At 69.7% G+C, this 109,424-nt stretch carries 117 protein-coding genes, 1 tRNA gene and 5 pseudogenes (2 of these 123 cut by a window edge); 58 read left to right on the top strand and 65 right to left on the bottom strand.

Annotation, left to right across the window (positions count from 1 at the left end; all coding sequences use genetic code 11):
• Positions 1-406, top strand: partial view of a zinc-binding dehydrogenase gene (locus tag OG507_RS22760; RefSeq protein ID WP_327369035.1) — the 3' end only. It extends 596 nt beyond the left edge of the window; the window shows 406 of its 1,002 coding nt (coding positions 597-1,002); the start codon falls outside the window, past its left edge; its stop codon occupies positions 404-406.
• Between the two features lie 27 nt (positions 407-433).
• On the opposite strand, the gene OG507_RS22755 is transcribed toward OG507_RS22760, so the two are convergent.
• The gene (locus tag OG507_RS22755; RefSeq protein ID WP_327369034.1) at positions 434-910 is read right to left on the bottom strand and encodes a GNAT family N-acetyltransferase; all 477 of its coding nucleotides are present in this window, start codon (positions 908-910) and stop codon (positions 434-436) included.
• Between the two features lie 40 nt (positions 911-950).
• Positions 951-1,061: pseudogene (locus OG507_RS40430) on the bottom strand (aminoglycoside phosphotransferase family protein); the annotation flags it as partial.
• 9 nt (positions 1,062-1,070) lie between these two features.
• Here OG507_RS40430 and OG507_RS22750 point away from each other — a divergent pair.
• Both OG507_RS22750 and OG507_RS22745 read left to right on the top strand, forming a co-directional pair.
• On the top strand, positions 1,071-1,745 hold the full coding sequence (locus OG507_RS22750) for a rhomboid-like protein (protein WP_327369033.1): 675 nt from the start codon (positions 1,071-1,073) through the stop codon (positions 1,743-1,745).
• Positions 1,746-1,806: 61 nt separating this feature from the next.
• Positions 1,807-3,207: an NAD(P)/FAD-dependent oxidoreductase gene (locus tag OG507_RS22745; RefSeq protein WP_327369032.1), complete on the top strand. Its 1,401-nt coding sequence runs from the start codon at positions 1,807-1,809 to the stop codon at positions 3,205-3,207.
• An 84-nt stretch (positions 3,208-3,291) separates the two neighbouring features.
• Here the strand turns inward: OG507_RS22745 and OG507_RS22740 are convergent, their stop codons facing one another.
• Positions 3,292-5,244, bottom strand: a complete 1,953-nt coding sequence (locus OG507_RS22740) for a DUF7507 domain-containing protein (RefSeq protein WP_327369031.1) — start codon at positions 5,242-5,244, stop codon at positions 3,292-3,294.
• Between the two features lie 254 nt (positions 5,245-5,498).
• Between OG507_RS22740 and OG507_RS22735 the strand changes: the two genes are divergently transcribed.
• Positions 5,499-5,987, top strand: a complete 489-nt coding sequence (locus OG507_RS22735) for a hypothetical protein (RefSeq protein ID WP_327369030.1) — start codon at positions 5,499-5,501, stop codon at positions 5,985-5,987.
• Between the two features lie 13 nt (positions 5,988-6,000).
• Here OG507_RS22735 and OG507_RS22730 read toward each other — a convergent pair whose 3' ends face one another.
• A complete protein-coding gene (locus OG507_RS22730) occupies positions 6,001-6,441 on the bottom strand; it encodes an NUDIX hydrolase (protein ID WP_327369029.1) in 441 nt (146 codons plus the stop codon).
• A gap of 264 nt (positions 6,442-6,705) precedes the next feature.
• On the opposite strand from OG507_RS22730, the gene OG507_RS22725 reads away from it, so the two are divergent.
• Positions 6,706-7,173 (top strand): hypothetical protein, encoded by a 468-nt coding sequence (locus OG507_RS22725; protein WP_327369028.1) that lies wholly within the window; start codon positions 6,706-6,708, stop codon positions 7,171-7,173.
• Here OG507_RS22725 and OG507_RS22720 read toward each other — a convergent pair.
• The 3 genes from OG507_RS22720 to OG507_RS22710 form a co-directional block, all read right to left on the bottom strand.
• Entirely contained in the window at positions 7,074-9,458 is a 2,385-nt protein-coding gene (locus tag OG507_RS22720; RefSeq protein ID WP_327369027.1) for a SpoIIE family protein phosphatase, read from the bottom strand. The genes OG507_RS22725 and OG507_RS22720 overlap by 100 nt on opposite strands.
• Positions 9,455-9,589: a hypothetical protein gene (locus OG507_RS22715; RefSeq protein ID WP_327369026.1), complete on the bottom strand. Its 135-nt coding sequence runs from the start codon at positions 9,587-9,589 to the stop codon at positions 9,455-9,457. Before OG507_RS22715 ends, OG507_RS22720 begins: the two co-directional genes overlap by 4 nt.
• A 177-nt stretch (positions 9,590-9,766) precedes the next feature.
• Positions 9,767-9,840 (bottom strand) — tRNA-Thr (locus tag OG507_RS22710).
• Between the two features lie 179 nt (positions 9,841-10,019).
• Here OG507_RS22710 and OG507_RS22705 point away from each other — a divergent pair.
• The 3 genes from OG507_RS22705 to OG507_RS22695 all read left to right on the top strand — a co-directional run bounded on the left by OG507_RS22705 (position 10,020) and on the right by OG507_RS22695 (position 12,537).
• Positions 10,020-11,156 carry an ABC transporter ATP-binding protein gene (locus tag OG507_RS22705; RefSeq protein ID WP_327369025.1) on the top strand — a complete coding sequence of 379 codons (1,137 nt, stop codon included), beginning with the start codon at positions 10,020-10,022 and terminating at the stop codon, positions 11,154-11,156.
• Between the two features lie 222 nt (positions 11,157-11,378).
• Positions 11,379-11,792 carry a hypothetical protein gene (locus tag OG507_RS22700; protein WP_327369024.1) on the top strand — a complete coding sequence of 138 codons (414 nt, stop codon included), beginning with the start codon at positions 11,379-11,381 and terminating at the stop codon, positions 11,790-11,792.
• Between the two features lie 34 nt (positions 11,793-11,826).
• On the top strand, positions 11,827-12,537 hold the full coding sequence (locus OG507_RS22695) for a nucleotidyltransferase family protein (RefSeq protein WP_327369023.1): 711 nt from the start codon (positions 11,827-11,829) through the stop codon (positions 12,535-12,537).
• Positions 12,538-12,607: 70 nt separating this feature from the next.
• On the opposite strand, the gene OG507_RS22690 is transcribed toward OG507_RS22695, so the two are convergent.
• From OG507_RS22690 to OG507_RS22660, 7 genes are all read right to left on the bottom strand, one after another.
• Positions 12,608-14,251, bottom strand: coding sequence for a DoxX family membrane protein (locus OG507_RS22690; protein WP_327369022.1), 1,644 nt, complete (start codon positions 14,249-14,251; stop codon positions 12,608-12,610).
• A gap of 116 nt (positions 14,252-14,367) precedes the next feature.
• Positions 14,368-15,324 (bottom strand): 23S rRNA (guanosine(2251)-2'-O)-methyltransferase RlmB, encoded by a 957-nt coding sequence (gene rlmB / locus OG507_RS22685; protein ID WP_327369021.1) that lies wholly within the window; start codon positions 15,322-15,324, stop codon positions 14,368-14,370.
• An 85-nt stretch (positions 15,325-15,409) separates the two neighbouring features.
• Complete coding sequence (gene cysS / locus OG507_RS22680) at positions 15,410-16,813, bottom strand: cysteine--tRNA ligase (protein ID WP_327369020.1); 1,404 nt, start codon at positions 16,811-16,813, stop codon at positions 15,410-15,412.
• Positions 16,814-16,905: 92 nt separating this feature from the next.
• Positions 16,906-17,310 (bottom strand): PPOX class F420-dependent oxidoreductase, encoded by a 405-nt coding sequence (locus tag OG507_RS22675; RefSeq protein ID WP_327369019.1) that lies wholly within the window; start codon positions 17,308-17,310, stop codon positions 16,906-16,908.
• A gap of 101 nt (positions 17,311-17,411) precedes the next feature.
• A complete protein-coding gene (gene ispF, locus OG507_RS22670) occupies positions 17,412-17,924 on the bottom strand; it encodes a 2-C-methyl-D-erythritol 2,4-cyclodiphosphate synthase (protein WP_327369018.1) in 513 nt (170 codons plus the stop codon).
• Entirely contained in the window at positions 17,914-18,660 is a 747-nt protein-coding gene (gene ispD, locus OG507_RS22665; RefSeq protein ID WP_327369017.1) for a 2-C-methyl-D-erythritol 4-phosphate cytidylyltransferase, read from the bottom strand. The genes ispF and ispD overlap by 11 nt, the downstream gene beginning before the upstream one ends.
• Before the next feature lie 345 nt (positions 18,661-19,005).
• Complete coding sequence (locus OG507_RS22660; RefSeq protein ID WP_006380568.1) at positions 19,006-19,488, bottom strand: CarD family transcriptional regulator; 483 nt, start codon at positions 19,486-19,488, stop codon at positions 19,006-19,008.
• Between the two features lie 601 nt (positions 19,489-20,089).
• On the opposite strand from OG507_RS22660, the gene OG507_RS22655 reads away from it, so the two are divergent.
• Positions 20,090-20,761 (top strand): DUF461 domain-containing protein, encoded by a 672-nt coding sequence (locus OG507_RS22655; RefSeq protein ID WP_327369016.1) that lies wholly within the window; start codon positions 20,090-20,092, stop codon positions 20,759-20,761.
• Positions 20,762-20,844: 83 nt separating this feature from the next.
• On the opposite strand, the gene OG507_RS22650 is transcribed toward OG507_RS22655, so the two are convergent.
• Both OG507_RS22650 and OG507_RS22645 read right to left on the bottom strand, forming a co-directional pair.
• Entirely contained in the window at positions 20,845-21,525 is a 681-nt protein-coding gene (locus OG507_RS22650; RefSeq protein ID WP_072487966.1) for a response regulator transcription factor, read from the bottom strand.
• A complete protein-coding gene (locus OG507_RS22645; protein WP_327369015.1) occupies positions 21,522-22,796 on the bottom strand; it encodes a sensor histidine kinase in 1,275 nt (424 codons plus the stop codon). The genes OG507_RS22650 and OG507_RS22645 overlap by 4 nt, the downstream gene beginning before the upstream one ends.
• Before the next feature lie 196 nt (positions 22,797-22,992).
• Between OG507_RS22645 and phoU the strand changes: the two genes are divergently transcribed.
• Both phoU and OG507_RS22635 read left to right on the top strand, forming a co-directional pair.
• The gene (gene phoU / locus OG507_RS22640; RefSeq protein ID WP_327369014.1) at positions 22,993-23,670 is read left to right on the top strand and encodes a phosphate signaling complex protein PhoU; all 678 of its coding nucleotides are present in this window, start codon (positions 22,993-22,995) and stop codon (positions 23,668-23,670) included.
• Between the two features lie 202 nt (positions 23,671-23,872).
• The gene (locus OG507_RS22635) at positions 23,873-24,022 is read left to right on the top strand and encodes a hypothetical protein (protein ID WP_327369013.1); all 150 of its coding nucleotides are present in this window, start codon (positions 23,873-23,875) and stop codon (positions 24,020-24,022) included.
• A 106-nt stretch (positions 24,023-24,128) separates the two neighbouring features.
• On the opposite strand, the gene OG507_RS22630 is transcribed toward OG507_RS22635, so the two are convergent.
• A complete protein-coding gene (locus tag OG507_RS22630) occupies positions 24,129-25,487 on the bottom strand; it encodes an MDR family MFS transporter (protein ID WP_327369012.1) in 1,359 nt (452 codons plus the stop codon).
• Positions 25,488-25,732: 245 nt separating this feature from the next.
• On the opposite strand from OG507_RS22630, the gene OG507_RS22625 reads away from it, so the two are divergent.
• Positions 25,733-26,491 (top strand): phosphoglyceromutase, encoded by a 759-nt coding sequence (locus OG507_RS22625; protein ID WP_327369011.1) that lies wholly within the window; start codon positions 25,733-25,735, stop codon positions 26,489-26,491.
• Between the two features lie 81 nt (positions 26,492-26,572).
• Here OG507_RS22625 and OG507_RS22620 read toward each other — a convergent pair whose 3' ends face one another.
• The 12 genes from OG507_RS22620 to OG507_RS22565 all read right to left on the bottom strand — a co-directional run bounded on the left by OG507_RS22620 (position 26,573) and on the right by OG507_RS22565 (position 35,852).
• Entirely contained in the window at positions 26,573-27,808 is a 1,236-nt protein-coding gene (locus tag OG507_RS22620) for a tyrosine-type recombinase/integrase (RefSeq protein WP_327369010.1), read from the bottom strand.
• Between the two features lie 78 nt (positions 27,809-27,886).
• The gene (locus tag OG507_RS22615) at positions 27,887-28,108 is read right to left on the bottom strand and encodes a helix-turn-helix transcriptional regulator (RefSeq protein ID WP_327369009.1); all 222 of its coding nucleotides are present in this window, start codon (positions 28,106-28,108) and stop codon (positions 27,887-27,889) included.
• 178 nt (positions 28,109-28,286) lie between these two features.
• Positions 28,287-29,453, bottom strand: coding sequence for a DUF3631 domain-containing protein (locus tag OG507_RS22610; protein ID WP_327369008.1), 1,167 nt, complete (start codon positions 29,451-29,453; stop codon positions 28,287-28,289).
• Positions 29,450-29,644, bottom strand: coding sequence for a hypothetical protein (locus tag OG507_RS22605; RefSeq protein ID WP_327369007.1), 195 nt, complete (start codon positions 29,642-29,644; stop codon positions 29,450-29,452). Before OG507_RS22605 ends, OG507_RS22610 begins: the two co-directional genes overlap by 4 nt.
• A 157-nt stretch (positions 29,645-29,801) precedes the next feature.
• A complete protein-coding gene (locus OG507_RS22600; RefSeq protein ID WP_327369006.1) occupies positions 29,802-30,704 on the bottom strand; it encodes a bifunctional DNA primase/polymerase in 903 nt (300 codons plus the stop codon).
• Between the two features lie 84 nt (positions 30,705-30,788).
• On the bottom strand, positions 30,789-30,962 hold the full coding sequence (locus OG507_RS22595; RefSeq protein ID WP_327369005.1) for a hypothetical protein: 174 nt from the start codon (positions 30,960-30,962) through the stop codon (positions 30,789-30,791).
• A 5-nt stretch (positions 30,963-30,967) separates the two neighbouring features.
• Positions 30,968-31,426: a hypothetical protein gene (locus OG507_RS22590; protein ID WP_327369004.1), complete on the bottom strand. Its 459-nt coding sequence runs from the start codon at positions 31,424-31,426 to the stop codon at positions 30,968-30,970.
• A gap of 203 nt (positions 31,427-31,629) precedes the next feature.
• Entirely contained in the window at positions 31,630-33,750 is a 2,121-nt protein-coding gene (locus OG507_RS22585; protein WP_327369003.1) for an ATP-binding protein, read from the bottom strand.
• 67 nt (positions 33,751-33,817) lie between these two features.
• On the bottom strand, positions 33,818-34,357 hold the full coding sequence (locus tag OG507_RS22580; RefSeq protein WP_327369002.1) for a hypothetical protein: 540 nt from the start codon (positions 34,355-34,357) through the stop codon (positions 33,818-33,820).
• Between the two features lie 39 nt (positions 34,358-34,396).
• Entirely contained in the window at positions 34,397-34,735 is a 339-nt protein-coding gene (locus OG507_RS22575; protein WP_327369001.1) for an RRQRL motif-containing zinc-binding protein, read from the bottom strand.
• Positions 34,735-35,589 (bottom strand): DUF2637 domain-containing protein, encoded by an 855-nt coding sequence (locus OG507_RS22570; protein WP_327369000.1) that lies wholly within the window; start codon positions 35,587-35,589, stop codon positions 34,735-34,737. The genes OG507_RS22575 and OG507_RS22570 overlap by 1 nt, the downstream gene beginning before the upstream one ends.
• Positions 35,586-35,852, bottom strand: a complete 267-nt coding sequence (locus OG507_RS22565; RefSeq protein WP_327368999.1) for a DUF6284 family protein — start codon at positions 35,850-35,852, stop codon at positions 35,586-35,588. Before OG507_RS22565 ends, OG507_RS22570 begins: the two co-directional genes overlap by 4 nt.
• Positions 35,853-36,479: 627 nt before the next feature.
• Between OG507_RS22565 and OG507_RS22560 the strand changes: the two genes are divergently transcribed.
• From OG507_RS22560 to OG507_RS22545, 4 genes are all read left to right on the top strand, one after another.
• The gene (locus tag OG507_RS22560; RefSeq protein ID WP_327368998.1) at positions 36,480-37,253 is read left to right on the top strand and encodes a GntR family transcriptional regulator; all 774 of its coding nucleotides are present in this window, start codon (positions 36,480-36,482) and stop codon (positions 37,251-37,253) included.
• Positions 37,250-37,792, top strand: a complete 543-nt coding sequence (locus tag OG507_RS22555; RefSeq protein ID WP_327368997.1) for a GNAT family N-acetyltransferase — start codon at positions 37,250-37,252, stop codon at positions 37,790-37,792. The genes OG507_RS22560 and OG507_RS22555 overlap by 4 nt, the downstream gene beginning before the upstream one ends.
• A gap of 508 nt (positions 37,793-38,300) precedes the next feature.
• The gene (locus OG507_RS22550; protein ID WP_327368996.1) at positions 38,301-38,549 is read left to right on the top strand and encodes a hypothetical protein; all 249 of its coding nucleotides are present in this window, start codon (positions 38,301-38,303) and stop codon (positions 38,547-38,549) included.
• A complete protein-coding gene (locus tag OG507_RS22545) occupies positions 38,546-38,788 on the top strand; it encodes a hypothetical protein (protein ID WP_327368995.1) in 243 nt (80 codons plus the stop codon). The genes OG507_RS22550 and OG507_RS22545 overlap by 4 nt, the downstream gene beginning before the upstream one ends.
• Before the next feature lie 53 nt (positions 38,789-38,841).
• Here the strand turns inward: OG507_RS22545 and OG507_RS22540 are convergent, their stop codons facing one another.
• Positions 38,842-39,636, bottom strand: a complete 795-nt coding sequence (locus tag OG507_RS22540) for a hypothetical protein (RefSeq protein ID WP_327368994.1) — start codon at positions 39,634-39,636, stop codon at positions 38,842-38,844.
• A gap of 183 nt (positions 39,637-39,819) precedes the next feature.
• Here OG507_RS22540 and OG507_RS22535 point away from each other — a divergent pair, with 183 nt between their 5' ends.
• Positions 39,820-40,860, top strand: coding sequence for a phosphotransferase family protein (locus OG507_RS22535; protein WP_327368993.1), 1,041 nt, complete (start codon positions 39,820-39,822; stop codon positions 40,858-40,860).
• A gap of 18 nt (positions 40,861-40,878) precedes the next feature.
• Here OG507_RS22535 and OG507_RS22530 read toward each other — a convergent pair whose 3' ends face one another.
• The 3 genes from OG507_RS22530 to mshA form a co-directional block, all read right to left on the bottom strand.
• Complete coding sequence (locus tag OG507_RS22530) at positions 40,879-42,696, bottom strand: glycosyl hydrolase family 28-related protein (RefSeq protein ID WP_442811112.1); 1,818 nt, start codon at positions 42,694-42,696, stop codon at positions 40,879-40,881.
• A gap of 117 nt (positions 42,697-42,813) precedes the next feature.
• The gene (locus tag OG507_RS22525; RefSeq protein WP_327368992.1) at positions 42,814-43,329 is read right to left on the bottom strand and encodes a YbjN domain-containing protein; all 516 of its coding nucleotides are present in this window, start codon (positions 43,327-43,329) and stop codon (positions 42,814-42,816) included.
• Positions 43,322-44,674 carry a D-inositol-3-phosphate glycosyltransferase gene (gene mshA / locus OG507_RS22520; protein WP_327368991.1) on the bottom strand — a complete coding sequence of 451 codons (1,353 nt, stop codon included), beginning with the start codon at positions 44,672-44,674 and terminating at the stop codon, positions 43,322-43,324. Before mshA ends, OG507_RS22525 begins: the two co-directional genes overlap by 8 nt.
• Positions 44,675-44,862: 188 nt before the next feature.
• Between mshA and OG507_RS22515 the strand changes: the two genes are divergently transcribed.
• The 3 genes from OG507_RS22515 to OG507_RS22505 all read left to right on the top strand — a co-directional run bounded on the left by OG507_RS22515 (position 44,863) and on the right by OG507_RS22505 (position 48,674).
• On the top strand, positions 44,863-45,639 hold the full coding sequence (locus tag OG507_RS22515; RefSeq protein ID WP_327368990.1) for a class I SAM-dependent methyltransferase: 777 nt from the start codon (positions 44,863-44,865) through the stop codon (positions 45,637-45,639).
• A 317-nt stretch (positions 45,640-45,956) separates the two neighbouring features.
• Positions 45,957-47,027: a C40 family peptidase gene (locus OG507_RS22510; RefSeq protein ID WP_327368989.1), complete on the top strand. Its 1,071-nt coding sequence runs from the start codon at positions 45,957-45,959 to the stop codon at positions 47,025-47,027.
• 324 nt (positions 47,028-47,351) lie between these two features.
• Positions 47,352-48,674: a PP2C family protein-serine/threonine phosphatase gene (locus OG507_RS22505; RefSeq protein WP_327368988.1), complete on the top strand. Its 1,323-nt coding sequence runs from the start codon at positions 47,352-47,354 to the stop codon at positions 48,672-48,674.
• Positions 48,675-48,687: 13 nt separating this feature from the next.
• Here OG507_RS22505 and OG507_RS22500 read toward each other — a convergent pair whose 3' ends face one another.
• The 3 genes from OG507_RS22500 to OG507_RS22490 form a co-directional block, all read right to left on the bottom strand.
• Positions 48,688-49,023 carry a DUF2516 family protein gene (locus OG507_RS22500; protein WP_327368987.1) on the bottom strand — a complete coding sequence of 112 codons (336 nt, stop codon included), beginning with the start codon at positions 49,021-49,023 and terminating at the stop codon, positions 48,688-48,690.
• A 115-nt stretch (positions 49,024-49,138) separates the two neighbouring features.
• Positions 49,139-49,777, bottom strand: a complete 639-nt coding sequence (locus OG507_RS22495) for a hypothetical protein (RefSeq protein WP_327368986.1) — start codon at positions 49,775-49,777, stop codon at positions 49,139-49,141.
• Positions 49,778-49,804: 27 nt separating this feature from the next.
• Positions 49,805-50,299: a helix-turn-helix domain-containing protein gene (locus tag OG507_RS22490; protein ID WP_327368985.1), complete on the bottom strand. Its 495-nt coding sequence runs from the start codon at positions 50,297-50,299 to the stop codon at positions 49,805-49,807.
• 255 nt (positions 50,300-50,554) lie between these two features.
• Here OG507_RS22490 and OG507_RS22485 point away from each other — a divergent pair, with 255 nt between their 5' ends.
• From OG507_RS22485 to OG507_RS22475, 3 genes are read left to right on the top strand one after another with little or no spacing between them, the layout of a single operon-like run.
• Positions 50,555-51,337, top strand: coding sequence for a TnsA-like heteromeric transposase endonuclease subunit (locus OG507_RS22485; protein WP_442811003.1), 783 nt, complete (start codon positions 50,555-50,557; stop codon positions 51,335-51,337).
• Entirely contained in the window at positions 51,303-52,802 is a 1,500-nt protein-coding gene (locus OG507_RS22480; RefSeq protein ID WP_327368984.1) for an integrase, read from the top strand. The genes OG507_RS22485 and OG507_RS22480 overlap by 35 nt, the downstream gene beginning before the upstream one ends.
• Before the next feature lie 42 nt (positions 52,803-52,844).
• Positions 52,845-53,411, top strand: coding sequence for a hypothetical protein (locus OG507_RS22475; RefSeq protein WP_327368983.1), 567 nt, complete (start codon positions 52,845-52,847; stop codon positions 53,409-53,411).
• Here the strand turns inward: OG507_RS22475 and OG507_RS22470 are convergent.
• Entirely contained in the window at positions 53,329-54,159 is an 831-nt protein-coding gene (locus OG507_RS22470) for an IS5 family transposase (RefSeq protein WP_327368982.1), read from the bottom strand. The two genes, OG507_RS22475 and OG507_RS22470, sit on opposite strands and share 83 nt — an antisense overlap.
• A gap of 220 nt (positions 54,160-54,379) precedes the next feature.
• Between OG507_RS22470 and OG507_RS22465 the strand changes: the two genes are divergently transcribed.
• The 4 genes from OG507_RS22465 to OG507_RS22450 all read left to right on the top strand — a co-directional run bounded on the left by OG507_RS22465 (position 54,380) and on the right by OG507_RS22450 (position 57,564).
• Positions 54,380-55,090, top strand: a complete 711-nt coding sequence (locus OG507_RS22465) for a Mu transposase C-terminal domain-containing protein (protein ID WP_327368981.1) — start codon at positions 54,380-54,382, stop codon at positions 55,088-55,090.
• A complete protein-coding gene (locus OG507_RS22460) occupies positions 55,081-56,133 on the top strand; it encodes a TniB family NTP-binding protein (RefSeq protein WP_327368980.1) in 1,053 nt (350 codons plus the stop codon). The genes OG507_RS22465 and OG507_RS22460 overlap by 10 nt, the downstream gene beginning before the upstream one ends.
• Entirely contained in the window at positions 56,130-57,005 is an 876-nt protein-coding gene (locus tag OG507_RS22455) for a hypothetical protein (protein ID WP_327368979.1), read from the top strand. The genes OG507_RS22460 and OG507_RS22455 overlap by 4 nt, the downstream gene beginning before the upstream one ends.
• Before the next feature lie 73 nt (positions 57,006-57,078).
• The gene (locus OG507_RS22450; RefSeq protein ID WP_327368978.1) at positions 57,079-57,564 is read left to right on the top strand and encodes a hypothetical protein; all 486 of its coding nucleotides are present in this window, start codon (positions 57,079-57,081) and stop codon (positions 57,562-57,564) included.
• A 686-nt stretch (positions 57,565-58,250) separates the two neighbouring features.
• Here the strand turns inward: OG507_RS22450 and OG507_RS22445 are convergent.
• Entirely contained in the window at positions 58,251-58,709 is a 459-nt protein-coding gene (locus OG507_RS22445; RefSeq protein WP_327368977.1) for a MarR family winged helix-turn-helix transcriptional regulator, read from the bottom strand.
• A 63-nt stretch (positions 58,710-58,772) separates the two neighbouring features.
• Between OG507_RS22445 and OG507_RS22440 the strand changes: the two genes are divergently transcribed.
• From OG507_RS22440 to OG507_RS22415, 7 genes and pseudogenes are all read left to right on the top strand, one after another.
• Positions 58,773-59,141, top strand: coding sequence for a VOC family protein (locus tag OG507_RS22440; protein WP_327368976.1), 369 nt, complete (start codon positions 58,773-58,775; stop codon positions 59,139-59,141).
• Between the two features lie 89 nt (positions 59,142-59,230).
• A pseudogene (locus tag OG507_RS40425) lies at positions 59,231-59,518 on the top strand (transposase family protein); the annotation flags it as partial.
• Positions 59,497-59,789: pseudogene (locus tag OG507_RS40420) on the top strand (transposase); the annotation flags it as partial. The pseudogenes OG507_RS40425 and OG507_RS40420, both read left to right, overlap by 22 nt.
• A gap of 343 nt (positions 59,790-60,132) precedes the next feature.
• On the top strand, positions 60,133-60,786 hold the full coding sequence (locus OG507_RS22430) for a M15 family metallopeptidase (protein ID WP_327368975.1): 654 nt from the start codon (positions 60,133-60,135) through the stop codon (positions 60,784-60,786).
• 140 nt (positions 60,787-60,926) lie between these two features.
• Positions 60,927-61,316: pseudogene (locus tag OG507_RS22425) on the top strand (TnsA-like heteromeric transposase endonuclease subunit); the annotation flags it as partial.
• A gap of 4 nt (positions 61,317-61,320) precedes the next feature.
• Positions 61,321-61,698, top strand: coding sequence for an ATP-binding protein (locus OG507_RS22420; protein WP_442811002.1), 378 nt, complete (start codon positions 61,321-61,323; stop codon positions 61,696-61,698).
• Between the two features lie 244 nt (positions 61,699-61,942).
• Positions 61,943-62,512 carry a MepB family protein gene (locus OG507_RS22415; RefSeq protein WP_327368974.1) on the top strand — a complete coding sequence of 190 codons (570 nt, stop codon included), beginning with the start codon at positions 61,943-61,945 and terminating at the stop codon, positions 62,510-62,512.
• A 191-nt stretch (positions 62,513-62,703) separates the two neighbouring features.
• Here OG507_RS22415 and OG507_RS22410 read toward each other — a convergent pair whose 3' ends face one another.
• On the bottom strand, positions 62,704-64,035 hold the full coding sequence (locus OG507_RS22410; protein WP_327368556.1) for an IS110 family transposase: 1,332 nt from the start codon (positions 64,033-64,035) through the stop codon (positions 62,704-62,706).
• A gap of 520 nt (positions 64,036-64,555) precedes the next feature.
• Entirely contained in the window at positions 64,556-65,293 is a 738-nt protein-coding gene (locus OG507_RS22405) for a VOC family protein (RefSeq protein ID WP_327368973.1), read from the bottom strand.
• Between the two features lie 405 nt (positions 65,294-65,698).
• Here OG507_RS22405 and OG507_RS22400 point away from each other — a divergent pair, with 405 nt between their 5' ends.
• The 7 genes and pseudogenes from OG507_RS22400 to OG507_RS40415 all read left to right on the top strand — a co-directional run bounded on the left by OG507_RS22400 (position 65,699) and on the right by OG507_RS40415 (position 71,772).
• Positions 65,699-66,223: an ATP-binding protein gene (locus OG507_RS22400; RefSeq protein WP_327368972.1), complete on the top strand. Its 525-nt coding sequence runs from the start codon at positions 65,699-65,701 to the stop codon at positions 66,221-66,223.
• Between the two features lie 462 nt (positions 66,224-66,685).
• Positions 66,686-67,270 carry a uridine kinase gene (locus tag OG507_RS22395; protein WP_327368971.1) on the top strand — a complete coding sequence of 195 codons (585 nt, stop codon included), beginning with the start codon at positions 66,686-66,688 and terminating at the stop codon, positions 67,268-67,270.
• Between the two features lie 332 nt (positions 67,271-67,602).
• Complete coding sequence (locus OG507_RS22390; protein WP_327368970.1) at positions 67,603-68,217, top strand: hypothetical protein; 615 nt, start codon at positions 67,603-67,605, stop codon at positions 68,215-68,217.
• Between the two features lie 37 nt (positions 68,218-68,254).
• A complete protein-coding gene (locus OG507_RS22385; RefSeq protein WP_327368969.1) occupies positions 68,255-69,163 on the top strand; it encodes an oxidoreductase in 909 nt (302 codons plus the stop codon).
• An 87-nt stretch (positions 69,164-69,250) separates the two neighbouring features.
• Complete coding sequence (locus OG507_RS22380; protein WP_327368968.1) at positions 69,251-69,739, top strand: MarR family winged helix-turn-helix transcriptional regulator; 489 nt, start codon at positions 69,251-69,253, stop codon at positions 69,737-69,739.
• Between the two features lie 92 nt (positions 69,740-69,831).
• Positions 69,832-71,304, top strand: a pseudogene (locus tag OG507_RS22375) (MFS transporter); the annotation flags it as partial.
• Positions 71,305-71,394: 90 nt separating this feature from the next.
• Positions 71,395-71,772, top strand: a complete 378-nt coding sequence (locus OG507_RS40415; RefSeq protein ID WP_442811111.1) for a PPOX class F420-dependent oxidoreductase — start codon at positions 71,395-71,397, stop codon at positions 71,770-71,772.
• Between the two features lie 45 nt (positions 71,773-71,817).
• On the opposite strand, the gene OG507_RS22370 is transcribed toward OG507_RS40415, so the two are convergent.
• Positions 71,818-72,483, bottom strand: coding sequence for a TetR/AcrR family transcriptional regulator (locus OG507_RS22370; RefSeq protein ID WP_327368966.1), 666 nt, complete (start codon positions 72,481-72,483; stop codon positions 71,818-71,820).
• A gap of 47 nt (positions 72,484-72,530) precedes the next feature.
• Between OG507_RS22370 and OG507_RS22365 the strand changes: the two genes are divergently transcribed.
• Complete coding sequence (locus tag OG507_RS22365) at positions 72,531-73,571, top strand: zinc-binding dehydrogenase (protein ID WP_327368965.1); 1,041 nt, start codon at positions 72,531-72,533, stop codon at positions 73,569-73,571.
• A 75-nt stretch (positions 73,572-73,646) separates the two neighbouring features.
• Here the strand turns inward: OG507_RS22365 and OG507_RS22360 are convergent, their stop codons facing one another.
• From OG507_RS22360 to OG507_RS22350, 3 genes are all read right to left on the bottom strand, one after another.
• Complete coding sequence (locus OG507_RS22360) at positions 73,647-74,810, bottom strand: phosphotransferase (protein ID WP_327368964.1); 1,164 nt, start codon at positions 74,808-74,810, stop codon at positions 73,647-73,649.
• A 151-nt stretch (positions 74,811-74,961) separates the two neighbouring features.
• Positions 74,962-75,717 (bottom strand): HAD family hydrolase, encoded by a 756-nt coding sequence (locus tag OG507_RS22355; RefSeq protein ID WP_327368963.1) that lies wholly within the window; start codon positions 75,715-75,717, stop codon positions 74,962-74,964.
• Positions 75,718-75,782: 65 nt separating this feature from the next.
• Positions 75,783-76,730: a winged helix-turn-helix domain-containing protein gene (locus OG507_RS22350; RefSeq protein WP_327368962.1), complete on the bottom strand. Its 948-nt coding sequence runs from the start codon at positions 76,728-76,730 to the stop codon at positions 75,783-75,785.
• A 253-nt stretch (positions 76,731-76,983) separates the two neighbouring features.
• On the opposite strand from OG507_RS22350, the gene OG507_RS22345 reads away from it, so the two are divergent.
• Entirely contained in the window at positions 76,984-77,151 is a 168-nt protein-coding gene (locus tag OG507_RS22345; RefSeq protein ID WP_327368961.1) for a hypothetical protein, read from the top strand.
• Between the two features lie 21 nt (positions 77,152-77,172).
• Here the strand turns inward: OG507_RS22345 and OG507_RS22340 are convergent, their stop codons facing one another.
• From OG507_RS22340 to OG507_RS22325, 4 genes are all read right to left on the bottom strand, one after another.
• The gene (locus OG507_RS22340; protein WP_327368960.1) at positions 77,173-78,048 is read right to left on the bottom strand and encodes a GntR family transcriptional regulator; all 876 of its coding nucleotides are present in this window, start codon (positions 78,046-78,048) and stop codon (positions 77,173-77,175) included.
• A gap of 67 nt (positions 78,049-78,115) precedes the next feature.
• Positions 78,116-79,366 carry a GNAT family N-acetyltransferase gene (locus OG507_RS22335; protein WP_327368959.1) on the bottom strand — a complete coding sequence of 417 codons (1,251 nt, stop codon included), beginning with the start codon at positions 79,364-79,366 and terminating at the stop codon, positions 78,116-78,118.
• A gap of 66 nt (positions 79,367-79,432) precedes the next feature.
• On the bottom strand, positions 79,433-80,416 hold the full coding sequence (locus OG507_RS22330) for an asparaginase (protein WP_327368958.1): 984 nt from the start codon (positions 80,414-80,416) through the stop codon (positions 79,433-79,435).
• A gap of 47 nt (positions 80,417-80,463) precedes the next feature.
• A complete protein-coding gene (locus tag OG507_RS22325; protein WP_327368957.1) occupies positions 80,464-81,096 on the bottom strand; it encodes an RsiG family protein in 633 nt (210 codons plus the stop codon).
• 131 nt (positions 81,097-81,227) lie between these two features.
• Here OG507_RS22325 and dtd point away from each other — a divergent pair, with 131 nt between their 5' ends.
• Positions 81,228-81,677 carry a D-aminoacyl-tRNA deacylase gene (gene dtd, locus OG507_RS22320; protein WP_327368956.1) on the top strand — a complete coding sequence of 150 codons (450 nt, stop codon included), beginning with the start codon at positions 81,228-81,230 and terminating at the stop codon, positions 81,675-81,677.
• A 70-nt stretch (positions 81,678-81,747) separates the two neighbouring features.
• Here the strand turns inward: dtd and ygfZ are convergent, their stop codons facing one another.
• The 6 genes from ygfZ to OG507_RS22290 form a co-directional block, all read right to left on the bottom strand.
• Entirely contained in the window at positions 81,748-82,713 is a 966-nt protein-coding gene (ygfZ, locus tag OG507_RS22315; RefSeq protein WP_327368955.1) for a CAF17-like 4Fe-4S cluster assembly/insertion protein YgfZ, read from the bottom strand.
• 21 nt (positions 82,714-82,734) lie between these two features.
• The gene (locus tag OG507_RS22310) at positions 82,735-83,211 is read right to left on the bottom strand and encodes a Fur family transcriptional regulator (RefSeq protein WP_327368954.1); all 477 of its coding nucleotides are present in this window, start codon (positions 83,209-83,211) and stop codon (positions 82,735-82,737) included.
• A gap of 83 nt (positions 83,212-83,294) precedes the next feature.
• Positions 83,295-83,867 carry an FABP family protein gene (locus tag OG507_RS22305; protein ID WP_327368953.1) on the bottom strand — a complete coding sequence of 191 codons (573 nt, stop codon included), beginning with the start codon at positions 83,865-83,867 and terminating at the stop codon, positions 83,295-83,297.
• 264 nt (positions 83,868-84,131) lie between these two features.
• Positions 84,132-85,007, bottom strand: coding sequence for a hypothetical protein (locus OG507_RS22300; protein WP_327368952.1), 876 nt, complete (start codon positions 85,005-85,007; stop codon positions 84,132-84,134).
• Entirely contained in the window at positions 85,004-85,828 is an 825-nt protein-coding gene (locus OG507_RS22295; protein ID WP_327368951.1) for a hypothetical protein, read from the bottom strand. The genes OG507_RS22300 and OG507_RS22295 overlap by 4 nt, the downstream gene beginning before the upstream one ends.
• Positions 85,825-86,592 (bottom strand): hypothetical protein, encoded by a 768-nt coding sequence (locus OG507_RS22290; protein ID WP_327368950.1) that lies wholly within the window; start codon positions 86,590-86,592, stop codon positions 85,825-85,827. The genes OG507_RS22295 and OG507_RS22290 overlap by 4 nt, the downstream gene beginning before the upstream one ends.
• A gap of 243 nt (positions 86,593-86,835) precedes the next feature.
• On the opposite strand from OG507_RS22290, the gene OG507_RS22285 reads away from it, so the two are divergent.
• A complete protein-coding gene (locus tag OG507_RS22285; RefSeq protein ID WP_327368949.1) occupies positions 86,836-87,198 on the top strand; it encodes a DsrE family protein in 363 nt (120 codons plus the stop codon).
• 16 nt (positions 87,199-87,214) lie between these two features.
• Here OG507_RS22285 and OG507_RS22280 read toward each other — a convergent pair whose 3' ends face one another.
• From OG507_RS22280 to OG507_RS22250, 8 genes are all read right to left on the bottom strand, one after another.
• A complete protein-coding gene (locus OG507_RS22280) occupies positions 87,215-87,475 on the bottom strand; it encodes a DUF3099 domain-containing protein (RefSeq protein ID WP_327368948.1) in 261 nt (86 codons plus the stop codon).
• Between the two features lie 143 nt (positions 87,476-87,618).
• Complete coding sequence (locus OG507_RS22275) at positions 87,619-87,906, bottom strand: DUF1416 domain-containing protein (protein ID WP_030925040.1); 288 nt, start codon at positions 87,904-87,906, stop codon at positions 87,619-87,621.
• 50 nt (positions 87,907-87,956) lie between these two features.
• Complete coding sequence (locus OG507_RS22270) at positions 87,957-88,802, bottom strand: sulfurtransferase (RefSeq protein ID WP_327368947.1); 846 nt, start codon at positions 88,800-88,802, stop codon at positions 87,957-87,959.
• A 158-nt stretch (positions 88,803-88,960) separates the two neighbouring features.
• The gene (locus tag OG507_RS40410; protein ID WP_350983699.1) at positions 88,961-89,068 is read right to left on the bottom strand and encodes a putative leader peptide; all 108 of its coding nucleotides are present in this window, start codon (positions 89,066-89,068) and stop codon (positions 88,961-88,963) included.
• A 225-nt stretch (positions 89,069-89,293) separates the two neighbouring features.
• Positions 89,294-89,983 (bottom strand): LmeA family phospholipid-binding protein, encoded by a 690-nt coding sequence (locus tag OG507_RS22265; RefSeq protein WP_327368946.1) that lies wholly within the window; start codon positions 89,981-89,983, stop codon positions 89,294-89,296.
• A gap of 148 nt (positions 89,984-90,131) precedes the next feature.
• The gene (locus OG507_RS22260; RefSeq protein WP_327368945.1) at positions 90,132-91,466 is read right to left on the bottom strand and encodes a hypothetical protein; all 1,335 of its coding nucleotides are present in this window, start codon (positions 91,464-91,466) and stop codon (positions 90,132-90,134) included.
• A 10-nt stretch (positions 91,467-91,476) separates the two neighbouring features.
• Entirely contained in the window at positions 91,477-91,731 is a 255-nt protein-coding gene (locus OG507_RS22255; RefSeq protein WP_124717298.1) for a MoaD/ThiS family protein, read from the bottom strand.
• A gap of 41 nt (positions 91,732-91,772) precedes the next feature.
• A complete protein-coding gene (locus OG507_RS22250; protein ID WP_327368944.1) occupies positions 91,773-92,684 on the bottom strand; it encodes an alpha/beta hydrolase family protein in 912 nt (303 codons plus the stop codon).
• A gap of 313 nt (positions 92,685-92,997) precedes the next feature.
• Between OG507_RS22250 and OG507_RS22245 the strand changes: the two genes are divergently transcribed.
• The 6 genes from OG507_RS22245 (at position 92,998) to OG507_RS22220 (ending at position 98,452) form a co-directional block, all read left to right on the top strand.
• Complete coding sequence (locus tag OG507_RS22245; RefSeq protein ID WP_327368943.1) at positions 92,998-93,804, top strand: response regulator transcription factor; 807 nt, start codon at positions 92,998-93,000, stop codon at positions 93,802-93,804.
• Between the two features lie 73 nt (positions 93,805-93,877).
• Positions 93,878-94,921, top strand: a complete 1,044-nt coding sequence (locus OG507_RS22240) for a LacI family DNA-binding transcriptional regulator (RefSeq protein WP_327368942.1) — start codon at positions 93,878-93,880, stop codon at positions 94,919-94,921.
• A gap of 125 nt (positions 94,922-95,046) precedes the next feature.
• Positions 95,047-96,057, top strand: a complete 1,011-nt coding sequence (locus OG507_RS22235; RefSeq protein ID WP_327368941.1) for a S1C family serine protease — start codon at positions 95,047-95,049, stop codon at positions 96,055-96,057.
• Positions 96,058-96,067: 10 nt separating this feature from the next.
• On the top strand, positions 96,068-96,241 hold the full coding sequence (locus OG507_RS22230; protein ID WP_327368940.1) for a hypothetical protein: 174 nt from the start codon (positions 96,068-96,070) through the stop codon (positions 96,239-96,241).
• A gap of 58 nt (positions 96,242-96,299) precedes the next feature.
• Entirely contained in the window at positions 96,300-97,031 is a 732-nt protein-coding gene (locus tag OG507_RS22225) for a response regulator transcription factor (protein WP_327368939.1), read from the top strand.
• Positions 97,028-98,452 carry a sensor histidine kinase gene (locus OG507_RS22220; RefSeq protein ID WP_327368938.1) on the top strand — a complete coding sequence of 475 codons (1,425 nt, stop codon included), beginning with the start codon at positions 97,028-97,030 and terminating at the stop codon, positions 98,450-98,452. Before OG507_RS22225 ends, OG507_RS22220 begins: the two co-directional genes overlap by 4 nt.
• Positions 98,453-98,459: 7 nt before the next feature.
• On the opposite strand, the gene OG507_RS22215 is transcribed toward OG507_RS22220, so the two are convergent.
• From OG507_RS22215 to OG507_RS22205, 3 genes are all read right to left on the bottom strand, one after another.
• On the bottom strand, positions 98,460-98,993 hold the full coding sequence (locus tag OG507_RS22215; protein WP_327368937.1) for a PIN domain-containing protein: 534 nt from the start codon (positions 98,991-98,993) through the stop codon (positions 98,460-98,462).
• Between the two features lie 40 nt (positions 98,994-99,033).
• Positions 99,034-99,480: a helix-turn-helix domain-containing protein gene (locus OG507_RS22210; RefSeq protein WP_327368936.1), complete on the bottom strand. Its 447-nt coding sequence runs from the start codon at positions 99,478-99,480 to the stop codon at positions 99,034-99,036.
• A 162-nt stretch (positions 99,481-99,642) separates the two neighbouring features.
• Positions 99,643-101,490 carry a bifunctional metallophosphatase/5'-nucleotidase gene (locus OG507_RS22205; RefSeq protein ID WP_327368935.1) on the bottom strand — a complete coding sequence of 616 codons (1,848 nt, stop codon included), beginning with the start codon at positions 101,488-101,490 and terminating at the stop codon, positions 99,643-99,645.
• A 486-nt stretch (positions 101,491-101,976) separates the two neighbouring features.
• Here OG507_RS22205 and OG507_RS22200 point away from each other — a divergent pair, with 486 nt between their 5' ends.
• The 7 genes from OG507_RS22200 to OG507_RS22170 form a co-directional block, all read left to right on the top strand.
• A complete protein-coding gene (locus OG507_RS22200) occupies positions 101,977-103,194 on the top strand; it encodes an IS110 family transposase (RefSeq protein WP_327367044.1) in 1,218 nt (405 codons plus the stop codon).
• A gap of 89 nt (positions 103,195-103,283) precedes the next feature.
• On the top strand, positions 103,284-104,219 hold the full coding sequence (mshD, locus tag OG507_RS22195) for a mycothiol synthase (RefSeq protein ID WP_327368934.1): 936 nt from the start codon (positions 103,284-103,286) through the stop codon (positions 104,217-104,219).
• 102 nt (positions 104,220-104,321) lie between these two features.
• Positions 104,322-104,732 carry a GntR family transcriptional regulator gene (locus OG507_RS22190; RefSeq protein WP_327368933.1) on the top strand — a complete coding sequence of 137 codons (411 nt, stop codon included), beginning with the start codon at positions 104,322-104,324 and terminating at the stop codon, positions 104,730-104,732.
• Positions 104,729-105,625, top strand: coding sequence for an ABC transporter ATP-binding protein (locus tag OG507_RS22185; protein ID WP_327368932.1), 897 nt, complete (start codon positions 104,729-104,731; stop codon positions 105,623-105,625). The genes OG507_RS22190 and OG507_RS22185 overlap by 4 nt, the downstream gene beginning before the upstream one ends.
• Positions 105,622-106,596, top strand: a complete 975-nt coding sequence (locus OG507_RS22180; protein ID WP_327368931.1) for an ABC transporter permease — start codon at positions 105,622-105,624, stop codon at positions 106,594-106,596. Before OG507_RS22185 ends, OG507_RS22180 begins: the two co-directional genes overlap by 4 nt.
• 270 nt (positions 106,597-106,866) lie before the next feature.
• Positions 106,867-109,122: an RNA degradosome polyphosphate kinase gene (locus OG507_RS22175; RefSeq protein WP_327368930.1), complete on the top strand. Its 2,256-nt coding sequence runs from the start codon at positions 106,867-106,869 to the stop codon at positions 109,120-109,122.
• Positions 109,109-109,424, top strand: the 5' end (the start) of a protein-coding gene (locus OG507_RS22170; RefSeq protein WP_327368929.1) for a CHAD domain-containing protein. Its footprint extends 683 nt past the window's final position; the window shows 316 of its 999 coding nt (coding positions 1-316); the start codon lies at positions 109,109-109,111; its stop codon lies off the right edge, out of view. The genes OG507_RS22175 and OG507_RS22170 overlap by 14 nt, the downstream gene beginning before the upstream one ends.

Genomic DNA, 109,424 nt, shown 5'->3' with positions numbered 1-109,424 from the left:
CTGGCCCCGGCAGGTGCGCGCCCACCTCGACGCGCTCGGCCGCCGTGCAACCGTCGTCTACGACTCCGTCGGGGGCATCACCGGCCGCGCGGCCGTCGGCCTCCTCGGCAAGGGCGGGCAGCACATCGTGTTCGGCTGGTCCGGCGCCGGACTCCACGACGGAACCCCGCTCACCTTCACCGACGACGAACTCGCCGAACGCGGCATCACCTCCGAAAGCGTGCTCGGCCCCGCCATGATGGCGAAGGCGGGCGGCCTGCGCGCCCTCGAAACCCGGGCCCTCTCCGAGGCGGCCTCCGGGCGGCTGCGCCCCGCCGTCCAGCGCTTCCCGCTCTCCGAAGCGGCCGCCGCCCACCGTGCCCTGGAGACCCGAGGCACGATGGGCAAGGTCGTCCTGATCCCGTAGCCCGAAATCCCGTAACCCGAAAAAGCCCTACCGGCCCCCGAGCTCCGACAACGCCCCGTCCGTCAGCCGGTACACCGTCCACTCGTCCTGCGGCCGCGCACCCAGCGACTCGTAGAAAGCGATGGACGGGGCGTTCCAGTCCAGCACCGACCACTCCAGGCGCTCGTAGCCGCGCTCCACACAGATCCGCGCCAGCTCCGTCAGCAGCGCCTTCCCGTGCCCGCCGCCGCGCCGCTCCGGGCGTACGTACAGGTCCTCCAGGTAGATGCCGTGCACCCCGCGCCACGTGGAGAAGTTCAGGAACCACAGCGCGAAGCCGACCGCCTCGCCGTCGTCCTCCGACTCGGCGATGTGCGCGTACGCGGCGGGCCGCTCGCCGAACAGCGCCTCGTGCAACTGCTCCTCGGTGGCATTCGCCTCGTGCGGGGCCTTCTCGTACTCGGCCAGCTCACGGACCATTGCGTGGATGACGGGGACATCGGCAGGGGTAGCGGTACGAATCATGGGGGCAGCGTAAGCACCGGCATCAACGCCACCGGACCCGCCCCGGCAGCGCGGCGCAAAAGGCCCGCCCGGCCGCCCCGTCGTATCTGGACCGGGTTGCGATCAGCTCGTCCGGAATGTCAATCACGCGGACGATCGTGGAGCCGTGCATCAATCGGATATGACCCCGAGCAGCCCCGACCCACCCACTCGGCCGCGCACCACCGCCGGCTCGTGGATCCGCAGCGTCGGCTCCTGGATCCGCAGCGCACCCGGCACCTACCTCTGGCTGAGCGCGCTCTTCGTCACCACCGTCATCGTCCACCAGATGTCACCGGACTTCGAAAGGGACTTCCTGCTCCAGCGGTCGACCAACATCCACGAACTCACCCGCAACCCCGTACGCGTGCTGATCGCCAGCGCCTTCTGGATCGACAGCGGCCACTGGATCCCCTACGCCGTCCTCTACACCGTCTTCCACGCCCCCGCCGAGCGCTGGCTGGGCACCCTGCGCTGGCTCGCCGTCGTCATCGCGGCCCATGTACTCGCCACCCTCGTCAGCGAAGGCGTCCTGGCCTGGGCCATCCGGCACGGACACGTACCGTTCGCCGCCGCCAACACGCTCGACGTCGGGGTCAGTTACGCGCTCGCGGGCGTCGTCGCCGTCCTCACGTACCGCATCCCGGCGCCCTGGCGCTATGTGTACCTCTTCGCCGTCCTCGTCTTCTACGGCATCCCGCTCGTCACCGGCCCCACTTTCACCGACCTCGGCCACTTCACCTCCGTACTCATCGGCCTGGCCTGCTACCCACTGACCCGGTCCCGGCCGAAGACGAAAACCCCTCCGGCGCAGTAACGTCCCGCCCCAGGAGAAACAGCTTCAACCAGGGCTTCACACCGGACAAAGCAGGGGCAACATGAGCACCGTCAGCACCGTCAATGGCGGCATATCGTTCTGGTACGCGGACCAAGGCACCCCCACCCCCCGGGAACCCCTGCCCGGCGACACCAGCGCAGACGTCTGCATCGTCGGCGGCGGGTACACCGGACTGTGGACCGCCTACTACCTCAAGAAGGCCGTTCCCTTCCTCAACATCACCGTCCTCGAAGCCAAGTTCTGCGGCTACGGCGCCTCCGGGCGCAACGGCGGCTGGCTGTACAACGGCATCGCCGGACGCGACCGCTACGCAAAGCTCCACGGCCACGAAGCCGCCGTCCGCCTCCAGCAGGCGATGAACGACACCGTCGACGAGGTCGTGCGCGTGGCCGCCGAGGAGAACATCGACGCCGACATCCACCGGGGCGGTGTCCTCGAAGTCGCCTACACCCCTGCCCAGCTGGCCCGGCTCAAGGACTTCCACTCCGTCGAGATCGCCTTCGGCGAGAAGGACCGCGTCCTGCGCGGCGCGCGCGAGACCGGCGAGCGCATCAACATCACCGGAGCCGTCGGCTCGACCTGGACCCCGCACGGCGCGCGCCTGCACCCGGTCAAGCTCGTCAAGGGCCTCGCCGCGACCGTCGAGGCGCTCGGCGTCACCATCCACGAGTCGACGCCCGTCACCGAGATCAGGCCCAAGCACGCCCACACCCCGTACGGCACCGTCCGCGCCCCGTACATCCTGCGCTGCACCGAGGGCTTCACCGCGAACCTCAAGGGCCAGAAGCGCACCTGGCTCCCCATGAACTCGTCGATGATCGCCACCGAGCCGCTCCCCCGGTCCGTGTGGGACACCATCGGCTGGGAGGGCCGCGAAACCCTCGGCGACATGGCCCACGCCTACATGTACGCCCAGCGCACCGCCGACGACCGCATCGCACTGGGCGGCCGCGGCGTCCCCTACCGCTACGGCTCCGCCACCGACAACGACGGCCGCACCCAGCCCGCCACCATCGAGGCCCTGCGCGACATCCTCGTCCGCTTCTTCCCCGCCACCGCGGGCGTACGCATCGACCACGCCTGGTCCGGCGTCCTCGGCGTCCCCCGCGACTGGTGCGCCACCGTCACCCTCGACCGCTCCACCGGCCTCGGCTGGGCGGGCGGCTACGTCGGCTCCGGCGTCGCCACCACCAACCTCGCCGCGCGCACCCTGCGCGACCTGATCCAGCAGGACTCCGGCCAGTCCGGCCCCACCGAACTGACCGCCCTCCCCTGGGTCAACCACAAGGTCCGCCGCTGGGAGCCGGAACCCTTCCGCTGGCTCGGCGTCCACGGCATGTACGCCGCCTACCGCACCGCCGACCGCCGCGAACTCACCTCGCCCCGCCCGGGCACGGACCCCGTCGCGAAGGCCGCGGACCGGCTGTCGGGACGGCACTGAGCACACGCCGCCGTGCAGACGGGCACCCGCCACCGGGTGGTGGCGGGTGCCCGTGGTTCGCTCGGTCACATGCGGGAGGCCCTGTCACACAGAGCGGCAGAGACTCTTCTCGTGGCACTGCTTGGGGTGCGGCTTGGGCTTGGGCTTGCAGTGCTTGTCGTGCTTGTCGTGCTTGTCGTGCTTGTCATGGCACGGTTTCGGCTTGGGCTTCGGCTTCGGCTTCGGCTTGCAGTGCTTGTCGTGGCATGACGCCTTCTCGACGGCGATCCGGGCCCGGTCCTGGTTCGACCGGACGCTTCCGCCCTCGGCCGTGGCCACCGCGGTGTTGATGACCCTGCCGCGCTTGCCATCGGCCTGGGTGACCCGGTAGGTGCCGACGCAGGTGGTGCTGTCACCGGACCGACCGGCCGGGGCGAGGGTGGTTGCCTCACAGGTCACACCCACCGCCCGGTCGTCGGTGACCCCGATGCCCGTCAGCTCCTGGGGACCGGTGTTGGTGACGGTGTACGTGTACGTCACCTCGTCGCCGACCCGGTACACACGGGTGTCGTCCGCCGACTTCTCCAGCCGGACCCCGGGCCCGGACTGGACCGGGAGGGTGACGTCGTCGGGCGGCGACACGACCGGGGTGGTCCCGGCCTGGCCCTGCGCGGTGGCGGTGTTGGTGACCGACCCGGCTGTTCCGTCCGCCTCGGTGACGACATAGGTGCCGGTGCAGGTCATCGTCTCGCCGACCGCGAGAGCGGCCTGTGGGCAGATGATGCCGGTGACCCGGTCGTCGGTCACGTCCACGTCCGTCAGCGGGACGGTGCCGCTGTTGGTCACCACGTACTCGTACGGCACCTGCGTGCCCGGCGTCAGCGGGGTCGGCAGCGGCGGGTCCTGGGAGACCTGCTTGACCAGGTTGAGCTGGGGCAGCGCGGCCGCCGGGTGGACCGTGAGGTTCCGGATGAGGTGCACGTCGGTGAAGAACCCCGTCGACGCGGCGAAACCGAACTTGTAGCTGTCGGGCACCGGTTGGGGCGCCGGAGTCGACAGCACCTGCTGGGTGCCGTTGCCGTCGTGGAAGTCGATCGAGACCGTGATCACCGGGTTGGGCGACGGGGACATCTCGACGGTCACCGTGCGGCGCGACGGCTCCAGCAGCGCTTCGGCCTCCTGCGGGGTGGAGCCCGGCGGCACCGAGGTGGTCGGGCCCTGCAACTGCCCGGGAAGCGTGGAGGGCCAGGGCCCCGTCGTCGAGAAGTTGCTGGTCGTCGCATCGAGGAAGCAGTAGCCCTCGGTGCCGTCGCCCGGCCCTCGCAGCGTCACCATGTTGGTGCCCGGCGCCGGGATCCGGAAGGGCGTCCCGGCCGGGGAGCCGGTGGCACAGCCGTTGCCGCGGTGCTCCCAGTCACCGAAGTAGTTGCCGAGCACATCCAGGCCGACACCCACGTAGCCGCGATTCACGCCCGGCAGGAACGTGGCGTCCGGGTCGTCGTCGGGGAGCTTCTGCGCGTAGCCCAGGCTGCCGCCGAAGGCCCCCGGGGCGGTCAGCGAAGCGGCGCCGTCGATGAGGAAGAAAGAGATGCCGTCGGCCGGAGGGGTGGTCGTACCTCCGTACTGCCACTGTTCGAAGGTGGTGACCAGGCCCTGGTTCGCCGGGAGGGCGTGGTTGTAGAGCACCGCGGCGGACTGGTCGTTCGACGCGTCGGTCAGCCGCAGGTAGCCGTTCGGCGCGGCATCGTTCGGCGGTACGGGACCGGTCGCGCCGGCCGGACAGCCGGTGAGCGGATGGGTACCGGGACCGGGCGCCGGGGCCTCGGGCGCGCCGGTCAGGCAGGCGGGCCCGAACGCCTCGAACCCCGCGATCGCGTCGGCCCCGGTGAACGTCTCGTCCACCAGCGGTACGCCCACGGGCTGCGCGGAGGCGGTCTGGCCCGGCAGGCCCAGACCGGCCGCCACCAGGCTCAGCACACCGAGTCCTCCGGCGGTCCACCGCCCGAGCCGGTTCTGCCCGCGCTTCGTGGCCGGGGCACGGAAGTGCCTCAGTCTCATGCCGGGAAACGTAAGGACCGGCCCCGGCACCCGGGCGGAACACGCCCCACGACCGCCGCCCGCCCTCCTTCCAGCGTACGCATCCGAATGACGGCCGTGCGGCAACGGAGCGACGGACCGGATGAACCGGCGTCCGGCCGACGCCTACTGATGCCTCATCAGGTCCTCGGACCGGTTGACGCGGTCGGGAATCGCCTCCGGGCGGGGCTCGTAGCTCCTATGGTCGAGGGGGATTCCTCAGAAGGGGGCACGTCATGTCCGAGGACGTCGAACAGATGGTGGCCGCGCTTCGGGTTCTGGACCGGGCCGGGAAGCTGTTCCGGGAGGAGGCCGAGCATCTGCGGGATGTCTACGGCCGTACAGCGGGGGGCGATACGGCCGCGGGCGGGCCCTCACAGACCCTGATCGGCATCCGGGAGCTGCAGTCGGCTGCGGAGCGCTCGGTGGAGGAGCTGGCCAGGGCGATCGGCTACACCGTCGCGGGGCAGGAGAGCGCGGCCCGCAGGGCGACGGGCCTGGCCCGGCACCGGCCGATCGGTATCCCGTCGGGCGCCGACCGCATGGCCCGCCCGCTGGGTGAGCGTACGGTCCAGGGCCTGGAGCTGGTCAAAGGGATCGAGGGGTTCTTCAGCGAGGACGTCGCCACCGTGATCGACATCAGCCTCGCCGCACCGGAGGCGACCTGGCCGCCCGCGGACTGGGAGGCGTTCGCCCGCGAGTCCACGAACCGGCCCCCGACGTGATGGACGATCCGGCTCAGCGGGCGCCCGCGGTCCGTCCCCCGTGTGCGCCGATCATCCCGAGGGCATCGATCGCGGCCGGGGACAGCGCCGAGACCTCCAGGCCGGACAGGGGCAGCCAGTCGACCGCGCTGGTGGAGTCATCGGGCTCGGTCACCGCGAGCGGTCCGGGCTTGAGATCGACGACGTAGAAGAGCCCCACCAGATTCCAGCTGATCCCGAGCCGGTGGGCCGTGTACGCACGCGCGTCCACCAGTCGCGCGTCGAGGAGTTCGAGGCCGGTCTCCTCGTACAGCTCGCGCGCCAGCGTCTCCCGCGGCTGCTCACCCGGGTCGATTCCCCCGCCGGGAAGATGCCACAGCCCGGGCTCGAAGACCGGTGAGGCATCGGAGAGTTGAGTCAGCAGCAACTGCCCCTGCGCAACGGCGACGGCATACGCCGATACACGCGAACGCACCCGACTCTCCACTGCACCCCTCCGGACCCCGACTCCCGCGGCCTCGACCGCCCGCCCCGCCCGGTTCAACCTACCGGCCGCGCGGGTGAAGTGAACCGGGGGCCGTCGCGGCGCGAGCCGACAACGCGTCGCCGGAAAGATCACGTCCGAGGGCCTCAACCCCAAGATGGCCCACTTCGGCAAGCAATTCCAGACCACGCCTTGCCCACATCCTGCGTCCCGCGCTCACCACGGCCCTCGAACGAGGCGTCCGGGGTGACCGGCATGTGCGCGAAGGTGTTCAGCGGCGCGCTGCCCGGGATCCCCGGCACTCGCCTGCCCACGTTCCGGATCAACGGATTCAGCCCACAGGCCCTTGCCTACCTCAGCGGACACCTCCTCTCCTCCGCGATCCGCCCTCGCCTGAACCGGACGCCGCTCTGGAACGAGGGCGCCGACCAGCCCTGCGAAACCGGCCTGTGGGCCGTCGAGCCGCACATCGGCAAGGGCGACATCGCAGTGAAATGGGAGGAGATGCTCGTGGTCTCCGAGGACGGGGCCCACTGGCTCGACGACGCCTGCCCCACACGCGTTACTGAAAGCAGCACCGCTCCGGCTGACCGCACCCGGCGCTCGCGCCGACGGGCTCGGCCTCAGGCGGCAGCCGCGGAGCTCTCCGCGGCTGTCGCGCGGGACGTGCTGGGGCCGGGGAGGGCCTGTTCGGCCCAGATGGTCTTTCCCCGGGCGGAGTAGCGGGTGCCCCAACAGCGAGCGATCTGGGCGATGAGGAAGAGGCCGCGACCGCCTTCGTCGGTCTCGTAGGCGTAGCGCAGGTGCGGGGCTGTGCTGCTGTCGTCACTGACCTCGCAGATGAGCGCGCGGTCGAGGATCAGGCGCAGGCCGATGGGCCCGGTTGCGTAGCGGATGGCGTTGGTGACGAGCTCGCTGACGATCAGCTCGGTCGTGAAGTCCATTTCGTTCAGGCCCCAGTGAGCGAGCTGACGCAGGCTCAGGGCGCGGGCGGTGGTGACGACCGCCGGGTCCGGGGAGAGCGTCCAGGCCGCGACCCGGTCCGCATCCAGCGCCCGGGTGCGGGCGAGCAGCAGGAGGAAACCATCGTCGCCGACGGGTTGGTGGGCGCGGACGAACGCGTCGCAGGCATCCTCCAATGTGCGATACGAATTGCTGCCCAGGACCTGGCACAGGGTGCGGGCAGCAGGGGATCGGTCGATCTGGCCGCGCTGTGTCGGGCTGGTGGTGAACAGCGCGAGGAAGCTGTTCTCCGGCAGCACCAAGTCGGCGGTCCGGTACGGCGGGTGTCCTGTGCCCAGGGCAGGGCCCTGCGGAATGTCGGGGATCTCGAACGCGCCCTGCGGGCCGGCGAACACCGGTGCCGGGTGACCGGCCCGGGCGACTGTGCAGTGGCGTGAGACGGGGTCGTAGACGGCGTACAGGCAGGTTGCGCCCTGCATGTGCGCCCTGACCGGCACGCCGCGGGACTCGGCGGCGGGCTCGTCGCTGTGTCCGGTCACCAGGTCGTGCAGTTGGCCGAGCAGCTCGTCCGGGGCCAGGTCACGGGCGGCGAGTGTGTTGACGGCCATGCGCAGTTGCCCCATCGCGGCGGCGGCGTCGATGCCCTGGCCGACCATACAGCCCACGACCAGCGCGACCCGGGCACCGGACAGGGGGATGACATCGAACCAGTCTCCGGGGGTGTTTGCGGACTCATGACGCCAGGCCACCGCCACGGCGTTCTGCTGCGGGACGGACCGCGGCAGCAAGGTGCGCTGCAGGGCCTGGGCGGCGTTGTGCTCGCGGGTGTACTGGCGTGCGTTGTCGATGCACACAGCCGCCCGGGCGCACAGTTCGGCCACGAGAACGAGATCGTCCTCGTCGTACGGATCGGACTGTCGTGCCCGATACAAGGTGGCCAGGCCCAGGACCACGCCGCGGGCAGCGAGCGGTACGACGATCAGGGAGTGGGCCGAGTCGGCGAAGATGTGCGCGGTGCGGCGGTCGCCGGCCGGGAGTTCGTCCCTCCGCAGGTGCGGTACCAGGACGGGTCGTAGTTCGGTGAGGCCGACGATATGGGACGAAAGCATGTACTCGACCAGCTCCCCGGTGTCGTAGGCCGGCTGCGCGTCGACCTCCTGGGCGCTGAGGAAGGCCGCACGACGTAGCCGCGTCTGCTCGCCGACCGGTCCGGGTGCGGACGCCTCGCCGCGGAGCACGCCGTCCAGCACGTCGATCGTGGCGATGTCAGCCATGGCGGGGACCATCGCGGCGACCAGCTCCTTCGCCGTCGTGACGATGTCGAGTGTGGTGCCGATCCGGCTCCCCGCCTCCACCAGGAGGCCGAGCCGCTCCTGGGCCCGTTGCCGCTCGGTCACGTCCTGGGAGGCGACCACGGCCCCGATACGGCGCCCGGCCGCGTCCTCCATGGGCAGCAGTGTCACCGAGAAGACATGGTCATGGGCGGGATCCGCGGGCGGGCGGCCGCTGTGCAGGAAGGCCACCGGCCGGCCGGTCCGGGTGACGTGGCGGATCTTCTGCTCGATGTTCTCGTCGACCAGGCCTGGTGCCACGTCACGGATGTGCCGGCCGACGTCCTGCGCACCCACCACGCCGCGGACTCCTGGACCCGAGAGGTTCAGGCGCACGATCCGCAGATCACCGTCGACGACCTGGATACCGAGCGGGGATTCGGTCAGCAGCGCCCGGAGCAGAGCGGCGTCGATCTCGTCCTGGGCGATGTCCGAGGCACTGATGAGCCGCACCGACCAGTGCAGGGCCCCGCCGGGTCCGCTGAGCGGGCTCACCGTCGCGCGAACGGCCAACCGGTGGCCGTCCCGGTGACGTGCGGCAACCTGCCCCACCGCCTCGGCGTCGGTCGGCGGCTGGTCCAGCAGCAGCGTGACGTGACGCCCCACGGCCTCCGCCACGGAGTAGCCGAGAAACCGCTCGGCCTCCCGGCTCCACTGCACGACAGCGCCCCGCCCGTCGATGACGAACCGGACGCCGGGCGTCCGTGCGGTCATGGGGCAGGCGTGATCGGAGGGGGCGACCATGTGCCGTTCAGTACCTCCTGCTTGGGCCGGTACATCCGCAGCATCGGATTGAACAACCGTTCGAAGGCCGGATTGGTCTTGGTGATGTCGAGCTTGGCCATGCCCGCACCCCTTAAGGTCCGAAACAATCGACTTGTTCATATTTGCCCATATCGCCTACCACCTGGCAAACCGAGTTCATCGGCTGTCGGGCACATGAGGGTGCCCGCGGCGGACCCACCACACCCCGAGCAACACGAAACCCCAGATCACGGGCTGTGCGACCTGGGGTTTCTCTGAGCCCCCTGTCGGATTCGAACCGACGACCTACGCATTACAAGTGCGTTGCTCTGGCCAGCTGAGCTAAGGAGGCATGCCGGAGAAGTGTAACCAACACAGCACCCTTCGCGGTCCCCGAATTTCGCGGCCCTCGAACTACTGACAGATTTCAAATGGCCAGGTAGCCTCGCTGAGGGTTCACTCAAGTGGACCAGACCACTCCCTTACTCGGATCGTCCGGCACGTTCCTGCCGGTGAAGGAGAAGAATCAGCATGGCCAGTGTCACGTTCGACAAGGCGTCCCGCGTCTACCCCGGCTCCACGAAGCCGGCCGTGGACCAGCTCGAGATCGACATCGCGGACGGCGAGTTCCTCGTCCTCGTCGGTCCCTCCGGTTGTGGCAAGTCGACCTCCCTGCGCATGCTCGCGGGTCTTGAGGACGTCAACGGCGGCGCGATCCGCATCGGCGACCGCGATGTCACGCACCTGCCCCCGAAGGACCGGGACATCGCCATGGTGTTCCAGAACTACGCGCTCTACCCGCACATGAGCGTCGCGGACAACATGGGCTTCGCGCTCAAGATCGCCGGTGTCAACAAGACCGAGATCCGGGCGAAGGTCGAAGAAGCTGCCAAGATGCTCGACCTCACCGAGTACCTGGACCGCAAGCCGAAGGCGCTCTCCGGTGGTCAGCGTCAGCGTGTCGCGATGGGCCGCGCCATCGTCCGTGAGCCGCAGGTCTTCCTCATGGACGAGCCGCTGTCGAACCTCGACGCCAAGCTCCGTGTCTCCACCCGTACGCAGATCGCCTCGCTCCAGCGCCGTCTGGGCATCACGACCGTTTACGTCACGCACGACCAGGTCGAGGCCCTGACCATGGGTGACCGCGTCGCGGTCCTCAAGGACGGTCTGCTGCAGCAGGTCGACTCGCCGCGCAACATGTACGACCGCCCGGCCAACCTCTTCGTCGCCGGCTTCATCGGCTCCCCCGCCATGAACCTGGTCGAGGTCCCGATCACCGACGGCGGCGTGAAGTTCGGCAACAGCGTCGTCCCGGTCTCCCGCGAGGCGCTCACCGCCGCCGCGGACAAGGGCGACACGACCGTCACGGTCGGCATCCGCCCCGAGCACTTCGACATCGTCGAGCACGGCGGCGCCGCCGCGAAGTCCCTCTCGAAGGACAGCGACGACGCCCCGGCCGGCCTGGCCGTCTCGGTCAACGTCGTCGAGGAGCTCGGCGCCGACGGCTTCGTCTACGGCTCCGCGCAGGTCGGCGGCGCGGACAAGGACCTCGTCGTCCGCGTCGGCGGCCGCGCCGTCCCGGAGAAGGGCACCAAGCTGCACGTCGTGCCGCGCCCGGACGAGCTGCACGTCTTCTGCACCTCGACGGGCGAGCGCCTCACCGGCTGACGCCCAGCACCCGCATCACGGCGGCCCCGCACGTTCTTCGTGCGGGGCCGTTCGCGCGCCACGGGGCGCGAACGGGTTTGGATCCGTGCGGCGGTGAAATCCCCGGCACACCGGCCATTTCACCGCCGCACGTCAACACGGGATTCGAAAAACACCCTCGAACCATCCCCCTCAAGGGTGACGAAATGTCGCCAAATCATCACTGCCCGCTACGCTCGCTGCGTGACCCACACCGCGCGCCGCATCGGCCGAACCCTCGCTCTCGTACTGCCCGTCGTGATGGTCCTCTCCGGGACCCTCGCCGTCACCAGCGTGCCGTGGGCAGCGCACAACTCCGAGTCGCAGGTCCTGACCGCGTCGGCTCAGGACGTTCCGAAGCGTGCCGAGGCACGCACCCCGCATGACGTCCTGCGGGACCGGCTGCTGGTGGAGCTCCGGGAGAAGGACCCGGGTGTCGCGCTGACGGACCTGCAGCGTTCCGTCGAGGGCCGCCCCTCGCTCGCCCGGCACTGCATGTCGATCGCGAAGGCCCTGGGCCGCGCCGCGGTCGAACAGTACGGACCGACGCGCGCCCACCGGTTCTCGCGTCCCGTCTGCGACACGTCGTTCGCCTCGGGCGTCGCACAGTTCAGCTGACGGACGGTGCCGGGCACCGCATATCGTGCCTGGCATGCAAACGTATCCGACGCAGGCCGTGGTCCTGGCGGGTGGCCAGGGATCGCGGCTGCGCCCGTACACCGACGACCGCCCCAAGCCGATGGTCGAGATCCCGGGCACCGGGACCCCGATCATCGGCCATCAGCTTTCCTGGCTGGCCGCCGAGGGCGTGACCGACGCCGTGGTGTCGTGCGGTCATCTGGCCGAGGTGCTCCAGGAGTGGCTGCGGGAGGCGGTGCTGCCGCTGCGCGTGACGACCGTCGTGGAGTCCGAGCCCCTGGGCCGCGGCGGCGGGCTGAAGTACGCGGCCGCCCGGCTGCCCGATCCGGGCGAGCCCTGGTACGCCACCAACGGCGACATCTGGACGCGCTTCTCCCTGCGCGAGATGGCCGCGTTCCACGCCGAGCGCGATGCGACCGCCACACTGGCCCTGGCCCGCCCCCGTATCCCGTGGGGCGCCGTGGAGACGGACGCGTTCGGGCACATCACCGACTTCATCGAGTCGCCGCCGTCGCCGTATCTGATCAACGCCGGTGTGTACGTCTTCTCGCCGACGTTCACCACGCTGCTGCCGGACCGGGGCGACCACGAGCGGACGACGTTCCCGCGCCTGGCCCGCGAGCGCAGGCTCGCCGGCTACCCGCTGCCGCACGGCGCGTACTGGCGGGCCATCGACACGGCGAAGGACCTCACCGAGGCCGCCAAGGAGCTGGACGGGCAGTGAACGGGGTACGAGGAGGGGCGGTCACCGGGTTCTCGTTCCGGTGACCGCCCCTCCTCGTACCGCCGCTGCCTCAGCCCAGCAGGCCGCCGATGGGGTTCTGCCCGCCGCCGGACGTCCCGCCGCCGGAGCCGCCGCCGTCCGAACCACCGCCCGTGGAGCCACCGCCCGTGGAGCCGCCACCGGTGCCGGAGGAGCCGGAGGAGCTCGGGCCCGAGCTGCTGGTCGGGGGCTGCTGCGGGGTCGTCTGCCGCGGGGGCTGCTGGACGGTGCCCTGGGTCTGGCTCGGCTGCCCGGCACCCGCCCCCGCCTGACCGGACTCGCGGACCGCGTCCGCGGCGGGCGTGGACGCCTCGGCGGAGGGGCTGGTGGAGGCGCTGCTGCGGGAGGGCGAGGGGCGCTGCCCGCCCGGCGTGTGGGAGGCCCGGCCGCTGCGGGACTCCTGCGGGAGCGGGGAGCCGGGGAGCTGGTTGGTCGGTTCGCCGTTCGGGCCGGGCACCGTGACGACCCCGGAGGAGCGGACCGCGCCGCCGAGCATGGAACCCACGAGAAGGGTGAGGCCGACGACGACTGCGGCGACGACGGCGCCCCGGCGCAGCACCCGGCGGCGCAGGTCCCAGATCGCCGAACGCGGGCCGAGCCTGCGCCAGGCCTCACCCGCGAGCCGTCCGTCCACGGAGTAGACGGGAGCGCCCGCGATGATCAGCGGGCTCCAGGCGGCGAGGTAGATGATGTCGGGCGTGTCGTAGACGGCGACGGTCCGCCAGCTGACGGTCACCAGCAGGGCTGCGGACAGAAGGGCGCCGACGGAGGCGGCGACGCGCTGCCAGAGACCGAGGACGGTGAGGACGCCGACGACGACCTGGAGGAAGGCGACGGTCAGTCCGGCGCCGACGGGATGCGAGAGCGCGAAGTCGCGCAGTGGCTCGGCCAGCGCCCACGGGTGCAGCGAGGTCAGCCACTTGACCATGGAGCCGCGCTCGCCGCCGTCGAAGTAGACGGGGTCGCACAGCTTGCCCATGCCGGCGTAGATGGAGATGAAGCCGAGGAAGACACGCATGGGTAGCAGCACGACACCGAGGTTCATCCGGCGCCCGGGATAGTACGCATGCCGTACGGAATCGCTGCCGTGACGCCGCCCCCGGGCGTCGACGAGGTCGTCGTACTCGTACTCGTCGTACGCCTCCTGGCCGTACGGTCCGGTGTCGACCGGGTCGTAGGCGCCGACCGCCTTCCGCATCGGCGGCAGCAGGGGCCCTGCGCCGTGGCGGCCCGGCCGGTGGGGCGCGGGGATGACGGGGTTGGGCTGGGTCTCTTCGAGACGGTCGATGACCTGGGTGCCGCCCGCGCCGAGCCCGCCGTCGAACTCGTGTCCGGCGTGCGCGGCATAGGAGTCGTACGCGGCGGCCGGGCGGCCCGCGGTGGAGTTCCGTACGGCCTGGAGGAGTCCAGTGGCGCCGGGGTCGCCGGGAGCGGACCTGCCGCTCCACACGACGGGCGAGCGCCTGCCGCGCACTGCTCCGGTGCCGCCGCTCATGGCGGGGACCCTGGGCACACCGGCGGGGGCCGGACCGCGCAGCCGCGGGCGCTGGCCAGGGGCGAGCTGCACCCGGAAGCTGGCGTGGTTGACGATGACCTGCGCAGGGTCGCAGTCCACCTTGGTCATGCTCAGGGCGGGTTGTTCGTCGAACCGAGGCGTTCTGGTGTCCACACTCATCTAACCGAGTGATGTGTGTTTAGGACACTGCCTTGACGGGCCCGAAGTGTCCGAGGCCCGTCAATGGGGTCCGACCGGGGGGCGCCCCGGTCGGCCGCCCCCCGGTCGGGTGTACTTCAGGCCCGGCGCCGCGCGACCTCGTACAGGACGATCCCGGCCGCGACACCCGCGTTCAGCGACTCCGCGCCGCCCGGCATCGAGATGCGGACCCGGTAGTCACAGGTCTCACCGACGAGACGGCCCAGGCCCTTGCCCTCGCTGCCGATGACGATGACGACGGGTCCGCCGAGCGCCTCCAGGTCCTCGACGGTGTGCTCACCGTCCGCGGCGAGACCGACGACCGTGATGCCGGCCTTCTGGTAGCCCTCCAGGGCCCGGGTCAGGTTCGTCACCCGGGAGACCGGCGTACGCGCCGCCGTGCCCGCCGAGGACTTCCAGGCGCCCGCCGTCATCCCGGCCGCGCGCCGCTCCGGCACGACCACGCCGTGACCGCCGAACGCGGAGACGGAGCGGACGATCGCACCCAGGTTGCGCGGGTCGGTGACCCCGTCGAGGGCGACGATCAGCGGGTCCTCGCCGTTGTCGTACGCGGCGGCGGTGAGGTCCTCCGGGTGCGCGTACTCGTACGGCGGGACCTGGAGGACGAGGCCCTGGTGGTTCAGGCCGTTCGTCATCCGGTCCAGCTCGACCCGCGGGGCCTCCATCAGGTTGATGTTGCCGCGCTCACCGGCGAGCTGGAGCGCGTCGCGGACCCGCTCGTCGTTGTCGATGTACTGCTGGACGTACAGGGTCGTCGCCGGGACGCCGTCGCGCAGCGCCTCGTAGACCGGGTTTCGGCCGACGACCATCTCGGACGTGCCCTTGGCGCCGCCGCGACGCGGCGCGGGACGGCGGGCCGCGGCCTGCTTGGCCTGGGCGCCGGCGATCCGGTTCTTCTTGTGCCCCTTGCGGGCGGAAGCGGGCGGCGTCGGGCCCTTGCCCTCCAGGCCACGGCGTCGCTGCCCACCGCTGCCTACCTGCGCGCCCTTCTTGTTGGACGTGCGGCGGTTCCTGCGCTGGCTGTTCCCGGCCATGACCTACCTGTTTCGTTGCTTCTCAGACATGCGTACTCAAGTGAAGTGTGCCGCCCGGATCGCCGGGCGGCACATGTGCGAGGGACTACTGGCGTGGGCCGAGTGTCCATCGTGGTCCGGTGGGGCTGTCCTCGATGAGGAGTCCGGTCTGACCCAGCTGGTCGCGGATGGCGTCGGCGGCGGGCCAGTCCTTGCGGTCGCGGGCGGCCTGGCGTTGGTCGAGGACGAGGCGTACGAGGGTGTCGACGACGCCGTGGAGGTCCTCGCCGCGGTCGCTCTCGCCGGCCCAGTGCGGGGCGAGGGGGTCGAGGCCGAGGACGCCGAGCATGGCCCGTACTTCCGCGAGTCGTGCGACGGCGGCTTCCTTGTCGTCGGCGGCCAGGGCGCTGTTGCCCTGCCGGACGGTGGTGTGGACGATCGCGAGGGCCTGGGGGACGCCGAGGTCGTCGTCCATGGCCTCGGCGAATGCGGGCGGGACCTCGGTGGCGGGCTCGACGGTCTCGCCGGCCTTCTCGGTGACGCGCTGGACGAAGCCCTCGATCCGGGCGAACGCGGACTCGGCCTCGCGCAGGGCCTCCTCGCTGTACTCGATCATGGACCGGTAGTGCGGGGTGCCGAGGTAGTAGCGCAGCACGATCGGGCGCCACTGCTTGACCATCTCGCTGACCAGCACGGAGTTGCCGAGGGATTTCGACATCTTCTCGCCGGACATGGTGACCCAGCCGTTGTGGACCCAGTATTTCGCGAAGTCGTCGCCGTAGGCCTTGGCCTGGGCGATCTCGTTCTCGTGGTGCGGGAAGATCAGGTCGATGCCGCCGCCGTGGATGTCGAACGCGGTGCCGAGGTATTTGTGGGCCATGGCGGAGCACTCCAGGTGCCAGCCCGGCCGGCCCCGTCCCCACGGGGTCTCCCAGCTCGGCTCGCCCGGCCGGGCGGCCTTCCACATCGCGAAGTCACGCTGGTCGCGCTTGCCGGTCTCGCCCTCGCCGGAGGGCTGGCGCAGATCGTCCAGATCCTGATTGGACAACTGGAGGTAGCCGGGGAAGGAGCGGACGTCGAAGTAGACGTTCCCGTCGGCTGCGTAGGCGTGGCCGCGTTCGATCAGGCCGCGCATCATCTCGATCATCTCGGTGATGTGGCCGGTCGCGCGGGGTTCGTAGGTGGGCGGGAGGCAGCCCAGTGCGTCGTAGCCGGCGTTGAAGGCGCGTTCGTTCTCGTATCCGATGGCCCACCAGGGGCGGCCCTGTTCGGCGGACTTGGTGATGATCTTGTCGTCGATGTCGGTGACGTTGCGGATGAACGTGACGTCGTAGCCGCGGTAGGTGAACCAGCGGCGCATGATGTCGAAGTTCAGCCCGGACCGGATGTGCCCGATGTGCGGGGCGGCCTGCACGGTCGCGCCACAGAGGTAGATCGAGACACAGCCCGCTGTCAGCGGTACGAAGTCACGGATCTGCCGGGCGCTGGTGTCGTACAGGCGAATAGTCACCCCTCAAGGGTAGTGGGCGCGCACCAGTGCCCCGCGACCCCTTGGGGATCGCGGGGAAAAGTTTGTGGCAGCGGAGTGTCCGCGGAGCGTTCCTAGATGCGTCCGACGACCTTTCGCGGCGTGATCCGGACGACCACCCGCTCGTCGTCGTCACCGGACGCGGGGTTGAATTCCGCGTACTTCTTGCCGGTGTACTTCACCGACAGCTCGTCGATGAGCTCCTGGCCGCCCTCGGTGGTGAGCGTGGCGGTGCCGCGGATCTCGGCGTAGGTGTACGGCGCGTCGGAGGGCTGGACGACGACGGAGACCCGCGGGTCGCGGCTCAGGTTCTGCTCCTTGCGGCGCCCCACGGTCGTCGACACGAGCACGTCGTCGCCGTCGCGCTTCACCCAGACCGGGGAGACCTGGGGGCTGCCGTCGGGCTGAACGGTGGCGACGGTGACGAACACCGGCGTGTCGAGAAGCGCCTTGAGTTCTTCGGAGAGTGCGGCGGTCATGGCGTATGTCCTCCAGTTGGGATCGATGGTGCCTCTACCGATACCCAACTCCGTCCCGTCGCTCCCGCTTCCCACCGGACGGAGCGCAGTGCGGGCCGCAGTCAGCCCGTGCGGTAGACCAGGGCGGTCGCGATCCCCGCGAGCCCCTCGCCCCGCCCCGTGAACCCCAGCCCGTCGGACGTCGCGGCGGAGAGCGAGACCGGCGCCCCCACGGCGGCCGACAGCACCTTCTGCGCCTCGTCGCGCCGCTTGCCGATCTTCGGCCGTACGCCGACGACCTGAACGGCGACATTGCCGATCTCGAAGCCCTCGGCCCTTACGATCCGCGCCGCCTCGGTCAGCAGCGTGACCCCTGCGGCGCCGGACCACTCGGGCCGCCCCGTACCGAAGTGCTGCCCGAGGTCGCCGAGCCCGGCGGCCGAGAAGAGCGCGTTGCACGCGGCGTGCGCGACGACATCGGCGTCGGAGTGTCCGGCCAGCCCGGGCCCCTCGCCCTCCCACAGCAGCCCCGCGCACCACAGCTCACGGCCTTCCTCGAAGGCGTGGATGTCGGTGCCGATCCCGACCAGCGGGATGACCGGGGCAACGGACCCCGTCCGTTCCTCAGAAGCCATCGTTGGCCCTCCTGCGCGCGAGTACCGCCTCGGCCAGCACCAGATCCAGCGGCCGGGTCACCTTGAACGCCTCTTCGTGCCCGGGTACGACCACGACGGGCGCCCCGAGCTGCTCCACCATGCCCGCGTCGTCCGTGGCGCCCTCGCCGCTGACGGCCACGCGCTCGTGCGCGCGCACGAGCGTGTCGCGGTCGAAGCCCTGCGGGGTCTGCACGGCACGCAGCCTGGCCCGTACGGGCGTGCCGAGCACCGGCTCCGGCTCGCCCGGCGCACCGGGCTCGACCTCCTTGACGGTGTCGGCGAGCGGCAGCGCGGGGACGACGGCGGGCGCCCCGTCCCGTACCGCCTCGATCACCGCGTCCACGGTGTCGACGGGCACCAGCGGGCGCGCCGCGTCGTGGACGAGGACGACGGAGACACCCTCGGGCAGCGCTTCGAGGCCGAGCCGCACCGACTCCTGGCGGGTGTCGCCGCCGGGCACGACGAGGTAGTCGGTGCGCTCGGGCAGCGCGTGCTCGTCGAGCAGGTTCTTGACCTCGGACGCACCGTCCGGAGGCGCGACGACGACGACCAGGGAGACGGAACGGGAGGCCGCCATGGCCCGTACCGCGTGGATGAGCATGGGCGTCCCGCCCAGCGTGCGGAGCGCCTTGGGGGCGCCCGGGCCGAGCCGTACGCCGCGGCCGGCCGCGGGAATCACGGCGGCGGTGCGGTACGGACGCGATTGATCAGACATCGGTTGCACTCCGAAGCTTCGGCATGTTTGTTTCCACAGCCGACATGGGTATGGCCACAAGCGAGCCGGGCGGGACGCCATGACTCGACCGGACCCTTTCCGTGACACCCGGTCGAAGTCGGACAAGCCGCACCGCTCGCTCGGGGTCGGCTGTACGAACGGCTACACAAGATCGCGAGCAACGTATCGGGGAGATCGCCGGGGAAGCCAACGCACCGGTGAGTCGGGACGTAATCCGGACAGGCCGTGGCTGAATCCAAACATGCCGCAGCGCCCGACGACATACCGTGAATACGGTTGTCAGCGGGCACCGCGGCACATTTTTTACGACCGGCGCGAGCCGGTTCAGGACGCGAGTACCTCGTCGAGCAGAGCCTCGGCCTTGTCTTCGTTCGTGTTCTCCGCGAGAGCGAGCTCGCTCACCAGGATCTGCCGAGCCTTGGCGAGCATCCGCTTCTCACCTGCGGAGAGTCCACGCTCGCGCTCACGACGCCACAGGTCACGAACCACTTCGGCGACCTTGATGACATCGCCGGAGGCGAGCTTCTCGAGATTTGCCTTGTAGCGCCGGGACCAGTTCGTCGGCTCTTCGGCATACGGTGCACGCAGCACCTCGAAGACCCGGTCCAGCCCCTCCTGCCCGACCACGTCGCGCACGCCCACGAACTCCGCATTGTCCGCCGGCACACGAACCGTCAAGTCGCCCTGGGCGACCTTGAGCACCAAGTAGGTCTTGTCCACGCCTTTGATCTGGCGAGTTTCGATAGCCTCGATCAGCGCGGCCCCGTGATGGGGATAGACCACGGTGTCGCCAACCTTGAACGTCATGTGACAGGTACCCCTTCCGTGGCTATCAAGAGTAACACGAGAACAGCTTCTCCTGAATGGCGTTTTCGCAGGTCAGGGCATATCTCGGGGCTTGACAACAGCAACACGAACGTGCTGCGGAAGGCTCACGGGAGACGGTATTCGCAGGTCGGAGCCGCTGTACGGGCGAGGCGAAACGCACACGTTACACGCATCGGAACCCCCTTCCGAAGTGGCCGAACGTCCCGTTTTGCCGGGTTCTGGATGATGAACTTTGTGTACTCCGTTCGAGGATCGATCACCCGTACGGACGTAAGTGCGGTTGATCAATAGAATTGATCAACCGTCCGGCGTGAGTCGGTTACATGAGTCGGTTACATGAGTCGGTTATGCGCGCGGAATGCGCCCACGCTCCATGAATTGATCACCGGCGATATGTGAACGGTGTGTGTTGACCGGTTTCGACGTGCGCCGGAGCACGAAGGGGAGCCAAGGGGCGGGTCGGGTGCGGGGCGGGAGGGGCGGCTCGGTAGCCTGAGGCCGCTGACACACCCTTAGGGCGGCTTTACGCCGCCCGCCCTTCCCGTCCGCAGTCCGACACGTTCAAGGAGTTGCCGCCGCCGTGAGCCGCAGCCTTCGACACGGCGCTCTCGCCGCCACAGCCATCGTTTTCTCGATCGCCTCGCTCGCCGCGTGCGGCGCGGGCAATGACGCAGCGACGCTCAAGGTCAGGCCGGACACTGCTGCCACCACCACCGGTGACATCAGCATCCAGAACGCGAACGTCGTCACACAGCCCGAGCTCGAAGCCGAGGGCCCGGCCGTCGTCACCGCGACGCTGTTCAACAACGGCGTCAAGGCACAGACCCTGGACGCCGTCACCCTGCCGGGTACGAGCGTCGCAGTGGAGCTGCACGCCGCCAAGGGCGCCGGACCGGTCGTGGTCCCGGCCGGCGGCAAGGTGGTGCTCGGTGGCGAGGGCAACGCGTCCGCCGTGATCGCGAACGGCCGCGAGGCCGCGCAGGCCGGCAATGTGCAGCGCGTCGTCTTCACGTTCAGCTCGACCGGCGAGGTCCCGCTCGGCGCGTTCGTCGTTCCGGCGACCAGCTACTTCAAGGGCTTCGGCCCCAGCTCGCTCCCGGAGCTGCCGTCCCAGTCGCAGTCGCCCGAGGCCGAGTCCTCCGCGACCCCGTCCGGTTCCGGGACCCCGCAGGCTCCGGCGGCCGGGTCGGAGTCCGACAGCGAGACGGTCACCCCGACCGACGCCGCGTCCGCCTCGGCGCAGACCGGCTGACCGTACGCAGCCGCGCAGACGGCGGAGGGCGCCCCCTCGAAAGGGAGGGCGCCCTCCGCCGTCGCATACGGGCACAGGCCGGTTTACGGCTCGAACTTGTACCCCAGGCCCCGCACCGTCACCAGGAAGCGCGGCGCCCCCGGGTCGGGCTCGATCTTGGCGCGCAGGCGCTTGACGTGGACGTCGAGGGTCTTGGTGTCGCCCACGTAGTCGGCGCCCCAGACCCGGTCGATCAGCTGCATCCGGGTCAGGACCCGGCCCGCGTTGCGCAGCAGCATCTCCAGCAGGTCGAACTCCTTGAGCGGGAGGTCGACCTTGCCGCCGGCGACCGTGACGACGTGACGGTCCACGTCCATCCGGACCGGGCCCGCCTCCAGGGCGGCCGGTGTGACCTCCTCCGGCTCCCCGCGGCGCCGCAGCACCGCGCGGATGCGGGCGACGAGCTCCCGCGAGGAGAAGGGCTTGGTGACGTAGTCGTCGGCTCCTATTTCCAGGCCGACGACCTTGTCGATCTCGCTGTCCTTGGCCGTGACCATGATCACGGGGACATTGGACCGGCTGCGCAGCTGACGGCAGACCTCCGTGCCGGGCAGGCCCGGCAGCATCAGGTCAAGCAGTACGAGGTCGGCGCCGTTGCGCTCGAACTCGTCAAGTCCGTCCGGGCCCGTGGCCGCGATGGCGACTTCGAAACCCTCCTTGCGAAGCATGTAGGACAGGGCGTCGCTGAAGGATTCCTCATCCTCGACGACGAGCACTCGGGTCACGGAAGGACCTCCGGGGCAGGAAATGGTTCAAGGGTGTCGGGGTGAGCGGGTCCGTAGGAGCCCTCGTCGCCGTTGACGATGAGCGGTCCGCCCGAGCTGCGGTCCCGTTCCCGTACGGAGCCCGCTTCGGGCAGCCGCAGGGTGAAGGTGGAGCCCTGGCCCTCCGAGCTCCAGACGGTGACCTCCCCGCCGTGCGAGGCGGCCACGTGCTTGACGATGGCGAGGCCGAGGCCCGTACCACCGGTGGCCCGTGAGCGGGCCGGGTCGACGCGGTAGAAGCGTTCGAAGACCCGCTCGCGGTCCTTCTCCGAGATGCCGATGCCCTGGTCGGTCACGGCTATCTCGATCTGGTCCCCGCCGGGTACGGTCAGTCGCCTCGCGGCGATGCCCACTCGGGTACGGGCGGGGCTGTAGTTGACGGCGTTCTCGACGAGGTTGCCGAGTGCCGCTGCGAGCTGGCCGCGGTTGCCCCAGATACGGAGCTCCGCGGTGCCGCCCGACGCCATGGTGATCTGCTTCGAGCCGGCCTGCTGGCGGCAGCGGTCGATGGCCTCGGCCACCAGCTCGTCCACCCGGACCGGCTCGGCGTCCTCCAGCGGGTCGTCGTTCTGCACCCGCGAGAGGTCGATGATCTCCTGTACGAGGTTGGTCAGCCGGGTCGCCTCGATCTGCATCCGCCCCGCGAACCGCTCCACCGCCTCCGGGTCGTCCGAGGCGTCCATCACGGCCTCGGAGAGCAGCGAGAGCGCGCCGACCGGGGTCTTGAGCTCATGGCTGACATTGGCGACGAAGTCGCGCCGTACCGCTTCTATGCGGCGGGCCTCGGTGAGGTCCTCGACCAGCAGGAGCACCAGCCGGGAACCCAGCGGAGCGACCCGGGCGGAGACCGCGAGGGCCTCGCCCCGGCCCGTACCGCGTCTGGGGAGGTCCAGCTCGACCTGTCTTATCTCACCGTCGCGGCGGGTGTCCCTGGCCATGTTCAGCATCGGGTCGACGGCGAGCCGTCCGCCCCTGACCAGCCCCAGCGCATAGGCGGCGGAGCTGGCCTTGACCACGCTGTCGCTCTCGTCGAGCACGACCGCGGAGGAACTGAGCACGGACAGGACCGTGTCCACCCCCGGGGGAAGGGGGGCGTTGCTGTCGGGCCGCAGGGAAGTGCGCGTCGGCTTCTTCTGGTCGCGCTCGCTCCAGCGGAACGCCAGCATGGCGATCACGCCGGTACAAGCACCGCCGATCGCCGCAGCTGCGGCGACTGCCGCGTTCACGTCCATACGTCAAGGTTATGCGGGTCCGGGAGGACTCTCCCAGCCATCCGAGTGCGTATCCGAACACTCGTCGCCCAGAGTTCACCGAGGGGCAAGGGTTGGTTCACTTGGGTGGCCGGAAGCCGACGCGTACGCCACCCATGGTGGCAGCGTGGGGTTCATACCTGGCCCCGGCCTTAGTGAGGACTGGAGAGGGACTTCCATGCGTGACGCGTACCACGAGGAACTCGACTCGATCGGTGAGGGACTGGTCGAGATGGCCCGGCTCGTCGGGTCGGCGATCGGCCGGGCGACGACGTCCATGCTCGACGCCGATCTCAAGCTCGCGGAGAGCGTGATCGCCGCGGACCAGAAGGTCGACGACCTCCAGCACGACCTGGAAGCGCGGGCCATCGCCCTGCTCGCGCGCCAGCAGCCCGTGGCGACCGATCTGCGGATCGTGGTCACCTCGCTGCGGATGAGCGCCGACCTGGAGCGCTCCGGCGACCTCGCCCAGCACGTCGCCAAGCTGGCCCGGCTGCGGTTCCCGGAATCGGCGGTGCCGCACGACCTGCACGCCACCATTCTGGAGATGGGGCAGCTGGCACAGCGCCTGATGGCCAAGGCGGCCGAGGTGATCATCACCAAGGACGTCGATCTGGCGCTCCAGCTGGAGCAGGACGACGACGAGATGGACCTGCTGCACCGCACGCTGTTCCAGCACCTGATGGACGACCGCTGGAAGCACGGCATCGAGACGGCCGTCGACGTGACGCTGCTCGGCCGCTACTACGAGCGGTTCGCCGACCACGCGGTGTCGGTCGCCAAGCGCGTGGTCTACCTGGTGACGGGCGAGCACGCCGACGAGATCCAGCAGCAGACACCGGTGGAGGGCGTCTGACCGGAGGACCCGGAAGACGGAGTGCGCGTCACGGCGTACGCGGTCGCATCCGTTCGCACATGTATCTCTGCACGCGTGCGCCGTTGATGCGCCTGCCCGGTTGGGCATGCAATGGGGTGGGGCGGCACGCCTTGTCCGTACGCCCCGGTCGTACGCGCGTCGTCGTGGCGTACGGCCCTGTCGTACGCATTGAGGAGGAACCATGGCCGATTCCCCCACGACCGACCCCCAGCAGGAGGCACCCGCAGAAGTGGTGCACCTGACCGTCCTCGGCGCCTGCGGCTGCGGCTCGGGCTGCGGCTGCGGCTGCCAGTCCGGGGCCCCGTGCCAGTGCGGTGGCTGCTCCGGCTGACCGGACCGCCAAGGGCGCCTCGCGCAAAACAGCCTGTTTTGCGCGAGGCGCCCTTGATGTGTGTGCGGATGCGGTGCCGGGGCGATGGCTTCGTGGCACGTCGTCCCTAGGCGGAAGCCCCGGGGCCCGTACTGACGTCGGCGTCCGCGTCGGCCCGGGAACCGGCCGGCACCGCACTCCCCACGGCCCGGACGCTCTCCGCCACCCGGCTGCCGCTGCCGCCGCCACTGCCTTCGGGTGCCGCCGTCCCGTCCTCGCCCGGCAGGTTCCGCATCAGCAGCCAGTACCCGAGCGCGGCAGCGGTTCCGAGGACGGCGCACGCCCCCCAGAGCCACTGCGCCCCGAACCGGTCGATGACGACACCCGACATCAGCGGCGCGATCAGCGCGGCCGCGGACCAGGACATCGTGTACATGCCCTGGTAGCGCCCGCGGCCCCGGGCGGGCGAGAGCCTGACCACCAGACTGCTCTGGATCGGCGAGTTGACGATCTCGGCGACCGTCCAGACGCAGATGGTCAGCGCGTACACGGCGACGGACCCGGCGAACGCGGTCAGCCCGAATCCGTACCCCGCGAGCAGCGAGGAGACGATGAGCAGCCGGCGCGCATCGCGATGCTGGATGAACCGGGTTACCGGGATCTGAAGCACCACGATCAGCACACCGTTGACGGCGACGGCGGTGCCGAAGTCGGAGCTGGAGAACCCGTCCGCCCCCATGGCCACCGGCAGCCCCACGTACCCCTGCTGGAAGATCAGGGCGATGACGAAGGACAGCCCGACGACGCTCATGAACCGCCCGTCGCGCAGCACGGTGGAGAGCCGGACCTCATCGGCGCCGGTGGCCGCGCGCCCGGACACCGCCGGCTTCTCGGGCCGTGACTCGGGCACCTTCATGAAGACGACGAAGGCGCAGACCAGCGTCATCGTGGCCTCGCCGAGGAACCCGGCGAGATAGCTGTACTCGGCGACGAACCCGGCACCGGCAGAGGAGACCGCGAAGCCGAGGTTGATGGCCCAGTAGTTGAGCGAGAAGGCCCGTACCCGGTCCTCGGGCCGGACGATGTCGGCCATCATCGCCTGCACGGCGGGCCGCGAGGCGTTGCTGGCCATGCCGACGACGAAGGCGACGGCCGCGATCGCCACCGGGTGGACCATGAACCCGAGCACGGCCACGGAGACGGCGGTCGAGGTCTGCGCGATGAGCATGGTGGGCCGGCGGCCCAGCCGGTCGGTCATCACGCCCGCCCCGAGCGAGGAGACGACCCCGCCGAGCCCGTGCAGCGCGGCGACCAGACCGGCGTACGAGGCGGAGTAGCCCCGGTCCAGGGTCAGATAGAGCGCCATGAACGTGGCGACGAACGCCCCGAGCCGGTTGACCAGTGTGCTGGTCCACAGCCACCAGAACTCCCTGGGGAGCCCGGACACGGATTCGCGTGCGGCCCGTCTGAGACCGGCGACAGACATACGGAATCCCCCCAGGGACGTGGCATACGGAACGGAGCCGCCGGTAAGAGGCCCGGTGGCAATCCGAACATTACGAATCCCGGATTCAGGTCCGCCAGTCAATTGACGCCTGCCGTCAATCGTCCCCGCCCCGCTCCCCGCCCCGGCCCTCCTCCGCGTACCCTCCGCGCCCCCTCCCGCCCCCCTTCTGTCCGTCCTGTGACCGGCCGCGCAGCGCCCGTATGCCTTCGATTACGCTCGGACCCATGGCCGACGCACCGTACAAGCTGATCCTCCTCCGCCACGGCGAGAGCGAATGGAACGCGAAGAACCTGTTCACCGGTTGGGTGGACGTCAACCTCACGGAGAAGGGCGAGAAGGAGGCAGTCCGCGGCGGTGAGCTGCTCAAGGACGCCGGTCTGCTCCCCGACGTCCTGCACACCTCCCTCCAGAAGCGCGCCATCCGCACCGCGCAGCTCGCGCTGGAATCCGCGGACCGCCACTGGATCCCCGTCCACCGCACCTGGCGGCTGAACGAGCGCCACTACGGCGCCCTCCAGGGCAAGGACAAGGCGCAGACGCTCGCCGAGTTCGGCGAGGAGCAGTTCATGCTCTGGCGCCGTTCGTACGACACCCCGCCGCCCGCTCTCGAGGACGGCACCGAGTTCTCGCAGAGCGACGACCCGCGCTACGCGACGATCCCGCCGGAGCTGCGCCCGCGCACCGAGTGCCTCAAGGACGTCGTGGTCCGCATGCTGCCGTACTGGTACGACGGCATCGTCCCGGACCTCCTGGCCGGCCGCACGGTCCTGGTCGCCGCCCACGGCAACAGCCTCCGCGCCCTGGTCAAGCACCTCGACGGCATCTCCGACGCCGACATCGCGGGCCTGAACATCCCGACCGGCATCCCGCTCGCCTACGAGCTGGACGCCGACTTCCGCCCGGTCAAGCCGGGCGGCACGTACCTCGACCCGGACGCGGCGAAGGCCGCCATCGAGGCCGTGAAGAACCAGGGCAAGAAGTAGTCGCTTTGATGATCATGCCCCTCATCTGCGCGTTCAGTGCAGATGAGGGGCCGTCGCCTATCTCGGGCCGCCTGTGGGCCGTCAGTGCGGGTGATCTTGGGGCCTGAGTGCCCTGCCGAGAGCCTTCCTCGCGCGGTCACGACTGCTCGGCATCAGATGGGCATAAACTTTCAGCGTGAGCCCCGGATCAGAGTGTCCCAGGTACTCACTGACCGCCTTGATGCTCTCCCCGGCGTCCAGCAAGACCGACGCATAGAAGTGACGCAGAGCGTGCATTCCGTGCTCGCGAGCGGCGGAATGCTCGCGACTCCTCGCCTTGGGGATGACGCCGACCTTGGCGAGTGCGGGCTTCCAGTGGTCCTCATTCAGCGACGTACGCCAGATGTGCCCGCCCAGGGGACCGGTGAAGATCAGGCGCTTGGTCACGGGCGGACCGCCGGCGCGCATCCAAGGCAGCGTGATCTCTACGGGCGGGAAGAGCTTCATGTGCGCCTTGAGCGCGTCCGCCACCGGATCCGGCAGCGGCACGTCGCGCAGCTTGCCACCCTTCGGTGGAGCAAAAACGGGCTGACTGAGGCTCAGCTTGAGCTGCTGGACGACGTGCAGCGTGTCGTTGTCGAAGTCCAGCTCTTCGACCGACACGCCAAGAATTTCCCCCTGCCGCAGGCCGCAACCTGCACCGACGTCCACCATGGGGCGGAATCGTTCGGCCATGGCTCCGCGCATGGCGAAGACTCGTTCCGGCAGCCACGGGACGACGCGCCGCGCACCCATCTCAGGGAGCGTCACCGTCCGCGAGTGGCAGGGATTCCGGGGGATGTGCCCATCCTCAACGGCCGCGCTCAGGATGGCGCGGACGTTGGAGAAAATGACGCGGGCGTACGAGCCGGACATGCCCGACGCTTCGAGCTGCGTCACGAACTCGCGGATGTGGCTCGGCTGGAACGCCCCCAGAGAGCGCGCCCCGATGCGCGGGAAGGCATGCAGCCTAAGTTGAGACTGCATGGACGCCCTCGTGTTCGGGTCGCCGCTCTGGCTCGCCAGCCACTTTTCCCCGAACTCCTGGAAGGTCATCCGAGCGGCCTTCGGGTCGGTGTACTGACCGCGCGACATGTCGGCCTCGATGCGGTTCAGCCAGTCCTCAGCAAGTCGCTTCTTCCCATCAGGAAAACTCCTGCTCTTCTCGCTGCCGTCGGGAGCGACGTAGCGGGCGCGGTAGCGCATACCCGTACCGTGACGGTCGGTCTTGACGCGGACGGTCTTGCCGTTGGCGTTGGTTCCGGTCTTGAACCAGCGGTCTTGAATGTGGCCAGCCAAAGCATGCTCCTGTGTCGCATGCAGTAGGGGCGTGACCAGGATTGGTCACGCCCCTACTGCCGGTGATTGTTCGGTGAGTCAGGCCGCGTCGTGTGCAGCGAGATTGGCGGTCCATGCCTGGACGGCTTCGGGGTCGTAACGCAGGTGCTTCCCGATGCGGAATCCGGGCGGGCCAGTGCGCTTCTTGCGCCAGACGTAGACGGTTTCCAGCGGGACGGAGAACAGCGCGGCGATGTCCTCCGGGGTGAGGTAGCGGTCGGGGAGTCCAGCGCGGAGCGTTGTCGTGATGGCGGTCGCCATGCGGCCTCTCCTTGACGGCGGGGTCGGGGGCTCTGGCCCCCTTCTGCTAGGTCCGCTACATCCGCTACGCCGCTACATTGCAGGTCAGCGGCATGATTTTTGTAGCGGATGGGTTCGATGTAGCGGCTACGGCCGTTCGCGGGTGCGCGGCCCGTAGCCGCTACATCTGGTTTTGCCGCTACAGATTCAGGGCCTCTGACCTGGGATGTAGCGCTGTAGCGGATGTAGCGGGCGTGGGAGGCGGGCAGTAGCGGGCCCACGCGTCTTCGAGGTCTTTGGCGAAGAAGCCTTTGAGGACACCGCCCGCGGTGCGGATGTTGCGGGAGCCGATGGGGTCGTTGTCGGCGGTCATGTACTCGCCCAGCATTTTGGACAGGCGCCGGTTGTCGAGCGGCTTGCCGTTGAGGTCGGCCCAGGGGGCGTCGTCGAGGGAGTTGAGGCGGTCCAGGATGGCGATGGTGGGCAGGCGGTCGATGCCGATCAGGACGTGGTCGCGCAGGTCGGTGAGCAGGCGGATACCGAGGCTGCCTTTGTCGTTGGCCCGGGAGGCTTCAACGAGGGTCACGCAGGCTTCGCGGGCCCGCCGGGGCCAGTCGCCCCCGGCGGCGTCGGCGATGGCGAGCAGCCCTTCCCACACGTCGGCGGGGCGGTCGCTGACACCGTCGGGCATCTCGGGCCAGGCGCCCATGACCCAGCCGCGTGCCTGCTCGGCCCACTGCGCGAGGCGGTCACACAGGGCGTGGCCTTCCTTCTCGTGGATGCGGGCACGGAAGGGTTCGATCTGCTCGTTACGGGCCCTGCGCCGCATGCGGATGATGACGGCGCGGGTCAGGATCGTGTCGGGCAGGGAACCGAGTCCGGCGACGGCGACGGCGGTGTAGGACGGGAACGGGGTCACCGTCTGGGTGTCGCCGACGCACCGGTAGGTGACGCCGGTCCGGCGGTGGCCGGCATTGAGGAATCCGCGCAACTCCTCGTTGTCCCCGGCCTTGGGGCCGAACACGGTGTCGATCTCGTCGAAGAGGATCGTGGGCCGCCCGTCCGGCCCGGACACGGCCCGGAAGAGGGCGGCAGCGGACGCGTTGACCGCGACCATGGGACGCGGAACGAGCGTTTCCACGATCTCCAGCGCCCTGCTCTTCCCGCTGCCCGGTTCGGGCGAGAGGAAAGCGAGCCGGGGCGTGGAGTCGAAGCAGTCGAGCAGGTGGGCGTGAGCGTCCCACAACGTGACGGCGACGTAGGCCGCTTCGGTCGGGAAGATGTTGAACCGACGGTGGAACGCCTCGACTTGGTCGAGCAGGGCCGCACCGTCGATGGGCGCGGGGGTCTGTGCAGGGGTGCTCATGCGGCGTTCCTCCTGTGCTCTTCGGGTGCGCGGTGCGGGCAGTGCCCGACGTGTACGCGGGTGTTCAGCTCGGTGACGGCTTTGCGGCCGCGGGCGCGTTCGTGGTGCCCGCAGGCGCACAGCCAGTCCGCGGTGGGGATCTCGCCCCGGTCGAGTCCCCGGAGGTGCAGTCCGGGCCGGATGCCGGTCACCGTGGCCGTGCGCGGGTCAGGACGAACCGATGAAAGGACGGCCTGGCGGCCGACGACCTTCGGCGCACCACTGCCGGATGCGGCCGGGGCCGGTTCGGCGAGGCCGGGACCGGTGGGTTTCGGGGGAGGCCTTCCAAGGGGGGACGGGGACGGGCGCTCATGCCGCCTCCCGAGGCCGGGCGCTGCGGATGGAGCTGTCCAGAGCGCTGCGGATCGTGGCGCGGCACTCAGCAGCGGTGAGTCCCCGGGCCTCTCCAGCCCCTTGGAAGGCTTCTTCCACTTCGTGCCGGGCGAGGTCGCCCCATGCGACGAAGCGCCCCACCTTGAAGGCGCACCGGTTGAGCGTGTTGTTGCCCTGCTTCTCCGGAGCCTTGCGGACCAGGTTGCACTCCCGCTCCAACGCAGCCCTGCCCGCCCGGCTGCCGCTCACGACGGGCGCGATCAGCGGCCCGACGGGCGTGGGGCGGGTCGGTTGGAGCAGCCCGAGCAGCCAACCGGGCAGGCCCATGATCGGGGCGGGGTCAACAACCTCGTACGCGCCGGTTGCCGTGGTGCTGCCCGCGGCGACGACGTAGCCGCCCCACGCCCGGGTATCCACCAGGGGCGCGAGCGTGCCCGCCGTATTGCCGAGACGGGTGCCGGGCGGGGCGGTGAAGTACAGGTGGTGACCACCGCTCGCGGTCCGGGTCCGGTAGGTGGCGGGGACGGCCTGTCCGGCGCGCTCACAGAGCGCCTTGAAGGTCGTCACGCCGCAAGGCGTGCCCTTACTGCTGTTGGGCTTGGGCATGTCGAGGTCGACGACGACCAGCCCCGACGGGCCCGTTGCGATCCCGATGTTGAACGGCCGGTCGGCCCACGCCCGGCGGATGCGGTCCGGGTCGATGGTGGCCCGGTCCTCCCACTTGCGGTGGCCGCCCGCGCAGTCACCGAGGCCGGGGCAAACGGTCTCGCCGTGCAGGGCGGGGCGCTTGTCGCCGGGTCGGAGCGGGAAGACGTGCCACCCGCGGTCAGCGGCTTGTAACGCTGCACAGAGCAGCGCGGTGTTGAGGTCGTGGGTCATGCTGGGTGTCTCCAGTTCTCTTGAGTGCTGGCAGACGAGAGCGGCCCCGGATCATTGGCGTGAGACAGGGGCCGCTTTCGGCGTTCAGTTGTGGAAGCGGTTGGAGTTCGGGTGCTGGTCGCACCAGTCCTCTGCACACACCTTGTGGACGGGTTCGCGGTCGTGGGAGCGCATCGGGGTGGGCTTGCCACAGAGCAGGCAGGGGAGGTCGCGGTGTTTGTCGAAGTGCCGTGCGTCGCGCCAGTCGAGTAACGGCATAGCGGTCAGCCGTGGAAGTGGTTGCGCTTGATGACGGCCTTGCGGATGTTCACCGTGGTCGCGCCGCGCTGGTTGGCGGCGGTGAGAATCTGGACGGCGATGAAGCCGCCGAAGATGACGGCGGCCAGGATGATGAGCTGCTGGACCAGGGCCGCGAGGGCGGCGATGAACGTGGTCAGCAGAACGAGACCACCGCAGACGGCACCGAAGCCGATGCCTCCGAGGGCGATGTTCACGGCCGTGCGGGAGACGAGCGGCTTGGCCACGACTGGTTCGGGCTGGGTGGGGGCGATGGCGTAGCCGGTGATGACGCGTCCGTCGGGCAGGACGATGGACGTCACCGCCGGGACCGTTGTGGGCTGGACCGGCACGAGCGGCGCGGTCGGAAGGGGCGCCATGGGGGTGGGCTGGTGGATGGTCAGGGCCTGCTGGGTGGGCAGGTGGGTGGTGTTCTCGGGGAACATGCGGAATCCCTTCCTGTGCTGGGTCAGGGAGGCGGAAGCACCCCCATCGGGAGGTGCGTAGAGGGGTGTTCAGGGGTGCTGAGCTGGGGTGACTCCCTGAGTCCCTGAACATCATTTGTGCAGCTCAGGGCCAGGGAGGCGGGTCAGGGAGGCGGTCAGGGAGTTCTCCCTGTCTCCCTGGCCCGCCGGGGGTGCGCTCCCTGTCATCCGTCGGCGGAAGCGGAACCGTCGGTGTCGTGGTTGGTGAGGGCGCGGGCGACGCGGTCGCGGCCGACGACCATGCGCCCATCGGACTTGTACGGCTCGGCCCCGGTGCCGTCCAGGACCCGCTTCAGGTCGGCGTGCGTCCACTTCCCGTAGGCGTCCTCGGACAGCACGGCGAGCCGCTGCAGCACGTCCTGCGTGAGCACGCGAGGTGTGTCCGCGATGACGGTGGCGATGTCGGCGAGCGGGTCACGGTCCTGGTCGCGCTCGATGACGTGGAGGGTGGTGACGCCGTCGCGCATGGCCTTGGCGCGTGCGGTGATCTGCGCGGCGGTCTCGGTGTCGATGTAGTGGGTGCGGACGGTGATGGATGCCTGGCCGGCGGGGATCTCGATGCCGTCGCTCGCGACGACCAGGGTTCCCTTGTCCAGGCCGGGGCGGAGCAGGTTCGGGGCGGCGCCGCCGTCGACGGCCTTGTCTCCCAGCGCCATGCGGGCCTGCGACTCGGTGCCGAGCGCGAGGGACGCGCGGGTGTGGGCACCCTCGCGGACCAGCTTGGGAAGGTTCTGGTCGGTCGGGTCCTGCGTCCCCTGCCACAGCGTCACGTTGACCGCACGCCCCTGGTTATGGATCTTCCGGGTGGCCATGAAGTACCGGGACGTGGCCTTGGACCCGCCATACGGGCGCTTCTCCCCGTCGACCACCGGGCACATGAACGCCACCTGCGCCTCGTCGACCAGCAGCACGAGCGGCGGGAACACCGTTCCGGGCGGGGCCTGGAGGCGCCGCTCCATCTCGCTGACACCGCTCTCGACCATCTCGGTCGCCTCGATGACGTGGTCGTCGGTCGGGCCCTGGATCAGCACCGTGGCCAGGCCATCGAACATGGCCCAGTCCCCGGCACCCTTCAGGTCGGCGATGCGGAATTCCACCGTGCGGTCCAGCGCCAGCCACAGGGCCAGCGCCCGCAGGGCTGCGGTCTTGCCTTGGTTGGACAGACCGGTGATGAGCAGGTGGCGCTGGTACAGGCTGATCGCGGCGGCGTCGCCGCGCAGGTCCTGGCCCCACGGGGCGCGTCCGGTCTTGTAGTTCGCGGTCAGGTCCTGGTCGGTGGTCAGCGGGGACGGGCCGATCGGCTCATCCAGCGCGCCACTGTCGGCGATCCACAGCCGGACGGTGCGGGCCGCCTGCGGGATGGTGATGAACACTTCGTGCTCGTGCCGGGCCAGGTTCTCGGCAAGCTTGCGCCGCCTGCCCTGGACTTCGTTTGTGGAGACGCCGGAGGGCAGGGTCACGTCCACCTCGACGCCGCATCCGGCGATCCGGATCGGGCCCAGCATGGAGGCGCCCGCGTCGCCCATCTCCTTGATGGCGTTGCGCAGCGGGGCGATGCCCAGGTTCCGCAGTGCGAGGACGACGATGGACGGCGTGATCGGCTCACCCTCACCGCCACGGGCGTTGGCGGGGAGCGCCCACTGGGGTGCGGCCTGCTGGTGCTTGCCCACCGCCCACAGACCGAGCAGGGCCGCCCACGGACCGAGCGTGACCAGGGGCCCCCAGGTCACGGTGATGATGACGACGATCCAGCGGACCAGCTCGATCACGGCCATCGTGGGCGCCGCGATGTCGGTGAAGTCCTTGTTCGCGACGGCGAGCATAATGCCCACGAGCAGGAGACCACCCGCCCCTATACCGGCCCCGGCCGCGATGCCCTTGGCGGCGTCCATGGGGGCGGTGAGCAGGTCCATACGGCGGCGGTGGCGGTCCTGGCGGAACCGCTGGCCGCGCTCTTCCCACTCGGCTGCCGCTTCCATGTTCCCCGCGGCTTCGGCTGCACGGAGCAGGCGTTCGTAGCGGGAGGCGGTGCGGCCCTCCCAGGTGCGACGGGCCACGATCCTCGTGCCACCGAGGACGTAGAGGCCGTGACGGGCAGCGGCGCGGCAGGCGGTCTTGGTGCGTTCGTGGGTGGCCATTGTGCGGACGCCCCGCGCGGAGCGCACCCACAAGGGCACAGACGGCGTTCCAGCGGCGGGCGCTGCTACAGCAGCCGACGGGGCCGCTGAAGGCGCCTCAGGGGCGGGGGTGGTCTCTTTGAAGAGGCGGACGACGTTGTCGCTCATGACGGAACGACTCCTGACTGCCCCCGGAATGCGGGGGCGAAGAAGAGGGGGGAGGGGTGCCGGGTGGTCAGGCTGCGGAGGGGACGACGCGGCGGGCGAGGTACTCGACCCCGTACGCCTCGCGCTCCTCCTGCTCCAAGCAGCGTTCGCACTCCCGGTTCTGGCGGCGGGACAGCCGCTCGACTCCGAGGTCGTGGCGCAGGCCGGACACGATGCGGTCGCGGACGCCCTTACGGCTGAGCTGCATCGCGTGGACCAACTCATGCACGAGCGTGGTCGCGAACGTGGCCTCGTTGGGGTGCTGTTCGATGTTGATGACGATCAAGGCCCCGCCGTCGGCGAGCGGGATGGTGCGGCCGGCAACGTCGTCGGCGGCCCGTTTCGCGGCCCGAAGCGCACGGGACTGGACCCACTTGTCGACGTCCCCGGCTGTCTCGACCTCAGCGGCGGTGACCAGTTCCGCCATGCCCCGCCCGGTCGCGAGAATGACCTGAACGTCGGGCATCTTGCCGGGAACGCCCCGCTCGACGACCCGAACGGCTTCCCCGGCCAGACGCTTGGCGGTGCGCAGGGTCGCCCCGTAGCCGGGCAGCTTGTGCGTGCTCACGGTCAGCTTCACTACGTCGTCTCCGTTCATCACCGCAGCTCAGGCGGCAGACTCGGTGTCCAGGTCGGAGCAGGGAACGCACATGCCGAGCGAACGCGGGATGCAGTACCCGGCATCACGGCGGCAGCTCGGGCAGGTACGGCGCGCGGCCATGGCCTTGGCCAGTGCTGCGGTGCGGCCCGGTGTCATGGGGCGTACGGGCTTGGCCCGGTCGACGCGGTACAGGTACGCGACCAGCGGGGGGCGCCGACGACGTGGCCGCTGAAGTTCAGCGGCCACGCCCTGGCCACCCGGCCGAAGCCCCATCGCGCGAAGCTGACGGCGAGTCGCATATCCATCCGGAGCCAGCCGCCACCGATAGGTCGGCAATGCACCCATCAGGCGACCTCATCCATGACAGGCGCGTCGATCGACCGCTCAGCCCGCAGCGTCTCGCGCAGCACACGAGCCTTGGCGGGGGAAGTGCGGACGGCCTTGCGGATGCCCTCAGCGGTCAGAGCACCGACCGCCCAGTCGGCGGTTGCCGATCGGGCCTCGTCGAGCAGTTCGTCATCCGATCGAGTCCGGCGGGGCGTACGGGCCGCATCCGGCACTCGACCGGTCGCCTGACGCAGTCGGGTCGACTCAGCCGCCACCGCCCCGACCGGTACCGGCTCGATCGGCTTCGAATCGACCACCACCGAGGCGGGAAGCTCCACCAGGGCGTCAACTGCCGCCACGGGGGCGGGAGTCGACTCTTCCAGGTCAGAGGTAGACCGTTTTACGGTCGTCTCGGTCGATTCCTCCGCAATTGCGGGATCGACCGGTCGGTGGTGCAGAACCTTGGCGACCAGATCGGACCCGAAGTAGATCGACCCGACCGGCAGCGACGTAGCGAGCAGGACCAGGGCCCAGTTCGCGGGGTTCCAGTCGGCCAGTCGACCCCAGTCGACCGACCCGCCGTGCAGCTCGGGAACGAGCCCGTGGACGTAGTTCAGGACCAGTGAGGCGACCGTGTACGCGGCCAGCACCCGCAGCGCGAACCGCTTGTCGGCTCGATCGGTCAGCACCAGAGTGGCGACCAGAGCGAGCGCCATCAGGCCGTCGACGACGAACGGGTAGAGCAGCGCGGCGGTACTGTCGGCGCCGATCGCACGGGCCACGTCCCGCAGCGCGTTCCACGACACCCGGAACGCCATCGCGACCACAGTGACCAGAGCCAGGACAAGCAGCGTCTTGCCAGTGCGGTTCATGCCGCGCCACCCGTCAGCACCATGGTGGTGCGGTTCGCCAGGGCCCGGCGGGCGGCAAGGACCTTGCGACCGGCCCGGCGGATACGCCGCTCATCCAGCTCGGTCGGCGTGCGGTCCAGCGTCATGATCTGCGCGTCCAGCAGCTCGACTTCCGCCCGGATGAGCGGCATCTCCAGCTCGATCGCGTCCAGCTCAGCAGCCGACGGGCCGCTATCGAGCGACGCGGCCGTAACAAGGTTCTGAAGTGCAGCGATGGTCTTCATGGGTCGTTATCTCCTAGCGGTAGGACGGCCCAACAACAGCGGCCCCGGTGTCTCACCACCGGGGCCGCGCGCCGTCTGCGGGTGAAGCAGGAAGAGGTGTTCCGGCTCCCCTCGACCCCGCCCGTACGACCGCATGGGCCGGACGGGCGGGGGAGGCAACCGGCCTCAAGGCCAGGTCAAGCAATGACGCGAGGGGCGAACCGTCCCTGCCGGTCCAGCACGGACGGCGCCCACATACTTCGGCGACTCATCGGGACTCCTCTCTGTCGTGGCCATCGGGATCAAGCACTGCAAGGGGGACCTTGTCCCCACTCTCCGGCCGTTGCTCGCGGTCACCGGGCCACCTCACCAGTCGGGCCGAAGCCCTGTCCCCTGGCCTTTAGCGGGATTGCAGCGTCCCCGCCCCCTGCTCAGGAGCGGCCGCACTCGGCCGCTCCTGACGTGCACCCACCAGCCCGAAGGCTGCAGGGAATAACGCACAAGCGGGCACACTTGAAGGAGCTGCACCACTTGCTCAACTTGTTGGTACAAGCTGATGTAGTGATGCTGCACCCACAGACCGTGAGTCGTCAAGGGATCGGGGTCCACATGTACCAACAAGTTGAGCGAGTGCGTCATGATGGGCGCATGAACAAGCAGCCGAAGTACCGGCAGGTGGCCGACGCACTGCGCCGCGAGATCGACAACGGGGTCTATCCGCCGGGATCGCGACTGCCCTCCGAGAGCGACCTTTCAGCCCGGTTCGAGGCATCCCGAAACACCGTGCGATCAGGGCTAAGCCTGCTGGTCACTCAAGGGCTGATCTCGTCCAGCCAGGGGCTCGGCTACGAGGTGACCAAGCACGAGGTGTTCGAGCTGAACGCCTCCCGGTTCGAAAATCTGAGCTTCCCTCAGAACGGGGATGCGTACAGCACTGACGTCACGAACGCGGGGCGCCGGCCAAGCCAGACGTTCCGGGTGGAGTTGCAGCCCGCACCTGAGTACGTCGCGGAACGGCTGCTGGTCGACGCAGGAGCCACAACTGTTCTACGGCACTGCCATCGCTTCGTGGACGACGTGCCGTGGTCGACGCAGGCCACCCACTATCCCGAGTGGCTCGTGAAGCAGGGGCCGCGCCTTACGGAGCCGGGCGATATCGCGGAGGGCACGACTCGCTATCTCTCCTCGCTCGGCATTACGCAGATCGGGTACTTCGACGAGATCGCAACCCGCATGCCGACGCCGGAAGAGGCCCGGCTACTGGAGATCGGTGCAGGAGTACCTGTCCTGCTCTGGACGCGTACCGGCTACTCCGACGAATGCCCGATCCGGTGCACCATCACAACGTTCCGGGGGGATCTGAACCGGATGAACTACGAGATCGGCGACCTGTCCGGCCGAAGCGAGAACGAACCCCAGTGAAGATCATCCTTGCTCAGCCGTCCGATCTGCCCAAGCTGCTCGCATTCCGTGAGGAGGCGGCGGCTTGGCTGCGGAGCCTTGGCTCCGACCAGTGGAGCCGCCCCTACCCGGCGGATCGGCTGCTGGCCACCATCGAAGCCGGAACCGTCTTCATGCTGCGCGATCAGCAGACGACGGCTGCAACGATCACCCTGACCTCTGAAGCGGAGGATGGGCTCTGGACGGACGCGGAACTGAGCGAACCGTCGATGTTCATCAACAAGCTCACGGTGGCACGCACGCACGCCAGCCAGGGTATCGGCGGGCGGCTCCTTGATTGGGCGGGAGACCGGGCGTACCGAGACGGAGCGAAATGGCTGCGGCTCGATGCGTGGACTACGAACGAAGCACTCCAGCGGTACTACCTCCGGCAGGGCTTCGAGCACGTGCGTACGGTCCGTGAGGGCGGCGCCGTTAACGGCGGGCCTCGCGTATCCGGGTGGCTTGCTCAGCGTCTTACCGGGCCCACGGAACACGGCTTTGAGGACCTGACGGAGTGAGTCCCTTCGCCAAGAGTCGGGCCGTCTGTGGGCCGTCAGAGGGCGACCGACAACAACCAACGACGACCACCAACAACCGCTCAATCCCAGGTCAGTAGGGGCGCAGGACTCGCTGACCAGGGATGGAAAACGGGCCCATCAGACCCAGGGCAAGAAGTAGTCGCTGTAGTTGGACACGCCCCCGTCTGCGGTTCGCCGCAGACGGGGGCTGCTGTTTTCACCACGCTCGGACTCAGTCTCGGTCTCGGTCTCCGACTGGGACTGGACTCGGCCGCGAACGCCTGTGCGTCAGCGGCAGGTTGAGCGGCTCTCCGGCTCCTGCCGATACCAAATGCCCTGCTGAGCAGCGATATGCCCCAAGGTGCGCCCGTCGCCGGGCGAACGTATCGCGCGGGCTCCGCGTCACCCGCGAGCGCTGGCGCTACCGTTTGCCCCAGCACCGGCCCGCGCACGGGCGGAGCCGACCGGGCGGGCCGTGCAGAGAGCAAGGAGAGCGGGGAGAGCAACCATGGGCGAGCCCCTGAAGACCTTCGTCGGCGGTGCCGAAGTCGACGTGCCCAACAGCATCCCGGCCATCCGTGCCGCGCTGCCCGAGGAGAGACGCGAGGAGTTCGACCGGGCCATCAACGAGGCCGGTGTGGGCGAGATCCAGGCGGTCATGCGGCACTGGATGCTGGAGGCCGTGCCCGATCCCGAGGCCGAGAAGATCCTGGACCGGCTGGCGCAGGACGAGGCGGAGAGGCGGAGCGTCGCTTGAGCTTCCGCATCTCCTACGCCCCGCCCGCCGACGACACCCTGGCCAAGATGCGCGAGGGCGAGGTCTTCCGGGACCAGATGGCGCGCACCCTGGGCCTCGACCCGTACGGACACGGGTCGTCGGCCGTCAAGAGCGAGCGCGACCGCCGCGAGGCGACGGTCGCGGGCGCGATCGTGCTCTATTACGTCTCCGGGACCGTCCTGATCGTCACCGTGGTGAGACTCGTCCCGCTGCCCTGAACAGGCCCTGGAGTAAGACCCGTTCAGGAACAGGATCCGGATCCGAAGCGGGCCTACGCCAGCTTGGCCGCCTGGCGCTCGACCAGCGCGGTCGGCAGACCGAAGTCCGCACCCCCGCCGGCCGCGGCCAGGTTGAACGCGGAGAACGAGACGACCGTGGCGCCCTGGCGGAAGGCCACGAGCTTGAACGGGCTCTTCTCGCCGTCCTGTTCGACCAGCACCGTCCAGGCGAGGGCTTCCTCACCGGCCTTGATCTGCTCCTCGGTGATCTTGCTGACCTTCTGCTTCGTACCGGCCGCTGTGAAGGCGAAGCCACCGGCGCACTCGGTGGCCGCCGTGCGCAGTCCCGCGATCGTCTCCTCGGCGCCCTTGCCGTCGTACGAGGCGAGGCCGATCTGCGTCGTCGTGATGTCGAACGCGGCCTGGAACGCCTCAGCGGGATCCGCGCTGTCCTGCTTGTCCTTGTCGCCCTTCTTGGGCTCGCTGACGGAATGACGCTGGATGGAGGCCGCGGGCTTGCCGATCGGAGCGCCCATCAGCGCGTCGGCGAACGCTGTGCAGGCCTCCTTCTCCACGGTGACGGCGTCAGCCGTGATGGTGTCCTTGGCCGTGGCCTTGGCGATCTTCTCGCCCTCGACGTCGCCCTGGGCCAGCGCGGCCTTCTCCAACTCGGCAACGGTCAGCGCCTTGACGGCCGGATTCGCGGCGGCGGACTCCTTGCCCTTGGTGTCCGATCCCTTGCCGTCGGAACCGGAACCGGAGTCCGAGCCACCGCAGGCGGTGGCGAGCAGAGCCAGGCACACAGTGCTGGCGGCAACGGCGGTACGGCGCATGACGGTGGGTCGCATGGTCCAGGTCCGTCTCTCTGAGCTGGGATCTTCGGGTTTTGCACACTCTATGAGCGCAAGTTGGTTTGACGATCAATCAAAAGGGCATGGGATGCGATCGTGACGGCGCTGTGATCTTCCTGTGAAGACCTCTTCGCCACCACAATCCGTACCGGATCCCAATACAGAGGGACATTTCCAGCCATGGAGACAGGTGGATCAACCGACGCAACCCTGGCCGTTCTCCGTGCTGTTGGCGTGGCGGAGGACCGGATCGCCGCAATCGCGCCTCTCGCCGGAGGCACGTTCAACACCGTCACCCGGGTGACCCTCACCGACGGCGACGGCGACTGGGTGGTGAAGACACCGCCGCCCGCGACCGCCAAAACGCTGATGAGTTACGAGCGCGATCTGCTGGTCAACGAGGTGGAGTTCTATGTCCGTGCAGGCGGCTCGACGACGGCGGTCCCCCGCGTACTGCACAGCGAACTCGCCCCCGACGCCCCGACCGGCCCGTACGTGATCATGTCGGCGTGTCCGGGGCGGCCCTGGTACGACTTCATATCCGGCGCGGCCGACCGCACCCTGTCGGCCGCCGAGGAGCGCCGACTCAGGAGCGAGCTGGGGCGGATCGTCGCCGGTCTGCACTCCGTCACCGGGCCCGGCGGATTCGGCTATCCGGCCCAGGCGCTGGGCCCGTTGGCCCCGACCTGGCGACAGGCGTTCACCGCGATGACGAACGCCGTGCTCGCCGACGCCGACACGTACAGCGCCCGCCTGCCGCGCCCGACGGACCGGATCCGCGCGCTGCTCGCCGCCGCGTCGCCCGTACTCGACGACGTCATCCGGCCCGCTCTCGTCCACTTCGACCTGTGGCAGGGAAATCTGCTCGTCGACGGGGAGCCGGGGGCCCGGACGATCGGCGGGATCATCGACGGGGAGCGGATGTTCTGGGGCGACCCGGCCGCCGACTTCGTCTCGCTCGCCCTGCTCGGGGATGTGGAGAAGGACGAGGATCTCCTCGCCGGATACGCGTCGTCGGCGGCGGACGGGGCCGTGGTGTTCGACTCGTCCCTGCGGCTGCGACTCGCGCTCTACCGCTGCTACCTCTACCTGATCATGCTGGTGGAGACCGTTCCCCGCCGCTCCCCCGCCGAGACGCGGCAGTGGGTATGGCGCGAGGTGGGGCCGCAGCTCGAATCGGCCCTGGTGGACGTCGAGTCGGCGCTGCGGACCCGGGAGTGACCGCAGCGCCGACGCCCGTCAGCGCACCAGCGCGCGCTGTGCGTCGTGCAGGTTCGGCGGCCACACCGCTTCCGGTGTGCCGTACGCCTCCAGCCGCGTGTGCAGGTCGCCGGTGAAGTCCGGGACGTCGATCTGGTCGAACTCCGTCACCTCGCTGACGCCGACCGTCGCGCTGTACGGGGCCAGCCCGTCGATCCGCATCAGGCCGGCCCGCCCGTTGGTGACCCGGATGTTCCAGTGCGTGAAGCGGGCGCCGAAGAGCGGTCCCGCGCTCGCGTCGCCGCCGTGCCGGCCATTGTTGTTCACCGTGATGTCGGTACGGACATTGGCGAACGGCATCCCGCGGTGCGAGTCGAACGTCCCCATCTCCATCTCGCCGCGCGACCAGACGTTGTAGCTGGACAGCCCCTCGACGTTGATGCCGTGCAGCTGCGTCCCCGCGGGCGCCGGAACGGTGCGCCGAGCGATGGTGAAGTCCTCGATCAGGTTGTCGTGCGAGCCCTCGCGGAGGTAGTACGGGTGGTGGGAGCCGCGGCCCTCGACCCGTGTGCGGCGCAGGGTGCAGGCGGACGCGCCGATCAGCCCGAAGCCGTTGTCGACGTGGCGGACGGTGATGTCGTCCGCCCAGCAGTCGTACGCGCACTGGAACGCGACCCCGTTGTACCCCTTGTCGAGCAGATGCGGCGACTGCGGGGTCTCGACCGCTTCGAGGGTGAGCCCCTCCACGCCGGAACCGGTGAGCGGCGCGGCGAGCGTGGTCAGACGCGGGTCCCACTCGGGCCGTACATCGAGCGGAAGCGGGCGCTCCAGCGTGATCCTGCGGCCGTGTACGGAGGTGACACGGACCGGCCACTCGTAGGGGACGTACGAGGTCAGCTTGGTCTTGTCGTCCCAGTAGTACGCCTCGGGGCCGGGGCCGCCGCCCGCCATGTGCTCCAGGAGGGTGTGGTCGGCGTCGTCGGCGAGGCGGAGCAGGACGAGCTGGCCGCGCTTCAGGTGCTTCGCCGACTCGACGGTGACCGACCGGTCGCCGCGGCGGGCGGGTGCGACCGTCGTAAGTGTCTGCCACTCGTCGCGCTTGTTGCCGGTCCAGCCCTCGAAGGGCCAGGCCTTCGCCTTGATGGCATCGGTGAGCGGGGTCCAACGGTCCTTCGGGCAGAGCCAGATGAGGCCGCCGGCCCAGGACCAGCTGGACTTGTCGCCGCCGTAGCGGCTGCCGTACACGCCGATCAGCTCGGTGAGGTTCTTGGTCGCGTACAGCTTCGTACGTCCGCTGCCTGCACCGCGCACCACCACATTGCTGTGGCCGATCCGGATGATGTCGTCGATGCGGTACGTGCCTTCGGGGATGAGCACCGTGCCACCGCCACGCTCTCCGGCAGCGGCGATGGCACGGTTGATCGCGGGGGCGGCGTCGGCGGAGTTGTCCGGCTTCGCGCCGTAGTGCAGGACGTCGGCGACGAAGCCGCGACCGGTGCGGCGGGGCAGGTCGGAGCCGCCGCGGTAGCCGGCCCGGCCGATGAACGGGACCTGCGGGTGGGTGAAGGGCGCGGCGGCGAACTCCCGCCAGAGGGGCGTGGCGCGCCGGACCCCGGCCGCGGACGCCTGCCCGGCCGCGGTGTCGGCGGCCGTACGGGCTTCGGCCGTACGGGCTTCGGCCGTACGGCTCACGGCGGATGCCGTGCCACCGCCGACGGTGCCGGTGGCCGCCGCCGCGGCGACGGCTACCGCGCTGCCGAGCAGCCCACGTCTGCTGATGTTCCCCATGGTCGCCATGAAACCGAGCCGCCTTTCATGCATGTGAACGACGTTCATGTCTGCGTCGGCGGCGAGCATGCCACGGCGCCAGGGCGCGGCGAAAGAGTCGTGCACCGGGGAAATCTGCGTACGGAGACAGCCGGTCGACCCGGTCGGTCCGGTCGAGTCAGACGAGCGAGCGGCGCGGCCGGCAGGTCACCGGGCGGGCCGCTGGGTCAGATGCGTGAACGCGTCCAGGTTCCGCGTGGACTCGCCGCGCGACACCCGCCACTCGTACTCCTTGCGGATCGCGCTCGCGAAGCCCAGCTCCAGCAGGGTGTTGAACGAGCCGTCGGCCGCTTCGAGGACCGTGCCGAGCAGCCGGTCCAGCTCCTGCGGAGTGACCACGGACAGCGGCAGCTTGCCGACCAGATAGATGTCGCCGAGCTGGTCGATCGCGTAACTCACGCCGAAGAGGCGGAGGTTGCGCTCCAGCAGCCAGCGGTGGACCGCCGCGTCGTTCTCGTCCGGGTGGCGGACGACGAAGGCGTTGAGGGAGAGCGAGTGCTTGCCGACGCGCAGCGAGCAGGTGGTGGACAGCTTGCGCGTGCCGGGCAGCTTGACGACGTAGCTGCCGGGTTCGGGGCTCTCCCATTCGAGCCCGGCGTCCTTCAGGGTCGCCTCGATGACCTGCTCTGCCAGCTTGACCTGCGGCGCATCAACGTCAGCCATGGTTCGAGCGTACGCGACGGCGGTGTTCGTGCATCGCGGCCGTGTACACGTCGGCGGTCGCGGACGCGGCCGTGTCCCAGCCGAAGCCCTGGGCGTGCGCGGCGGCCGCGGCACCCATGCGGGCGACCAGTTCCGGCGCGTCCGCGAACCGGCCCAGCGCCTGTGCGTACGCCTGCGGGTCGTGCCCGGGTATCAGGAAGCCGCTGGCCCCGTCCCGTACCGCGACCGGGAGACCGCCCACGGCCGCGGCGACGACCGGGGTGCCCGCCGCCTGTGCCTCGATGGCGACCAGGCCGAAGGACTCGCTGTACGAGGGCATGACCAACACGGACGCGGCCCGGAACCAGTCGGCGAGCTGGTCCTGCCCGACCGGCGGGTGGAACCGTACGACATCGGTGATGCCCAGCCGCGCCGCCAGCTTCTGCAGCCCCTCCGGCTTGGCGAGCCCGCTGCCGCTCGGGCCGCCGACGACCGGTACGACCATCCGGCAGCGCAGCGAGGGGTCGCGGTCCAGCAGGACGGCGACGGCCCGCAGCAGCACGTCGGGCGCCTTCAGCGGCTGGATGCGGCCGGCGAAGAGCGGAATCAGGGCGTCCTTCGGCAGTCCGAGGCGTGCCCGGGCCGCGGCGCGCCCGTCGGCGGGGCAGAAGCGGTCGAGGTTGACCCCGGGGTGGACGACGGCGACGGACCCGGGGTCGGCCTCGTAGAAGCGGACGAGCTCGGCCGCCTCCTCGGCGGTGTTCGCGATCAGCCGGTCGGCCGCGCTGACGATCTGGGTCTCGCCGATGACGCGCGCGGCGGGCTCGGGGGTGTCGCCCTCCGCGAGCGCCGCGTTCTTGACCTTGGCCATGGTGTGCATGGCGTGGACGAGCGGGACGCCCCAGCGCTGGGCGGCGAGCCAGCCGACATGGCCCGAGAGCCAGTAGTGGGAGTGGACCAGGTCGTAGTAGCCGGGGCGCTGACCGGCCCATGCCTGCATGACGCCGTGGGTGAAGGCACAGAGCTGGGCGGGCAGCTCCTCCTTGGCCAGACCTTCGTACGGCCCCGCGTCGACATGCCGGACCATGACACCGGGCGCCAGCTCGACCCTCGGGGGGAGCGCACCGGTGGTGGACCGGGTGAAGATCTCGACCTCGATGTTGATCGCGGCGAGGCGCTTGGCCAGTTCGACGATGTAGACGTTCATGCCGCCCGCGTCACCCGTACCCGGCTGGTGCAGCGGTGAGGTGTGCACGGAGAGCATCGCGATGCGGCGGGGCTTGCGGTGGCCGCCGGGGAAGGCGGCGGGGAACCTGAGGCGCGGCGCGACACGGCTGCTGCCGAGCCGGGAGACGTACTGACTCACGTCGTCCGGTCCTCCTCAATCAGGGCATGCCACCGAAGGGACCTGAGCCCCTTCGAGGGCTGCAACAGTGGAATCTCCCCTTTCATTTCCGCTTTACCAAATCATTACGGTGGGGGTCGCGCACGCCGGGACAGGGCGCCCCGTGGCCACTCCCGCCCCGGCCCCGGCGGATCGTTACGCTCGCTGTCATGCGCCCCATCGGCACCGCGACCCGCGGGACCACCAACCCGAACCGGCTCCGCCGCATGGACCGCTGGATCGCCGCCATCCACGGCCCGGCTCTGCGCCGCGCCGTCACGCCCGTCGCCGTCGACCTCGGGTACGGCGCCGCCCCCTGGACCGCGGTCGAGCTGCTGCAGCGCCTGCGCACCGCCGAGCCGCGCACGGCGGTGGTCGGCATCGAGATCGACCCGGAGCGGGTCGCGGCGGCGAAGCCGTACGAACGCGAGGGCCTCACTTTCCTGCACGGCGGTTTCGAGATCCCGCTCCCCGAGCGCCCCTCGCTCATCAGGGCGGCAAATGTGCTGCGCCAGTACGACGAGGGCGAGGTCGCAGCGGTCTGGCAGCGGCTGTGCGCACGCCTCGCGCCGGGCGGGCTGCTGGTGGAGGGCACCTGCGACGAGATCGGACGCCGGCACGTATGGGTGGCACTCGGCCCCGAGGGCCCGCGCACGGTCACGTTCGCGACCCGGCTCGCCTCGTTGGACCGCCCCTCCGACCTCGCGGAACGCCTCCCCAAGGCGCTGATCCACCGCAATGTGCCGGGCGAACCGGTCCACGCGTTCCTGCGGGACTTCGACCGGGCGTGGGCCGCGGCGGCCCCGTACGCCTCGCTCGGCGCGCGGCAGCGCTGGATCGCGGCGGTGACGGCACTGTCGGGCGACTGGCCGTTGACGGACGGGGTACGGCGGTGGCGTCAGGGCGAAGTCACGGTGAAGTGGACCGCTCTGCAGCCCAACCGGTAGCCCAATTCGTACGGAACAGTCCGGGTGGACCCAAGTCCGGGGAGGCGGGCGGGAACACGGACGGGGCATCGTTCGTCCTGACGGTGGGGAGCGATTCCCGGGGCGTAGGTCGATCCGTGTGACCGTCAGGACAGCAGGTGTGTGCCTCTGTTGCTTTTCGGTACGGCATGGCACGATCTCGTCACGGGCGAAAAGTTACTGACGGTAAATCAGATTCTTTGAGAATCTTTCGGATCCATCAGCTTCACCGGACCCATCAGCTTCACCGGCTTCATCAGCTTCATCGGCTTCATCGGCTTCATTCGGAGGGGGATCTCGTGAACCGACGTCACTGTGCCGCAGCCGCGATCACTCTGGTCTGCGCGCTGACCGTGCTCGCCGCGCCGGTCCAGGCTTTCGCCGCGCCCGCACCACCCTCCCCCTCCGTGACACAGCACGAGACGAAGGCACCGAAGAAGAGCCTCGAGGAGGTACGCGAGGAGATCGAGACCCTCTACCGCAAGGCCGGGGCGGCCACCGACGCGTACAACCTCGCCGAAGAGCAAGCCAAGAAGCAGTCCGGCGAGATCGTCAGGCTGGCCCGGGCCATAGTCGAGGGCCAGTCGAAGATCGCAGAGCTCAGGGCCCAGGCGGGCGCCCAGGCCCGCGAGCAGTACCGCACCGGCGGCCTTCCGCCCGGCGCCCAGCTGATGCTGAGCGACGACCCGCAGCTGTTCCTCGACGGCATGGGCCGGGTCAGGGAGGGCCAGCAGGCCGTCCAGAGCGTCCTCGGCGAACTGACCAGAACCCAGCAGGACTTGGAGACGTACACCCAGGACGCCGGCACCAACTGGGAGAAGCTCGAAGCCAACCGCCTCAAGCAGGCCGACGCCAAGAAGAAGATCAACGCGCAGATCGCCGCGGCGAAGAAGCTGGAATCCAAGCTGAAGAAGGAGGAGCGGGCCCGTCTGCTCAAGCTGGAGCAGGAGGCCGAGTACAAGCTGCAGACGGCCTGGCTCAGCTCCGGCGCCCTGAAGGACATCAACCGCGAGGCGAGCGCGAGCGGCAAGAAGGCGGTGGCCTTCGCGACCGAGCAGATCGGAAAGCCGTACGTCTGGGGGGCCGAGGGCCCCGGTTCGTACGACTGCTCGGGGCTGACGTCACAGGCCTGGGCGGCGGCGGGCCGGCCGATCCCGCGCACCTCGCAGGAGCAGTGGCGGCTGCTGCCCCACATCGCCATCAAGGACATGCGCCCCGGCGACCTGATCATCTACCACGGCGACGCCAGCCACGTGGGCATGTACATCGGCGACGGCGCCATCATCCACGCCCCCCGCCCCGGCCGGAACGTCACGCTGGCGGGCGCGGGCTCCATGCAGATCCTGGGAGTGGTCCGCCCGGACAAGTAACAGGGCCGCTCCGACAAGACCGTCCCCGGCCCGGCCCGACACACCCGCCACCCGCCACCCGCCACCCGCCACCCGCACGGGAGTGACCCGCACCACCCGCCCCCCACCACCCCGCGTGACCTTTGTCATGCCGCACCCCCCGCCCCCACCCCCGCACATAGCGCCGGATCCGTGACCTGACGCGGCTTATGGCGGTGCATATGACACCGGCCGATCGCGGTATGCCATTCCGTTCCCGCACCGCGGACCGCTATGGTCCCCGTCTGGCGGGTCGTCGATCGTCGGTCCGCCGCGCCCTCGGGGGGAGGGAAGGAAAACAAACCGATGCTCGTACCCGTACCGCAGCAGCGCGCCGTTCCCGCTGCGGAAACCTCCCACGGCGCCGACCTCACCCTCCTGGTGATCGAGGATGACCCGGCGGGCACCTTCACCGTCCCCGAGCTCCCGGCCGCGGCCGGCACGCGGGTCCGCATCCGCACCGCCCGCAACCTCACCGAGGCGGGCCGGCTCCTCACGGACGATGTGGACTGCATCCTGCTGGACCTGGCCCTGCCCACCGGCAGCGAGGCCCGCTCCGCGCCGACGGCCGAAGGAGCCGACGGGCTCGCCGCCCTCAAGCACGTCCTGCGGATCGCCCCGCGCCACGCCGTCCTCGCCCTCACGGCGGAGGACGACGCCGAGCTGGCCGCCGAGGCGGTACGGGTCGGCGCCCAGGACTACTTCTTCCGCAGCGAACTCGACGGCCGGCTGCTCAGCCGCGCCATCCGTTACGCCGTCGAACGCAAGCGCGCCGACGTCGCCCACCACCAGCTCACCGAGTCCCGGCTGCGCGCCCAGGAGAACGCCCGCCTCGAACGCGGCCTGCTCCCCACCCCGCTGCTCGAAGGCTCCGATCTGCGCTTCGCGGCCCGCTACCGCCCCGGCCGCAGCCGTGCGCTGCTCGGCGGGGACTTCTACGACACGGTCCGTACGCCCGACGGCACCGTCCACGCGATGATCGGCGACGTCTGCGGGCACGGCCCGGACGAGGCGGCGCTCGGCGTCGAACTGCGCATAGCGTGGCGGGCACTGACCCTGGCAGGACTCTGCGGCGACGAACTGCTCTCCACGCTCCAGCAGGTCCTGGAGCACGAGCGGGAGAGCGAGGAGATCTTCGCGACGCTCTGCACCGTCGACATCGCCCCCGACGGCCGGCGCGCCGGCCTCTGCCTGGCGGGCCACCCCGCCCCGCTGATCGCCCGGCAGGGACGGGCCGCGCACCTTCTCCCGTACGAGGACGGCGGCCCGGCCCTGGGCCTGCTGCCGCACGCGCGCTGGCCGCGCCGTCAGGTGGATCTCGGCGGTTCGTGGAGCCTGATGATGTACACGGACGGGCTGATCGAGGGGCGCGTGGGGCCGGACGGCACTCAGCGGCTCGGGCAGGACGGCATGGTCGAGATGATCAACCGCCAGCTGATGGAGGGGCTCACCGGCGAGGATCTCCTGGAGGCCGCGGTCGCCCATGTGCGGGAGCTGAACGGCGGCGAACTGACCGACGACGTCGCGGTCCTGCTGCTCGACCGCGACCAGGAGCACGTCCGCCGACGGAGCCGGAACGGCGACCGGGGCCGGCGCATCCCGCGCCCGCGCCCCGAACCGGCACCGTAAGACCCGCGAACGCTCAGCGCCCGCCGTTGTACGGCCCGTACGGTCCGTCGCTGCTGGAGCCGCCGCGGCGGCCGCCGCCACCCGAGACCGCCCTCAGCGCGGGCCGTACGTCCACCAGGAAGACGATGGACGCGACCGCGCCCGCGAGCTGCAGGAACAGTATCGGCACGAAGAGATTCACGGCGACGGTGATGCCGAGGATGATCAGCCAGAACGACTTCTTCTGCTTGTCCGCGGCCCGGTAGGCGTCCTCACGTGCCGTCGCGGCCATGAACAACGCGATCACGGCCAGGGCGAGCATGACCATGTAGAGCAGCCAGACGAATGTGCTGAATCCTGTGAGCAACATGGTGTGTACCGCCTAATAAGTGGATGAGCGCCTCGCGGCCAAGGTACCGGGACAACGAGCCGGGCACCCCAAAAGGTGCCCGTCCCGCGCCCCGGTACACATCCCGGCCGTGACGCTACTTCGCGGTCGGCGGAGTGGTCTTCTTCGCGACGGGCTTGCGCACGGGCGCCTTCTTGGCGGGTGCGGCCGGGGCCTTGCTCTCCGGCCTGACGGCCTTCGGAGCGGGTGCGGGCGCGGCCTTGGCCGGTCCCGGCTTGGCGGCAGGCTCCGTCTTCGCGGTGCCCGCCGGCTTGGACTCCTTGCGCGGCTCGACGACGACTGCGATCTCCACGATCTCGTCGGCCGTCTCGCCACGCCAGTTCTTCACGGTCTGCTCGCCGCGCTCGGCGACCTTCTCGTACGTCTCCCGGGCCCGGACCGCGTACTCCGCGGCCACGCCCAGACTGCGCAGCGCCAGGTCCTGGGCGCTCTCGCCCAGCTTCCGCAGATCACTGTCGAACGACCCGATCACCTCGGTGACCTTGGCCTGCACGGTGGCCTGCGCCTCCTTGGCCTGCGAGGTCACCTTCTCCTGCACGGTCTTGGGGTCGGCGTTGCGCACGGCCTCGATACGCTCCGGCGCCTCGGCACGCAGCTGCTCGATCAGCGCCGGAACCTTGCGCGCCTGCTCGACGGCGATGTCGGCCGTACCGGCGGCGAAGTAGAGGGGGGTCGGGTCGGTGAGGGTCTTACGCAGGTCATCGGTGATGGCCATGACTGTGGTCCTCCCGGATCATCAGACTCAGTGTGAGGGTTTTGAAGGCTTTGAAGCTGTACCGGCATCTCCGCCGTCGGCACCGGGGCCGTCGTCCGCACGGGCGCCAAAGGCCCCCGGCCCGGACTCGCCGCCGGTCCCCGATCCGGCTCCGGCGCCGGATTCCGGTCCGGGCTCGAACCCGTTCTCCTTGCGGAAGGAGTCGTAGATCTGCAGCAGAACGTTCTTCTGCCGCTCGTTTATGGACGGATCGGCCAGAATCACCGCGCGCGTCTCCAGCTCCTCCCGCTCCCGCTCGTCCAGAATCCCGGCCCGTACGTAAAGGGTCTCGGCGGAGATCCGCAGCGCCTTGGCGACCTGCTGCAGCACCTCGGCGCTCGGCTTGCGCAGCCCGCGCTCGATCTGGCTGAGATAGGGATTGGACACCCCGGCGGCATCGGCGAGCTGCCGCAACGAAAGCTGCGCGCTGCGCCGCTGCTCGCGCAGGTACTCACCGAGATTGCCGACGTTGAGTGATGCCATACCCCGATGGTGCGCCACCCTTGCTAACTTTTGCAAGCACCCGCTTGCAAAAGTGCGTCACACCACTCGCATGGCCCTTGCGGTCGGGTGTCCTGTCTCTGTGATGTCCGGGCAGTCTCGGAGATCTCCGGGCAAGTGAGGCGACGTCTCAGTCATGTCCGGGCATTTGGTGGGGTGTCTCGGTCTTCTCCGGGTACGCCGCTGCGGCTGTGCCTACGGTCGTCGTGACTGGTCGGCGTCGTACCGGAGGCCCGGATGGATGCGTGTGAGGTATCGGCGGAGGACATCGACCTGGAGTACGTCAGTGCGGGCGGGGTCCGTGAGCGTGGTTCCCTGGAGGGTCTGTGGTCGGTTCCATTCGAGTCGGTTCGGCCTGAGCGGCGGTTTCCGGCTTTCCGGGGGCAGGGCAACTGGTGCGGCTGGTACTGGTCGGCGACCTGTGGCGGGCATGTGGGCTACGAATCGTGGCTGGAGCGGGATCGGCTGGTGCTGCTCGACTCCGACCCGCTGGTGACGGGGATCGCTTCGCAGCCGTTCCGGCTGTCGTGGGCGGGACCGCGAGGGAAGCGGATCCGTCATACGCCAGACTTTTTCGTACGCCGCGCGGACGGGACGGGGCTGGTGGTCGATGTCCGTCCCGATGAGCGGATCGAGCCGCCGGACGCCATGAAATTCGCCGCGACCGCGGCGGCGTGTCAGCCCGTGGGATGGGACTACATCCGGGTGGGGGCTCCGGATGCGGTTTTGATGGCGAATGTGCGGTGGCTGGCCGGCTACCGGCATCCGCGGGTGCACCGCGCTCGGATTGCAGCCGATCTCATGCGGGCCTTCGCTGACGGCGGCGAACTGCTGGACGGGGCACGGCGAGTGGGTGACCAGATCGCGGTGCTGCCGGTGCTGTTCCACCTGCTCTGGCGCCGGGTCCTGGCCGTTGATCTGCAGTCGGGGCTGCTGGCTGCGGACACGCGGGTGCGGCTGGGCATGGCGGAGGAAGGGGGCGGGGATGTCGTTGCGTCCGCGGCTGCTGCGGGCGGGTGACCTGGTCCGGTTCGATGGCCGTCTGCACACGGTGGCCGCGCTGGAGGGGGCTGCGGTCCGGTTGGTCGACGAGGCTCAGTCGGCGAGCGTGGTGATGCTGGCCCATCTGCTGGCCGGTGAGGATTTCGAGGTGGTCTCCGCCACCTCGGTACGGACGGTGATGCCCGCGGCCGATGTGCTGGAAGGGCTTCCGGACAAGGCGGTGGAGCGGGCCGGCTGGTGGCAGCAGCACCTGGTGGAGATGCTGACCGGCCGCCCGTTGGACGAGCCGGACGGGCCGGTGCGGCCCGAGTACGACCCGGCGGTTCGTTCCTTGCGGCAGCGGGAGCTGGCCAAGGCTGCCGAGCTGGCGGCGGCCGGGACGGCGGTGTCGATGACCGTGTTGCAGGACATGCGGGTTCGCTTCGAGCGCGAGGGAGTGCTCGGGTTGGTCGATCCGAGGCTGCGTTCGGTCCCGGACGGCACGGGCCGGGCCGATCGGCGGGTGGTCGAGGCCCTGGAGAAGGTGGTGGAGGAACAGGGCGGCCGGTCCACGGTCTCCGCGCGGGTGCTGCGGCGCCGGATGGAGCGTCTCCTGGAAGCCGAGCACGGCCTTGGAACGGTGCCGCTGCCGTCACGGGCGACGTTCTACCGGCTGCTGAAGGCGGTCAGCTCCGGTCGGCACACTCTGGGCTCGGCCCGCACTCGCCGCTCGCTGGCCAAGCAGCCGGACGACATGTTCGGCCAGCTCACCGTGGCCCGGCCGGGCGAGGTAATGGAGATCGATTCGACTCCGCTGGATGTGCTGGTCGTTCACGACGACGGGACGGTGGACACCGTCGAGCTGACCGGCATCGTCGACATCGCCACCCGCACGCTGGCCGCGGCGGTGCTGCGGCCTTCGACGAAGGCGGTCGACGCCGCTTTGCTGCTGGCGAGGGTGATGACGCCGGAGCCGATGCGGCCGGGCTGGGCGGACGCGCTTCGGATGTCCCGGTCGGTGCTCCCGCATGCCTCGCTGACGGCGCTGGACGAGAGGCTGGCTCAGGCGGCCGCGATTCCGGTGATCACTCCGGAGACGATCGTCTGCGACCGGGGCAAGGCCTACATCTCCGACACGTTCCGCTCCGCCTGCCAGTCGCTGGGCATCTCCTTCCAGCCCGCACACCCTGACACCCCGACGGACAAGCCCCATATCGAGCGGACGCTTCAGTCCGTGGCCACGATGTTCGTCCAGCACCTGCCCGGCTACAAAGGCCGCAGCACGGAACATCGGGGGACCGATCCGGCCGCGGAGGCTCTCTGGACGATCCACCAGCTCCAGGAACTGCTGCAGGAATGGATCGTCCACTGGCAGATGCGGCCGCACGACGGGCTGCGCGATCCGCTGATGCCGGGCAAGGCGCTGAGTGCGTTGTGGCAAAGGGAGTCCCTGTTCGATGAGCAGGGGCTTCTTCGTGTGCGGGGTGTGATCGTGGAGGGGTAGGGGCAGGCAGCGGACGGCTTGTTGTTGATCGAGGAGGTTGTGATGCCGTCGGTGCTGGGGTTGATGGAGCGGCGTGAGGCGCGGGCGAGGCAGGAGCTGGAGTCCTGGACGGAGGTCCTCGAGCAGGCTCAGGCGGAGGTGGATGCCGCGCGGGAGCGGGTCGAGCGGGCCCGGGTGGGGCGTGAGGAGCTGGTGTCGGTGCTGGCCGAGGAGAGCGCGGTGAATACGCCGGTTTCTGTGCTGTCTGGTGGTGAGGTGGCTGCCACTGGGGGACCGAACGGTTCAGGCCCGGTGCATGGTGGGCGGCCGCCGGTGTGGCGGCCGGGCATCGGTGAGGAGGTGCTCAACGGCGTGTATCGGGAGGTGTTCGCCGCGGTGGTGGCCGCTTCGGGGCCGGTGAACGGGGTGGAGCTGACCCGGGCGGTGGGCCGGGAGGCGGAGATCAAGAACGAGGTGGAGAAGATCCGTCACCGTGCCTATGCGCTGGAGAAGCGGGGCTGGCTGCTGCGGGCGGAGGACGGGCGGTTCACGCCGGCGCCGGGAGCAGTCGCTCGGGACGCTTCTCCGGCCAGCGCGGAGCGTCTGCGGCCAGGCGCCTCGACAGCCTGATCACGGCGGCCCACCACACCATCTGCTGGTGGTGATCGGGGCGGCGTTCGTGGTCGCGGTTGAGGCGGCGTGAGCGGGAGAGCCAGCTCAGCGTTCGCTCCACCACCCACCTGCGGGCCAGTACGACAAATCCGCGTTGTCCGTCGGACCGGCGCACGACCTCGATCCGCACCCCGTGGCGGGCGAACGCCTTCGCCAGCGCCGGACCCTGGTAGGCGCTGTCGACCCACACCAGTATTAGCAGTCGGCCCGGCTGTTCCATGAATGCCTCCAGCAGCGCCGGGGCGGCCTTGGAGTCATGCACATCCGCTGTGGTCACGGTGACCTCCAGGAGCAGGCCCTCTGTGTCGGTCAGGATGTGGCGCTTGCGGCCGTCACATGACTTGCCCCCGTCGTATCCGCGACTGTCCTCACCGACGGTTTCGGAGGCGTCCACCGACTGACTGTCGATGATCCCCCCACTGGGCTCGGCGTTGCGGCCCGTGCGTTCCCTCGCCGAGCGTCGCAGGCGTTCGTACAGCTCACGCACGTAGTCGTAGGACCGCCAGCGGCGGAAGAAATCGTAGACCGCCCGCCAGTACGGGAAGTCGACCGGCAGAGCCGTCCACTTCACACCGTTGTCGACGAGGTAGCGCACCGCGTCGAGCATCTCGCGATGGCAAAACGCCTCCGGACGCCCGCCCCGCTTCAGGAGCCAGGCCGGCACCGGCATCACGGAGCGGACCTCGGCCCACTCCGCGTCCGTCATGTCACTCGGATAGCAGCCTGCCCGCCGCCCCGCAGCGATCGAACCGAACCGGTGCACGTAGCAGTCACACCCAAGGGTGACCGCAGTGGACGCAGGCACAGCAGAGATGGTCAACTCGTCCGACAACGGGCCTCCTTGCTCGTGACCGGCCTCAACAACCACGTCACTACCAAGGGGCCCGTTTCTCTATGCCCACGACCGCACCGGCATCTCTGTCCGAATGATCACCCGCACCGCGGGCTTCGAACGAGATCCGGTTTGCCACAACGCACTGAGCCCGAACGAGAAGTACGCCGCCCTGATCGCCGCGGCCGGACACGTCCCGGTCGCGCTCAGCGCCGAGGAGTACATCGGGCTGCTGCCGAGGGAGTTCCGGGTCATCAACTCCTACGGCGTCCGTCTGGGCCACCGCACCTACGACAGTCCGGAGTTGACCCCGTTCCGCCGGCAGCCGTCCGGCGCCGGGGCCGACGGCAAGCGGTGGGAGGTCCGCTACGACCCCTACGACATCTCACGCATATGGGTACGCAATCACCGCGAGGGGACCTGGATCATGGCGCTCTGGCGGCACCTTCGCACCGCCCCGACTCCGATGGGCGAGCTGGCCTGGGACCACGCCCGCCGCGTCCTTGCCCAGCGCGGCGCCGACCCTGTCACCGAGGAGGAGATCGCTCGGGCCGCGGTCGACCTCCTGGACCGGGCTGCCGACGGCCCGCAGGGCACAACGCCCCGATCTTCGGGACGCAGTCGCAAGGACCGCAAGGTCGCCGCCCGCACCCGGGCCACGAGTACTCCTTCCTGGCCCCGGCCGGCCGAGCCCGAGCCCGCCGAGGAGCCCGCGCCCGAGGCAGCGCAGAACGAGGACGGCCTCGCAGATGTGGTTCCGCTGGGAATCTTCGACGCCCGCAAGGAGGCCGAGACGTGGTGGTGAGCACTCCGGGGCCGAAAGGACAGGACGCCGTGGACCTGCTGGAGATCCGGCGGGACCCCACCACCCAGCTCACCGGATGGCGTCAGTTCGTCGATGCCGATCCGGCGGACTTCCCGCTGCTGCCAGAACAGCGGTGGCAGTCGCTGAGCCCTGCGGACCGTGAGGTCTATGACGATGCCCGGGTCCTCTATCACTCCGAACTTCAGGTCGTACGCACCGCGGCCGTCCGGGAGATCGCCCATCAGGGACGGTTGCTGACCCTGCTCAACCAGCGTGAAACCGGGGCCCGCCGCGGGCTGATCGTCTCCGGACGGCAGACGACCGGCAAGACGACTGCTCTCAAGCAGCTCGGGCGCCTCCACGAACTACGGGTCCGCCAGCGCTATCCCGGAAACGACCGGATCCCGGTCGTCTACCTGACCGCTCCGCCCAAAGGCTCGCCCCGCAAACTCGCCATCGAGTTCGCCCGCTTCCTCGGCCTGCCCGCCGTGTCAGCCCGGCACAACACGATCGACATCACCAACGTCGTCTGCCAGGTGATGACCGAAGCCCGCACGGACCTCGTACTGGTCGATGAGATCCACCTGCTGAACCACGGCACGGTCGCCGGTGAGGATCTCTCCGACCACCTGAAGTACTTCACCGAGCACCTGCCAGCCACCTTCGTCTATGCAGGCATCGACGTCGAGCAGTCCGGGGTGTTCACCGGGGTCCGCGGTCGGCAGATGGGCGGCCGTTGCGTCCTGGTCCGCACCGGGCCGTTCCCCCGCAACGCCGAATGGCGCTCGCTGGTCGCGACGTTGGAAGAGACCCTGCGGCTGCACCGGCATCAGCCGAAGACTTTGGTGAACCTCTCCGACTACCTGCACCAACGCACCGGCGGGATGATCGGCAGCCTCTCCCATCTGATCCGTGCTGCGGCCATCTCCGCGATCCTCGACCAGAGCGAACGCATCACCCAGGACCTGCTGAAGAAGACCCGGATCGACCACAACAGCGAGTCCGCCTCCCGGCCAGGGACCTCCGTCCGGAAGGCCGGATGAGCAAGCCCACCCGCTACTGGCTGATCAAGCCCCTCCCCCGACCAGTCGTCCCCTTCCCGCAGGAGACCGAGCAGTCCTACCTCAAGCGCCTCGGAGACAAGAACAAGGTGCTGGTCCAACGACTGCTGAACCAGAGTCACTGGCTGAACTCGCAGCAGGACTACATCGACCGGCTCGCCATCGCCAGTGGCCAGCCCCGCGTGTCCCTCCTGCACGCGATCCCTCTCCTCGGCCAGCAGACCGGCCCCTTCATCCCCGGCCGCCCGGATCGCTCCCCGGCGCTGGCCTGCCGGCATTGCGTCGCCCGCCGCACCGGGAACTACACCCTGGTTAGCCCTGTCACCGCATGGAAGTCCCACTTCCACGATCACGTCTGTCTCCGTCACCGGCTCTGGATCGGCAAGGCTGTCGCCTATTACCACCAGCAAACCGATCTTTCCGGACTCCCCGACGTGGTCGACGCCCAACGCCGCCATTACCGGCTCCTACGCCGATACGGACATACCGTGCTCGACGCCTGCTATGAGCACTGCTCTGCCCTCTGGGCAGCCGTCCTCACACGCGGCTACCGCCTCAGCGACCGGCACCGGCGGCTCGAAGCCATGGGCGCCGACCCCCACACTCAGATCTGGGACCCCCGCCGGCACATCGCCGTCTATCCCGAGGTCGTGGAAGCCATGTCGCTCTACGCCTCCCCTCACTGGCGTCGTTTCGCGCTTGCCGAAGGCAGCGAGTACTTGCAGTTCAGGGCGGAGTTCATCCGGCGCCTGCCCCAGGAGAAGGTCCTTCGCAGGACCAGCAAGCCGTGGTTCTTCAAGGAACTGGGCGAGACCGCACGAGACATCGAAGCAGCCGTGAGCCGCCGTGCTTGAACCCTGGGAGCCCGCAGGGTCGACCGTGGGCATCCGCGAACTCTCACTCGAACCGGCCTGCGAGGATTCAGCCATGGACGATGCAGACCTCCTCGAAACGCTCGTCTCCTCCCTGGCCAGCGAGGAGACCGTCTACTCGCGCTGGTGCTGGAGTTCGGGAACTGACCTCGCGCACCATGTCCGCGACCTCGCCAAGACCGCCGAAGCCGACTGGGCTCACGAGGCAGTAAGGGGCGCCACCGGACCGACCACGATCAAGGAGATCGAGACAGCCCTCCGCCCGGTCACACACGACACCGCGACTGAGCTGATGGTCAACCTCTCCATCGACAGTCTGGTATTCCCCGGACACCCGCGGCGCGACCTCACCCACGCCAGGCGAGCTGCGACGAAGACGACGGCGATTCTGGGCCCTGGGTCGGAATGGTTCTCCAACATCGACGGCCCCTGGACGAACGGACGCGCATGGAATCCCGTCACCAGGCACACCTTCGACGGCGTAGTCGCCGGACGGGGAAACGGATTCGTTGTCGTGCTCCTGCAAGTGGGCGAGGACTGAACACCTTGCTGGCCCACGGGAAGACCGGTCCTCGTGGTCCAGCACGGCCGAGGGAGCGCGAAGGCGCCCTGATGGCATATGCCCATGCCGAAATACCCGGACTCGTCCGAGACAACTCAGACCCAAATATCTCAACCAAGTCCGGACACCCCAGGTCAGGGGCCTGCACTACCCGGACTCATCTGAGACAGGACATCGGGTAAGGCCGCTTTGACAGGTGATCCCATCGCGGTACTACCGGTGATCTTCCATCTGCTGCGGCAGGGGCGGCTGAGAGCGGACCCGATGCGAGCGCTGACGGACACGACGTTGGCGTCACGGGTGGAGGAGCGGTGACCCGGCCCCCAGGGCAGCGGGCTGCGCTGCCTTGCGCGTCGGGGATCAGCTGCGGCCGGACGAGCGGCTGCACACAGTGATCGGGACTGTCCGGCACAACGGTGCGGCTCGTCGACGAGGCCGGGACGGCGAGCCTGACGCTCTTCCCGCACCTTCTGGCCTCGGACGGCTTCGAGTTCGTCGGCCCGGAAGCAGGACAGATTCCTTCGAGGATGCCGCCTTTCGCGGCTCACCACAGAAGCAGAAGAGGGTGCAGTCGGGGTCTGTCGGTTTTCGAGGTCGCCAGCACGGATTTTCACGCTCGGCTGCACTCCTGTCCGGGCGCGACGAGACGTTTGCCGGGGAACGAGCTATGGACCGTCGTTGCCATCGCGCAGGGAACGGATCATGCTCTGCAGGATCCGGAACGCGCCCGACTGCTCGGTCTCGGTCATGCCGGCCAGCATTCTGACCTCGACGGACCGGACCGCTACGGTCGCCTTCGCCAGGCTCCGTCGGCCGCTAGGCGTGAGCCGCGCGGGAAGAACCTTCCCGACGGGTGCCTCCGCAGGCCTGGTCACGTAGCCCTCTCGTTCCAGGGTCTGGAGCAGCACGTTCATCGACTGCCGTGTCACGAACGCGCCCCGCGCGAGCTCGGAGTTCGACAAGCCCGGTCGTTGAGCCAGCAGTTCGAGGCAGGAGTAGTGCGTCACGCTCATCCCGAGCGGCCGCAGCACCTCCTCCATGGCTGCGCGCAGGGCGCTCGAAGCCTCTTTCAGCAGGTAGCCCAGTGATTTATCCAGGTCGACGCCGACACCGTTTTGACTCATGTCAGCATTCTGACATACATTGACCTGTGTCAGAAAGCTGACACGAAAAGAAGGAGCATCATCATGCCCGCCACCGGCCCCGACTTCATCTCGCTCCAAGCGCGCGACCTCGACGCTTCACAGGCGTTCTACGAGCAGTACCTGGGCCTCGTCCGCTCGCAGGCCGGACCTCCGCACGCCGTCGTCTTCGAGACGAAGCCGATCGCGTTCGCACTCCGCGACGTCGTTCCCGGCACCGATCTCGCATCCGTTGCTCAGCCCGGCATCGGTGCCGCGATCTGGCTCCACGCCACAGACGTCCAGGCCATTCACGATGCTCTCGTCGCCGACGGTCACACCATCGTCTCCGCACCGATCGACGGCCCCTTCGGCCGGACATTCACCTTCGCCGACCCCGACGGCTACCACGTCACTCTCCACGACCGCACCTGATCGGCCACACGCCACCGGACGATCATCGATCCTCGAAGACCGCAGTTGCGCCCCGGGCTCGTGCGTGAGCCACCTTCTGCCCTGCTGACCTGACGTCGTTCTGCCGGCTGGATGACCTCGGCTTGGAAGCGGTCGGCCAACAACTGCATCCCGACCACACAGTGTTGCTCTGTCGAGTGGTCGACCCTGATGACTGGTGCCCTGCCTGCGGCTGTCTGGGGGTGCCGCGCGACAGCGTGCTGCGCCGACTGGCGCACGTCCCACTCGGCCGGCGGGCAACGATCCTGCACGTCCGCATCCGCCGCTACCGCTGTTCGGGCTGCGGGCAGGTCTGGCGCCAAGACACGACCGCGGCCGCCGCGCCGGCAAGACCGAAATCACCCCCGTCATCAAGACGATCGGCCACGGCGTCCCGGCCGGACTGCCCGAGCTGAGTCGACTCGGCAGACACTGAAACAACGCGCCGCTGACGTGCTGGCCTACTTCGACCGACTCGGCACGTCCAACGGCCCGACCGAGGCCATCAACGGCCGACTCGAACACCTCCGCGGCACCGCCCTCGGCTTCCACAACCTGACGAACTACGTCACCTGCAGCCTGCTCGACACCGGCGGCTTCAGACCCCGACTACGCCCTCTTCTGCGATGAGCCGGAAAATTTTGGCAGCGGCGTCCCAGAACAATTGAAAAGGACCAGGTCACAGGCATCGCCTCTGATCAACCCAAACGGAACATCTGACGCCGGAACGCTGCGACGGCGCTGCTGAGCACTCTGAGTGGAACTCCCATGCGCCGCGGTGTCCCAACCGAAGTGAGAACCGCCTGGTCAAGCCCTCGATGCCTGATCACTTCTGTTCGGAACGGACACCGGTGTCCGTTCTCAGTGAAGATGCGGAGTCCCACCAGATGTGCGGGTCCGGGTGCTACGTCCCAGTGATTCCGGTCAGGCGGATGAGCGGATGCCGTCGAGGTCGGTACGCGATGATCAGTCCATGCCCGAAATCGTGTTGATGTCAGATCCGAAGATCGCAGCCATACCGGCGAGGGACTGCGACGAACCGCTCTTTGATGTCCGACGTCACGACCCCTTCCCCGTCGACACTCGCGAGCAAGACGATTCCGGGGCCTTCGCACACCTGCGCGAGGGGGTCTTGAGTCGCCTTATCGATGCGCGGAAGCTTCTGCCAGACGGCATCCGGTTACTGTTCGTCGAGGGGTACCGGCCGCCTGCGCTGCAACGTTTCTACTTCGAGCGGTACGCCGAAAGGCTCCGCAATGACAACCCCGGCTGGTCTTCGGAGCAGGTACGTGCGGCCGCCAGCCGGTTCGTGTCTCCCCCGGAAATCGCCCCGCACAGCGCCGGCGCTGCCGTCGATCTGACTCTCGTCACCGCCGATGACAAGGAGCTCGACATGGGAACGCCGATGGATGCCAGCCCGGAAGTGAGTAAGGGCGCCTGCTACACCGCCGCATGCAACATCGGTTCGGAGGCGCGTCGCAACCGGCAGATCCTCACTGAGGCCCTGACTGGGGTGGGCCTGGTCAACTATCCGACCGAGTGGTGGCACTGGTCCTATGGCGATCGCTACTGGGCACTTGCCACCGGCGCCGACAACGCCATCTACGGGCCACGGGAGCTTGGCTGAGGCTGCGGAGACTGTCACTCACGTGAGTGGTTTCGTCCCGTTCTATCTGCGCAGACCTGCTGAATCTGCACAGTGACTTTCATGGGACTGAGTGGTCTGGTGGGGATGACGCCTGAGGCGATGGACGGTTTCGAGGTCGGGTGGCGGGACGCCGCAGGCGAGTACCGGCTGCCGTTGGCCGAGGCAGCAAGCGTGGAGTTCGAGGCGGGTCTGCCGGTGCGGGGTTTCCGTCGTACCGGGGGCAGCGGCATTTCCCGGGGTTGTACTGGTCGGCGACAACCGGCGGACACGTGGGGTTCGAGTCCTGGCTGGAGCGGGATCACTCGATGCTGCTCGGCTTCACACCGGAGGTGACGGGGCTGCTGTCGCAGCCGTTGTGGCTGTTCTGGAAGGACGAGCGGGGCAAGCGGATCACGCACGCTCCGAACCACTTCGCTCGGTTCGAGGACGGGCAGGGGCTGGTGGTGGACTGCCGGCCATTGGACCAAATCAACCCACAGTCGGGGGTCAAGTTCGCGACGGCGCGGGCGACTTGTGAGGCGGTGCTGTGGCGATACCGGGTTACCGGCGAGGTGGATCCGGTGCTCGGCAGGGCGGCTCAGCGACGAGCTCACCCGTCTCGGCCGGATCCCGCTGATCGTGGTCGACGAGGTCGGCTACATTCCGTTCGAACCCGAGGCCGCGAACCTGTTCTTCCAGTTCATCTCAGGAAGATACGAACGCGCGTCCGTGATCGTCACCAGCAACAAGCCCTTCGGCCGCTGGGGCGAGGTCTTCGGCGACGACACCGTCGCCGCCGCGATGATCGACCGACTCGTCCACCATGCCGAAGTGACCTCCCTCAAGGGCGACAGCTACCGGATGCGCGGACGCGACCTCGGACGGGTTCCAGCAGCCAGCACCGGGGAATGACCAACATCAACTGACCGACCGGGGGTTACTTTTCAACCGTCGATAGTGGGTCATGATTCAGGCGTCGCCGACAATCGGTCCTCACGTACAGCCGGTCAGCAGGGCGTCCAGATTGTTCGTCACACAACGATCTCGGACTCCCTGCCCGTGCTTCTGGACACCGGCGGCATTCGAAATGACTCGGCGGGAGATGCGCCCCCAGCTGAGTCGGCGACCGTCCAAGCATTCGTGACAGGGTGAACGAATGGCGACGAACCGCGAGTACTCATCCGATCTCCACCCCACCGGATTCACACCGTGGCCAGACGACGCCCCGGCCCACAGTGATCTCCTTGCGGCGAAAGCCCTCGTCTACGACCCCTGCGGGTTCACCTGCTCGCAGCCGGTCCCCGAAGCCGAGAGTGCCGCGTACGCCGCCCACGCATTCACCCTTGACGGACTCTCCATCCGATTCCGCGCAGCCAGGACGACCCCCACCAAGGTCGGCCAGTTCGTCACCGTATGGAAGAGGTCCCCGGGCGGGCCCATCCAGCCCTTCGACGCCACGGACCCCGTCGACCTCTTCGTCATCAGCACCCGCGACCGGCACCACCTCGGCCAGTTCGTCATTCCCATGGACGCGCTCCACCGGCACGGTGTCGTGTCGGCAAACGGTTCCGGTGGAAAACGAGCCCTCCGCGTCTACCCGCCCTGGGTAACCACCACCAACCGCCAAGCCGGCATGGCGCAGGCGTGGCAACTGGACTACTTCCTGCACCTGCCCCAGGACGGGTCCATCGACTCCGCCTGTGCCCAAGAGCTCTACCACCCGTAGGACGGCGCCGGCACAAGCGCAAAAAGAGCCAGCCCGTCACGCGATCACAGCAGGGGTGGCCGCCGCCCGGCCGTCAAGCCGAGAACACCGCCGCCGTTGATGGCGCTGAACGGTAAATCAATGTTCACGTAGGCAGGCGGCAGCGCCGTTCGGCGGAGCCGAACGGTCTCACTACGAAGCGGCGGGGCTGGTCAGGCCGTGCTGGTGGGGGCGAGGGTGACTTGGTGGCCGAGGTGTTCGAGCTGCCGGACGAGGTCGCGGGTCTTGCGCTGAGGATTGAGATGTCGCTGGTGCCAGTCCGGGCCGAGTTCCTGATACCGGGCCTCTGGGTCGTCGATCAGGTGCCAGACGATGACGAGGATGGATCGTGCGACCGCGACCAGGGCCTTGGCGTGGCCTCGCCGTTTGACCAGCCGCCGGTATCGGGCACCGAGAAAGGTATCGGTCCGGGCGGCGGCGCTGGCCGCTTCGCCCAGGGCGCCCTTGAGCCATGCGTTCCCCTTGCCGGCGGGCCCGGTGGTGCTCTTGGCGCCGGACTGGATGGTGCGGGGGCACAGCTTGGCCCACGAGGCGAGATGAGCGGGTGTGGGGAAGACGCTCATGTCGGGACCGATCTCGGCCAGGATGACTCGCGCCGAGGTCGGGCCGACCCCAGGGATCTCGTCCAGGCGGGCCAGCAGCCCGGCGCCGAACGACGCGCCGCCGGGCGGCGAAGGGGCCGACATGCTACTGCGGGGGTCGGGCAGGGCCGCCAGCGTCGCGGCGATCTCCTGGTCGAGTGCGGTGATCTGCGCGGTGAGGTGGTCGACCGTGGCCAGCAGGATCCTCAGCAGCCGGGCGTGATGCTCTTCGAACTGCCCGGTCAGGGCCTCCACCAGGGCGTCGTGTTTGGCGGTCAGCCGTCCTTGAGCGAGGCCGGCCAGGGCCCGGGGGCTGCGTTCTCCCGCGATCAGCGCCTCCATCATGGCCCGTCCCGAGACGCCGAGTGAGTCGGTGGCCACCGACGAGAGTTTGATCTGCGCATCCTGCAGGACCTTGTCGACGCGCTGCTTGTGGCGGGTGCGCTCGTGAACGAAGACGGTGCGGGTGCGGGTGAAGTCCCGCAGGTGCCGCACCGGCTTGGACGGCACGAAGGAGGGGCGGATCATGCCGCGCTCGGCGAGCTTGGCCAGCCAAACCGAGTCCAGCTTGTCGGTCTTCGGCCGGCCCGGGACGTTCTTGACCTGGCGCGCGTTCACCAGCCAGCACCGCAGTCCCCGGCCCTCAAGCAGATAGTAGAAGGGGCGCCAGTAGGCCCCGGTCGCCTCCATCACCACCAACTCGACGCCCTGACAGACCAGGTGGTCGCCGAGCTCCAGGATCGCGTTGGTGGTCGCTGCGACGGTCCACACCCGTTGAGTGCGCCTTCCCTCGCGGGCGTCGTTTGGCAGCCGCATGCACACCACGCCGCTGTTCTTGGCAATGTCGATCGCGGCCACTCGGGCCACCGACTCGTCCTGCAGTTCCTCGCGCGGCTCGTCCACAGTCCCTCCCGGTGCTGAACGGTCATTGGGTGGAGGCTGTCCGGGGAGCCGGAGGGGAACGGAAAGGCTGATCGGCGTGCACGTGGCAACAGTCGGTGACCCCTGGCTGGCCCCCGCGTCAGACTCTTTCTCGGGCTCGCAAGCCCAAACGCCATCGACGTGGACGAACAGCCTCCATGGCCATGATCGAGGCCCGTTCCTGTCAAGCGATACGGCGGAAAGGCGCATGCCGCCCGAGGGCGCCGCGCCGCGCACCGATTTTCACGCCGCCAGGCGTCACGGGAGTTACAGGAGGACTCTTTGAAAACGGCCACCGCCGATCGGGAGTCACCCCATGCCTGCTCGATGGATCTCCCCGGTCATGGGACACCTGACCTGCCGCCGGGTGCCACAAGCGGGCCGTAGCCCCCTGGACGCGCGCTGGTTCACCTGGGATGCCATCCCCCGTCTCCGGCGGCATGGGCTGACGCCACGCGGTCCTCGCCGCTGACCCGGAACCGGCCGGAGTCGTTGCTCAAGGTCAGCGAGGCGTGAGGAGGCAGAACTCGTTGCCTTCCGGGTCGGCCAGAACCGTCCAGGAGATTGCGGACTGATCAATATCAGGGTCGGTGGCGCCCAGGGCGCGCAGTCGGGCTGCCTCTGCGGCCAGGTCGTCACCGGGGTAGGGGCAGACGTCGAGGTGGACGCGGTTCCACCCGCTCTTGGTGTCGGGAGTGCGGAGGAACTCCAGGTAGGGCCCGACGCCTTTGGCGGAGCGCATGGTCGCATGGTCGTCGGTGACCTCGTGCAGCGTCCAGTCCATCGCCTCGCCCCAGAACCGGGCCATTCCTCGTGGGTCGGTGCAGTCGACCACCACCGCGGCGATCGGCCCGGTGTCCCGGTAGATCGGACGGGGCTCCAGGACGCAGAACTCGTTGCCCTCCGGGTCGGCCATGACCGTCCAGGGGACGTCGCCCTGCCCCACGTCGGCGAGCGTCGCGCCGAGATCCTTCAAGCGCGCGACCAACTCCGCTTGATGGACAGCCGAGGTGGTGGCCAGATCAAGGTGCACGCGGTTCTTGACCGTTTTGGGTTCCGGCCGGGCGACGATGTCGATGCAAACGGCCACGGGGTCGGGGTAGGCGAAGCCCACAGGTTCGAGGTTGGTCACGCCGGGTCCCTCGCTGTCGACACCCCAACCGAGTACCTCCGCCCAGAACCGGCCGAGCGCGGAATCGTCATGGGCCTTCATGTTGATCTGCACAAGTCGTGTTGCCATGCCGCAGATCCTAGAAGCTCCGCCGGCCCGGACCACCGCGATCAGACATGTACTCGACCAGGTACTGACTGTGGTCGCGCTTGCCGAGACTTCCGACCGAAGCGAGTCCTTGTGAACGAAGACAAGCCCCGACGCCACTGACCGGTCGAATGCTGCACAAGCCCGCGTCGGCCGACTCGGCCCGCACGCTCCACGAGCGGGCGACCCCAGCCGACAACACGCGCGACGCCGGCTGAAGCCACCCCACTCCGTTGAACTCCGGACCAAGTGGGGCGACGAGTAGCCCTGGCCGTTTTCCGAGATCCTCATCACTCACCGATAACCGCTGTACCGGTCTTCTGCCGTGCCCGTTCTGTGACGTGGTCAGCACCGGCCCGCGGCCCGCACGCCGCTAGCGTCGGGCACATGATCGTATGGCTCAACGGCACCCACGGCGCAGGTAAGACGACGACCAGTGCACTCGTGCAGCAGCTGATCCCGGATTCACGGGTGTTCGACGCCGAGAAGGTCGGCGAGACACTCATGGACATCACGCCGGGGCTGCCCTGGACGGGCAACTTCCAGCACTGGCCGCCGTGGCGGCCGCTCGTCGTCGAGACCGCCCGCCGCGTACTCGACTACACCGGCGGCACCCTGGTGATGCCCATGACTGTCCTGGTCGAGGAGTACTGGCGCGAGATCAGCACAGGCCTCGCCCAAAATGCCATCCCTGTAAGGCACTTCGTTCTCCACGCCGACGAGGAAACACTCCGCGGGCGCATCGCGGGGGACACTGTGCTTGGCCCCAACTCCCCGTTCCGTCTCAAATACCTTGAGCCCTACGCCGAGGCGGCCCGCACGTGGCTGCACGGCGAGGCCGAGGTCGTCGACACCACGCACCTCACGCCCGCCCAGGCCGCCCTGCAGATCGCGGGGGCCGTCAAGGGCTGAGGCTTGATCCGCCGTCCACGTGTTACCCGACATGCAGGGAGGCGGGCGGCGTGCCCGGCAGTTCGACGTTCCGCGCAACCCATACATCCACAAACCACAACACACTTCGCGGATCTGCTATTTCCGCAGGTCCTGACCTTGGCCAACCACTCTGCGGCACGTCCTGGGCCGTGCCGCAAGCCCCCTGGTGCGCTATGCGTTGAAAGTGGCAAGGAGTGGGTGACCTCCTTGCCTTTGCCTTTGTCATCCGCTGTGGGCAGCCTGGATCCGGAGCTGTTGTGTGACCCTCCTGGCCGTTGAACCAGCCGATAGGTTCACCTCATGAGAGCGCAACAGGCGGGCATCCACCATTCGGCTTCGTCCTGGCAGCAGCCCTGCCCTCCGGCGGCCTCCGTCGAGCGCAGCACGCTGGTCGAAGAGATCGCGAAGTGCATCCTGGCTCTCGGTCAGGGACGTCTGCTCGTGGGGATCGACGGATTCACCGCTGCGGGAAAGACAAGTTTCGGGCATGAACTCGCCGAGTGGATCGGTGCTGCGGGGCGGCCAGTACTCCGGGCGACTCTCGACGACTTCAAGAAGCCGTGGCGGGACCGACACCTGTACGACCGGGAGTCCGGCGAGGGGTACTACCGCAACGCGTACGACTATGAGGCGGTCAAGCGTCTGCTGCTGGATCCCTGCCGGTCATCGGGAGCGACAGTCTGTGCACTGTGCAACGTCGACCCGCTCACCCAGCGCGACCACTCATCCGAAGTGACACCGCTTGGCGCGGACACGGTGCTGATCATGGACGGCGTCTTCGCCTTCCGCCCCGAGATCAATGAGTACTGGGACTTTCGTGTCTGGTTGCGGGTGGATGCGGAACTTTCCGTTCAGCGGGGCGCCGCGCGTGACCAGAACTGGGCCGGATCTGAAGCGGAGTCGATCCACCGCAACAGGTATCTGGTGGCTGAGCGTATCTATCTTCAGGAAGTCGACCCGCTGCCGATGATGGACGTCGTCATCGACAACTCGGTGTTCGCGCATCCGCAGGTCGTGACGCCGTGACGCCGTGACGCCAGCATGGTGTCGGCCGGTATGTGACTCGGCGAGAGTTCTTCGGGTGTGATGTAGCGGCGGACGGTGGGCGGTTCAGGGCGGGGCGGGCCCGGTGTGATCCCGATGTGCTGGCGTCGGCGGATGAGGGCGGGTGCGGGAGGGGTGTCCCCGTGCCCGGCGGCGTGCGCGGCCGGTGAGCTGGAGCGCTGCCGCCGGGGAGCGCCGAGGTTCTCCATGCTGTCTGCATCCGTACGGCTCAGTCGCAGCCCGCGGGCAGCCCGGCAGTATCTCGGATCTGGGTAATGTATGCGGAAATATCCCCATGCCGGAGACGGATCCCCATGGACAACGGCGGCAACAACGGCGGCAGCGGCGGCGACCGCGGCACAGGCTCCGCCCCCGCCCGCCCGCGCGGCCTCGGCGCCTCGGTGGTGCCGAGGACCGCCGTGTTCGCGGGTGGTGGAGCGCTCGCGATCTGGGAACCCGCCTTCACCCTCGGCGCATACGGCGTCATCTTCTACTACCAGGTGCTCACCCTCTGGGCGGTGTCCACGGCCGTACTGCTGGCCGGTCTGCTGATGCGCGAGCGCGGGCCGCGGCACGGCTGGGTGTACTGGGCCTGCCTCGCCATGCCCAGTGGGTGGCTCGTCCTCGCCGCCGTCGTGCCCCGCGGCGACAACTGGCTGGACGAGACGCTCTTCCTGGTGGGCGGCATCATCAGCGTCATCGGCACCCCGCTGCTGACCTGGGTCCTCCTGCAACTCCTGCTGTTCGGGGAATCGGAGCTCTCCGTACGCCAGCGAAGGACGGTCGTCGGCGTCGTCGCGGCCGTCGGCGGGCTCGCGTTCCTGGTCGGCCAGTTCAATGATGTCTTCCTCACCTGCGGAGACTTCGACATCAGTGGCAACAGCGTCCCTTCCGGGTGCAGACCGGGCCACGCCTCCCCGCTCGGCTGAGGTGGTGATCCCGTCTGCCGGCCGCCATGCTGCCCCCATGACCTCCGCACCGATCAACTCAGCGCCGGACTCCGGCCCCTCCCCTTCTCCCTCCCCCGGCACCTTCGAGCTGGGCGGCACCGTCGCCATCCCGCGGCTCGGCTTCGGCGCGATGCAGTTGCCGGGGCGATGGAACAGGCCCGCCGGTGACACCGCGAACGCCGTGGCCGTGGCGCGGCGCGCCGTCGAGCTCGGGGCGCGGCACATCGACACCGCCGCCTTCTACTTCTCCGACACCCATCGCGCCAACGACCTCCTGCGCGAGGCCCTGTATCCGTACCCCGCGGACGTCACCATCGCCACCAAGGTCGGACCGCTGCGGGACAAGACCGGTGAGATGTACGCCGAGGCCCGCCCCGATCAGTTGCACGGGGAGGTGGAGCGGAATCTGGAGGACCTCGGGGTCGACGCCCTCGACCTGGTGCATCTGCGGGTGGGGCGGCTGGGTCCGGGTGCCGCCGAGTCTCTGGGCGAGCGGTTCGCCGTGCTGGCCGCGCTGCGCGAGGAAGGGCTGATCCGGCACCTCGGCGTCAGCAATGTGACGGCCGGGCAGCTCGCGGAGGCCCGGTCGATCGCGCCGGTCGCCGCCGTGCAGAACCGGTTCGGCGTGCTCGACCAGGCGGACGCCCCGCTCGTCGACGCGTGCGCGGACGCCGGTATCGCGTACATGCCGTTCTTCGCACTCGGCGGCGGGCACACCGAGCTCGGCGACGAGAACCTCCGGAAGGTGGCGGAACGGCACGGCGCGACGGTGTTCCAGGTCGCCATCGCCTGGGGCCTGGCCCGCTCGCCCTCGATCGTGCAGATCCCGGGCACGGCCTCGCTCACGCACCTGGAGGAGAACATGGCCGCCGGCCGGCTGACCCTCGACGACGAGGACATGACGCTGCTCGGACGTCGCGGGTAGGCGACGCAGGAAGCCGGGTCGAGGCGAACCCGCAGAACGTACGGTTGCAGACTATCCGCCACAGTCCGAATTGTTACGCTGGTGCACATGACCGCCATGGCACCCGCCCGCACCGCCCCGGACCTCTCCTACCTCCTGGACCACACGAGTCACGTCCTGCGGACCCAGATGTCGGCGGCTCTCGCCGAGATCGGGCTCACGGCACGCATGCACTGCGTACTGGTCCACGCCCTGGAGGAGGAGCGCACCCAGATCCAGCTCGCCGAGATCGGCGACATGGACAAGACCACGATGGTGGTGACCGTGGACGCCCTGGAGAGCGCGGGCCTCGCCGAGCGCCGGCCGTCCGGCCGGGACCGGCGGGCCCGGATCATCGCGGTCACCGAGGAGGGTGCCCGGCTCGCCGAGCAGAGCCAGCGGATCGTCGACCGGGTGCACAAGGACGCGCTGCAAGCCCTCCCCTCCGACGACCGGGAGGCCCTCCTGCGAGCCCTGAATCAGCTGGTCGGAGGCCAGTTGGCCACCCCGGTGGAGAGCCCCGGAACCGTCCGACGCGCGCGCCAGAACAAGAAGTAGCCCAGCACAACAACAAGGCCCGAAACAAATAGTCTGCAACAAAACCATCTGCTACGGTCCCTCTTGTCGACCCACTCCGACAGGAGAGTCCGATGTCTGCCCCTGCCGCCTCCGCCCCTCCCTCACCCGTGTCCGCCCCCGCCGCCGCCCCCGTCCGGGGCGCCACACGCCGGATCGCCCTCGGTGTCATCGCCACCGGCCTGCTGATGACCGTGCTCGACGGCTCGATCGTGACCGTGGCGATGCCCGCCATCCAGCACGACCTGGGCTTCTCCCCCGCCGGTATCAGCTGGGTCGTCAACGCGTACCTGATCGCGTTCGGCAGCCTGCTGCTGCTCGCCGGCCGGATCGGCGATCTCATCGGCCGCAAGCGCATGTTCGTGGCAGGCACCGCAGTCTTCACCGCGGCCTCGCTCCTCGCGGGCCTCGCAGCCTCCCCCGGCGTCCTGATCGCCGCCCGCTTCCTGCAAGGCGTCGGCAGTGCCATGGCCTGCGCCGTGGGCCTCGGCATCCTGGTCACCCTGTTCACCGAGCCCGGTGAACGCGCCAGGGCCATCGCCGTGTTCAGCTTCACCGGCGCGGCGGGGGCCTCGATCGGACAGGTGCTCGGCGGGGTCCTCACCGACGCCCTCGACTGGCACTGGATCTTCTTCATCAACCTGCCGATCGGGCTCGCGGCCCTCGTCGTCGCCGTGCGCGTGCTGCCCGCCGACCGCGGTCTCGGCCGCTCCGCCGGAGCCGATGTCATCGGCGCGCTCCTGGTGACCGCCGGGCTGATGCTTAGCATCTACACCGTCGTCCGGGTGGAGACGTACGGCTGGGTGTCCGCGCCCACGCTCGGCCTCGGCGCGCTCGCCCTCGTACTGCTCGCCGCGTTCGTCGCCCGCCAGGCCACCGCCCGCACCCCGCTCCTGCCGCTGCGGGTCCTCCGCTCGCGCAGCGTCTCGGGCGCCAACCTGGTGCAGGTCCTCATGGTGGCCGCGCTCTACTCGTTCCAGGTCCTGGTCGCCCTCCACCTCCAGAACGTGCTGGGTTACGGTGCCGCGGCGACCGGTCTCGCGATGCTCCCGGCCGCGGTCGCCATCGGGGCCGTGTCACTGGGCGTCTCGGCCCGCCTGAACGCGCGGTTCGGCGACCGGAACGTGCTGCTGGCCGGGCTCGTCCTGCTGATCGGCGTCCTCGGCCTGCTCACCCGCGTACCCGTACACGCTCATTACGTCACCGATCTGCTCCCCGTGATGCTGCTCGCCGCGGGCTTCGGGCTCGCTCTTCCCGCGCTGACCGGACTCGGCATGTCGGGGGCGCGGGACGGCGATGCCGGGCTCGTCTCCGGGCTGTTCAACACCACGCAGCAGATCGGCATGGCCATCGGCGTCGCGGTGCTGTCCACGCTGGCGGCCGCCCGTACCGACACCCTGCTCGCGGACGGCCTCGGCCGCGCCGAGGCGCTGACCGGGGGCTACCACCTGGCCTTCGCCGTCGGTACGGGGCTCCTGGTGACCGCGTTCGTCGTGGCGTTCGCGGTGCTGCGGCGCCCCGTGCAAACCGCCACCGGGCAGCAGGGCCGGCCGGGGACCGGCCCCGCTCCTCGCGCCCTCACCGACCAGGAGCTCTCGCGGCTGCTCACCGAGCAGCAGTTCGGGACCCTGGCGAGCATGCGGCGCACCGGGCACCCGCACCTGTCGACCGTCCTGTACGACTGGAGTCCCGAGGAACGCGTCGTACGCGTCTCCACCACCGCCGACCGCCTCAAGGCGCGTCAGCTGCGCAACGATCCGCACGCCGCCCTGCACGTACAGGGCCCGGACGTATGGTCGTTCGCGGTCGCCGAGGGAGAGGCGGAGGTGTCGGAGCCGACCACCGTGCCCGGCGACGCGACCGGCCGCGAACTGCTCTCCCTGACCCCGGGCTTCGGGACCCCCGAGGAAGAGGCGGCCTTCCTGAGGCAGGTCGTCGCGGACCGGCGCGTGGTGATCCGCCTCCGGATCGGCCGGCTGTACGGGACGGCGCTGGACATACCGGCCGGCAACTGACGGCGGCCGTGCGCGCCGGGCCCGCGGTTTCGACCGCGCCCCCTCCTACTCGTCCCCGAGCCCCGACCGCAGCTGTACGAAGGCGAGTTCGGCCGCCTCGACGGCGCTTCCGTACGCCTGGTCCGCACTCTCCCCCGCGTCGATCCGCCGCCAGTTCTCCAGGCCCAGGATGCGCTGTACGGCGATGATCTGGCCCGCGGCCAGTCTGTCCCGCACCCGGTCGCCCAGCGCACGGGCGAGCGCCGCCTCCGAGCGGCCCTGGTAGGCGTACAGGCGGGCCACCAGGGACGGCGTCCCGTACAGCAGCCGCATGAACGCCAGCACCTGCGGGGCGTCGCAGAGCCCGGTCACCGGGTCGCGTCGCTCCAGGCCGTCCAGGAAGTGGCGGCGCAGGGCGTCCAGGGGAGATTCGGTCTCCGCGCGGGCGGCGACGACGCGGGCGGCCTCGTCCTCGTGGTCGGCGAACCGGTGCAGTGCCAGATCCTCCTTGGACGGGAAGTACCGGAACAGCGTCGGCTTGGAGATGTCCGCTGCGGCCGCCACCTCCGCCACCGAGACCTTGTCGAAGCCCCGCTCCAGGAACATCGCGATCGCGGCATCGGAGACCGCCTGATACGTCAGCCGCTTCTTCCGCTCCCGCAGGCTCATCGACGCAGGGGCCGCAGGGGGCGCATGCGCCGCCGTCCCGGGCCCGGGCTTCTCTCCGCTCATGACGATGAAGCGTACGCCTTGACCTCAACTTGACTTGACGTCCGAGAGTGGGCACACGGGCGCCGGACGAGCCGGACGCCGACGGCCGGAAGGGTGTGGTCCAGATGCGTGCGGTGCTGGTCAGGGAGTCGGGCGGTCCGCAGGTGCTGGTGGCGGCCCAGCTGCCCGAGCCGATGGCAGGTCCGGGTGAGGTGGTGATCGAGGTGAGCCACGTTGACATCGGCTTCGTGGAGACCCAGATCCGCTCCGGCGGGTTCACGGAGTACTTCCCGATCCGCCCGCCGTACGTGCCGGGCGGCGGGGTCTCCGGCACGGTCCGTACGGTCGGCGAGGGTGTCGACGCCGGGTGGCTGGGCCGACGGGTCATCGCCTCCGTCGGCGCCACGGGCGGCTGCGCGGAACGGGTGGTGGCCTCCGTGGACCGGCTGGCTCCGGTGCCCGACGGGGTCGGGCTGCGCGAGGCCGCCGCCCTCGTGCACGACGGGGCGACGGCCGCCGCCCTGCTGGAGAGGACCGCCCCGAAGCCGGGCGAGCGCGTACTGGTCCTCGGCGCTTCGGGCGGCATGGGCACGCTGCTGGTGCAGTTGCTGCACGCGGCGGGCGTGCACGTGGTCGCGGTGGCCCGCGGTGAGCGGAAGGGCGCTCTGGTACGGGAGTTGGGCGCCGACACCGTGATCGACGGCGCGGAACCGGAATGGGCCGAGCGGGCCCGTACCGCACTGGCGGACGCGGGCGGCGCGGCCGACGTGGTCCTGGACGGGGTCGGCGGCGAGACCGGCCTGGCGGCCTTCCCGCTGACGGCCGAAGGCGGCCGGTTCTCCGCCCACGGGGCCCCGACCGGCCGTTTCGCCCCCGTCGACCCTCAGGAGGCGGCACGGCGCTCCATCGCGCTGTTCGGCATCGCGGACGTCCAGCTCACGGAGACGGAGCACGCCCGACTGGCCGGGAGGGCACTGGCCGAGGTGGCGGCGGGGCGGCTGCGGCCGGTGATCGGCCACGTATATCCGCTGGCCGAGGCCTCGCAGGCGCATGCGGCGATCGAGGCACGCAGCCTGATCGGAAAGGCGCTGCTCACCACAGGGTCCTGAAGCCCCCTGCCTCAGTACCGCCCCCGCCCCGCCCCCTCAGCGGTTCGTCCCGGACAGGAGTGCCGGGAGCGCCGTTCAGGGTGCGGATGCGGTGACCGCGGGTGCGTGTGTCCTGAACCACCGCACATAGACGGACATCACCTGCCTCAGCGTGGGCACGGCCTCCAGCCCCAGCGGCCGCCGGGCCGCCACCAGGGCCTGCTGCACCCGCCATGCGACCAGCGGCAGCCGTCTCAGGTTCGGCTCCCGTCCCGGCCCCGGCTGATTCAGGGCCAGGGCGGCGCGGATCACATCCGTATAGACCGACTGCGCCCGCTTGTACGCGAGCAGCACCTCCAGATCCGTCTCCCACCCCTTGACACACTCCGGCCGCAGATCCCCGACCGCCCGCCACCAGATCCCGGCGACCCGGTCCGCCTCCTTGGCCTGATAGCGCATCAGATGCAGATGCGTGGCCAGGTCGTAGAGCGGATCACCGATCATGGCGAGCTCCCAGTCGATGGTCCACAGGTCACCCTGCGCGTCGACGATGAAGTTCTCCCGGTGCAGGTCGCCCTGGACCAGAGCGAAAGGACGAGGTTTCAGCCTCGCGGCTTCGCTCCGCAGACGGTCCAGGCCGCCGCCGTGCACTCCGAGTTCGGAGAAGAGAGATCCGTAGCGTTGCACGTGGCGGCGGTAGACATGGTGCTCGGTGAAGCCGATCAGCCGCGTCAGGAAGTCGGCCGAATCGTCCTCCCGGCCGGTCGGCCTGCCGACTGCCCGCGGGCCGACCACCACGCCGATCTCGTCGGCGTCGATCGAGACCAGCTCGCGGAAGAGTCCGCCGAGCTGGCCCAGGTGGCGCCCCGACAGCGGTGTCCCGATGGGGCTGACCTCGCCGAGTGTCCGCCCCTCGATGAATGAGTAGATGGGGACCCCCTTGTACTCGGCGAGTACAGGTATGCGGGTGACGCGCCCCTGCAGAGCACCCAGGAGCGCGTCCTCCGAGGCGAACGGACGGGGATCGAACCGGAGGAGTCCTTCACGTGGGTACCGGCACTTCCACCAGGTCTGCAGGCCGGAACCGTCCTCGGCAGGCAGCACAAACGCGTACGTCTCATGGTGATAGCCGTTCAGCGGCCCCACCAGCAGGGTCCCGTCCGGCACCAGCGCGGCTACGTGCATCCGGGCCGCGGAGGCCGCCCCGGGTATCGCCCCTGCCGACGACTCCACGACGGCGGGTGCCGGGAGCGCCGTCACAGACGGACCCGGCCGACGGCGGCGCGGCCGCACTCCGCATGAACCGAGAACCCCACGTGGTGGCGACAGGACACACGGGCCGGGTCGGCCACCTCGTCGCGATCCATATAAGGAAGGTACAACTCACGGCCGATCTAACGCACTTGTGCCTTCACAAGGCGTTCGCCGCGTCGGCCAGCACCTGCATCGTCGCGATCACGGAAAGCCGACCGCCGCCCGGCCCCCGGGTCCGCAGCGCCTGACGCTTCTCGGGTTTGCGGTGATAGCCGAGGAACGGCATACCCGCACGCTGCGCCGCCTGCTGGTCCGAGAGCGAATCACCGATCATCAGGTGCTCCGCCGTATCGGCCCCCGATACCCGCATCACCTCGTACAGGGCCCAGGGGTTCGGCTTCATGAGCTTCACATCGGCCTCGCACCGGCCGATGACCGGACCGTCGAAGCACTCCAGCAGCGACTCGCGTTCGAGGTAGCGCGTGATGGCACCGCGATGGTTGTTGGATGCCACCGCCAGTCGCCTGTACATCGACGGAGGCGCGCCCGTCGCCCCCCGCCCAGCCGACCCGCTCCAGGCGCGGATGAAGGCCCCGGCCCCGGGCGTCGGCTCCGCATGCTCCGCCGACTTGAGCTCCCAGGCGGTCAGAGCGCCCTGCATCTCGTCGGCCGCGATGTCCCACGGGTGTGCGCCGTCACGGTCCGCCGCGGCCCGCGCATACGTACTGAAGACCTCGTGGGGGTCCTTGCTGTACCTGACCTCGACCAGCTCGATGCGGTGCGATGCCGCAATCTTCAGCAGCTCGTCGGCGATGTCACCCGCCACACTCTCCTGAGTCCGGTGACCGCCGGCGAAGAGCCTGGCAATGGGGCCGTCGAAGTCGAGTACGACACATCGGGCACGGAAGAGCATGTCCCGCACCTCCCGAACGGACGCGGTGTCCGGGGATGCGGGGATGGCCGTGGCATGAGACACGATCAGAAGTCCGCCCTTGCGGCTAGGTTGTCCCAGTTCGAATCGAAGAACGCCTGAAACGTGCGCACAATGCCGACCTGATCGGGGGTGGCGTCGGCCGAGGCACGGTACGGGAAGAGGGTTGCTCCCGTGCCGTAGGCGTCGAAGATCTCGACTTCCTCTCGGTCGGGAGGGAGCGGGATGGTGCCCTCTTCCGTCACGTAGAGGCCCTGTAGCGCCAGTCGGCGGTTCAGAATGTACAGCTTCATCTGGGGTGAGAACGGCACCAGCCGCACCTCGACCTCGACTTCGGGAACGAACCCCTGGTACAGGAGTTCGAACAAGGCCTCCCTGAGCATCGTCGCGTGACTCTGCAGGATCCCCTTCAGCCGCCGCCGCACCCGGGGGTCGTCCGAGCCGTCCACCGGCCGTGGAATCGCCAGGTGCGGGGAGTCGCAGTCGGGGAGCATCAGCCGGGCCCTGATGCTCCGGGGCGGCTTGATGACGCCGGTCATGATGCGGTTCTTCTGGTCGGACACCCGTGCGGCCAGCGACTCCGTGGTCATCGAGAAGACATCGAGCCGCACCTCGGTGGCCTCGAATGCCTCCTCCAGATAGGGCTTCAGCAGCACAGGAGGGACGCTCTCCGAAACGACCGCCCACACATCGTCGTCCTCGTGCCCGGCTTCGGCCGCGACGCCAGGGCCGGACGGGGTGATGCCGTCCTCCGGCCCACCACTGACGAACGTCCCGCTGCCCTGCCGGGTGACGATCAGACGCTTTTCCCGGAGAATGCGCAGCGCTTCATTGACCGTGCTGCGGGAGACGCCGTACTGCTCGACCAGCTGCTCCTGCGTGGGCAGGCGGTCACCGGGCCTCCACTTTTCGCTGTTGATGCCTTTCAGCAGGTCATCGGCGACTCGCTGGTACTGACGCCTACCGTCCGATGCAGCAGACCCATGATTTGTCACCTGTCAACCATACAACTATGAGCGCCAGCACAGGAGATGCGACCCTCGGCCGCTCCAATCGTCATCCGGTTGACATCAACACACCCGTACAACCAGACAAGTTTGCGACTACTCACCCACAGGGAAGAATGAGCTCAAGTCAACCGGTCAAATTCGGGAGAGTTGATTGGTTGCTGAGAGTCGCAGGCAGCGTCCGAGCGGCACAACGGAGTGCGAGCACCGACGCCCCTTCACCACCGGAGGAGTGATCGCCATGCCATTCATCACGCTGGGACTTGAGCAGATCGTTCAGTGGAAGTACGGCTTCATGGGAACGGTGGGCCTGGCTCTGCTTACATTTGGGCTCAAGGCGGGGAGCCCCAACTGCGCCTGCGCGGGAGCTCTGATCCTGGCTCTGCTCATCGTCCCCACCGACGGTTGAGCGTGTAACGGTGCCATCAGATCAGCTGCGCAGGACCAGTTCGGTCGCGATGGTGCTCCACAGGCTCTCGAACCACGCCTCGGACTGCGTCACGAACAGCTGATCCCGTACCGCGGCGGAGCTTTCGAAGCGGAAGAGTGTCGAATCGCTGCCCAGCACGTCGAACAGCTCGGTGGGTTCGCCGTGGATCAGTTCTTCGCGCTTCGTCACGGTGTAGTACGCGAACAGCGCCTCCGACCCGTTCAGGAGATACAGCTTGACGGGTGGGGTGAACGGCAGGGCCCTCATCTCCACCTCGACGTGCAGGTCCCGCGTGCTGCGCAGAGCTTCGAGGTTGTGCCTGACCACATGCGCCTGCGAGTTGCGCAGGGCCAGCCAGCGCTCGTGCACCGCCCGGTCGCCCTCCAAGGGCTCGGTACGGCGGGGGAAGGCCATGTCGAGGTCGCGGGCGGGCAGCAGGACCCGCACCTTCACCGAACTCGGTGACAGCCGCCCCGCCCTTATCCGCTGCAACGGCTCGGCCAGGGCCAGGGTGAGGGACTCGGCCGTCAGGCAGAGCGCGTCGATGCGTACGTTTTCGTCGCTCTCGAACGCCCCAAGAATCCGCGGCCCGAGCCCGGCCGCGGTCTGCAGGGGCGTCTCGGCATCGGCCGGGCTCGCCACCTGGGGCGGCATCCCCCTGGTGACGGCGGCGAGAAGACCATCATCCTGCATACGCTGAAGCGCCAGCCGGATCACGCCCCGTTCGACTCGGAACTCCTCCGCCAGCGCGGACTGAGTGGGCAGGTGATCCCCGGCCTTGAGCTCTCCGGTACGGATCCGCTCCCGAAGGGCGTCCGCCACCTCCTCGGACGAGGGCATCCGGCTGCCGTCCATCGCTGTGTGCTCGGGGGTCACGGAAGAACGCTACAACTTCGTTCACCGTAAAGGTGGTTGAACCTGCTCGGCTGCGGGCGGCAGACCCTCAGAACACATCCGGGCACCAAGCCCGCCGCGCCGCCCGGAACATGGTCTCCGCTCGCGCAACAGCTCCCGGTGTGAGTTCTTCGATGCGGCCCAGGGCTGCCAGGCGGGTCGGGGATTCGTCGCCCAGGTAGAGCGTGGCCAGCTCCCTTGCGTCCAGGGCCAGATCGGCGGTGGTCCTGGTGGGGGTGCAGGTTGTGCCGGCGGGGGTGGCGTTCAGGTGGTAGCGGCCGGTGGTCAGGGACGTGGGGTCGTGGATGTCCAGGGTCAGTGCGCCGGGTGCCGCGTAGGTGCGGGCCTCCAGGGCGCGGGGGACGTCCAGGAGGCGTACCCACAGCCAGTCCGCCTGGGTGACGATGCGGGCCGCGCGCGGGTCCGGGAGGAGGTGGGGCAGCAGGTCGTCGGGGGCGCGGTGGCCGGTGCGGACCGTGCTGATCCAGTCGATCGAGCAGACGAAGTGCCACAGGGCCCGTTCCGCCGCCGGGGTGTCGGCGATCAGGTCGAAGACGGTCGCCCGGTTCAGGGGCTGCTTGGCGTCGCCCCAGTGGTCGTCGGCGCGGTAGATGATCAGGCCGTCGGGCTCGCCGTCCGCGTTGCTGTAGACGGCGTAGAAGGGCTCCGTCCAGGCGTCGGGGTCAGGCCGGTTCTCGCCGGTGGTCAGTTCCCACCAGCGTGTGTCGCGGCTGACCGTGCCGTGCTGCCGGGTGCGCAGCCGGTCGTGGAGGGCCGGGCCCAGCTTGCGTACGTCCGCGCCGCTCACCAGGTCGATCCGGCCGCCGTCCTGCGCGGAAGGGCCCGACCAGCGCGGGTCGAGGCCCGCCCTCGGTACGTCGATCTCCCACTCGGTGGTGCACGCCGCCGAACCGAAGCCGTACCGCCCGTAGATCGGGTACTCGGCGGCTATCAGCGTGGCGACCACATCACCGCGCTCCTTCGCCGCCGCCAGGTCCGCGGCCATCATCCGGCTGAGCAGCCCGCGGCGGCGGTGCGTCGGCGACACCGTGACGTTGGAGATCGCGTCGGCCGGCACCGTGGCGCCGCCGACGACCGTGAGCTCCTGCGCGAACGAACGGAACGTGGCCACGCACCGCCCGCCGTCGAACGCGCCCTGCGTACGGGCCGGGTCGATGTGCGGGAGACGGACGGCGACCTCCTTCTCCGTCACCGACGGCGGGCGCAGAAACCCGGTGTTGAGGGCGCGCAGCCAGTTGGGGAACTCGGATTCGGCGATCGGACGGACATCAGGACCCATGCACTCCACGCTAGGCACCCGGCCCGCCGGATGTCGCCCGCTTTTCCGGCGCCCCGCGCAGTCCGATCAGAACGCTGCCCGGATCTCGCCCACCTCACCGCCGCCGCCCAGCAGCGGCTCGCGCCCGATCCGGGAGACCACCGGCGCATCGATGCCGAGCAGGCGCAGCGACTGCGCCAGAACCGGGCCGAGCGCCCGCGTCGCACCGTCGTCGATCTTGAAGGCCAGTGCCCGGCCGTCCGCCAGCGCCACCGCCTGCACCGCCTCCGCGCCCATCTTGGAGAGCGTGCCGGGCACCTCCCGCATCAGCCAGGTGTCGGGGCGGCGGGTTCCGGCGACGTACTCGGGGTGGGCCCGCATCGCGTCCCCGACCCGGCGCTCCGCCGTCCCCGGCTCCGCCAGTACGAACGAGCGGAAGGCCCGCGCCAGACCCATCAGGCTGATCGCCACCAGCGGCGCCCCGCACCCGTCCGTACCGACCGCCGCGACCGGCTCGCCCGCCGCCTCCTCGACCACCTGGTGCACCAGCTGCTGGAGCGGGTGCGAGGGGTTGAGGTAGGACGCCCGGTCCCAGCCGTTCAGCGCGCACACCGCGAGCATCGCCGCGTGCTTGCCGGAGCAGTTCATGGTGATCCTGTCCCGGACGTTGCCCGCGGCGAGATACTTCTCGGCCTCCGCCGGGTCCAGCGGCAGATCGGGCGGGGTCTGCAGATCACCGGGCGTCAGTCCGTGCTCGGCGAGCATCGTGCGGACGAGTTCGAGATGGAAGCCCTCGCCCGAGTGGCTCGCGGCGGCCAGTGCCAGCCGCTCCCCGGACAGATCGAGCCCGGCCCGCAGCACGGCCGCGGCCTGCATCGGCTTGTTGGACGAGCGCGGGAAGACCGGCGCCGCCGGGTCGCCCAGGACCCGCTCCACACTTCCGTCGGCGGCCAGGACCACCAGCGAGCCCCGGTGCCGGCCCTCCACGAAACCGGACCGTACGACCTCGGCCAGGACGGGGTGGGCGGGGGATATGACGGAGGGGACGGCGGGGGCCGCGCTGGAGGTCATGGTGGCCTTCCGGGGACGGGCTGGAACCCGCCCCCGGAAGGATCGCTTCAGGCGAGCAGGTCGTCTACTTGTGCTTCACCTTCACGGTACCTGCGGGCGATCTCCGCACTGCAATCGTCAGCGGTGCGTTGCAGCTGGTGACGGCGGCGCGAGACCTGCTGCTCGTAGCGGACCAGGCGCCCCATCGCGGCGTGCAGCTCCTCGTCCGTACGGGCGTCGAGGTCGGAGAGCTCGACCTCGGCGAGCGTCTCGGCCGCCAGCCGGCGGTACTCGTCGCTGCGCGGTGTGGTGAGCGTGACATGCCGGGCGGATGAACGGTGCTGGGACGGGGTGTCGGCGAGAATCTCCGACAGCCGGTCCACCACCGGTGTCTCCGGGTCCCGCCTGCGGGCCAGCTCGGCCCGCAGGATGTCGATGCGCCCCTGGACCAGCCGCCGCACATAGCTGAGGTCGGCCTCGTCGCGCTGCGAATCGCGGCGCAGTGTGCGCAGCTCCGGCAGTCGCAGGCCGTCCAGTTCGGTCTGCGGTCCCGTGGACAGGCCGTCCGCGGGACCGTGTCCGGTGCGCTGGACGGGTGGGCGCATGGTGCTGGCACTGATGCTGGTACTGGTACTGGTACTGGCGCCGGTGCACGTGACCGGCACGGCACCGGGGGACTGCCCGGTTCCATAGGTACTCATACGTGTGTCCATCCCCTCGACCGGTGCGTCGGCACACCGCCTTCCCAGCATGGTGCCACTCCGGTGAGACCCGTGTGGATGCTCTGTACCCGTTCAGCCCAAGATGGGTTGGCCGAGATAGGTTGGTCCGTATGCGTGCAGTGGTGCAGAGGGTGGACGGTGCGAGCGTCACGGTGGCCGACGGCGCGGGCGCGTCGGGCGGGCCCGAGGTGGTCGGCGAAATCGTCGGTGAAGGACTGTGTGTGCTGGTGGGAGTCACCCACGGGGACACCGCGGAGAAGGCCGCGCAGCTGGCCCGCAAGCTCTGGTCGGTCCGCATTCTGGAGGGCGAGAAGTCCTGCTCCGACGTGAATGCACCGCTTCTGGTGATTTCGCAGTTCACTCTCTACGGGGACGCCCGTAAGGGGCGCAGGCCCACCTGGAACGCCGCGGCACCCGGCGAGATCGCCGAGCCGCTGGTCGACGAGGTGGTGGCCCAGCTGCGGGCGCTGGGCGCACAGGTGGAGGCGGGCCGGTTCGGGGCGGACATGCGGGTCTCGCTCACGAACCACGGCCCGTTCACCGTGATCATCGAGGTCTGAGCCGAGGTACGGACAGCGCGTCCGAGCCCGGGTACGGGCAGTGCGGTCCGCGCGGCTGGTCCGCGCAGGACTACGGCTCCACGACCGTCTCCTGGGCAGCCGCCGTGTCCCCCGCGAGCAGCTCCGCGTCCACCGCGACGTTCCGCTTGACCAGGGCCAGGGCGATCGGCCCCAGCTCGTGGTGGCGGGCGGATGTGGTGATGAAGCCCAGCTGCCGGCCCTCGGCGCCGTCCGCCGCGAGCCGCACCGGCGTGCCGTGTCCGGGCAGGACGACCTCGCTGCCGTCCAGGTGCAGGAAGACCAGCCGCCGCGGCGGCTTGCCCAGGTTCTGCACCCGGGCCACCGTCTCCTGACCCCGGTAGCAGCCCTTCTGGAGGTGGACGGCGGTGCCGATCCAGCCCAGCTCGTGCGGGATGGTGCGGTGGTCGGTCTCGAAGCCGAGGCGCGGGCGGTGCCCCTCGACGCGCAGCGCCTCGTACGCCAGGATGCCGGCCACGGGTCCGTTGTCGGCCGCGTACTTCTCCAGGTCGGCGCGGGGCAGGAACAGATCCCGGCCGTACGCCGTCTCCCGTACCGTCACACCGTCCGGGACGTCCGCGATGGAGCCGGCCGGCAGGTACACCACGGCGAATTCCTCGGTACGGTCGGCGACTTCGACCCGGTAGAAGAACTTCATGGACTCCAGGTAGGCGATCAGATCGCCCTGCGTGCCCGGTTCGGCGTGCATCCACACGGTCTCGCCGTCGTCGACGAGATAGAGGGCGTGCTCGATGTGCCCGTTCGCGGAGAGGATCAGGGCCTCGGTGGCCTGTCCCGGGGCGAGTTCGCTGACGTGCTGGGTGAGCAGCAGATGCAGCCAGGCCAGCCGGTCGCTGCCGGTGACGGTGACGACGGCGCGGTGCGAGAGATCGACGAGGCCAAAACCTTCGGCGAGGGCGCGCTGCTCGCGGAACAGGTCACCGTAGTGCGCGGCGACGCCTTCGTCGCGGCCTTCGGCGGGGACGGCGCCGGGCAGGGACAGCAGGGGGCTCTTCATGCGACCAGCGTACGACGCGATTTACGGCTTGGGATCGGCCGCATCGTCCGTCCGGGCCCCGCCCTCGGATCCCGCCGCCGCCGACGCCGTGCAGTCGGTGCAGCGGCCGAAGATCGCGAAGTGCTTCATGTCCGTCTCGAAACCGAAGCCGCCCTTCAGCTTCGCGGCGAACTCGGCGACGACGTCGACATCGGCCTCGATGACGTTCGTGCAGTCACGGCAGACCAGATGGATGTGGTGGTGGCGGTCGGCCAGGTGGTACGTCGGCGCGCCGTGCCCCAGATGGGCGTGGCTGACCAGCTCCAGCTCCTCCAGGAGTTCGAGCGTCCGGTAGACGGTGGAGATGTTCACGCCTGACGCGGTCCTGCGCACCTCGCAGAGGATGTCGTCGGGCGTCGCGTGTTCCAGCGTGTCGACGGCTTCCAGCACCAGCTGCCGCTGCGGCGTCAGCCGGTAGCCGCGCTGCCGGAGGTCGGTCTTCCAGTCGGTGCTCACCACAGGCCCAGTGTAGGACCGGGTGAGCACCTGTCCGCAGCTTTGTGCGAGAGCACCCGCGAATGGGACAGCCCGAACGGGGCGGCCTACTTGAAGAACGCGATGCCGTCGTCCGGCAGGTCGCCCAGGCTCTTGGCCATCGCCTGGACCTCTTCCGGGGTGACGACCTTCTTCAGGTGCGCCGACATGTACGGGCGCAGCTCCACCTCGGGGGTGGCCTTCTCGCCGACCCACATCAGGTCGCTCTTCACATAGCCGTAGAGACGCTTGCCACCGCTGTACGGGCCGGAGGCCGCGGTACGGGCCACCGCGTCGGTGACCAGGTCGATCTGCGGCTTCTGGTCGGCCAGCTCGCCGTACCAGATCTCGATGACGCCCTGGTCGCGGACCATGACGATCTCGACCTTGCGGTCCTTGTCGATGCGCCAGTAGCCCGACTCGGACTCCAGCGGCCTGACCTTCTCGCCCTCGGAGTCGAGCACCCAGGTGTGCGAGACGTACTCCAGGAAATCCCGGCCGTCGTGGCTGAAGGAGACTTCCTGGCCGAAGTTGCACTGCTCGGCGCCGGGGAAGTCGGAGACTCCCGCGCCCGCCCAGTTGCCGAGGAGGAAGGCCAGCGGGACGAGGTCCGGGTGGAGGTCGGACGGGATCTCGATCATGAGCGGCTCAGACGATCTGTGAGGGGGTGATGAGCGGTGCGGACGCGGGTCAGCGCTGACCCTGGTACAGCTTCTTCACGGTCAGGCCGGCGAAGGCGAGAACGCCGACGCAGACCAGGACCAGCAGGGCGGAGAAGAATGCCTCAAGCACGGGAACTCCTTGGAGCGAGCGGTATGACAGCAGTACGGGGCCGGGCCCCAGCCTAATGGGTTGGGGCCCGGCCCGTCGGTTCGGGGTTTGCCCGGCGCCCGCCGGGAGGCAGGTCAGCCCAGCAGCTGGTTCTGCAGGATCAGCGTCTGGTGGAACGGAACCGTCGCCGTGCCCTCCTTGCCCTTGCGGGTCTGGACGACGAGGGCGAGCGTGTCACCGGCGACCAGGTACCCCTGGCGGACCTGCTCCTCGCCGTACGGCTTCGCCTCGTCGTACACGTACGACGAGGTGCCGCTCACCTTGCCGCCGCCGCTCCATCCTTCGTCGAGAACCGTCTCGGGCGCCCCGACGAGCGGCACCCCGGATCCGCTGCCGCCGTCGATCGAGTCCATGAAGCCCTGGGCGAACGCCGTCGAGTTGAACTGGACGAGATAGATCCGGGTCGACGTGCCGTCCGGCATGGTCCAGCCGCGGGCCGCGACGTGCCGCGGAGCGGAGTCCTTCAGGGTCCGGGTGATGTCGGAGCGCTTGTCCTTCACATACTCGGAGAGGTACTGCTCGGTGCTCACCCAGCCGCCGTCGAGCTTCTTGTCCGCGGTCGCTCCGGCCGGGGCGGGCAGCAGCAGGCGCCGCAGGTCGGCGTGGTGGACCTCGCCGGCATTGCCGTCGCTGTACGGACGGGGCAGACCGGCCGGGAGCGCGGGCAGGCCGAGCTCGGGATAGTCCCAGCGGCCGTCGCTCTCGGTGGCCAGACCGGGCACGTCGGTGCGCTCCATCGAGGTGATGCCCGCGGCTGTGCCGGCGCCGAGGCCCCCGCACACCAGGACGGCCGCCGTCCACCGCGCGACGGCCCGCAGGACACGCCGCGGCGGCCCGGGCGGGAGCGGCGGAGGCGGGAACAGGGGCGGCTCGGGAGCCTGCGGGACGGGGACGGGCGCGGTTTCGGTTCCGGTGGTCACGTCCGGCGTTTGCGTCGTCTGCTCGGTCATACGTACTCCCCCGGAGACGTGATGTGCTTGAGCTGGTCCTCAAGCAGTTCGGCGACTGCCGTCCGGTCGAACGGCTTGGTGCCGGACGCCGAGACGCTGATGCTCAGCTCGCCGTCGTACGCCAGGCAGTTCATCGACTCGATGGAGTCCTTGCTGCCCTTGCGCAGGACGTAGCACTTGGCGTTCCTCGTGTGCCCCTTGATCTTCGGCTCCTGGCGGAAGACGTCGAGGGACTCCAGGAGGCCCGTCCTGAAGGTGTAGAGGTTTCGGACGGCCTTCTTGTCCTTCATCCTCATGATCTCGGTGTTGATCACCATGCTGCTGCCGTCGGCATAGGAGCGGACGGCGATGCCCTCGATACGGAGCTTGTCGATCCGCTGCTCGTAGGCCCGGCGTTCCTTGCCCGCGAGGCCGTGGGCGCTCTCCTTCATGGCGGCGGTCGCGTTCTTGCCGCTCTGCTCGCCGTCGTTGCCCAGCTCCCCGTTGTCGGGGCCGAGCCGGTAGCCGCTCGGGACCGGCAGCAGCAGCTTGCTGAGCTCGGTGGAGGCCCTGCCCCGGGCCACGTCACCGGCCGGGTCCTTGCCCGGCTTGTGCGTGGGCGCCTTCCAGAGACTGGTCCTGGCGCTGCGGTCGGCGTCGTCCACCGTGATCTTGGTGTACGCGGCCGCGCCGCCGACCGCGGCCACCACCAGCACGACGGGGAGCGCCGTGAGGATCACCCGGCGCGCCCGGCCGGGGGAGGCCGGGGGAAGCGGGGTGACGGTCCCGGGCGTGTCGGCGTTCCCGTCCGGTGTGATCTGCGGCGTGGTCACGTCGTTCACAGGCGCTCCAGCTGTCGCTCGGCCAGCGTCCGGATGTCCTTCTTGCTGATCGGTACGGTGTCGAAGATGTGGATGTCGGCGACGATGTCGCCGCGGTACACGATGGCCCTGGCGTGGTACGAGGGCAGATAGCCCGGCTTCCGCTCCACCTTGTAGAGGTAGTAGCGGCCGTTGCCGCTGCCCTTGATCGCGTCGCCGTCGTTGCCCGCGCCGATCTCGGTTCCGGGCATGTACGAAAGCTGACCCTCGGCGAAGTCCTGGGCCCCCTGGAGGGTTCCCGGGCCGAACTGCACGAGGTGCGTCTCGGCGGTGCGGTACTGCCCGCGCTTCCAGGCGGCGCCCGCGGTCCGGCGTAGGTCGTACTCCAGGAAGTACTCGTACATGGAGCCCTCGTCCTTGAAGTTGCGGGCATAGAGGTCCAGGCCGAGCCAGCCGTCGCCGAGGCCCAGCATCGACTTGTCGTCGTCGCTCCAGCCCGCGGGCCTGCCGGCGAGGAGTCTGCGCAGGTCGCCGTCCGTCTTGACCTGCCGGTCCTGGGACGCGGGCAGCGGGTCCGGGACCTTGTCCGCGGGCAGTGCCTTCGCCGGGTACGCCAGATCGGGCTGCGACAGCGCGGGCAGCGGCGTCGGGGCGCGTCCGGCCTGGACGTCGTAGCCCACCGCGGTGCCACCGGCGATACCGAGGACTGCGGCAGCGGCGATCAGCAGAGCCGTACGCCCACGCGGGCGCCTCGCGACGGGCGCGGCGGGCGCAGGAGCGGGCACGGGCTCAACAGCGGGCGCGGGCTCAGCCACAGGCGCGGCCACCGGCTCCGGCGCGGGTGGCTCTGTCGCAGCGAGCGGTATCTCTTTCTCGGCGAGCGGCCCGGCCTGGCCGCCAGGAATGGTGTCTTTCGGTTCCAATTGGGTCCCCCCACGAGACCAGAGGCGCTGATTCCGTTATCCGCGCACACACCTGACTGCCACCGCAGCGATGAGGTTGCCCACCCGACGATTACAGTTCGGCATATGTCGAAGAAGCTCGTGATCAAGGTGACTGCCGGTGCCGACGCGGCCGAGCGCTGCTCGCAGGCGTTCACGGTGGCCGCGGTCGCGGTCGCCAGCGGTGTGGAGGTCTCGCTCTGGCTGACCGGGGAATCCTCGTGGTTCGCCCTGCCGGGGCGCGCCGCCGAGTTCGAACTGCCGCATGCCGCACCGCTGCCCGATCTGATCGAGTCGATCCAGGCGGGCGGGCAGATCACCCTGTGCACGCAGTGCGCGGCCCGCCGCGACATCACCGAGCAGGACGTCCTGAAGGGCGTACGGATCGCGGGTGCCCAGGTCTTCGTCAGCGAGATCATGGCCGACGGCGTCCAGGCCCTCGTCTACTGACGCACCCGCGCCATGGCTACTGGTGCCGCTTCTTGCCGTCGAGTTCGTCCCACCACTCGTCGGACTTCGGATCGCCGGACGGATCGTCCCACCAGCGGTCCTCCGGACCCCGGCGGTTGGCGACCATGGCCGCGACGGGTGGGATGACCATGGCGACGACACACATCGCTATCGCGGCGGGCATCGACCACAGCCTGACAAAGGACCAGGCCGAGACGAAAAGGACGATGCAGCCGCCCATCATCAGGAAATAGCCGCGACGGCGTCGGGCGTACATATCTCAAGCGTAGGCCCGTTCCCGCCCGTGCGAGCTTCCTCGCGAACGGCACGAAGGGCCGTACCCCGCATCAGAAGGCGTCCAACCCCCCGGGGTACGGCCCTTCGGCCGGCAGTGCGGCCGCGAGGCCGTGTTGTCCGGAACTAGACGGCGATCGCGACCTCGGAGAGGCCACCGGTCTGCGCCACGACCGTGCGGTCGGCGCTGCCGCCGGGAACCAGTGCGCGCACCGTCCACGTACCCTCGGCCGCGTAGAAGCGGAACTGCCCGGTCGCCGAGGTCGGGACCTCCGCGGTGAACTCGCCGGTCGAGTCCAGCAGACGCACGTAGCCGGTGACGGGCTCACCGTCGCGGGTCACGCTGCCCTGGATGGTGGTCTCACCGGGCTTGATGGTCGAAGCGTCGGGGCCGCCGGCCTTTGCTCCACACATGGTGTTCTGTCCTTCTGGTCGGGGGTCGTGCTGGTCCGGATCGTGCGGAGTTACTTGTTGGCGCCGAGCTCGATCGGCACACCCACGAGGGAGCCGTACTCGGTCCACGAACCGTCGTAGTTCTTGACGTTCTCCTGGCCGAGCAGCTCGTGCAGCACGAACCAGGTGAGCGCGGAGCGCTCGCCGATACGGCAGTACGCGATGGTGTCCTTCGCCAGGTCGACCTGCTCGTCCTCGTAGAGGGCCTTGAGCTCGTCGTCCGACTTGAAGGTGCCGTCGTCGTTGGCGTTCTTCGACCACGGGATGTTGCGGGCGCTCGGCACGTGGCCGGGGCGCTGGGACTGCTCCTGCGGGAGGTGCGCCGGGGCGAGCAGCTTGCCGCTGAACTCGTCGGGCGAACGCACGTCGACCAGGTTCTGGCTGCCGATCGCCTTCACGACGTCGTCACGGTAGGCGCGGATCGACTCGTCCTGCGCCTTGGCCTTGTACTCGGTGGCCGGGCGGGACGGGATCTGGTCGCCGTCGACGAGGTCGCGGGAGTCGAGCTCCCACTTCTTGCGGCCGCCGTCGAGCAGGCGGACGTCCTGGTGACCGTAGAGTTTGAAGTACCAGAACGCGTAGGACGCGAACCAGTTGTTGTTGCCGCCGTAGAGGACGACGGTGGTGTCGTTGCCGATGCCCTTCCCGGACAGCAGTTCCTCGAAGCCGGCCTGGTCGATGAAGTCGCGGCGGACCGGGTCCTGGAGGTCCTTGGTCCAGTCGATCCGGATCGCGTTCCTGATGTGGTTCTTCTCGTACGCCGAGGTGTCCTCGTCGACCTCGACGAGAGCGACCTGCGGGTCGTCGAGGTGGGCCTCGACCCAGTCGGCGTCTACCAGGACGTCACTGCGGCTCATTCTGTTCTCCTCCGGGGCAGTTTGCGGCGAGATGATGCGAGACGGTGCGTGATGCGGATGTACGGCGGCGCAGGGTGCGGCGCACGTGCACAGGCGATCGGGATGGGCCCTGACATCGGTCGAAGGGCCGGGGAATGCGGGGCGCCGAAGGCTCCCGCTCAGACAGTGCGACAGAGCATGGCGGCGACGCGGCACAGGTCCACTGCCCGCCGCTTCGTGAGATCCGCCCGTCCCCGCTGTGGGAGACCGCCAATAGAGCACTGCATGGGACCGATCGTAGGGAGGTACGGGCGGGCGTGTCACCGCCGTGTCGTATCGTGAGACACGATCGTCCGTGATACGAGACACGATAGGGGCGGAGCGCCCCTCGCATCGGTCCCCTGCCGTCGGGACACGCAAGCCATCTGCGGATCGGACGCGGCCGTCTCAATATGTGGCGCGCGGGGTCGTCGAAGCCCCCTACCCGGTCCCGGCAGGATCTATCCGGGTGCTTATCCGGCGAGCCGCACGTCCGTACCGACGACCGAGATCTCCAGGCCGTCGGCGGTCGGCTGGATCTTCTCCAGCTTCAGACCGCTGGGCAGGCCGCCGACCTCCCGCTGGAAGTCGGTCTTCTCGCGGACCAGACCCTCCAGGCCGGGGATGCCCTCACCCGGCACCTTGTCCGCGCGCACCTTCACGGTGTGGCCGTCGACCAGGGTGACGGTGGACAGGACACTGCGCGAGAGCCGTTGGCCGAGGACGTCGACCGTGCCGGTCACCTTCACCTTGCCGTCGCCGCCGTACGCGACGACGACGCCGTCGCTGGCGGCCGCGGTCAGGTCCTCGTACGAGATGACGGCGGAGCCGGTGGCCCGGGCGGCGGTGGCGCTGGAGTAGCCGTCGGCCAGCTTCACCTCGTGCAGCGCGGCGTTCATCCGGCTGATCCGGAGCCTGCGGCCGTTGGTGTCGGTCTCGATGCCGGAGATCTTGACGTCGACCTCGTCGAGCCGGTCCGCGGCGACCTGCGTGAGGAACGGGAAACCCTTGATGGAGACGTCCGTCGAACCGATCGTGGCGCCGGGGACCTGGACCCGCCCCTCGACCTCCGACTCGGCGAAGTACACCGCCGCCCGGTCGACTGCGACGAAGATCCCGCCCAGAACCACCGCTATGACCAGCAGTATTCGCAGTGCACGCATGCCCGCTCCTCCCCCACCCTGCATCCGGCCGGACCCCTGGCACCCATGCGTCCACCGATGGATGGACGCACAGCGCGCCCCGGGTGATCGACGAGCGAGCACCCCCCTTCGGTTCCCGAGGGGGGGTACCGGCCGTACAGTTCCCGCGCTAGGAGATCGCGCGGCCGATCAGATACACGGCGGGCGCCGCGGCGGTGAGCGGCAGGGCCACACCGGCCGTCATGTGGACGAACCGCGACGGGTAGTCGTAGCTCGCCACCCGCAGCCCGATCAGCGCGCAGCCGCCGGCCGCGAGGCCGAGCAGCGCACCCTTCGTACCGAAGTCGGTGAACGACCCCGCCACGGCACCGGCGCCCGCGGCGGCCAGCAGCGCGACCACGACCGAGACCGGTCCGGGCAGCGGCAGTGCGCGCACGAGCACGGCGGCCGCGACGGCCACTGCGCCCACCGTCACCGCGTCCGGGACCGCCGCGAGATGTCCGGCTGCCAGGACGGAAAGGGCGGCCGAGGCGACGGTCGCCATCAGCCCCTGCATCCGCTCGTCGGCGCTCGCGTGGCTGCGCAGCTGGAGGACCACGGTGAGCAGCACCCAGACGCCGAGCGTGCCGAGGATGGCGGCCGGTCCGTTCTCACGGCCCGCGGCGAGCAACGCGATGTCGGCGACGAAGCCACCGGCGAAGGCGAGTGCGATGCCCTGCCGGGCCGGCCACATGCCGTTCAGCCGGAACCAGCCCGCCGCGGTCACGGCCTGGAGCAGCACCAGCGGCACGAACAGGGCGTACTGCCCGAGCGCGGCACCGAGGGCGAGCAGCAGCCCGAGACCCGCGGTGATCGCGGCCGGCTGCATGCCCGGCGCGATGATCGGCGAGCGGCCCTCGGCGCGGGCGCGCTGGGCGTCGGTGACGCGGCTGTTGCCCAGGGTGGTGGGTGCGCTGTACCCGGCGGCGTCGAGCGCGGACGCGGCCGGGGGTGTGCCGGCGGGCGCGGGGGTGCTGGGTGCGGCCTGCGCCTCGGGGGGCAGGGGGTAGGAGCCGGAGGCGCCGGGGACGGGCTGAGCCGGCTGGACGGTCGGCTGGTACTGGGTGTCCCAGGTCTGGCCCTCCCAGGTCTGCGTGACACCGGGATCGTGCGGGCCGTGGGCGGCCACGGGTGCGGCGGGCTCCTGTGCGTGCCCGGTCGGCCACGCGGGCCCGGGGTTCGCCCGGGGCGCCTGGCTGGGGTCGTACGGGCCGTACGACTGCTGCGGGGCTCCGTACGGGGCCTGCTGATCGTAGGCCTGGGCGCCGTAGGACTGGTCGCCGTACGACTGGCTGCCGTGCGGCTGCTCGCCGTACGCCTGCTCCCCGTACGGCTGCGAGGGCTGTTGCTGCTGTCCGTACGGCTGCGCAGGCTGCGGCTCCTGGCCGTTCAGCGGGTCGTGCCCGGGCCCGTACCCGTAGCCCTGGTCCTGTCCGTACGGATACTGCTGATCGTTGCTGCTCATGTTCTGCGGTTCACCCTCCTGCGAACGGCGGGAGCACCTCGACCGTGCCGCCCTCGGCAAGGCGTACGGTCTCATGGCCGCGGGTCCCCACGGGGTCACCGTCGATCAGGAACGAGCACCTCTGCAGCACTCGGGTGAGTTCACCGGGGTGCCGCTCGCGCACCGCGTCGAGCGCCTCGGCGAGGGTCGCAGCGGTGTACGGCTCCTCCGCGGTCCCGGCGGCGGCCTTGGCGGCGGCCCAGTAGCGGATCGTTCCCGCAGGCATGGCGGCGTTCCTCTCGTCTCGCGTCAGCTGTCCATCATGGATCACCGCGCCACCGCCCAGTCGCCGATGCGGGTGAGCAGGCTCTCGTCCGCGGCGTTCTCGGCATGGCCCATGCCGCGCTCCAGCCACAGCTCGGCGCCCTCGCCCGCCGCGTCGGCCAGCATCCGGGGGTGGTCCAGCGGGAAGTACGGGTCCCGGTCGCCGTGCACGATCAGCAGCGGGGCCGGGGCGATCAGCCCGGCCGCCCCGGTCGGCGAGAGCGGCACCGGGTCCCAGTCGTCGCGGTCGATCCGGGTGCCGAACCCGTAGCGGCCGACGAGCCGGCCGAGGGGCCGGGTGACCAGCCAGTGCAGACGGCGCATAGGAGCCGTGCCCCGGTAGTACCAGCGGGCGGGGGCGCTCACGGCCACCACCGCATCCGCGTGCGCCCCCGTACGCGCTCCAACGCGCCCCTCGCGCTCACCGCCCGTGCGCCCCGCACGCCCCCCGATCGTTGATCGTCCCGTATACAGCGCCCCGTGCCGCAGCACCACGGAACCGCCCATGGAAAACCCCACGGTCACGATCCGCCGGTGTCCGAGCGCCCGCGCCCACTCCACCGCGGCCGCCAGATCGAGCACCTCGCGGTCGCCCACCGTCGACCGTCCGCCGGACCCGCCGTGCCCCCGGAAGGAGAACGTGATCACGGCCGCACGCTGGGAGAACACCTCGGCAGCACGTCGCACCGCGGGCCGGTCCACCGATCCGGTGAAACCGTGCGCGACCACGATCGCAGTCCCGGTCGCAGTACCGTCGAAGGATGTTTCCGCAGCGGCTCCGGCATCTGCCGTACATGGCTCGTACACCGCCTCGATACGCACTCCGTCATCGGTGCGCAATGTGGTGCGCAGCGGACCGGGGGTGATCAAGGAAACAGAAGAACTCCGAAATCGCCCCTCTGACACTGAACTCATGTGGGCTATTCTGCTGGGAAGAGGATCCGGGCAAAGCAGCCCCCGGGTCCTTTTGTGCTTCCCAAGCGTTGTTACGGCGACGTTTCCACAAGCTCAGCGGTCCCAGGGCGCGGGACCGCACCCGTTAAACCCGTATGACAGACGTCGTACGGCAAGCAGTGCGAAAGCCAGCACAAACGTACGAAGAAGTGCCGCATACTCCCCCGGGCCCAAGCCTGGGAGTGCCCCTCTCGCAGGGAACGAGGAGGACCGACGTAATGGGCGAGCGAACCGTGCACGATCATCGACCGACGACCCAGGCAGGTGGGCGGCGATGAGTTCACTGCTGCTCCTGACGAATGCCCTTCAACCGTCGACGGAGGTGCTTCCGGCCCTCGGTCTCCTGCTGCACAGCGTGCGGGTGGCACCGGCCGAAGGCCCCGCACTCGTCGACACCCCCGGTGCCGACGTCATCCTGATCGACGGCCGCCGCGATCTGCCGCAGGTGCGGTCGCTGTGCCAGCTGCTGCGGTCCACCGGACCCGGCTGCCCGCTGATCCTCGTCGTGACGGAGGGCGGTCTCGCGGCCGTCACCGCGGACTGGGGCATCGACGACGTACTGCTGGACACGGCCGGACCGGCCGAGGTCGAGGCCCGGCTGCGGCTGGCCACCGGCCGGCAGCAGATCAGCGCCGACGACTCCCCGATGGAGATCCGCAACGGCGATCTGTCGGTCGACGAGGCCACCTACAGCGCGAAGCTGAAGGGCCGGGTCCTGGACCTGACCTTCAAGGAATTCGAACTGCTCAAGTATCTGGCCCAGCACCCGGGCCGGGTCTTCACCCGCGCCCAACTGCTCCAGGAGGTCTGGGGCTACGACTACTTCGGCGGTACGCGGACGGTCGACGTCCATGTGCGGCGGCTGCGCGCCAAGCTCGGCCCCGAGCACGAGTCGCTGATCGGCACGGTCCGCAACGTCGGCTACCGCTTCGTCGCACCGGAGAAGGTGGAGCGGGCCGCCGCCGAGGAGGCCAAGGCGCAGGCCGCGGTGCAGGCGACCGCCGAACCCGTGTCCCGACCGGAGCAGCCCGCGGTGGCCGAGGCCGAGGAAGAAGCCCCGGTACGGCCTGCCGGCCGGTAGTGAATGACAGGTGGACCGAGTCCGTCCCGGTCCACCTGTCACCTGCTTGGTCCATCCGCGTAGACTGCCGCGCGTGGCCAAGGTGACGCGGGACGATGTGGCGAGACTGGCGGGTACGTCGACCGCGGTCGTCAGCTATGTCATCAACAACGGACCCAGGCCGGTCGCCCCGGCCACGCGTGAGCGGGTACTCGCCGCCATCAAGGAGCTGGGCTACCGGCCCGACCGGGTTGCCCAGGCGATGGCCTCGCGGCGGACCGACCTCATAGGGATGATCGTGCCGGACGCCCGGCAGCCCTTCTTCGCGGAGATGGCGCACGCGGTCGAACAGGCCGCCGCCGAGCGCGGGAAAATGGTGCTGGTCGGCAACTCCGACTACCGCGACGAGCGCGAGGTCCACTATCTGCGGGCCTTCCTCGGCATGCGGGTCTCCGGACTGATCCTGGTCAGCCAGGGCCCCAGCGAGCGGGCGGCGGCCGAGATAGAGGCCTGGGACGCACGGGTCGTGCTCCTGCACGAGCGGCCCGAGGCGATCGATGACGTCGCGGTCGTCACGGACGACATCGGCGGCGCCCAGCTCGCCACCCGGCACCTGCTGGAGCACGGCAACGCGTATGTGGCATGCCTCGGCGGCATGGAGTCGACCCCGTCGGTCGGCGACCCGGTCGCCGACCACGTGGAGGGCTGGCGCCGTGCGATGCACGAGTCGGGGCGCTCGACGGAGGGCCGGCTCTTCCAGGCCCCGTTCAACCGCTACGACGCCTATCAGGTGGCGCTGAAGCTGCTCGCGGGGCCGGACAGGCCTCCGGCGATCTTCTGCTCGACGGACGACCAGGCCATCGGTGTGCTGCGGGCCGCGCGCGAGCTGCGGATCGATGTGCCCGGTGAGCTCGCGGTGGCGGGCTTCGACGACGTGAAGGAAGCCGGCCTGACCGATCCGCCGCTCACGACGGTCTTCTCGGACCGCCCGGCGATGGCACGGGCGGCCGTGGACCTGGTGCTCGACGACTCGTTGCGGGTGTCGGGCTCGCGGCGGGAGCGGCTGAAGCAGTTCCCGTCGGCGCTGGTGGTACGGCGGTCCTGCGGCTGCGGGGAGCCCACGGTCGGGGTGCGATAGCCCCGGGCGGGTCGCGGCCTCTGCCCGTGCTCCCCGTACTCCCTTATATGGGGCATACGAGGTTCTGCCGGGCTTCTCAGCGCGTGCTCAGGCCCCTCTCATCTTCGACGGACACGCTCTGAGTCATGACAGAGAGCCAGCGCCCGAGCGGCGAGTACCCGATGTACCCCTCGTACGGCAACGGTGACGCGTCCTACCCGCCGCCGCCGTCCTACCAGCCCGCACCCGAGCCGGCCGCGCACCGGCGCCGGGCCGGGCGGCCGGTCGCCCTCCTGGCCGCCGTGGCGATCGCGGCGGCGGTCGTCGGCGGTGGCACCGCCACCGTCATCGGCCGGCTCACCGGCAACGACACGAACAGCACGGGCAGCGGTGTCGTCCCCGGCACCACCGTCTCGCAGAGCAGCAAGGGCACCGTCGCCGGTGTCGCCCAGGCCGTCTCGCCGATGATCGTCGAGATCAACGCGACCTCGACCGCGGGCGAGTCCACCGGCTCCGGTGTGGTCATCACGTCCGACGGCGAGGTCGTCACCAACAACCACGTCATCTCCGGCGCCTCGTCGGTCAAGGTGACGCTCAGCACGGGCAAGACGTACGACGCCGAGGTCGTGGGCACCGACGCCGACAAGGACCTCGCGCTCATCAAGCTCAAGGGCGCGAGCGGGCTGAAGACGGCCACACTGGGCGACTCCTCCGCGGTGGCGGTCGGCGACCAGGTCGTCGCGATCGGCTCGCCCGAGGGCCTCACCGGCACCGTCACCAGCGGCATCGTCTCCGCCCTCGACCGCGATGTCACGGTCGCCAAGGAGGACGGCAGCGGCCAGGGCCGGAGCCAGGGCGGGCAGGGCGGCGGACAGCAGTGGCCGTTCGAGTTCGGCGGCCAGCAGTTCAACGGCGACACCGGCGACTCCACCACCACGTACAAGGCCATCCAGACCGACGCCTCGCTCAACCCCGGCAACTCCGGTGGCGCGCTCATCAATATGAACGGCGAGATCATCGGCATCAACTCCGCGATGTACTCGGCGAGTTCGTCCAGCGGCTCCAGCAGCGCGGGCAGCGTGGGCCTCGGCTTCGCGATCCCGGTGAACACGCTCAAGGCCGACCTCGACACCCTGCGGGCCGGCAACGGCTCCTGAGGAGACAGCCATGCACCCCACGCACACCCCCACCGGCCCGGCCGACCTGGCCCTGCCGCTCGCGCTCGTCGCGGAACTGGCCGCGCTCAGGACCTCCGAACCGCCCCGCACCCCGGAGGTCCGCACCGCCGCGGCCCGCAGGCGCCGGGACGCGCGACGACGTGCCGCGGCCGTGCGAGGCTGAGAGCAGCCCGGACGGCACGCAGCGAGAAACGCACGGAACGAGAAGAGGACGACGAGCGATGAGCCCCGCCGAAGACGATCCGCAGCGCATCCTGATCGTCGACGACGAGCCCGCCGTGCGTGAGGCCCTGCAGCGCAGCCTCGCGTTCGAGGGATACGGCACCGAGGTCGCCGTCGACGGTCTCGACGCCCTCACCAAGGCCGAGTCGTACGCACCCGACCTCATCGTCCTCGACATCCAGATGCCGCGCATGGACGGGCTGACGGCGGCCCGGCGGCTCCGCTCCACGGGCACCACCACCCCCATCCTGATGCTCACCGCCCGCGACACCGTCGGCGACCGGGTCACCGGCCTCGACGCGGGCGCCGACGACTACCTGGTCAAGCCCTTCGAGCTGGACGAGCTCTTCGCCCGCATCCGCGCCCTGCTGCGCCGCAGCTCGTACGCGGCCGCGGCGGTCGGCGCCGTCCCCGACGACAATGTGCTGGCCTTCGCCGACCTGCGGATGAACCTCGCCACCCGCGAGGTCACCCGGGGCACACGCCGGGTCGAGCTGACCCGTACCGAATTCACCCTGCTGGAGATGTTCCTGGCGCACCCGCGGCAGGTGCTGACCCGTGAGCAGATCCTCAAGGCGGTGTGGGGCTTCGACTTCGAACCGAGCTCCAACTCCCTGGACGTGTACGTGATGTACCTGCGCCGCAAGACGGAGGCGGGCGGCGAGCCGCGGCTCGTGCACACGGTGCGGGGCGTCGGTTACGCGCTCCGCTCCGGCGGCGGTGACGGATGACCGGGCCCCTGCACCGGCTCCGCTCCCTGCCGCTGCGCTCCCGGCTCGCGCTGCTGGTGGCGACGGCCGTCGCGGTCGCGGTGGCGGCGGTGGCGGCGGCCTGCTGGTTCGTGACGAAGGCGCAGCTGGACCAGCAGATGGACGCGTCGCTGCGCAGTTCCAAGGTCGACGGGCAGTACCTGACGACCCTGTACGCCTACTGCCGAGGCACCAGCCCGCTGCCGCCCCGGCCGTTCCCAGGCGCGTACACCGTTCAGCTCGTCGACTCCCAGGGCACGGTGTGCATCGCCCCCCGCGCGTCGGCACTCTCCGTGAGCTCCGCCGACATCGCGGTGGCCGAAGGACAGAAGCCCGATGCTCTGCACTCGGCGAAGACCACGGACGGGACGGGGATGCGCGTCTACACCTACCCGCTGCTGCAGACCTCGCCCACTCCTGGTGGAACGTCGGGCAACATCGCCGTCTCCATCGCCCGCCCGATGAGCGAGGTCGACGAACCGCTCTCGACCCTCGCCTGGGTCCTCCTGATCGTCTCCGGCATCGGCGTGATCGGCGCCGGTGCGGCCGGACTCTGGGTGGCGCGCACCGGGCTGCGCCCGGTCGACGAGCTCACCGAGACGGTCGAACACGTCGCCCGTACCGAGGACCTCACCGTGCGCATCCCGGTCGAGGGCGAGGACGAGATCGCCCGGCTGTCCCGCTCGTTCAACTCGATGACCGCCTCCCTCGCCAGCTCCCGCGACCGTCAGGCCCAGCTGATCGCGGATGCCGGGCACGAGCTGCGGACTCCGCTGACGTCGCTGCGTACCAACATCGAGCTCCTCGCCCGCAGCGACGACACCGGCCGTGCCATCCCGCCGGACGACCGCAGGGCCCTGATGACGTCGGTCAAGGCACAGATGACGGAGCTGGCCTCGCTCATCGGCGACCTCCAGGAACTGGCCCGCCCCGACGCGGCGGTCCCCGGCCCGCTCCAGGTCGTCGCCCTGCACGACATCGCGGGCACGGCCCTGGAACGCGCCCGTCTGCGCGGCCCCGAGCTGACGATCCGGGCGGATCTGGCCCCCTGGTACGTACGGGCCGAGCCGGCCGCGCTGGAGCGGGCGGTGGTCAACGTCCTGGACAACGCGGTCAAGTTCAGCCCGCCCCGCGGCACGATCGAGGTGGCCCTGCGGGACGGCGTACTGACCGTGCGGGACCACGGCCCCGGCATCCCCGCAGAGGAACTCCCCCACGTCTTCGAACGCTTCTGGCGCTCCCCGTCCGCCCGCCAGCTCCCCGGCTCGGGCCTGGGCCTGTCGATCGTGGCCCGCACGGTCCAGCAGTCCGGCGGCGAGATCACCCTGCACCCGGCGGAGGGCGAAGGCACGGTGGCATCGATCATGCTGCCGGGGGCACCGCAGCCGCCGCCGGGGCGGTGAGGCGGGCTCAGAGTCGTCGGCGGAACTCCGCCACGAACTGAGGTGCGCCCCCGGCCGCCAACCGGTCGAGCAGTCCGTGCAGGTCACGCGGTTCTCGACGGTAACCTCCCGCCTGCTTGCGCAGGACGGAGAGCACATCCACGGGGGCAAGATCGAGCAGGTCCAGCAGAAAGTCGTCCGGTCGGATCACCTCGATCTCGTAGGGGTCCGCCGCCCGAGCCGGGAAGTCCTTCACATTCAGGGTGACCACGGCGTGTGCCTGCCCACAGACCGCCGCGGCCAGTACATGCCGGTCCTTCGGATCGTTCGTCATGGCCGGTACGAGCCCCGCGTATCCGCTCACCGAGCTGTCGGGGAACGCGCCCGACAGGGCCTCGACAAGCTGCTTGGCCTTCACCGGGGACACCTTCTCCGCGATGTTCCGCTCCAGCTCCTCCAGAATCCCGGCCGACCAGAGCGGCTCATAGAGCTCCGCCTCGGCCAGCCGCAACAAGGTGTCCCTGAGGTAGTTCGGAAAGAGGACGCAGGTGTCCAGGACCACGCGCTGTACATCACTCCAGGTACTTCGGCGTTGCGGGGACTCAGCTGTCGTAGAGGCCGGAGTCCTCGGTCAGCTCGACCAGCTCGTCCAGTCCCCGACGTCGCAAGGTGCGGCGCTTCTCCTTGTAGTCGAGCACATCGGCCAGCAGCACTCTGCGATGACGCCCGGGCCGGGAGAAGGGGACGCCCCCCTCGTCCAGGATCTTGACGAAGGTCGGCCGGCTGACACCGAGCAGGTCCGCGGCTTCCTGCGTGGTCAGTGTGGTGTTCACCGGGGCGACCGTGACGGCCTTGCCCTCGGACAACGCCCGCACGACCACCATGAGTGCTTCGTAGACCTCCGGCGGCAACGATCTGGTGGTGCCGTCCGGCCCGCGCAGCAAAGCAGGTTCCTCGGCCTGCGGAGTCCGGTCGAGGAACCTGCAGAGCTCGGCGATCTCCGCTCGGTGTTCGGGTAGCAGAGTCCGGTCTTCAGCGGTACTGCGCATAGCTCTGTCTCCTTCGAGGATGAGCCAAGCATGGCACAATTCGAAAGAAACGCAAACGCCCTGCGGAGCCGCTCGGGGCACCGCCTCGTCCCGGTCGGCCGGAAACACGCAGTGGGGCGGTGGGCCCGCCGGCCCACCGCCCCACTCACCCGCGTACGGGAGTTACTGGATGACCGTGATCCGGTCCGTCGCCGGCGGGGCCAGCGGTGCGGCGGCCGTGGAATGGGCCGCCAGGTAGGCGTTGAACAGGTCCAGGTCGGACGCGCCCACCAGCTTGTTGGTGCCCTGGCCGAGCGCCGCGAAGCCGTCGCCGCCGCCTGCCAGGAACTCGTTCATCGCGACGCGGTAGGTCTTCGCCGGGTCGATCGCCTCACCGTTCAGCTCGATGGTGTCGGTGACCACGCGGGCCGCGCCCGTCTTCGTCATGTCGAGGGTGTACGTGAGGCCCTTGGAAACCTGGAGGATCTTCGGGCTGGCCTCGTTGGAGCCGCTGACCTGCTGCTGGAGCGCGGTGATCAGCTGGGCACCGGTCAGGTCGACGACGTTCATCATGTTGGTGAAGGGCTGCACGGTGAAGGACTCCCCGTACGTCACCACCCCGTCGCCCTCGCTGCCGGTCGACGTGTACACCAGGTCCGCGCGGATGCCGCCCGGGTTCATGAACGCGACGACCGCCCCGCCCTTGTCCGCCGGGGCCAGGCCCTCCAGCTGGGCGTCCGCGATCAGGTTGCCGAGCGGCTTCTCGGGGGCCGTGGAGCCGCGGCCGTTGATGTCGGCGGAGATGAAGCCCTGCGGCCTGTTCGCGATGGGCGCCGCGAGGACGTTCCAGCGGGCGATCAGGGCCGTCATGTCGGTGGCCTTGGGCTGGTCCCGGGTGACGATGTGGTTCGCCGACTTCGGGTTCTTGGCACCGGCCGACTTCACCGACGTACGGACGATGTCCTTGGTGCGGCGGTCGTAGGTGAGGGTCGTGTCCGTGTACAGCTTGCCGAACGACGCCGCCGAGGTGACCAGGCGCGGGTTGCCCGACGGGTCCGGGATCGTGCACACGTACGCCTGGTGGGTGTGGCCCGTCACCAGCGCGTCGACCTTCGGCGAGATGCCCTTGGCTATGTCGACGATCGGCCCAGAGATGCCGTCACCGGCGCCGGAGCTGTCGCAGTCGTAGTTGTACGAGGCGGAGGCGGGCGCCCCGCCCTCGTGGATCAGCGCGACGATGGACTTGACGCCCTGCCGGTCGAGCTCCTTGGCGTACTTGTTGACCGTCTCGATCTCGTCGTGGAACTTCAGGCCCTTGACGCCGTTGGCCGTGACGATGTTCGGCGTGCCCTCCAGGGTCACCCCGATGAAGCCGATCTTGACGCCGTTCTTCTTCCACACCGTGTACGGCTTGAGGATCGGCTTGCCGGTCTTCTCGCTCGTCACATTGGCGGCGAGGTACGGGAAGTCGGCGCCCTCGAACTTCTTGTCCTTGTCGTAGCAGCCCTCGACCGGGTGGCAGCCGCCGTTCTGGAGGCGGGCCAGTTCGGTGGCGCCCTCGTCGAACTCGTGGTTGCCGACGGCCGTCACATCGAGGTCGATCTTGTTGAGCGCCTCGATGGTCGGCTCGTCGTGGAAGAGGCCGGACAGCAGCGGGCTCGCACCCACCATGTCGCCGCCGGCCGCGGTGATCGAGTACGGGTGCCCCTGGCGTGCGGTACGCAGCGAGGAGGCGAGGTACTCGACGCCACCGGCCGGGATCGTCTTCGTCGTGCCGTCGGCCTGCGTCTCGGTGACGTTGCCGGCCGAACCGGCCGGCGGCTCCAGGTTTCCGTGCAGGTCGTTGAAGGACAGCAGCTGTACGTCGACGGTACGCGCGGGCGTGTGGTGGCCGTGGCCGTGTCCGTTTCCATGGCCGCGGTCCTGGGCGCCTGCCGGCATCGCGGCCACGAGCGCGCCGACGGTGGCGAGCCCGGCCGCGGCGGCGAGCATCCGCCGGGACGCGCGGTTCTTCTGCGGTGTCGCTGACATCGGTCCCCTTGTGAGTTCAGCGGGAGATCTGAGATCTGAGAGTGGTGGCGAGTCTGGAGACTGCGTGCGGCAGCCTAGGGTCAACGCGCGTAGCGCGACAGGTGTCCGGGGTTACGAACTGGTTGCCATGCGGTCGGTTTCGGGTCCAACTCCCGCGTATCGCCCGTAGGGCGTACATAAATGGGGTACGGGGGGACGATCCCGCGCCTCCGCAGCACCCCCACCCCGTTATCTTTTTCGCGGTCCTGCAACGGGGCCGCTGGCCTCCGGGCCCGGTATGACTGTTGCCCCCTGTCGAAGGCATGACCTGGGGGGTGGTGTCGCCGGGTCCGGGGGTGTTCGTCGGAGACGCTGATCAGAGGTCCGGCCACCGTCCGGTCCGGCGCAATGCCGGGCAGTTCGCGGGCGGCAGGTCTGCATAACGTGGATGCGCGAGCACGACACCCGAGCCGAGGCCGGCACCGTCAACACCCCTGGAAGGGTGCGATGTTCGAGATCGAAGACGTGGGCGTGTTCCTCGGCCTGGACGTCGGCAAGTCCGCTCACCACGGCCACGGACTCACCCCGGCCGGCAAGAAGGTCTTCGACAAGCCGCTGCCCAACAGCGAACCGAAGCTGCGGGCCGTGTTCGACAAACTTGCCGCGAAGTTCGGCACCGTCCTGGTCATCGTGGACCAGCCCGCCTCCATCGGTGCCCTCCCGCTGACCGTCGCCCGCGACGCCGGCTGCCGCGTCGCCTACCTGCCCGGCCTGGCCATGCGCCGGATCGCCGACCTCTACCCCGGCGAGGCCAAGACCGATGCCAAGGACGCCGCGGTGATCGCGGACGCGGCCCGCACCATGCCGCACACCCTGCGCTCGCTCGAACTCACCGACGAGATCACCGCCGAGCTCACCGTCCTCGTCGGCTTCGACCAGGACCTCGCCGCAGAGGCCACCCGCACCTCCAACCGGATACGCGGCCTGCTCACCCAGTTCCACCCCTCCCTGGAACGCGTCCTCGGGCCACGTCTGGACCACCAGGCTGTGACCTGGCTGCTGGAGCGCTACGGCTCCCCGTCCGCCCTGCGCAAAGCCGGCCGCCGCAGGCTCGTCGAACTGATCCGGCCCAAGGCCCCACGCATGGCCCAGCGGCTGATCGACGAGGTCTTCGACGCGCTCGACGAGCAAACCGTTGTGGTCCCGGGCGCCGGCACCCTCGACATCGTTATCCCCTCTCTCGCCGCGTCCCTGGCCGCCGTCCACACCCAACGCCGGGCAATGGAAGCCCAGATCAACGCCCTGCTGGAGGCCCACCCTCTTTCCCAGGTCCTGACCTCGATGCCCGGCGTCGGCGTCAGGACCGCCGCCGTCCTGCTGGTCACCGTCGGCGATGGCTCCAGCTTCCCCACCGCCGCCCACCTGGCCTCCTACGCCGGTCTCGCGCCCACGACAAAGCAGTCGGGCACCTCTATCCACGGCGAACACGCCCCCCGAGGCGGAAACCGGCAGCTCAAACGCGCCATGTTCCTCTCTGCCTTCGCCTGCATGAACGCCGACCCCGCCTCCCGCGCCTACTACGACAAGCAACGCGCCCGCGGCAAGACCCACACCCAAGCCCTCCTCCGCCTCGCCCGCCAACGCATCAGCGTCCTGTTCGCCATGCTCCGCGACGGCACCTTCTACGAGACTCGGGCGCCGAAAGACGTTGAGCTCGCCGCGTGACCCCAGCAACACCGAACTACCCCAAACCCACCACGGGCGCCTTGACGAAACACATAGAGGCACCACCCCGCCCCCGTACGCTCGTAGACATGACGACTGACGTACCTCTCCCCGCCCCCGGACGCGAGATCCAGACGCTCGACGTGCTCACCCCCGAACAGGCCGGAGCCGTGTCCGGGCTGCTCGCCGAGGCGGCCCGGTCCGATGGCAGGCAGGCCGTGTCCGAGCAGGGGCGGCTGCAGCTGCGGGGCGGGCGGCGCGAAGGGGTGCGGCATCTGCTGCTCACCAGCGGGCCGGTCCTCGTCGGGTACGCGCAGTTGGAGGACACCGACCCCGTCGAGGCTCCGGCCGCCGAGCTGGTCGTGCATCCGGCGTACCGCGGGCAGGGGCACGGGCGGGCGCTGGGGGCGGCCCTGCTCGCCGTCACGGGCAAGCGGCTGCGGGTGTGGGCGCACGGCGGGAAGTCCGCGGCCCGGCATCTCGCGCAGGTCCTCGGACTCTCCCTCTTCCGCGAACTGCGCCAGCTGCGGCGGCCGTTGAGCCCACTGGACATCGCGGATCCGGTGCTGCCGCCCGGAGTCACCGTCCGCGCCTTCGTGCCCGGCGAGGACGACGCCGCCTGGCTCGCGGTGAACCGCGCCGCCTTCGCCCACCACCCCGAGCAGGGTTCGCTGACCCAGCGCGACCTGGACGACCGCAAGGCGGAGCCCTGGTTCGACCCGAAGGGGTTCTTCCTGGCCGAGCGCGAGACCGACGGCGAGGCCGAGCTGATCGGCTTCCACTGGACGAAGGTGCACGCCGATGAGCACCTCGGCGAGGTGTACGTCGTCGGCATCCGGCCCGACGCGCAGGGCGGCGGGCTCGGCAAGGCACTCACCGCGATCGGGCTGCGCCACCTGGCCGCCGAGGGGCTGCCGACCGCGATGCTCTACGTCGACGCGGACAACAAGGCGGCCCTGGCCGTCTACGAGCGGATGGGCTTCGCCACGCACGAGGTGGATCTGATGTACCGCACGGAGTCCTGAACAGGCACAACAGCGGCCGCGAGCCGTCCGGGGGCGGTGTCTCTTGACGCCGCCCCTTTTCTGCGTCACGCTTTCACTACTCAATTAGTTAAAGGGGTGAACATGGCAGGGTCCGCAGCGGTCGAGTTCCGCATCGATCGGCGCAGCGGCGTCGCCACTTACCTCCAGATCGTCCAGCAGACCAAACAGGCCCTCCGCCTCGGCCTGCTGGAGCCCGGCGACCGGCTGCCCACCGCACGCGAGGTCGTCGAGGCCACCGCCATCAACCCGAACACCGTGCTCAAGGCCTACCGGGAGCTGGAGCGCGAGGGCCTCGTCGAGGCCCGGCGCGGGCTCGGCACCTTCGTCACACGGACCCTCGGCGGCGCCGCGGCCGCCGACGACGCGCCACTGCGCGCCGAGCTCGCCGACTGGGCCCGCCGGGCCAGCGCGGCCGGCCTGGAGAAGGACGACGTGAGCGCGCTCTTCACCGCCGTACTGGACAAGACTTTCGAGGGGGATCAGGCCGGATGACAAGCGCTGCGATCGAGGCCGTCGGCCTCGGAATGAAGTACCGGGGCAAAGGCGGGGGCTGGGCGCTGCGCGACTGCTCGTTCCGGCTGCCCGCCGGGCGCGTGTGCGCCCTCGTCGGTCCCAACGGTGCGGGCAAGTCCACCCTGCTCGCCCTCGCCGCGGGCTTTCTGCGGCCGGTGGAGGGGGCGGTACGGGTGCTGGGCGAGGCACCCGGCCGGGCGCGGGCCAAGGTGGCCTTCGTGGCCCAGGACAAGCCGCTGTACCCGCAGTTGACCGTCGCCGGCACACTCTGGGCGGGCGCCGAGCTGAACCCCGCCACCTGGGACCAGGACACCGCCGAGCGCATCGCCGGGGAGCTCCCGCGCGACACCGCGGTCCGCAATCTCTCCGGCGGGCAGCGCACCCGGCTCGCACTGGCCCTCGCTCTCGGCAAGCGGCCCGAGCTGCTCCTGCTGGACGAACCGATGGCCGACCTCGACCCCCTCGCCCGCCACCAGCTGATGGGCGCGCTGATGGCCGAGGCCGCCGAGCACTCCACCACCATCGTGATGTCCTCGCACATCCTCGCCGAGCTGGAGGGCGCCTGCGACTACCTCCTGCTCGTCGACGGCGGCCGGGTCCGCCTCGGCGGCGAGACGGACGACCTCCTCGCCGCGCACAGCCTGCTCACCGGTCCGGTGCGGGACACCGCCCCGCACACCGTCGTCGAGTCCCGCACCGCAGGACGTCTGCAGACCACGCTGGTACGGAGGCAGGGCACCGTGGACGCCACCGTCTGGGAGGCCGCGGAACCCTCGCTGGAGGAGCTGCTGCTGGCGCATCTGCGCTCGCCGCAGGCGCCCTCTCTGCTGACGCCGAGCGCCGAGGCCGGCCAGGAGGTGGCTGCCGTATGAGCACGATCGCTCTGCGCGGACCGGCCCGCGTGGTCGTGTCCCAGCACCGGCGGGCCCTGCAGCTCATGGCCGCACTCCCGGTCCTGGCCGTCGCCGTCCTGGCCGGCACCTGGCTGTGGACCGACCATGTCGCGGACGCCTTCGCCGCGACGGGCTGCTCGGTCCGGCACACCGTGCCCGGCTGCGTCGACACGGTCAACGGCTTCCTCGACCGCCAGAACTGGATGAAGGAGGTCCTCGACTGGTCCGGTCTGCTGATGACGGTCCTCCCCGCGTTCGTCGGGATCTTCGTGGCCGGACCGGTGATCGCCCGCGAGATGGAGAGCGGCACGTACAAGCTGGCGTGGTCCCAGTCCGTGACACCCACACGCTGGCTCGCCGCCAAGCTCGCCGTGCCCGCCGTCGCGACACTGGCCTCCGTCTCCGTGCTGTCGGCCGTCTGCGCCTGGGCCCGATCCCGGGAGAGCGTCGCGCACCTGCCGACGGAGCGGTTCGACCGCACGGTGTACGGCTCGATCGGCACCGTCCCCGTCGGCTACGCCCTGTGCATGCTGGCCCTCGGCGCGCTCATCGGGCTGGTGCTGCGACGCACCGTCGCCGCGATGGCCGTGACCGTGATCGGGTACGGCGTGCTGGTGATGACCCTGAACACCATGCGCAACGATCTGTGGCCCACGGTGACGGACACGTTCAAGCCGGGGAGCGGCTACCGGTTCCCCGACGGGTCCGCCGATGTCGGGCAGGGCTGGCTGACCGGCAGCGGTGGACGGCTGCCCGCCGATGCCTGCCTGGACCGGGCCACCGACCTCGAACAGTGCCTGGCCGACAAGGACATCACCCTGCGCTACCTCGACTACCACCCCGCCTCGCACTTCTGGCCGCTGCAACTCGTCGAGACCGGCATCCTGCTCGCCCTGGCCGCGCTCGCCGCCGCCCTCGCCTTCCGGGCGCTGCGCCACCGCCACGACTGAGCCCGCCCGCCTGCCGGGCCCCTCCGGAGGGGCCCGAAACGGTTCATATGACCAATCCGCCCACCGCACACCGCTTCCTGCACGTCATGTCGCCGTTACCGGCCATTCAGAAGGGCTTGCAACCCTCTCAGGATGCAGCCAGCTGTGCCGACCCCCCGCAACGGCGGAAATCCCGGCCGGGACCGTGCAAACCACACGGACCGTGTGTTCCCCGCGATCTCCGCCCCCTCCGGCGCGCCCTCGGAGCCCACGACGCGGAACAATAGGGCCATGAGCCAGCAGCCCAGCTCCGAGGTCCCGGTCCAGCCCACCAAGCAGCCGTCGGTCGGCTCGCTCGCCGCGCACCGGCCGCACGCGGTCGCCTCGTCGTCGTCCAACGGCGCCGCGCTGTCGACCGCCGCCGACCTCGATCCGGACATCGACGCCGACGTCGACGCCTACGAACCCGACGTCGACGGGAACGAGCTGCCCCACGGCCGTTTCCTGGACCGCGAACGCAGCTGGCTCGCGTTCAACGAACGCGTGCTCGAAATGGCCGAGGACCCCGCGACACCCCTCCTCGAACGGGCTAATTTCCTCGCCATCTTCGCCTCCAACCTGGACGAGTTCTTCATGGTCCGGGTGGCCGGACTGAAGCGCCGCATCGCCACCGGCGTCGCCACCCGCTCCGCCTCCGGACTGCAGCCCCGCGACGTCCTCGACCTGATCTGGACCCGCTCGCGCGAGCTCATGGCCCGGCACGCCGCCTGCTACCAGCAGGACGTCGCCCCCGCCCTGTCCGACGAGGGCATCCAGCTGATCCGCTGGCCCGACCTGACCGAGAAGGAACAGGCCCGCCTGTTCACCTTCTTCCGGCAGCGCGTCTTCCCCGTACTGACCCCCCTCGCCGTCGACCCGGCGCACCCCTTCCCGTACATCTCGGGGCTCTCGCTCAACCTCGCCGTCGTCGTACGCAACCCGGTCAGCGGCCACCGCCACTTCGCCCGGGTCAAGGTGCCGCCGCTGCTGACCCGCTTCCTGGAGGCCTCGCCGCAGCGGTACGTACCCATAGAGGACGTCATCGCCGCCCACCTCGAAGAGCTCTTCCCGGGCATGGAGGTCCTCGCCCACCACATGTTCCGCGTCACCAGGAACGAGGACCTGGAGGTCGAGGAGGACGACGCCGAGAACCTCCTCAAGGCCCTGGAGAAGGAGCTCATGCGGCGCCGCTTCGGCCCGCCGGTCCGCCTGGAGGTCGAGGAGTCCATCGACCCGTACGTGCTGGACCTGCTCGTGCGCGAGCTGAAGGTGTCCGACGCCGAGGTCTACCCGCTGCCCGGACCGCTCGACCTCACCGGGCTCTTCGGCATAGCGTCCCTGGACCGGCCCGAGCTGAAGTTCCCCAAGTTCATCGCGGGCACCCACCGCGATCTCGCCGAGGTCGAATCCGCCTCTGCGCCCGACATCTTCGCCGCCCTGCGCGAACGGGACGTGCTCCTGCACCACCCGTACGACTCGTTCTCCACCTCCGTCCAGGCGTTCCTGGAGCAGGCCGCGGGCGACCCGGACGTCCTGGCCATCAAGCAGACGCTGTACCGGACTTCGGGCGACTCACCGATAGTGGACGCCCTCATCGACGCCGCCGAATCCGGCAAGCAGGTCCTCGTACTCGTCGAGATCAAGGCCCGCTTCGACGAGCAGGCCAACATCAAGTGGGCGCGCAAGCTGGAGGAGTCGGGCTGCCATGTGGTCTACGGGCTCGTCGGCCTCAAGACCCACTGCAAGCTCTCGCTCGTCGTCCGCCAGGAGGGCGACACGCTGCGCCGCTACTCCCACGTGGGCACCGGCAACTACCACCCCAAGACCGCCCGGCTGTACGAGGACCTCGGCCTGCTGACCGCCGACCCGCAGGTCGGCGCGGACCTCTCCGACCTCTTCAACCGGCTCTCCGGCTACTCCCGCCGCGAGACCTACCGCCGGCTCCTGGTCGCCCCCCGGTCCCTGCGCGACGGGCTCATCTCCCGCATAAACAAGGAGATCACGCACCAGCGGGCCGGGCGGACCGCCTACGTCCGCATCAAGGTCAACTCGATGGTCGACGAGGCGATCATCGACGCCTGCTACCGGGCCGCCAGGGCGGGCGTGCCGGTGGACATCTGGGTACGCGGCATCTGCGCGATCCGCCCCGGCGTCCCCGGACTCTCCGAGAACATCCGGGTCCGCTCGATACTCGGCCGCTTCCTCGAACACTCCCGGGTCTTCTCGTTCGGCAACGGCGGCGAGCCCGAAGTGTGGTTCGGCAGCGCCGACATGATGCACCGCAACCTCGACCGCCGGATCGAAGCACTGGTCCGGGTCACCGACCCCGCCCACCGCGCCGCGCTCAGCCGGCTCCTGGAGACCGGCATGGCCGACACCACCTCGTCCTGGCACCTCGGCTCCGACGGGAACTGGACCCGGCACGCCACGGACACCGACGGCCAGCCGCTACGGCACGTACAGGAAATGCTCATTGACGCCCGGAGGCGCCGGCGTGCGACGCCATGACCACCAGACGACGCAGGCGGACCTTACGGCAGGGGCGGTGCTCGCGCCCTACCTGCAGGAACAGGCCGCCGAGTTCCTCCGCAGCCTGCGCCTGCACCGTGAGAACAGCGCCCCCACGGACGCCGGGACCCACGCAGCCGAGGAAGCCGCCGGGGCGCTGCGCCGCTCGTCCCGCCGGATCGGCGGCACCCTGCACACCTTCCGGGTGGCGCTGGACGCGACCTGGGCCGAGCAGCTCCGTACCGAACTGGCCTGGCTGTCCGGCACCCTGGCCCGGGAGCACGCCTACGCGACCCGGCTGA

It is taken from the genome of Streptomyces sp. NBC_01217 (genome assembly GCF_035994185.1).
GTDB lineage: Bacteria > Actinomycetota > Actinomycetes > Streptomycetales > Streptomycetaceae > Streptomyces.
This window is presented reverse-complemented; position numbering and strand designations above follow the sequence as displayed.

Bases quoted from the DNA above. Each gene is read 5' to 3' on its own strand.
- OG507_RS22755 (WP_327369034.1), bottom strand. From the start codon at position 910: ATGATTCGTACCGCTACCCCTGCCGATGTCCCCGTCATCCACGCAATG.
- OG507_RS22750 (WP_327369033.1), top strand. From the start codon at position 1,071: ATGACCCCGAGCAGCCCCGACCCACCCACTCGGCCGCGCACCACCGCC.
- OG507_RS22745 (WP_327369032.1), top strand. From the start codon at position 1,807: ATGAGCACCGTCAGCACCGTCAATGGCGGCATATCGTTCTGGTACGCG.
- OG507_RS22740 (WP_327369031.1), bottom strand. From the start codon at position 5,244: ATGAGACTGAGGCACTTCCGTGCCCCGGCCACGAAGCGCGGGCAGAAC.
- OG507_RS22735 (WP_327369030.1), top strand. From the start codon at position 5,499: ATGTCCGAGGACGTCGAACAGATGGTGGCCGCGCTTCGGGTTCTGGAC.
- OG507_RS22725 (WP_327369028.1), top strand. From the start codon at position 6,706: ATGTGCGCGAAGGTGTTCAGCGGCGCGCTGCCCGGGATCCCCGGCACT.
- OG507_RS22720 (WP_327369027.1), bottom strand. From the start codon at position 9,458: ATGACCGCACGGACGCCCGGCGTCCGGTTCGTCATCGACGGGCGGGGC.
- OG507_RS22715 (WP_327369026.1), bottom strand. From the start codon at position 9,589: ATGGCCAAGCTCGACATCACCAAGACCAATCCGGCCTTCGAACGGTTG.
- OG507_RS22705 (WP_327369025.1), top strand. From the start codon at position 10,020: ATGGCCAGTGTCACGTTCGACAAGGCGTCCCGCGTCTACCCCGGCTCC.
- OG507_RS22695 (WP_327369023.1), top strand. From the start codon at position 11,827: ATGCAAACGTATCCGACGCAGGCCGTGGTCCTGGCGGGTGGCCAGGGA.
- OG507_RS22690 (WP_327369022.1), bottom strand. From the start codon at position 14,251: ATGAGTGTGGACACCAGAACGCCTCGGTTCGACGAACAACCCGCCCTG.
- rlmB (WP_327369021.1), bottom strand. From the start codon at position 15,324: ATGGCCGGGAACAGCCAGCGCAGGAACCGCCGCACGTCCAACAAGAAG.
- OG507_RS22675 (WP_327369019.1), bottom strand. From the start codon at position 17,310: ATGACCGCCGCACTCTCCGAAGAACTCAAGGCGCTTCTCGACACGCCG.
- ispF (WP_327369018.1), bottom strand. From the start codon at position 17,924: ATGGCTTCTGAGGAACGGACGGGGTCCGTTGCCCCGGTCATCCCGCTG.
- ispD (WP_327369017.1), bottom strand. From the start codon at position 18,660: ATGTCTGATCAATCGCGTCCGTACCGCACCGCCGCCGTGATTCCCGCG.
- OG507_RS22660 (WP_006380568.1), bottom strand. From the start codon at position 19,488: ATGACGTTCAAGGTTGGCGACACCGTGGTCTATCCCCATCACGGGGCC.
- OG507_RS22645 (WP_327369015.1), bottom strand. From the start codon at position 22,796: ATGGACGTGAACGCGGCAGTCGCCGCAGCTGCGGCGATCGGCGGTGCT.
- phoU (WP_327369014.1), top strand. From the start codon at position 22,993: ATGCGTGACGCGTACCACGAGGAACTCGACTCGATCGGTGAGGGACTG.
- OG507_RS22635 (WP_327369013.1), top strand. From the start codon at position 23,873: ATGGCCGATTCCCCCACGACCGACCCCCAGCAGGAGGCACCCGCAGAA.
- OG507_RS22630 (WP_327369012.1), bottom strand. From the start codon at position 25,487: ATGTCTGTCGCCGGTCTCAGACGGGCCGCACGCGAATCCGTGTCCGGG.
- OG507_RS22625 (WP_327369011.1), top strand. From the start codon at position 25,733: ATGGCCGACGCACCGTACAAGCTGATCCTCCTCCGCCACGGCGAGAGC.
- OG507_RS22615 (WP_327369009.1), bottom strand. From the start codon at position 28,108: ATGGCGACCGCCATCACGACAACGCTCCGCGCTGGACTCCCCGACCGC.
- OG507_RS22610 (WP_327369008.1), bottom strand. From the start codon at position 29,453: ATGAGCACCCCTGCACAGACCCCCGCGCCCATCGACGGTGCGGCCCTG.
- OG507_RS22600 (WP_327369006.1), bottom strand. From the start codon at position 30,704: ATGACCCACGACCTCAACACCGCGCTGCTCTGTGCAGCGTTACAAGCC.
- OG507_RS22595 (WP_327369005.1), bottom strand. From the start codon at position 30,962: ATGCCGTTACTCGACTGGCGCGACGCACGGCACTTCGACAAACACCGC.
- OG507_RS22590 (WP_327369004.1), bottom strand. From the start codon at position 31,426: ATGTTCCCCGAGAACACCACCCACCTGCCCACCCAGCAGGCCCTGACC.
- OG507_RS22585 (WP_327369003.1), bottom strand. From the start codon at position 33,750: ATGAGCGACAACGTCGTCCGCCTCTTCAAAGAGACCACCCCCGCCCCT.
- OG507_RS22575 (WP_327369001.1), bottom strand. From the start codon at position 34,735: ATGGGTGCATTGCCGACCTATCGGTGGCGGCTGGCTCCGGATGGATAT.
- OG507_RS22570 (WP_327369000.1), bottom strand. From the start codon at position 35,589: ATGAACCGCACTGGCAAGACGCTGCTTGTCCTGGCTCTGGTCACTGTG.
- OG507_RS22565 (WP_327368999.1), bottom strand. From the start codon at position 35,852: ATGAAGACCATCGCTGCACTTCAGAACCTTGTTACGGCCGCGTCGCTC.
- OG507_RS22560 (WP_327368998.1), top strand. From the start codon at position 36,480: ATGAACAAGCAGCCGAAGTACCGGCAGGTGGCCGACGCACTGCGCCGC.
- OG507_RS22550 (WP_327368996.1), top strand. From the start codon at position 38,301: ATGGGCGAGCCCCTGAAGACCTTCGTCGGCGGTGCCGAAGTCGACGTG.
- OG507_RS22540 (WP_327368994.1), bottom strand. From the start codon at position 39,636: ATGCGACCCACCGTCATGCGCCGTACCGCCGTTGCCGCCAGCACTGTG.
- OG507_RS22535 (WP_327368993.1), top strand. From the start codon at position 39,820: ATGGAGACAGGTGGATCAACCGACGCAACCCTGGCCGTTCTCCGTGCT.
- OG507_RS22530 (WP_442811112.1), bottom strand. From the start codon at position 42,696: ATGCTCGCCGCCGACGCAGACATGAACGTCGTTCACATGCATGAAAGG.
- OG507_RS22525 (WP_327368992.1), bottom strand. From the start codon at position 43,329: ATGGCTGACGTTGATGCGCCGCAGGTCAAGCTGGCAGAGCAGGTCATC.
- OG507_RS22515 (WP_327368990.1), top strand. From the start codon at position 44,863: ATGCGCCCCATCGGCACCGCGACCCGCGGGACCACCAACCCGAACCGG.
- OG507_RS22505 (WP_327368988.1), top strand. From the start codon at position 47,352: ATGCTCGTACCCGTACCGCAGCAGCGCGCCGTTCCCGCTGCGGAAACC.
- OG507_RS22500 (WP_327368987.1), bottom strand. From the start codon at position 49,023: ATGTTGCTCACAGGATTCAGCACATTCGTCTGGCTGCTCTACATGGTC.
- OG507_RS22495 (WP_327368986.1), bottom strand. From the start codon at position 49,777: ATGGCCATCACCGATGACCTGCGTAAGACCCTCACCGACCCGACCCCC.
- OG507_RS22490 (WP_327368985.1), bottom strand. From the start codon at position 50,299: ATGGCATCACTCAACGTCGGCAATCTCGGTGAGTACCTGCGCGAGCAG.
- OG507_RS22485 (WP_442811003.1), top strand. From the start codon at position 50,555: ATGGATGCGTGTGAGGTATCGGCGGAGGACATCGACCTGGAGTACGTC.
- OG507_RS22480 (WP_327368984.1), top strand. From the start codon at position 51,303: ATGTCGTTGCGTCCGCGGCTGCTGCGGGCGGGTGACCTGGTCCGGTTC.
- OG507_RS22475 (WP_327368983.1), top strand. From the start codon at position 52,845: ATGCCGTCGGTGCTGGGGTTGATGGAGCGGCGTGAGGCGCGGGCGAGG.
- OG507_RS22470 (WP_327368982.1), bottom strand. From the start codon at position 54,159: ATGACGGACGCGGAGTGGGCCGAGGTCCGCTCCGTGATGCCGGTGCCG.
- OG507_RS22465 (WP_327368981.1), top strand. From the start codon at position 54,380: ATGATCACCCGCACCGCGGGCTTCGAACGAGATCCGGTTTGCCACAAC.
- OG507_RS22455 (WP_327368979.1), top strand. From the start codon at position 56,130: ATGAGCAAGCCCACCCGCTACTGGCTGATCAAGCCCCTCCCCCGACCA.
- OG507_RS22450 (WP_327368978.1), top strand. From the start codon at position 57,079: ATGGACGATGCAGACCTCCTCGAAACGCTCGTCTCCTCCCTGGCCAGC.
- OG507_RS22445 (WP_327368977.1), bottom strand. From the start codon at position 58,709: ATGAGTCAAAACGGTGTCGGCGTCGACCTGGATAAATCACTGGGCTAC.
- OG507_RS22440 (WP_327368976.1), top strand. From the start codon at position 58,773: ATGCCCGCCACCGGCCCCGACTTCATCTCGCTCCAAGCGCGCGACCTC.
- OG507_RS22430 (WP_327368975.1), top strand. From the start codon at position 60,133: ATGCCCGAAATCGTGTTGATGTCAGATCCGAAGATCGCAGCCATACCG.
- OG507_RS22415 (WP_327368974.1), top strand. From the start codon at position 61,943: ATGGCGACGAACCGCGAGTACTCATCCGATCTCCACCCCACCGGATTC.
- OG507_RS22405 (WP_327368973.1), bottom strand. From the start codon at position 65,293: ATGGCAACACGACTTGTGCAGATCAACATGAAGGCCCATGACGATTCC.
- OG507_RS22400 (WP_327368972.1), top strand. From the start codon at position 65,699: ATGATCGTATGGCTCAACGGCACCCACGGCGCAGGTAAGACGACGACC.
- OG507_RS22390 (WP_327368970.1), top strand. From the start codon at position 67,603: ATGGACAACGGCGGCAACAACGGCGGCAGCGGCGGCGACCGCGGCACA.
- OG507_RS22385 (WP_327368969.1), top strand. From the start codon at position 68,255: ATGACCTCCGCACCGATCAACTCAGCGCCGGACTCCGGCCCCTCCCCT.
- OG507_RS22380 (WP_327368968.1), top strand. From the start codon at position 69,251: ATGACCGCCATGGCACCCGCCCGCACCGCCCCGGACCTCTCCTACCTC.
- OG507_RS40415 (WP_442811111.1), top strand. From the start codon at position 71,395: ATGCGGCGCACCGGGCACCCGCACCTGTCGACCGTCCTGTACGACTGG.
- OG507_RS22370 (WP_327368966.1), bottom strand. From the start codon at position 72,483: ATGAGCGGAGAGAAGCCCGGGCCCGGGACGGCGGCGCATGCGCCCCCT.
- OG507_RS22355 (WP_327368963.1), bottom strand. From the start codon at position 75,717: ATGCTCTTCCGTGCCCGATGTGTCGTACTCGACTTCGACGGCCCCATT.
- OG507_RS22345 (WP_327368961.1), top strand. From the start codon at position 76,984: ATGCCATTCATCACGCTGGGACTTGAGCAGATCGTTCAGTGGAAGTAC.
- OG507_RS22335 (WP_327368959.1), bottom strand. From the start codon at position 79,366: ATGGGTCCTGATGTCCGTCCGATCGCCGAATCCGAGTTCCCCAACTGG.
- OG507_RS22330 (WP_327368958.1), bottom strand. From the start codon at position 80,416: ATGACCTCCAGCGCGGCCCCCGCCGTCCCCTCCGTCATATCCCCCGCC.
- OG507_RS22325 (WP_327368957.1), bottom strand. From the start codon at position 81,096: ATGAGTACCTATGGAACCGGGCAGTCCCCCGGTGCCGTGCCGGTCACG.
- dtd (WP_327368956.1), top strand. From the start codon at position 81,228: ATGCGTGCAGTGGTGCAGAGGGTGGACGGTGCGAGCGTCACGGTGGCC.
- ygfZ (WP_327368955.1), bottom strand. From the start codon at position 82,713: ATGAAGAGCCCCCTGCTGTCCCTGCCCGGCGCCGTCCCCGCCGAAGGC.
- OG507_RS22305 (WP_327368953.1), bottom strand. From the start codon at position 83,867: ATGATCGAGATCCCGTCCGACCTCCACCCGGACCTCGTCCCGCTGGCC.
- OG507_RS22300 (WP_327368952.1), bottom strand. From the start codon at position 85,007: ATGACCGAGCAGACGACGCAAACGCCGGACGTGACCACCGGAACCGAA.
- OG507_RS22285 (WP_327368949.1), top strand. From the start codon at position 86,836: ATGTCGAAGAAGCTCGTGATCAAGGTGACTGCCGGTGCCGACGCGGCC.
- OG507_RS22280 (WP_327368948.1), bottom strand. From the start codon at position 87,475: ATGTACGCCCGACGCCGTCGCGGCTATTTCCTGATGATGGGCGGCTGC.
- OG507_RS22275 (WP_030925040.1), bottom strand. From the start codon at position 87,906: ATGTGTGGAGCAAAGGCCGGCGGCCCCGACGCTTCGACCATCAAGCCC.
- OG507_RS22270 (WP_327368947.1), bottom strand. From the start codon at position 88,802: ATGAGCCGCAGTGACGTCCTGGTAGACGCCGACTGGGTCGAGGCCCAC.
- OG507_RS40410 (WP_350983699.1), bottom strand. From the start codon at position 89,068: ATGCAGTGCTCTATTGGCGGTCTCCCACAGCGGGGACGGGCGGATCTC.
- OG507_RS22265 (WP_327368946.1), bottom strand. From the start codon at position 89,983: ATGCGTGCACTGCGAATACTGCTGGTCATAGCGGTGGTTCTGGGCGGG.
- OG507_RS22260 (WP_327368945.1), bottom strand. From the start codon at position 91,466: ATGAGCAGCAACGATCAGCAGTATCCGTACGGACAGGACCAGGGCTAC.
- OG507_RS22255 (WP_124717298.1), bottom strand. From the start codon at position 91,731: ATGCCTGCGGGAACGATCCGCTACTGGGCCGCCGCCAAGGCCGCCGCC.
- OG507_RS22250 (WP_327368944.1), bottom strand. From the start codon at position 92,684: ATGAGTTCAGTGTCAGAGGGGCGATTTCGGAGTTCTTCTGTTTCCTTG.
- OG507_RS22245 (WP_327368943.1), top strand. From the start codon at position 92,998: ATGAGTTCACTGCTGCTCCTGACGAATGCCCTTCAACCGTCGACGGAG.
- OG507_RS22235 (WP_327368941.1), top strand. From the start codon at position 95,047: ATGACAGAGAGCCAGCGCCCGAGCGGCGAGTACCCGATGTACCCCTCG.
- OG507_RS22230 (WP_327368940.1), top strand. From the start codon at position 96,068: ATGCACCCCACGCACACCCCCACCGGCCCGGCCGACCTGGCCCTGCCG.
- OG507_RS22225 (WP_327368939.1), top strand. From the start codon at position 96,300: ATGAGCCCCGCCGAAGACGATCCGCAGCGCATCCTGATCGTCGACGAC.
- OG507_RS22220 (WP_327368938.1), top strand. From the start codon at position 97,028: ATGACCGGGCCCCTGCACCGGCTCCGCTCCCTGCCGCTGCGCTCCCGG.
- OG507_RS22210 (WP_327368936.1), bottom strand. From the start codon at position 99,480: ATGCGCAGTACCGCTGAAGACCGGACTCTGCTACCCGAACACCGAGCG.
- OG507_RS22205 (WP_327368935.1), bottom strand. From the start codon at position 101,490: ATGTCAGCGACACCGCAGAAGAACCGCGCGTCCCGGCGGATGCTCGCC.
- OG507_RS22200 (WP_327367044.1), top strand. From the start codon at position 101,977: ATGTTCGAGATCGAAGACGTGGGCGTGTTCCTCGGCCTGGACGTCGGC.
- mshD (WP_327368934.1), top strand. From the start codon at position 103,284: ATGACGACTGACGTACCTCTCCCCGCCCCCGGACGCGAGATCCAGACG.
- OG507_RS22190 (WP_327368933.1), top strand. From the start codon at position 104,322: ATGGCAGGGTCCGCAGCGGTCGAGTTCCGCATCGATCGGCGCAGCGGC.
- OG507_RS22185 (WP_327368932.1), top strand. From the start codon at position 104,729: ATGACAAGCGCTGCGATCGAGGCCGTCGGCCTCGGAATGAAGTACCGG.
- OG507_RS22180 (WP_327368931.1), top strand. From the start codon at position 105,622: ATGAGCACGATCGCTCTGCGCGGACCGGCCCGCGTGGTCGTGTCCCAG.
- OG507_RS22175 (WP_327368930.1), top strand. From the start codon at position 106,867: ATGAGCCAGCAGCCCAGCTCCGAGGTCCCGGTCCAGCCCACCAAGCAG.